At 58.8% G+C, this 111458-nt stretch carries 116 protein-coding genes and 1 pseudogene (1 of these 117 only partly in view); 51 read left to right on the forward strand and 66 right to left on the reverse strand.

The features are described 5' to 3' along the window. The 3 genes from betA to betI all read right to left on the reverse strand — a co-directional run. Positions 1–128: the 5' portion of a choline dehydrogenase gene (gene betA, locus V2S86_RS12035; protein ID WP_330762594.1), read on the reverse strand. It extends 1540 nt beyond the left edge of the window; only the first 128 of its 1668 coding nucleotides appear in the window; the start codon lies at positions 126–128; the stop codon falls past the left edge of the window. 225 nt (positions 129–353) lie between these two features. Then, a complete protein-coding gene (gene betB / locus V2S86_RS12040; RefSeq protein WP_330762595.1) occupies positions 354–1826 on the reverse strand; it encodes a betaine-aldehyde dehydrogenase in 1473 nt (490 codons plus the stop codon). Positions 1827–1846: 20 nt separating this feature from the next. Continuing rightward, positions 1847–2443: a transcriptional regulator BetI gene (betI, locus tag V2S86_RS12045; RefSeq protein ID WP_311993365.1), complete on the reverse strand. Its 597-nt coding sequence runs from the start codon at positions 2441–2443 to the stop codon at positions 1847–1849. A gap of 388 nt (positions 2444–2831) precedes the next feature. On the opposite strand from betI, the gene V2S86_RS12050 reads away from it, so the two are divergent. Then, complete coding sequence (locus V2S86_RS12050; RefSeq protein WP_197912853.1) at positions 2832–4871, forward strand: choline transporter; 2040 nt, start codon at positions 2832–2834, stop codon at positions 4869–4871. A gap of 47 nt (positions 4872–4918) precedes the next feature. Here V2S86_RS12050 and V2S86_RS12055 read toward each other — a convergent pair whose 3' ends face one another. The 4 genes from V2S86_RS12055 to V2S86_RS12070 form a co-directional block, all read right to left on the reverse strand. Then, on the reverse strand, positions 4919–5389 hold the full coding sequence (locus V2S86_RS12055) for a YkgB family protein (protein ID WP_330762596.1): 471 nt from the start codon (positions 5387–5389) through the stop codon (positions 4919–4921). A 70-nt stretch (positions 5390–5459) separates the two neighbouring features. Continuing rightward, positions 5460–5780: a pentapeptide MXKDX repeat protein gene (locus V2S86_RS12060; RefSeq protein ID WP_330762597.1), complete on the reverse strand. Its 321-nt coding sequence runs from the start codon at positions 5778–5780 to the stop codon at positions 5460–5462. A gap of 58 nt (positions 5781–5838) precedes the next feature. Next, the gene (locus V2S86_RS12065) at positions 5839–6615 is read right to left on the reverse strand and encodes a molybdopterin-dependent oxidoreductase (RefSeq protein WP_330762598.1); all 777 of its coding nucleotides are present in this window, start codon (positions 6613–6615) and stop codon (positions 5839–5841) included. A gap of 10 nt (positions 6616–6625) precedes the next feature. Next, the gene (locus V2S86_RS12070) at positions 6626–7237 is read right to left on the reverse strand and encodes a cytochrome b/b6 domain-containing protein (RefSeq protein ID WP_330762599.1); all 612 of its coding nucleotides are present in this window, start codon (positions 7235–7237) and stop codon (positions 6626–6628) included. Between the two features lie 153 nt (positions 7238–7390). Between V2S86_RS12070 and V2S86_RS12075 the strand changes: the two genes are divergently transcribed. Together V2S86_RS12075 and V2S86_RS12080 are read left to right on the forward strand one after the other, a co-directional pair. Beyond that, positions 7391–8104, forward strand: a complete 714-nt coding sequence (locus tag V2S86_RS12075; protein WP_006324350.1) for a response regulator transcription factor — start codon at positions 7391–7393, stop codon at positions 8102–8104. Positions 8105–8107: 3 nt separating this feature from the next. After that, positions 8108–9574: a HAMP domain-containing sensor histidine kinase gene (locus V2S86_RS12080; RefSeq protein ID WP_330762600.1), complete on the forward strand. Its 1467-nt coding sequence runs from the start codon at positions 8108–8110 to the stop codon at positions 9572–9574. A gap of 41 nt (positions 9575–9615) precedes the next feature. Here V2S86_RS12080 and V2S86_RS12085 read toward each other — a convergent pair whose 3' ends face one another. Then, positions 9616–11040 carry a heavy metal sensor histidine kinase gene (locus V2S86_RS12085; protein ID WP_330762601.1) on the reverse strand — a complete coding sequence of 475 codons (1425 nt, stop codon included), beginning with the start codon at positions 11038–11040 and terminating at the stop codon, positions 9616–9618. Then, a complete protein-coding gene (locus tag V2S86_RS12090; protein WP_330762602.1) occupies positions 11037–11708 on the reverse strand; it encodes a heavy metal response regulator transcription factor in 672 nt (223 codons plus the stop codon). The genes V2S86_RS12085 and V2S86_RS12090 overlap by 4 nt, the downstream gene beginning before the upstream one ends. A gap of 140 nt (positions 11709–11848) precedes the next feature. On the opposite strand from V2S86_RS12090, the gene V2S86_RS12095 reads away from it, so the two are divergent. The 5 genes from V2S86_RS12095 to V2S86_RS12115 all read left to right on the forward strand — a co-directional run bounded on the left by V2S86_RS12095 (position 11849) and on the right by V2S86_RS12115 (position 15401). Beyond that, positions 11849–12475, forward strand: coding sequence for a hypothetical protein (locus V2S86_RS12095; RefSeq protein WP_330762603.1), 627 nt, complete (start codon positions 11849–11851; stop codon positions 12473–12475). Positions 12476–12489: 14 nt separating this feature from the next. Then, positions 12490–13095 (forward strand): cytochrome b/b6 domain-containing protein, encoded by a 606-nt coding sequence (locus tag V2S86_RS12100; RefSeq protein WP_330762604.1) that lies wholly within the window; start codon positions 12490–12492, stop codon positions 13093–13095. Next, positions 13088–13855, forward strand: a complete 768-nt coding sequence (locus tag V2S86_RS12105; RefSeq protein ID WP_330762605.1) for a molybdopterin-dependent oxidoreductase — start codon at positions 13088–13090, stop codon at positions 13853–13855. Before V2S86_RS12100 ends, V2S86_RS12105 begins: the two co-directional genes overlap by 8 nt. 172 nt (positions 13856–14027) lie before the next feature. After that, positions 14028–14804 (forward strand): 2-oxo-tetronate isomerase, encoded by a 777-nt coding sequence (otnI, locus tag V2S86_RS12110; protein WP_330762606.1) that lies wholly within the window; start codon positions 14028–14030, stop codon positions 14802–14804. A 66-nt stretch (positions 14805–14870) separates the two neighbouring features. After that, the gene (locus V2S86_RS12115; RefSeq protein ID WP_330762607.1) at positions 14871–15401 is read left to right on the forward strand and encodes a GNAT family N-acetyltransferase; all 531 of its coding nucleotides are present in this window, start codon (positions 14871–14873) and stop codon (positions 15399–15401) included. 9 nt (positions 15402–15410) lie between these two features. Here the strand turns inward: V2S86_RS12115 and V2S86_RS12120 are convergent, their stop codons facing one another. Then, the gene (locus V2S86_RS12120; RefSeq protein ID WP_330762608.1) at positions 15411–16286 is read right to left on the reverse strand and encodes a LysR family transcriptional regulator; all 876 of its coding nucleotides are present in this window, start codon (positions 16284–16286) and stop codon (positions 15411–15413) included. A 93-nt stretch (positions 16287–16379) separates the two neighbouring features. On the opposite strand from V2S86_RS12120, the gene V2S86_RS12125 reads away from it, so the two are divergent. Beyond that, the gene (locus tag V2S86_RS12125; protein WP_330762609.1) at positions 16380–17363 is read left to right on the forward strand and encodes a nitrilase family protein; all 984 of its coding nucleotides are present in this window, start codon (positions 16380–16382) and stop codon (positions 17361–17363) included. 103 nt (positions 17364–17466) lie between these two features. Here V2S86_RS12125 and ompX read toward each other — a convergent pair whose 3' ends face one another. Continuing rightward, the gene (gene ompX / locus V2S86_RS12130; RefSeq protein WP_330762610.1) at positions 17467–17985 is read right to left on the reverse strand and encodes an outer membrane protein OmpX; all 519 of its coding nucleotides are present in this window, start codon (positions 17983–17985) and stop codon (positions 17467–17469) included. A 399-nt stretch (positions 17986–18384) separates the two neighbouring features. Here ompX and rhtA point away from each other — a divergent pair, with 399 nt between their 5' ends. Both rhtA and nanQ read left to right on the forward strand, forming a co-directional pair. Then, positions 18385–19272, forward strand: a complete 888-nt coding sequence (rhtA, locus tag V2S86_RS12135) for a threonine/homoserine exporter RhtA (RefSeq protein ID WP_330762611.1) — start codon at positions 18385–18387, stop codon at positions 19270–19272. A 144-nt stretch (positions 19273–19416) separates the two neighbouring features. Next, entirely contained in the window at positions 19417–19884 is a 468-nt protein-coding gene (gene nanQ, locus V2S86_RS12140; RefSeq protein WP_330762612.1) for an N-acetylneuraminate anomerase, read from the forward strand. Positions 19885–19888: 4 nt separating this feature from the next. Here the strand turns inward: nanQ and V2S86_RS12145 are convergent, their stop codons facing one another. Next, a complete protein-coding gene (locus V2S86_RS12145) occupies positions 19889–20428 on the reverse strand; it encodes an adenylate kinase (protein WP_330762613.1) in 540 nt (179 codons plus the stop codon). A 395-nt stretch (positions 20429–20823) separates the two neighbouring features. Between V2S86_RS12145 and dps the strand changes: the two genes are divergently transcribed. The 5 genes from dps to glnQ all read left to right on the forward strand — a co-directional run bounded on the left by dps (position 20824) and on the right by glnQ (position 24378). After that, positions 20824–21327: a DNA starvation/stationary phase protection protein Dps gene (gene dps, locus V2S86_RS12150; RefSeq protein WP_330762614.1), complete on the forward strand. Its 504-nt coding sequence runs from the start codon at positions 20824–20826 to the stop codon at positions 21325–21327. Between the two features lie 185 nt (positions 21328–21512). Continuing rightward, positions 21513–21779, forward strand: a complete 267-nt coding sequence (locus V2S86_RS12155; protein ID WP_330762615.1) for a DksA/TraR family C4-type zinc finger protein — start codon at positions 21513–21515, stop codon at positions 21777–21779. A gap of 371 nt (positions 21780–22150) precedes the next feature. Then, positions 22151–22894 (forward strand): glutamine ABC transporter substrate-binding protein GlnH, encoded by a 744-nt coding sequence (gene glnH, locus V2S86_RS12160; RefSeq protein WP_330762616.1) that lies wholly within the window; start codon positions 22151–22153, stop codon positions 22892–22894. A 105-nt stretch (positions 22895–22999) separates the two neighbouring features. Further along, a complete protein-coding gene (gene glnP, locus V2S86_RS12165; protein WP_330762617.1) occupies positions 23000–23659 on the forward strand; it encodes a glutamine ABC transporter permease GlnP in 660 nt (219 codons plus the stop codon). Then, positions 23656–24378 carry a glutamine ABC transporter ATP-binding protein GlnQ gene (glnQ, locus tag V2S86_RS12170; protein WP_006322077.1) on the forward strand — a complete coding sequence of 241 codons (723 nt, stop codon included), beginning with the start codon at positions 23656–23658 and terminating at the stop codon, positions 24376–24378. The genes glnP and glnQ overlap by 4 nt, the downstream gene beginning before the upstream one ends. A 114-nt stretch (positions 24379–24492) precedes the next feature. Here glnQ and V2S86_RS12175 read toward each other — a convergent pair whose 3' ends face one another. Further along, positions 24493–27501 (reverse strand): DUF4214 domain-containing protein, encoded by a 3009-nt coding sequence (locus V2S86_RS12175; RefSeq protein ID WP_330762618.1) that lies wholly within the window; start codon positions 27499–27501, stop codon positions 24493–24495. 228 nt (positions 27502–27729) lie between these two features. Further along, positions 27730–28695, reverse strand: a complete 966-nt coding sequence (gene rlmF / locus V2S86_RS12180; RefSeq protein ID WP_330762619.1) for a 23S rRNA (adenine(1618)-N(6))-methyltransferase RlmF — start codon at positions 28693–28695, stop codon at positions 27730–27732. Between the two features lie 120 nt (positions 28696–28815). Here rlmF and V2S86_RS12185 point away from each other — a divergent pair, with 120 nt between their 5' ends. Then, positions 28816–29454, forward strand: coding sequence for a flavin reductase family protein (locus V2S86_RS12185; RefSeq protein ID WP_004942223.1), 639 nt, complete (start codon positions 28816–28818; stop codon positions 29452–29454). A gap of 163 nt (positions 29455–29617) precedes the next feature. Further along, entirely contained in the window at positions 29618–29878 is a 261-nt protein-coding gene (gene bhsA, locus V2S86_RS12190; protein ID WP_330762620.1) for a multiple stress resistance protein BhsA, read from the forward strand. Positions 29879–29944: 66 nt separating this feature from the next. On the opposite strand, the gene V2S86_RS12195 is transcribed toward bhsA, so the two are convergent. From V2S86_RS12195 to V2S86_RS12210, 4 genes are read right to left on the reverse strand one after another with little or no spacing between them, the layout of a single operon-like run. Continuing rightward, positions 29945–31801: a M3 family metallopeptidase gene (locus tag V2S86_RS12195; protein WP_330762621.1), complete on the reverse strand. Its 1857-nt coding sequence runs from the start codon at positions 31799–31801 to the stop codon at positions 29945–29947. A gap of 49 nt (positions 31802–31850) precedes the next feature. Beyond that, the gene (gene ybiB, locus V2S86_RS12200; protein ID WP_330762622.1) at positions 31851–32810 is read right to left on the reverse strand and encodes a DNA-binding protein YbiB; all 960 of its coding nucleotides are present in this window, start codon (positions 32808–32810) and stop codon (positions 31851–31853) included. Positions 32811–32848: 38 nt separating this feature from the next. Next, entirely contained in the window at positions 32849–33481 is a 633-nt protein-coding gene (locus tag V2S86_RS12205; RefSeq protein WP_330762623.1) for an FMN-binding negative transcriptional regulator, read from the reverse strand. A 60-nt stretch (positions 33482–33541) separates the two neighbouring features. Then, on the reverse strand, positions 33542–34963 hold the full coding sequence (locus tag V2S86_RS12210) for an MFS transporter (protein ID WP_330762624.1): 1422 nt from the start codon (positions 34961–34963) through the stop codon (positions 33542–33544). A 98-nt stretch (positions 34964–35061) separates the two neighbouring features. Between V2S86_RS12210 and V2S86_RS12215 the strand changes: the two genes are divergently transcribed. Then, complete coding sequence (locus V2S86_RS12215) at positions 35062–35898, forward strand: helix-turn-helix transcriptional regulator (protein ID WP_330762625.1); 837 nt, start codon at positions 35062–35064, stop codon at positions 35896–35898. 2 nt (positions 35899–35900) lie between these two features. Here the strand turns inward: V2S86_RS12215 and V2S86_RS12220 are convergent, their stop codons facing one another. Next, positions 35901–36530 carry a LysE family translocator gene (locus tag V2S86_RS12220; RefSeq protein WP_330762626.1) on the reverse strand — a complete coding sequence of 210 codons (630 nt, stop codon included), beginning with the start codon at positions 36528–36530 and terminating at the stop codon, positions 35901–35903. 105 nt (positions 36531–36635) lie between these two features. Further along, on the reverse strand, positions 36636–37559 hold the full coding sequence (locus tag V2S86_RS12225; RefSeq protein ID WP_330762627.1) for a DMT family transporter: 924 nt from the start codon (positions 37557–37559) through the stop codon (positions 36636–36638). A 137-nt stretch (positions 37560–37696) separates the two neighbouring features. Between V2S86_RS12225 and V2S86_RS12230 the strand changes: the two genes are divergently transcribed. Further along, positions 37697–38131, forward strand: a complete 435-nt coding sequence (locus V2S86_RS12230; protein WP_330762628.1) for an Lrp/AsnC family transcriptional regulator — start codon at positions 37697–37699, stop codon at positions 38129–38131. On the opposite strand, the gene dinG is transcribed toward V2S86_RS12230, so the two are convergent. The 4 genes from dinG to V2S86_RS12250 all read right to left on the reverse strand — a co-directional run bounded on the left by dinG (position 38132) and on the right by V2S86_RS12250 (position 41879). Beyond that, positions 38132–40330 (reverse strand): ATP-dependent DNA helicase DinG, encoded by a 2199-nt coding sequence (dinG, locus tag V2S86_RS12235; protein WP_330762629.1) that lies wholly within the window; start codon positions 40328–40330, stop codon positions 38132–38134. A gap of 67 nt (positions 40331–40397) precedes the next feature. After that, a complete protein-coding gene (locus V2S86_RS12240) occupies positions 40398–40790 on the reverse strand; it encodes a tautomerase family protein (protein WP_330762630.1) in 393 nt (130 codons plus the stop codon). 4 nt (positions 40791–40794) lie between these two features. Beyond that, complete coding sequence (locus V2S86_RS12245) at positions 40795–41112, reverse strand: carboxymuconolactone decarboxylase family protein (RefSeq protein WP_330763194.1); 318 nt, start codon at positions 41110–41112, stop codon at positions 40795–40797. Between the two features lie 113 nt (positions 41113–41225). Beyond that, on the reverse strand, positions 41226–41879 hold the full coding sequence (locus tag V2S86_RS12250) for a glutathione S-transferase family protein (protein ID WP_330762631.1): 654 nt from the start codon (positions 41877–41879) through the stop codon (positions 41226–41228). Positions 41880–42121: 242 nt separating this feature from the next. On the opposite strand from V2S86_RS12250, the gene ompC reads away from it, so the two are divergent. From ompC to V2S86_RS12265, 3 genes are all read left to right on the forward strand, one after another. Further along, entirely contained in the window at positions 42122–43219 is a 1098-nt protein-coding gene (gene ompC, locus V2S86_RS12255) for a porin OmpC (RefSeq protein WP_330762632.1), read from the forward strand. 223 nt (positions 43220–43442) lie between these two features. Further along, on the forward strand, positions 43443–44291 hold the full coding sequence (locus V2S86_RS12260; protein ID WP_330762633.1) for a GNAT family N-acetyltransferase: 849 nt from the start codon (positions 43443–43445) through the stop codon (positions 44289–44291). 36 nt (positions 44292–44327) lie between these two features. Then, the gene (locus tag V2S86_RS12265; protein WP_330762634.1) at positions 44328–45143 is read left to right on the forward strand and encodes a 5'-nucleotidase, lipoprotein e(P4) family; all 816 of its coding nucleotides are present in this window, start codon (positions 44328–44330) and stop codon (positions 45141–45143) included. Positions 45144–45188: 45 nt separating this feature from the next. Here the strand turns inward: V2S86_RS12265 and V2S86_RS12270 are convergent, their stop codons facing one another. The 7 genes from V2S86_RS12270 to V2S86_RS12300 all read right to left on the reverse strand — a co-directional run bounded on the left by V2S86_RS12270 (position 45189) and on the right by V2S86_RS12300 (position 50217). Beyond that, complete coding sequence (locus V2S86_RS12270; protein ID WP_442996174.1) at positions 45189–45587, reverse strand: GNAT family N-acetyltransferase; 399 nt, start codon at positions 45585–45587, stop codon at positions 45189–45191. 50 nt (positions 45588–45637) lie between these two features. Beyond that, a complete protein-coding gene (locus V2S86_RS12275) occupies positions 45638–46156 on the reverse strand; it encodes a GNAT family N-acetyltransferase (protein ID WP_330762636.1) in 519 nt (172 codons plus the stop codon). Positions 46157–46158: 2 nt separating this feature from the next. Then, complete coding sequence (locus tag V2S86_RS12280) at positions 46159–46728, reverse strand: helix-turn-helix domain-containing protein (protein ID WP_330762637.1); 570 nt, start codon at positions 46726–46728, stop codon at positions 46159–46161. 69 nt (positions 46729–46797) lie between these two features. Continuing rightward, complete coding sequence (locus tag V2S86_RS12285) at positions 46798–47109, reverse strand: AzlD domain-containing protein (protein WP_330762638.1); 312 nt, start codon at positions 47107–47109, stop codon at positions 46798–46800. Beyond that, positions 47106–47816, reverse strand: coding sequence for an AzlC family ABC transporter permease (locus V2S86_RS12290; protein ID WP_330762639.1), 711 nt, complete (start codon positions 47814–47816; stop codon positions 47106–47108). Before V2S86_RS12290 ends, V2S86_RS12285 begins: the two co-directional genes overlap by 4 nt. 70 nt (positions 47817–47886) lie before the next feature. Then, positions 47887–48732: an AraC family transcriptional regulator gene (locus V2S86_RS12295; RefSeq protein ID WP_330762640.1), complete on the reverse strand. Its 846-nt coding sequence runs from the start codon at positions 48730–48732 to the stop codon at positions 47887–47889. 33 nt (positions 48733–48765) lie between these two features. Further along, entirely contained in the window at positions 48766–50217 is a 1452-nt protein-coding gene (locus tag V2S86_RS12300) for an MFS transporter (RefSeq protein ID WP_330762641.1), read from the reverse strand. Positions 50218–50321: 104 nt separating this feature from the next. Between V2S86_RS12300 and V2S86_RS12305 the strand changes: the two genes are divergently transcribed. The 4 genes from V2S86_RS12305 (at position 50322) to V2S86_RS12320 (ending at position 52997) form a co-directional block, all read left to right on the forward strand. Beyond that, positions 50322–50975 carry a helix-turn-helix transcriptional regulator gene (locus V2S86_RS12305; protein ID WP_330762642.1) on the forward strand — a complete coding sequence of 218 codons (654 nt, stop codon included), beginning with the start codon at positions 50322–50324 and terminating at the stop codon, positions 50973–50975. Between the two features lie 34 nt (positions 50976–51009). Further along, the gene (locus tag V2S86_RS12310; RefSeq protein ID WP_330762643.1) at positions 51010–51501 is read left to right on the forward strand and encodes a DUF2878 domain-containing protein; all 492 of its coding nucleotides are present in this window, start codon (positions 51010–51012) and stop codon (positions 51499–51501) included. 137 nt (positions 51502–51638) lie between these two features. Next, complete coding sequence (gene yedA / locus V2S86_RS12315; protein ID WP_330762644.1) at positions 51639–52550, forward strand: drug/metabolite exporter YedA; 912 nt, start codon at positions 51639–51641, stop codon at positions 52548–52550. Between the two features lie 270 nt (positions 52551–52820). Then, positions 52821–52997: a hypothetical protein gene (locus V2S86_RS12320; RefSeq protein ID WP_006324305.1), complete on the forward strand. Its 177-nt coding sequence runs from the start codon at positions 52821–52823 to the stop codon at positions 52995–52997. Here the strand turns inward: V2S86_RS12320 and V2S86_RS12325 are convergent. Next, a complete protein-coding gene (locus V2S86_RS12325) occupies positions 52985–53896 on the reverse strand; it encodes a LysR family transcriptional regulator (RefSeq protein WP_330762645.1) in 912 nt (303 codons plus the stop codon). The genes V2S86_RS12320 and V2S86_RS12325 overlap by 13 nt on opposite strands. A 128-nt stretch (positions 53897–54024) precedes the next feature. Here V2S86_RS12325 and V2S86_RS12330 point away from each other — a divergent pair, with 128 nt between their 5' ends. The 4 genes and pseudogenes from V2S86_RS12330 to V2S86_RS12345 form a co-directional block, all read left to right on the forward strand. Then, a complete protein-coding gene (locus tag V2S86_RS12330; protein ID WP_330762646.1) occupies positions 54025–54756 on the forward strand; it encodes an SDR family oxidoreductase in 732 nt (243 codons plus the stop codon). A gap of 294 nt (positions 54757–55050) precedes the next feature. After that, entirely contained in the window at positions 55051–55902 is an 852-nt protein-coding gene (locus tag V2S86_RS12335; RefSeq protein WP_330762647.1) for a YPO3983 family protein, read from the forward strand. Next, complete coding sequence (locus V2S86_RS12340; protein ID WP_330762648.1) at positions 55886–56350, forward strand: DUF943 family protein; 465 nt, start codon at positions 55886–55888, stop codon at positions 56348–56350. The genes V2S86_RS12335 and V2S86_RS12340 overlap by 17 nt, the downstream gene beginning before the upstream one ends. Then, positions 56351–56464 (forward strand): annotated as a pseudogene (locus tag V2S86_RS12345) (DUF3289 family protein); the annotation flags it as partial. A gap of 207 nt (positions 56465–56671) precedes the next feature. Here the strand turns inward: V2S86_RS12345 and V2S86_RS12350 are convergent. The 7 genes from V2S86_RS12350 to V2S86_RS12380 all read right to left on the reverse strand — a co-directional run bounded on the left by V2S86_RS12350 (position 56672) and on the right by V2S86_RS12380 (position 62993). Then, positions 56672–57454, reverse strand: a complete 783-nt coding sequence (locus V2S86_RS12350; protein ID WP_330762649.1) for a phosphate/phosphite/phosphonate ABC transporter substrate-binding protein — start codon at positions 57452–57454, stop codon at positions 56672–56674. 5 nt (positions 57455–57459) lie between these two features. Next, a complete protein-coding gene (locus V2S86_RS12355; protein WP_330762650.1) occupies positions 57460–58236 on the reverse strand; it encodes an ABC transporter permease in 777 nt (258 codons plus the stop codon). Then, the gene (locus V2S86_RS12360) at positions 58233–59168 is read right to left on the reverse strand and encodes an ABC transporter ATP-binding protein (RefSeq protein ID WP_330762651.1); all 936 of its coding nucleotides are present in this window, start codon (positions 59166–59168) and stop codon (positions 58233–58235) included. The genes V2S86_RS12355 and V2S86_RS12360 overlap by 4 nt, the downstream gene beginning before the upstream one ends. Further along, the gene (locus tag V2S86_RS12365; RefSeq protein WP_330762652.1) at positions 59165–60325 is read right to left on the reverse strand and encodes an ABC transporter permease; all 1161 of its coding nucleotides are present in this window, start codon (positions 60323–60325) and stop codon (positions 59165–59167) included. The genes V2S86_RS12360 and V2S86_RS12365 overlap by 4 nt, the downstream gene beginning before the upstream one ends. Positions 60326–60398: 73 nt before the next feature. Next, the gene (osmF, locus tag V2S86_RS12370; protein ID WP_330762653.1) at positions 60399–61331 is read right to left on the reverse strand and encodes a glycine betaine ABC transporter substrate-binding protein OsmF; all 933 of its coding nucleotides are present in this window, start codon (positions 61329–61331) and stop codon (positions 60399–60401) included. A gap of 29 nt (positions 61332–61360) precedes the next feature. Beyond that, a complete protein-coding gene (locus tag V2S86_RS12375) occupies positions 61361–62428 on the reverse strand; it encodes a fatty acid desaturase (RefSeq protein WP_330762654.1) in 1068 nt (355 codons plus the stop codon). Between the two features lie 88 nt (positions 62429–62516). Continuing rightward, a complete protein-coding gene (locus V2S86_RS12380; protein WP_330762655.1) occupies positions 62517–62993 on the reverse strand; it encodes an OsmC family protein in 477 nt (158 codons plus the stop codon). 229 nt (positions 62994–63222) lie between these two features. Here V2S86_RS12380 and V2S86_RS12385 point away from each other — a divergent pair, with 229 nt between their 5' ends. After that, positions 63223–64011 (forward strand): PhzF family phenazine biosynthesis protein, encoded by a 789-nt coding sequence (locus V2S86_RS12385; RefSeq protein ID WP_330762656.1) that lies wholly within the window; start codon positions 63223–63225, stop codon positions 64009–64011. A 63-nt stretch (positions 64012–64074) separates the two neighbouring features. Here the strand turns inward: V2S86_RS12385 and V2S86_RS12390 are convergent, their stop codons facing one another. Continuing rightward, positions 64075–64983, reverse strand: coding sequence for a LysR substrate-binding domain-containing protein (locus V2S86_RS12390; protein ID WP_330762657.1), 909 nt, complete (start codon positions 64981–64983; stop codon positions 64075–64077). Positions 64984–65122: 139 nt separating this feature from the next. On the opposite strand from V2S86_RS12390, the gene V2S86_RS12395 reads away from it, so the two are divergent. Together V2S86_RS12395 and V2S86_RS12400 are read left to right on the forward strand one after the other, a co-directional pair. After that, the gene (locus tag V2S86_RS12395; protein ID WP_330762658.1) at positions 65123–65743 is read left to right on the forward strand and encodes a hydrolase; all 621 of its coding nucleotides are present in this window, start codon (positions 65123–65125) and stop codon (positions 65741–65743) included. A gap of 45 nt (positions 65744–65788) precedes the next feature. After that, positions 65789–66334: an antibiotic biosynthesis monooxygenase gene (locus V2S86_RS12400; RefSeq protein ID WP_073438909.1), complete on the forward strand. Its 546-nt coding sequence runs from the start codon at positions 65789–65791 to the stop codon at positions 66332–66334. Positions 66335–66561: 227 nt separating this feature from the next. On the opposite strand, the gene V2S86_RS12405 is transcribed toward V2S86_RS12400, so the two are convergent. Then, positions 66562–67692, reverse strand: a complete 1131-nt coding sequence (locus V2S86_RS12405) for a Gfo/Idh/MocA family protein (RefSeq protein WP_004942141.1) — start codon at positions 67690–67692, stop codon at positions 66562–66564. A gap of 93 nt (positions 67693–67785) precedes the next feature. On the opposite strand from V2S86_RS12405, the gene V2S86_RS12410 reads away from it, so the two are divergent. Continuing rightward, entirely contained in the window at positions 67786–67914 is a 129-nt protein-coding gene (locus V2S86_RS12410) for a hypothetical protein (protein WP_330762659.1), read from the forward strand. A gap of 15 nt (positions 67915–67929) precedes the next feature. On the opposite strand, the gene V2S86_RS12415 is transcribed toward V2S86_RS12410, so the two are convergent. After that, positions 67930–68553, reverse strand: a complete 624-nt coding sequence (locus V2S86_RS12415) for a glutathione S-transferase family protein (protein ID WP_330762660.1) — start codon at positions 68551–68553, stop codon at positions 67930–67932. Positions 68554–68565: 12 nt separating this feature from the next. After that, positions 68566–68754 (reverse strand): DUF1127 domain-containing protein, encoded by a 189-nt coding sequence (locus V2S86_RS12420; protein ID WP_330762661.1) that lies wholly within the window; start codon positions 68752–68754, stop codon positions 68566–68568. 176 nt (positions 68755–68930) lie between these two features. On the opposite strand from V2S86_RS12420, the gene V2S86_RS12425 reads away from it, so the two are divergent. The 3 genes from V2S86_RS12425 to V2S86_RS12435 all read left to right on the forward strand — a co-directional run bounded on the left by V2S86_RS12425 (position 68931) and on the right by V2S86_RS12435 (position 72164). Then, a complete protein-coding gene (locus V2S86_RS12425) occupies positions 68931–70385 on the forward strand; it encodes an aminotransferase-like domain-containing protein (RefSeq protein WP_330762662.1) in 1455 nt (484 codons plus the stop codon). A gap of 82 nt (positions 70386–70467) precedes the next feature. Next, entirely contained in the window at positions 70468–71490 is a 1023-nt protein-coding gene (locus V2S86_RS12430) for an AraC family transcriptional regulator (RefSeq protein WP_330762663.1), read from the forward strand. Then, on the forward strand, positions 71490–72164 hold the full coding sequence (locus V2S86_RS12435) for an epimerase (protein ID WP_330763195.1): 675 nt from the start codon (positions 71490–71492) through the stop codon (positions 72162–72164). The genes V2S86_RS12430 and V2S86_RS12435 overlap by 1 nt, the downstream gene beginning before the upstream one ends. A gap of 140 nt (positions 72165–72304) precedes the next feature. Here the strand turns inward: V2S86_RS12435 and V2S86_RS12440 are convergent, their stop codons facing one another. Further along, the gene (locus tag V2S86_RS12440; RefSeq protein WP_330762664.1) at positions 72305–72721 is read right to left on the reverse strand and encodes an NUDIX hydrolase; all 417 of its coding nucleotides are present in this window, start codon (positions 72719–72721) and stop codon (positions 72305–72307) included. A 102-nt stretch (positions 72722–72823) separates the two neighbouring features. Between V2S86_RS12440 and sseA the strand changes: the two genes are divergently transcribed. Continuing rightward, on the forward strand, positions 72824–73669 hold the full coding sequence (gene sseA, locus V2S86_RS12445) for a 3-mercaptopyruvate sulfurtransferase (protein WP_330762665.1): 846 nt from the start codon (positions 72824–72826) through the stop codon (positions 73667–73669). Here the strand turns inward: sseA and V2S86_RS12450 are convergent. Beyond that, the gene (locus V2S86_RS12450; RefSeq protein WP_330762666.1) at positions 73666–74535 is read right to left on the reverse strand and encodes a LysR substrate-binding domain-containing protein; all 870 of its coding nucleotides are present in this window, start codon (positions 74533–74535) and stop codon (positions 73666–73668) included. The genes sseA and V2S86_RS12450 overlap by 4 nt on opposite strands. Positions 74536–74640: 105 nt before the next feature. On the opposite strand from V2S86_RS12450, the gene V2S86_RS12455 reads away from it, so the two are divergent. The 3 genes from V2S86_RS12455 to V2S86_RS12465 all read left to right on the forward strand — a co-directional run bounded on the left by V2S86_RS12455 (position 74641) and on the right by V2S86_RS12465 (position 77055). Next, entirely contained in the window at positions 74641–75210 is a 570-nt protein-coding gene (locus V2S86_RS12455) for a DUF4865 family protein (protein ID WP_330762667.1), read from the forward strand. A 72-nt stretch (positions 75211–75282) separates the two neighbouring features. After that, complete coding sequence (locus tag V2S86_RS12460; RefSeq protein ID WP_330762668.1) at positions 75283–76500, forward strand: FAD-dependent oxidoreductase; 1218 nt, start codon at positions 75283–75285, stop codon at positions 76498–76500. A 42-nt stretch (positions 76501–76542) separates the two neighbouring features. Next, complete coding sequence (locus V2S86_RS12465) at positions 76543–77055, forward strand: GNAT family N-acetyltransferase (RefSeq protein WP_330762669.1); 513 nt, start codon at positions 76543–76545, stop codon at positions 77053–77055. A gap of 25 nt (positions 77056–77080) precedes the next feature. On the opposite strand, the gene acpA is transcribed toward V2S86_RS12465, so the two are convergent. The 16 genes from acpA to V2S86_RS12545 form a co-directional block, all read right to left on the reverse strand. Continuing rightward, positions 77081–78793 carry an acid phosphatase gene (gene acpA, locus V2S86_RS12470; RefSeq protein ID WP_330762670.1) on the reverse strand — a complete coding sequence of 571 codons (1713 nt, stop codon included), beginning with the start codon at positions 78791–78793 and terminating at the stop codon, positions 77081–77083. Between the two features lie 170 nt (positions 78794–78963). Further along, positions 78964–79476, reverse strand: a complete 513-nt coding sequence (locus tag V2S86_RS12475) for a DUF2165 family protein (RefSeq protein ID WP_330762671.1) — start codon at positions 79474–79476, stop codon at positions 78964–78966. A 114-nt stretch (positions 79477–79590) separates the two neighbouring features. Continuing rightward, positions 79591–80289, reverse strand: a complete 699-nt coding sequence (gene urtE / locus V2S86_RS12480) for an urea ABC transporter ATP-binding subunit UrtE (RefSeq protein WP_330762672.1) — start codon at positions 80287–80289, stop codon at positions 79591–79593. Between the two features lie 9 nt (positions 80290–80298). Then, complete coding sequence (gene urtD / locus V2S86_RS12485) at positions 80299–81105, reverse strand: urea ABC transporter ATP-binding protein UrtD (RefSeq protein WP_004942114.1); 807 nt, start codon at positions 81103–81105, stop codon at positions 80299–80301. Continuing rightward, the gene (gene urtC, locus V2S86_RS12490) at positions 81102–82178 is read right to left on the reverse strand and encodes an urea ABC transporter permease subunit UrtC (RefSeq protein ID WP_330762673.1); all 1077 of its coding nucleotides are present in this window, start codon (positions 82176–82178) and stop codon (positions 81102–81104) included. The genes urtD and urtC overlap by 4 nt, the downstream gene beginning before the upstream one ends. After that, a complete protein-coding gene (gene urtB / locus V2S86_RS12495; RefSeq protein WP_330762674.1) occupies positions 82178–83758 on the reverse strand; it encodes an urea ABC transporter permease subunit UrtB in 1581 nt (526 codons plus the stop codon). Before urtB ends, urtC begins: the two co-directional genes overlap by 1 nt. A gap of 88 nt (positions 83759–83846) precedes the next feature. After that, entirely contained in the window at positions 83847–85115 is a 1269-nt protein-coding gene (gene urtA, locus V2S86_RS12500; protein ID WP_330762675.1) for an urea ABC transporter substrate-binding protein, read from the reverse strand. A 112-nt stretch (positions 85116–85227) separates the two neighbouring features. Next, positions 85228–85917: a GntR family transcriptional regulator gene (locus V2S86_RS12505; RefSeq protein WP_330762676.1), complete on the reverse strand. Its 690-nt coding sequence runs from the start codon at positions 85915–85917 to the stop codon at positions 85228–85230. 72 nt (positions 85918–85989) lie between these two features. After that, positions 85990–89613, reverse strand: coding sequence for an urea carboxylase (uca, locus tag V2S86_RS12510; RefSeq protein ID WP_330762677.1), 3624 nt, complete (start codon positions 89611–89613; stop codon positions 85990–85992). 219 nt (positions 89614–89832) lie between these two features. Further along, positions 89833–91701, reverse strand: a complete 1869-nt coding sequence (atzF, locus tag V2S86_RS12515; protein ID WP_330762678.1) for an allophanate hydrolase — start codon at positions 91699–91701, stop codon at positions 89833–89835. 204 nt (positions 91702–91905) lie between these two features. After that, complete coding sequence (locus V2S86_RS12520; protein ID WP_330762679.1) at positions 91906–92370, reverse strand: DUF1456 family protein; 465 nt, start codon at positions 92368–92370, stop codon at positions 91906–91908. Positions 92371–92588: 218 nt separating this feature from the next. After that, entirely contained in the window at positions 92589–93488 is a 900-nt protein-coding gene (gene phnE, locus V2S86_RS12525; RefSeq protein ID WP_330762680.1) for a phosphonate ABC transporter, permease protein PhnE, read from the reverse strand. Continuing rightward, entirely contained in the window at positions 93485–94348 is an 864-nt protein-coding gene (gene phnE, locus V2S86_RS12530; protein ID WP_330762681.1) for a phosphonate ABC transporter, permease protein PhnE, read from the reverse strand. The genes phnE (V2S86_RS12525) and phnE (V2S86_RS12530) overlap by 4 nt, the downstream gene beginning before the upstream one ends. 261 nt (positions 94349–94609) lie before the next feature. Continuing rightward, positions 94610–95542 (reverse strand): phosphonate ABC transporter substrate-binding protein, encoded by a 933-nt coding sequence (phnD, locus tag V2S86_RS12535; RefSeq protein WP_330762682.1) that lies wholly within the window; start codon positions 95540–95542, stop codon positions 94610–94612. Between the two features lie 35 nt (positions 95543–95577). Then, positions 95578–96411, reverse strand: a complete 834-nt coding sequence (gene phnC / locus V2S86_RS12540) for a phosphonate ABC transporter ATP-binding protein (RefSeq protein ID WP_330762683.1) — start codon at positions 96409–96411, stop codon at positions 95578–95580. Between the two features lie 140 nt (positions 96412–96551). Next, positions 96552–97577 (reverse strand): zinc-binding alcohol dehydrogenase family protein, encoded by a 1026-nt coding sequence (locus V2S86_RS12545; RefSeq protein WP_330762684.1) that lies wholly within the window; start codon positions 97575–97577, stop codon positions 96552–96554. 265 nt (positions 97578–97842) lie between these two features. Here V2S86_RS12545 and V2S86_RS12550 point away from each other — a divergent pair, with 265 nt between their 5' ends. Both V2S86_RS12550 and V2S86_RS12555 read left to right on the forward strand, forming a co-directional pair. Continuing rightward, positions 97843–98748 carry a GntR family transcriptional regulator gene (locus tag V2S86_RS12550; protein ID WP_330762685.1) on the forward strand — a complete coding sequence of 302 codons (906 nt, stop codon included), beginning with the start codon at positions 97843–97845 and terminating at the stop codon, positions 98746–98748. Between the two features lie 206 nt (positions 98749–98954). Beyond that, positions 98955–100313, forward strand: a complete 1359-nt coding sequence (locus V2S86_RS12555) for an MFS transporter (RefSeq protein ID WP_330762686.1) — start codon at positions 98955–98957, stop codon at positions 100311–100313. 76 nt (positions 100314–100389) lie between these two features. Here the strand turns inward: V2S86_RS12555 and V2S86_RS12560 are convergent, their stop codons facing one another. Next, a complete protein-coding gene (locus V2S86_RS12560) occupies positions 100390–101322 on the reverse strand; it encodes a LysR family transcriptional regulator (protein WP_330762687.1) in 933 nt (310 codons plus the stop codon). Between the two features lie 127 nt (positions 101323–101449). Here V2S86_RS12560 and V2S86_RS12565 point away from each other — a divergent pair, with 127 nt between their 5' ends. After that, positions 101450–102196: an SDR family NAD(P)-dependent oxidoreductase gene (locus V2S86_RS12565; protein WP_330762688.1), complete on the forward strand. Its 747-nt coding sequence runs from the start codon at positions 101450–101452 to the stop codon at positions 102194–102196. A 62-nt stretch (positions 102197–102258) separates the two neighbouring features. After that, positions 102259–103152 carry an NAD(P)-dependent oxidoreductase gene (locus V2S86_RS12570; protein ID WP_330763196.1) on the forward strand — a complete coding sequence of 298 codons (894 nt, stop codon included), beginning with the start codon at positions 102259–102261 and terminating at the stop codon, positions 103150–103152. 42 nt (positions 103153–103194) lie between these two features. Here V2S86_RS12570 and V2S86_RS12575 read toward each other — a convergent pair whose 3' ends face one another. The 4 genes from V2S86_RS12575 to V2S86_RS12590 form a co-directional block, all read right to left on the reverse strand. Continuing rightward, positions 103195–103722, reverse strand: coding sequence for a cysteine hydrolase family protein (locus tag V2S86_RS12575; RefSeq protein ID WP_330762689.1), 528 nt, complete (start codon positions 103720–103722; stop codon positions 103195–103197). A gap of 28 nt (positions 103723–103750) precedes the next feature. Then, positions 103751–104854 carry a suppressor of fused domain protein gene (locus V2S86_RS12580; RefSeq protein WP_330762690.1) on the reverse strand — a complete coding sequence of 368 codons (1104 nt, stop codon included), beginning with the start codon at positions 104852–104854 and terminating at the stop codon, positions 103751–103753. Between the two features lie 309 nt (positions 104855–105163). Then, positions 105164–106036, reverse strand: a complete 873-nt coding sequence (locus V2S86_RS12585; RefSeq protein ID WP_330762691.1) for an oxygenase MpaB family protein — start codon at positions 106034–106036, stop codon at positions 105164–105166. A gap of 49 nt (positions 106037–106085) precedes the next feature. Next, a complete protein-coding gene (locus V2S86_RS12590; protein ID WP_330762692.1) occupies positions 106086–107057 on the reverse strand; it encodes a quinone oxidoreductase family protein in 972 nt (323 codons plus the stop codon). Between the two features lie 121 nt (positions 107058–107178). Here V2S86_RS12590 and V2S86_RS12595 point away from each other — a divergent pair, with 121 nt between their 5' ends. The 5 genes from V2S86_RS12595 to V2S86_RS12615 all read left to right on the forward strand — a co-directional run bounded on the left by V2S86_RS12595 (position 107179) and on the right by V2S86_RS12615 (position 111457). Beyond that, positions 107179–108069, forward strand: coding sequence for a LysR family transcriptional regulator (locus tag V2S86_RS12595; protein WP_330762693.1), 891 nt, complete (start codon positions 107179–107181; stop codon positions 108067–108069). A gap of 166 nt (positions 108070–108235) precedes the next feature. Beyond that, complete coding sequence (locus V2S86_RS12600; RefSeq protein WP_330762694.1) at positions 108236–108679, forward strand: acetyltransferase; 444 nt, start codon at positions 108236–108238, stop codon at positions 108677–108679. Positions 108680–108931: 252 nt separating this feature from the next. Beyond that, positions 108932–109957, forward strand: coding sequence for a methionine ABC transporter ATP-binding protein (locus tag V2S86_RS12605; RefSeq protein WP_330762695.1), 1026 nt, complete (start codon positions 108932–108934; stop codon positions 109955–109957). Further along, positions 109950–110618: a methionine ABC transporter permease gene (locus V2S86_RS12610; RefSeq protein WP_330762696.1), complete on the forward strand. Its 669-nt coding sequence runs from the start codon at positions 109950–109952 to the stop codon at positions 110616–110618. The genes V2S86_RS12605 and V2S86_RS12610 overlap by 8 nt, the downstream gene beginning before the upstream one ends. A gap of 17 nt (positions 110619–110635) precedes the next feature. Continuing rightward, positions 110636–111457 (forward strand): MetQ/NlpA family ABC transporter substrate-binding protein, encoded by an 822-nt coding sequence (locus V2S86_RS12615; protein ID WP_442996146.1) that lies wholly within the window; start codon positions 110636–110638, stop codon positions 111455–111457. Position 111458 lies beyond the last annotated feature (1 nt).

Raw genomic sequence — 111458 nt, forward strand, 5'->3', positions numbered from 1 at the left:
AAATCCATCCGATAATCCGGGCCGCCGGCTTCCAGCAGCAACACGCTGACATCAGCGTCTTCGGTCAAACGGGTCGCCAATACGTTGCCGGCGGAGCCGGCACCGATAATGATGTAATCGTATTCCATCGATTATCTCCTAAATATTCGTATGCCTGAATGATGCGAATGGCTTGAATTCCGCATGCTGAATACATCAAGGCAGCTTTGGATGCAAAAAAGGATATATCCCCTATGGATTTCGAGTTACAGCTAGGCGGCAAGGGCGCAGAGCCCCAGGAGCTTACTCAAGTAAGTGACTGGGGTCTGCGCTCGCAGCCAACAACGCTGTAGCTTGAAAGACGACGGGGATAGTTAAAATACCGAGGCGTAATCGCCCAACTCGACCTGCACCGACTTGATCTGCGTGTAGTGCTCCAGCGTGCTCAGGCCATTCTCGCGGCCGACGCCGGATTGCTTGTAACCGCCAACCGGCATTTCCGCCGCCGACTCGCCCCAGGTGTTGATCCAGCAAATGCCGGCTTCAAGCTGGTGGATCACGCGGTGAGCGCGGGTCAAATCATTGGTCACCAGCCCTGCGGCCAAGCCGAAAGTGGTGTCGTTGGCACGGCGCACCACTTCTTCTTCGCTGTGATAGCTGAGGATGCTCATCACCGGCCCGAAGATTTCTTCGCGCACAATTTCCATGTCGTCGCGGCAATCGGTAAACACCGTCGGTGCCACATAGGCGCCCTTGGCGTATTCACCTTCGGTCACGCGCTCACCGCCGCACAGCAAACGTGCGCCGCTGTTTTTGCCGCTCTCGATAAAGCGCAACACGGATTCCATATGCGCGAAGCTGACCAGCGGCCCAAAGTTGGTTTGCGGATCGGTCGGATCCCCCAGACGAATGCGCTTCACGCGCTCGATAATTTTTGCTTCAAACTGCGCCTGCAGCGCCGCCGGGACAAACACGCGCGTACCGTTGGTGCACACCTGGCCGGAGCTGTAGAAATTGGCCATCATGGCGATATCGGCGGCGCGATCCAGATCGGCGTCGTCAAAGATAATCAGCGGCGACTTGCCGCCCAGTTCCATGGTGACTTCTTTCAGCGTTGAACCGGAGGCGTTGGCCATCACTTTCTTGCCGGTTTTTACCCCGCCGGTGAAGGACACCTTGGCGATGCCCGGGTGATCGGTCAGATACTGGCCGACTTCCGCGCCGCTGCCGGTGAGTACGTTGAACACGCCGTCCGGTACGCCGGCTTCGGTATAGATCTCGGCCAGTTTCAGCGCCGTCAGGGAGGTCACTTCGCTCGGTTTGAAGATCATCGCATTGCCCGCCGCCAGGGCCGGCGCGGACTTCCACAAGGCAATCTGAATCGGGTAGTTCCAGGCGCCGATACCGGCCACCACGCCCAGTGGCTCGCGGCGGGTATAAACGAAAGAGGTGTCGCGCAGCGGGATCTGCTGGCCTTCGATAGCCGGGATCAGCCCTGCGTAGTATTCCAGTACGTCGGCGCCGGTGACGATATCGACCGCGGTGGTTTCCGACATCGCCTTGCCGGTATCCAATGTTTCCAGCGCCGCCAGTTCGTCATTGCGCTCGCGCAGAATATCCACCGCGCGGCGCAGAATGCGCGAACGCGCCATCGCCGTCATCGCCGCCCACACCTTCTGCCCGCTGGCTGCGCTGGCAACCGCACGGTTGACGTCTTCAGCGCTGGCGGACTGGATCTCGGCAAGCACTTCGCCATTCGCCGGGTTCACTGCGTTGAAGGTTTTCCCCTCGGTACTGTCTACATAGGCACCATGAATATAGAGCTTCTGCAAGCCAAAACGGGACATAGGTTCTCCTTGGATTGTCCTCAGGGTGGCGTCTGCCCCCGGAGTTGAAACGTAATGTAATCGGTAGTGAGCGCGATCGCCTGCGCCTGGTTAAACGCCGCACCGCGCAGTGCGCTGCGCAACCACAAACCGTCGATCAACGCCGCCAGCCCTTTGGCCGCCAAACGCGCCTGCGCCTGCGGCAAGGTGCGGCTGAACTCGGCGCACAGGTTGGAATACAAACGGCGGCCATTCACCTGCTGCAACCGATTAAGCTGCGGCTGATGCAGGCTGCTGGCCCAAAAGGCCAGCCAGGTTTTCATCGCTGCGCTGTTGATCTGGCTGTCGTCGAAGTTGCCGGCAACGATCGCCTGCAGCCTTGAAGCAGGGCTCTGGTCGTTCAGCGCCTGTAGCCGCAGCTTCACCGCTTCGCCCAAATGGCTGATCAAATAGCGCATCGTGGCTTCCAGCAACCCGTTCTTATCCTTGAAATAGTGGCTGATGATACCGTTGGAAACGCCCGCCCTGCGCGCTATCTGCGCAATGGTGGCATCATGCATTCCGACTTCGTTTACCGCGGCCAGCGTGGCATCAATCAACTGCTGCCTTCTTATTGGCTGCATTCCTACCTTTGGCATAATTCGACTCTCACAAAACCGACTTCGGCCTCATCTCAGCGGCGAATTTCATCGACTTTCCGCCTGCTGAACTTGGTCTTCATGCGGACTATTAAACTTTTTTTTGATTGAACGTTCAATAAAAATTGCATATATTTTATTGCCGCCTGGTTACAAAAATGTACTTTTCGGTTGTGGAACTGGCTGATTTTTGTGAGGTATTTAACGAATCTGACCAAAATCAGTGTCTGTAAGCGGTTCCCACCACGAAACGATTTCCGTTTCGTTAACAGGCTAAAACGGCAAGCAGTGCCGCTTTTTATCCGCACTTTCCGGACGACGCCTGCGCGTCGTTCAGAGCACAAATGTGGGCACGATTTACTCAGTTGTTAAAAAACAGAGGACGACGATGACAACCAGCGAAACCTCCTCAAAACCGCAAAAGGATCGCCTTAATCCTGTGGTTTTCTTTACCTCGGCAGGGCTGATTCTGGCCTTCTCGCTGATGACCATCTTTTTCACCGATTTCTCCGGGCGATGGATCACCCGCACCCTGAATTGGGTTTCAACCACCTTCGGCTGGTATTACCTGTTGGCCGCCACCCTGTACATCGTATTCGTGGTGTTTATCGCCGCCTCGCGCTTCGGCTCGATCAAGCTCGGGCCGGAACAGTCGAAACCCGAGTTCAGCCTGATGAGCTGGGCGGCGATGCTGTTCGCCGCCGGCATCGGCATCGACCTGATGTTCTTCTCGGTCGCCGAACCCGTGACGCAATATATGATGCCGCCGGAAGGCGATGCCCAAACGCTGGAAGCGGCACGTCAGGCCATGGTGTGGACGCTGTTCCACTATGGGCTGACCGGTTGGTCGATGTATGCGTTGATGGGCATTGCCCTCGGTTATTTCAGCTACCGCTATAATCTGCCGCTGACCATACGTTCGGCGCTGTACCCCATCTTCGGTAAACGCATCAATGGCCCGATCGGCCACAGCGTCGATATCGCGGCGGTGCTGGGCACCATTTTCGGCATCGCCACCACGCTCGGCATTGGCGTAGTGCAGCTCAACTACGGATTGAAGGTGCTGTTCCAGGTGCCGGAAAACCTGACGGTGCAAAGCGCACTGATCCTGCTTTCGGTGATTATGGCCACCATTTCGGTGACCTCCGGCGTCAACAAGGGCATTCGTATTTTGTCGGAGCTCAACGTGTTGCTGGCGCTGGGGCTGATCCTGTTCGTGCTGTTCTGCGGCGATACCGAGTTCCTGCTCAATGCGCTGGTGCTCAACGTCGGCGATTACGTCAATCGCTTTATGGGCATGACGCTCAACAGCTTCGCCTTCGATCGTCCGGTGGAATGGATGAACAACTGGACCCTGTTCTTCTGGGCCTGGTGGGTGGCGTGGTCGCCGTTTGTCGGCCTGTTCCTGGCGCGTATTTCGCGTGGGCGTACCATCCGTCAGTTTGTGGTCGGCACGCTGATCATTCCTTTCGTGTTCACCCTGCTGTGGCTGTCGATCTTCGGTAACAGCGCGCTGTACCAGATTATCCACGGCAATGCCGCCTTTGCGCAGGAAGTGATGCAATACCCGGAACGCGGCTTCTACAGCCTGCTGGCGCAATACCCGGGCTTCACCTTCAGCGCCTCGGTGGCCACCATTACCGGTTTGCTGTTCTACGTGACTTCGGCGGATTCGGGCTCGCTGGTGCTGGGCAACTTTACCTCGCGCCTGGCCGACATCAATAACGATGCGCCCAACTGGCTGCGGATTTTCTGGTCGGTGGCCATCGGCCTGCTGACCATCGGCATGCTGATGACCGACGGGGTGCCCGCACTGCAGAAAACGACGGTGATCATGGGCCTGCCGTTCAGCTTCGTGATCTTCTTCGTGATGGCCGGGCTGTATAAATCGCTGCGGGTCGAGGACTATCGCAAGGCCAGCGCGCTGAACACCAACGCCCCCATGCCGATTTCGAGCAATGATGTGCTGAACTGGAAGCAACGCCTGTCGCGGGTGATGAACTACCCCGGCACCCAGTACACGCAAAAAATGCTGGATACCCGTTGCCGACCGGCAATGCAGGAAGTAGCGCGTGAGCTGGAACTGCGCGGGGCCAAAGTGGAATTTACCGAAGTGCCGCCGGCAGAAGACGAGCGTTTGAACCACCTGGAACTGCTGGTGCATTTGGGTGAAGAGCAGAACTTTATCTATCAGATTTGGCCGCAGCGTTATTCGGTGCCGGGCTTCACCTACCGCGCCCGCTCAGGCAAATCGCACTATTACCGGCTGGAAACCTTCCTGATGGAAGGCACCCAGGGCAATGATCTGATGGACTACAGCAAGGAGCAGGTGATCGGCGACATCCTCGATCAGTACGAAAAGCACCTGAACTTCCTGCATATTCACCGCGAAGCGCCGGGCAATACCCTGACCTTCCCGGATATGTGATCCGTTCATCACGGCCAAAAGGCGCAGTTTAAAAACTGCGCCTTTTTTTACGGCATGTCGTCAGGCAAGTCGGCTTTTAGCAGCAGTATCGAACCCGCCAATAACACCAGATCTTTTAGCAGAAAGCTGGTGGCCCCCCCCATCGCCGGAAAGCCACCGGCCGAAGCTTCCCAGGCACCCGGTGTGGAGAAGATCAGCGTCAGGGTCGTCAGATAAGTCAGCGTCGATCCCACCGCCCCCAACAGCCCCAAACGTCGCGACCAAAAACCGGCCAGCAGCAAAAGACCAAAGCTCCACTCGGCAACCCCTAACGCATAACTGGCACCGCGAATACCAAACACATCATGCATCCAGGCCAGCAGCGGGCTATTACCAATCAGAGGCACCAGCCCCTGCGCTTCATAATCAAACCACTTGGCATAGCCGAAAGCGGCGAAGATCACCACCAGCGCCAGCCGCATAAAGGCCACATCCCAGTTCGAGCGCTTAAAGCGCTGCAGCCACATTGTCTGAACCATCGTCCCTCCCGTTGTACTTGCCCGCAGCCGGGATTAAACCAGCGTCCATCCGGCTGCGGGGCGCGGCGGCTTACTGCCCCATAGCGTCTTTTTGCATAGCGTCTTTACTCATACTGTCTTTCTTCATGCCGTCATGCTTCATGGCATCTTTGCCCATGCCGTCTTTCTTCATGCCGTCATGTTTCATGGCATCTTTGCCCATGCCGTCTTTCTTCATGCAATCCTTGCCCATACACTCTTTTTTCATGCCGTCTTTGGCCATACCGTCGTGCGACATCTGGCTCATGCCGTCTTTTTTCATCGCGTCTTTACCCATGCTGTCGGCGGCATTGGCACCGAGGGAACCTAACATCAACGCGCTACACATCATCATTGCGAATAACTTTTTCATGGTATTTCCTTTTCTCATTTAAAAAGCACCTGTGTGCCGGGGATAGTTGGGGCCGTCGTTAGCTGCCGCCAAACCAGTTGTAACCTTGGTCTTCCCAGTAGCCGCCGGGGAAGCAATTGGTGATCTCAATCACCTGAATGTGTTTCGGGTTCTTGTAGCCGAGCTTGGTCGGCATGCGCAGCTTCATCGGATAACCGTATTTGCGCGGCAGGATCCGGCCGTCGTAGGTCAGCGCCATAATGGTCTGCGGATGCAGCGCGGTGGCCATATCGATGCTGGTGTAGTAGTCGTCGGCGCATTTGAAGCTGACGTAGCGGGCGCTCAGATCCGCGCCTATCGCCTTGAGAAACGCCGCGAACGGCACCCCGCCCCACTTACCGATGGCGCTCCAACCTTCGACGCAAATATGGCGCGTCACCTGGTCTATCTGCGCCATGCGATGCAGCTGCGGCAACGTCCAATCGCGTTTATCCAGCGCCAGCCCGCTCACTTCCAATCGGTAGTCGTCGCCGTTGATGTCCGGTGCATCTTCTTCGCCGTAAAAGGCGTTGAACGGAAATGGCCGGGTGATCATGGATTCCGGGTACACCGGCGCCAGGTGGTCAGCGTTGAACAGCCAACCCTGCACCCGATCGTTGAAGCCTGACATGCGGCTTAGCGCCTGCTCGACGTTGGCGTTGCTGCCGAGATCACAGCCGGTGAGCATCGCGATGCCGCCCAGCGTCAGCCCATTGCGCAGAAAGCGGCGGCGCGACGACGATGCCAACAGTCGCTGCGCCTCTTTGACTATTGCCTGGCCTTCACTCACAGTGATAGAGGACTTATCCGTTTTCATTGTCATCTCCTTAACGCCCGCGCAGCATGGCCAGCAAGCTGCGGGGCACCAGCGCTACCATCACCAAATGAATCACTGCAAAGCCCACCAGCGCCGACATGGCGAAAAAGTGGATATAACGCGCCGCCTCGTAACCGCCGAGCAGCTCGCGCAGCAGCGGAAACTGCACCGACTTCCACAGCACCAACCCGGAAAGCGCGATCAGCATGCTGTCGGCCATCACGAACACATAGGCCACGCGCTGCACCATGTTGTAATGGCGCGGATCGGCGTGCCGCAGCCGGCCGCGCAGCGCCGCCGTCAGATCGGCGCAAAACCGTCTGAGGCTGAGTGGCCAGAAGCGGTGTTTGAAGCGGCCGCTGCACAGGTTGATCAACAGGTAACACAGCCCGTTAACGCCAAACAGCCACATGCCGGCAAAGTGCCACTGCAGCGCGCCTCCCAGCCAACCGCCAAGCGTCAGCTCGTTGATAAAGCTGAAATTGAACAGTGGCGATGCGTTATAGATGCGCCAGCCGCTGGTGACCATAATCAGCATCGCCAGCACATTCAGCCAGTGGGTCAACCGCAACCACAGCGGATGCACAAGCGGTGGTTTTTCCGGTATGAGAGTCATGCTCATGCTTATCTCCTGGCGGCCAAAGTGGCGATGAGCGAAGTATTCCCCGAATTTGTTCCCCGAGACCTCACGCAAAGTTAAATAAAATGTGATAACTCCACGCGCGGCGGTTGTGTAGACTTTCAGCCAGGATCGGGCAATCAGCGGCGGGCACAGATGGAAAAACCAAAGAGAATTTTAATCGTTGAGGATGACGGCGACATCGCCGAGCTGTTGCAGCTGCACCTGCGCGATGAAGGCTACGACATTAGCCACGCCGCCGACGGCAATCTGGGCATGGCGATGCTGGAACAGGGCGGCTGGGACGCGCTGATCCTCGATCTGATGCTGCCGGGCGTCGACGGGCTGGAGATCTGCCGCCGGGCGCGCAACATGACGCGCTACACGCCGATCATCATCATCAGCGCGCGCTCCAGCGAGGTGCACCGCGTGCTGGGGCTGGAGTTGGGTGCCGACGATTACCTGGCCAAACCCTTCTCGATGCTGGAACTGGTGGCGCGGGTCAAAGCGCTGTTCCGCCGCCAGGAGGCGATGAGCCGCAACCTGCGTATGGACGCCGGTACGCTGAGCTTTGACGGCTTGACCATAGACCCCATCGCCCGCGAGGTGCAGCTGAATCGGCAACCGATCGATCTGACGCCGCGCGAGTTCGACCTGCTGTATTTCTTCGCTCGCCATCCGGGCAAGGTGTTCTCCCGCCTTAGCCTGTTGAACCAGGTGTGGGGTTATCAGCACGAGGGGTATGAACACACGGTGAATACCCATATCAACCGGCTGCGCATCAAGATAGAAAGCAACCCGGCGGAACCCCTGCGCATCCTCACTGTGTGGGGTATGGGCTATAAATTCGCGGCGCCGCCGCAAGAGTAAAACATGAAAAATCTCACCTTAACGCAACGCCTGACGCTGATCTTCGCCCTGCTGTTGCTGCTCTGCTGCGCCTTCTCCGGCTGGCTGCAGGTGCGTAGCAACACCCAGTACAGCCAGGCGACCATTCAACGGCTGTCCGGCAATCTGGCGCAACACATCGCCGCCAGCAACCCGCTGCTGGGCCAGGACGGTTTGAACCCGCAATCAGTACATACCCTGTTCGATCAGCTGATGGCGGTGAACCCCAGCGTCGAGGTTTATCTGCTCGACAAACAGGGCAATATTATCGGCAATGCCGCGCCGGCCGGCCGCCTGAAACGACAAAAGGTCGATCTGTCGCCGCTGCGAGCGCTGCTCGACGGCGCGCGGATGCCGGTGTACGGCGACGATCCGCGCAGCCCCGGCGGGAAGAAGGTATTCAGCGTCGCGCCGCTGAAGGTCAACGGCCAGATTGAAGGCTATCTGTATGTGGTGTTGCTCGGTGAAGATTATACCGCGCTGGCCGGCAACGCTCAGTTCAGCTCGGCGGTTAAAATGGCGCTGTGGTCGATGGGACTGGTGGTGGTGTTCGGCCTGCTGGCCGGCGGCTTCGCCTTCCGCTGGGTGACGCGACCTATCCGCCAGTTGACCCGGCAAGTGAGCGTGCTGGATAACGGCGGCATCGCCGCGGTGCAGGCCTATGCGGCGCAGCCGGTTCCCAGCCTCGGGCGCGATGAGGTCAGCCAGCTGCAGCTGGCGTTTCGCAGCATGGCGCAGCGCGTTGCCGAACAGTGGCAATCGCTGTCGCAGCAGGATCAGCAGCGGCGCGAGTTTATCGCCAATATTTCGCACGATCTGCGCACCCCGCTCACCTCGCTGCACGGCTACCTGGAAACGCTGTCGGTAAAATCGGCCAGCCTGAGCGAAAACGATCGCCGGCGCTACCTGGAGACCGCGCTGGCGCAAAGCCGCAAGGTGGGCAAACTGGCGCAAGAACTGTTCGAACTGGCGCGGCTGGAGTACGGCGTGGTGAAGCCGCAGAAAGAGCCGTTCTCGCTCAGCGAGCTGGTGCAGGACGTATTCCAGAAGTTCGAGCTGGCGGCCGAGGCGCGGCATCAGCGATTACGCGCCGATATCGCCCCGGGCATACCGCTGGTGTTTGCCGATCTGAGCATGATCGAGCGGGTACTGACCAACCTGCTGGACAACGCCATTCGCCATACGCCGCAGGGCGGTGAAATCGACGTGCGGCTGTGGCAGCAGGAAGACAAAATACTGGTGCAGGTCAACGACAGCGGCCCCGGCATTCCGCAGGCGCTGCGCGCCGACCTGTTTGTGCGGCCGTCTATCCTGAACGGCACGCGGCGCCATGCCGGCGGGCTGGGCCTGATGATCGTACAGCGCATTTTGCTGCTGCACGGCAGCGACATTCAGCTGATCGAGCAAGCGCAAAAAGGTGCCTGCTTCCGCTTCGCCATTCCGCCGCGCTAATCGATGCAGCCGGGATCCAATGCGCCGCATTCAGCGCAGTCTTAATCGGCCTGAGGAAATATCAGGCGAAAGGTGATGCGCGCCGAGGGATCACCGGCGATGCACTCGGCGCGAACCTCGCCGCCGTGCAGCGTCATGATGGCGCGCACGATCGACAACCCCAGGCCGCTGGCGTGAGTGCCGGTGCTGCGGGCGGCGTCGGCGCGGTAAAACCGGTCGAACAGCTTGTCCAGGTGCGCCGGTGATATGGGCCGCCCCTGATTGACCACCTGTATCACTCTCTCCCCCGTCGGCTGACTGAGCGCCTGCAACTGTATCCGGCTGTTTTCGTCGGCATAACGCACCGCGTTGGCGACCAGATTGCTCAACGCACGTTGGAACAGCATCGCATCCGCCAGCAGTAGCCCTTCGCCCCGGCAAACCAAAGTGATACCCCGCTCTTCCGCCAGGCCTTCGAAATAGTCTGCCACCCGCCGAAGCTCCTGTGCCACATCCAGGCGGCTATAGTTCAGCACCGCCTGCGCTTCCCCGGCGCGTGCCAGAAAGAGAATATTTTCCACCATGCGCGAAATGCGCTCCAGCTCGTCCATATTGTTCGACAACAGGGTTTCATACTCTTCCACGCTGCGCGGCTGATACAGCGCCACCTGGCAATGCCCCATCAGCGCCCCCACCGGCGTGCGGATCTCGTGCGCCAGATCGGCGGAAAACTGCGTCAGGCGCTGATAGCCTTCATTCAGCCGATCGAGCATGGCATTAAACGAACGGGTCAGCTGTTGCAGTTCTTTCGGCGCCCCCTGCTCGCTCAGGCGGGTCGACAGCGTGTTCGGCGTGATCACCGCCGCCTGCGCCGCCATGCGCCACAGCGGCTGTAACCCACGGCGCATCACCCAATAGCCCAGCAATGCGATCAGAACAAACGCCACCGCCACGGCGGCCACAATTCGCCAAAGATAACGCGCCAGCATCTTCTGTTCATTGACCATCACGTGAGCCGCAGAGATCTGCAGCAGCTTGCCGTCATCCAGCCTCACCAGCGCCGACGCGACACGCAATGGCACGCCCTGCGCCGTTTCCCCACTGCTGATCGCACTCAGCAGCTGCGGCGCATCGGCCGGCGTCGGCGTAACGGGTGGCAGGCTCAATCTGGCCGGATTGACGTTGATTAAGGGTTTTTGCCCCGGTTGCTGAAAAATCAATACGTCCTGTTCATTGCCCAGCATGTTTTCAAACAGGCCGGTGTTGGCCACCAACCGGTCGAGCGGAAAGCGCTGGCTCAGCAAATGACGGAAATACTCCACCCGGCCGGTGACCTGAAAATCACTGCGGGTGGTCATCTCCTGACGCATCGCGCCATACAGATACCAGCCTGCGCCACTGACCACCAGCGCCGCCACCAATGCAAACAGCATGGCGCTGCGCAACGTCAGCGACAGGGCTTGCCAGCGTTGAACCAATGCGTTCATGAGCGCGGCTCGCAGACATAGCCGATGCCACGCACGGTATGGATCAGCTTGATATCGAACGGTCGGTCAATTTTGGCGCGCAGGCGTTTGATCGCCACATCCACCACGTTGGTGTCGCTGTCAAAATTCATGTCCCAGACCTGCGAGGCGATCAGAGTGCGCGACAGCACCTCGCCTTCGCGCCGCACCAACAGGTGCAACAGCATAAATTCCTTATTGGTCAGCGGGATCACCACATCCTGCCGCACCGCCTTGCGGCGCAACACGTCGAGCTGCAGATCGGCAAGGGTATAGTGATCGGCTTCACGCACCGTGCCGCGTCGCAGCAGCGTACGGATACGCAACACCAATTCCGTGAAGGAAAAGGGTTTAATCAGATAATCCTCGGCCCCCAGCTCCAGGCCATGAATGCGATCCTGCACCCCGTCACGCGCAGTCAGAAACAGGATCGGCACGTCGCTTTTCTTGCGCAGCACTTCCACTATCTGCCAGCCGTCCAGCCCCGGCAGCATCACGTCAAGCACGATGGCGTCGTAACCGTGCTCCAGCGCCCGGAACAGCCCGTCAGTGCCGTTACGCGCCAGATCGACGCTGTACCCCGCCTCTCCCAGCCCTTTCTTCAGGTAATCACCCGTGCTGACGTCGTCTTCAACCACCAATATCCGCATTGTCGTCACCTCATTGCACTTGCGGAAATACTAGCAGTTTCGGCGGACATTCTTGATGACATTAATGTCATCAAACGGACATGGTGCTGTCCCTATTGTTCGACCATGCTTAACCGGCAACCCATACAAAGGAGAACTTTATGATTATCCGTCATCGTTTTGCCGGTTTATTGCTGTCCACCCTGATGCTGTGCAACGGCATTGCCGCCGCTGCCCCGGCGCCGGGAAAAGTCATTGCCCCACTGCGCGGCACTATCGATCAGGTCACCGACAACAGCCTGCAATTGACCGACCGTAAAGGGGAAAAGGTCAGCGTAAAAATCAACGATCAAACCAAGGTGTTCAGCGTTTCGAAAGGCACGCTGGAGGATATCAAGCCGGACAGCTTTATCGGCACCGCCGCCGTTCCGCAAGCGGACGGCACCTTGAAAGCGCTGGAAGTGCACGTGTTCGCCGCCAGCCTGCGCGGCACCGGCGAGGGCCATTCGGCCTGGGAATCCGCCGACGGTAAGGTAGACACCATGACCAACGGCACCGTCGGCAAGCTGGTGAAATCCAACGGCCGCACCCTGACCGTGACCTACGGCAACCAGCAGAAAACCGTCGCCGTACCTGAAGATGTGCCGATCGTCACCCTCGATCCCGGCGATCGCAGCCTGTTGAAACCGGGCGCGCATATCGTGCTGTTCTCCGCCACTGACGATAAAGGCGAACGTGTTGCCACCCGCATCTCCGCCGGCAAAGACGGCACCGTGCCGCCAATGTGATTCGGGAGAAAAAGATGAAAACCAACGCGCCGCGGCCGGTGCATCGCTGGCCGGTCCGGATCACCCATTGGGTTAACCTGTTCGCCATGATTTGCATGTTCATGAGCGGCTGGGAAATCTACAACGCCTCACCGCTGTTCGGCTTCCGTTTTCCGCCGCAGATGACGCTCGGCGGCTGGTTGGGCGGCGCGATTGGCTGGCATCTGGCGGTGATGTGGCTGCTGGCTTTTAACGCGCTGTGTTACCTGGTGTGGAGCCTGTTCAGCGGCCATTTTCGGCGCGATCTGCTGCCGCTCGGCCTCGGCGCGTTGCGACGCGATATCGGGCAGGCGCTAACGCTGCGTTTGAAGCATCAACACGGCCGCTATAACGCCATTCAGAAGTTGATGTACCTCGGCGTGCTGGTAGTGGGGCTGTTGTTGGTGCTCTCCGGACTGGCCATCTGGAAACCTGTGCAGCTACAAGGCCTGGTGGGCCTGTTCGGCGGGTTTGACACCGCGCGCTACGTGCACTTTTTCGCCATGTGCGCCATTGGGTTATTTGTAGTGATTCACCTGCTGATGGTGATTATCGTGCCACGCACGCTATGGGCAATGATTACGGGTGGCAAACATGAATGATAAACAACGGCGCCCTTCGACGCCGGCCCTGGAACCGGAACAGAAGAAACAACTGGTCAATCTGCAACGTCGCCTGATGCTGCGCTCCGGCCTGACGCTGGGCGGCATCGCCATGCTGACCGGCTGCAACCTGCAGGACGGCGATCAGGTGGATAAAGTGCTGTGGGCCATGTCGCGCTGGAACGATCGGGTGCAGGCCTGGCTGTTCAGCGGCCAGCGGCTGGCGCAAACCTATCGGCCGGATCAGATTACTCACCCCTTCCCGTTCAACGCGTTTTACCCCGAGTACAACGTCCCGGAGGTGGATCTCGCCAGCTATCGGCTGGAGGTTTCCGGCAAGGTGGAAAAAACCGCGCCCTGGACGCTGGAACAATTGCAGCGCCTGCCGCAGCAAAGCCAGATAACCCGGCTGATCTGCATTGAGGGCTGGAGCGCCATCGGCCAATGGGGCGGCGTGCCGCTGCGCAGCTTCCTGCAGCATGTCGGGGCGGATCTGAACGCCCGCTACGTCGGTTTCAAGTGCGCGGATCGTTATTACTCCAGCATCGACATGGCCACCGCATTGCACCCTCAAACCCTGCTGGCACTGGATTTCGGCGGCAAGGCGCTGCCGGCAGACTATGGCTATCCGTTGCGGTTACGGATACCCACCAAGCTGGGCTTCAAGAACGCCAAGCATATCGCCGCCATTTTTGTCAGCGATACCAATCCCGGCGGCTACTGGGAAGATCAAGGCTATAACTGGTTTAGCGGAATCTAGTTTTCTGCGCAGTACTGCGCAGAACCCACGCTGCCGGCCGGAAAAGAGCGTTAACCCTCGCCAGGGGGTTTTCTATTTAAACCTCATTTTCTGATATCCACCTGTAAAATCATTTCTGCCCCCCGATGCTGCCCTGTACCATGAGGAAATTGCCGGATTGCGGAGCGGGGACATGCCTAAATTTGCTGCCAATTTATCGATGATGTTTAACGAGCTGCCATTTCTGAAGCGGTTCGAGGCCGCCGCAGGCGCAGGGTTCAAGGCGGTGGAATTCCTGTTCCCCTATGAATATCCAGCCGAATTGCTGGCGGAACGGCTGCGGCGTCATGATCTGCAACAGGTGCTGTTCAATGCCCCACCGGGCAATGTTGAAGCCGGTGAATGGGGCCTGGCGGCGGTCCCTGGCCGCGAACAGGATGCGCGCGCCGATATCGAACGCGCGCTGGCCTACGCCATCACTCTGAATTGCCCCTGTGTGCACGTGATGGCCGGGTTGGTCCCGCCGGGAGCGCAGTGGCAGCGCTATCGCGAGACTTTTATCGGCAATATCCGCTATGCCGCCGATACCTTCGCCAGGCACGGCATTAAGGTTTTGATCGAAGCCCTCAGCCCGCAGGTAAAGCCCCGGTATCTGTTCTCCAGCCAACATCAGGCCGCGCAGTTGGTCGAGGCTATCGATCGCCCGAACGTTTTCATTCAGTTTGATTTTTTCCATGCTCAGCTGGTGGATGGCAATATCAGCGGCCTGATGACCTCGCTGGCCGGGCGCTACGCTCATATTCAGATCGCATCAGTGCCAGATCGCCATGAACCTGACGATGGCGAGCTTAATTATCCGTGGCTGTTCGCACAGTTGGACAACATCGGCTATCAGGGCTGGATCGGCTGCGAATACAAACCCCGTGGCGAAACCGGCGTCGGTCTTGGCTGGATAAAGCCTTACCTCTAATGGCTGGCGACGTCACTTCTCTGGCATACTCGCTACACCGCTTTTGGCTCTGTACAGGAAAAAACAATGCCGCTTATCACCACCGCCCCGACGCTGCTGACCGAACGTTTACGCCTGGATGCGCATAGGCTTGACGACGTTGAATCGCTGGCCGCCATGTGGGCCGATCCCGAAGTGGTGCGCTATATCGGCGGCACGCCGAGGGATCGTGAAGACTCCTGGGGCCGCCTGATGCGTTACGTCGGCCACTGGGCGCTTTTAGGTTATGGTTACTGGGCGGTACGCGATAAAATCAGCGGCGCTTATCTTGGCGGCATCGGTTTCTCCGACTTCCAGCGCACTATTATCCCGGCGCTCGACGCTCCGGAGATGGGCTGGACGCTGGTAACGGCGGCACAAGGCAAAGGTTACGCCACCGAAGCGTTGCGGGCGGCATTGGCCTGGGGGAAAGAGCACTTACCCGGCGATCAGGCGGTATGCATTATCTCGCCGGAGAACCAGCCTTCGCTGGCGTTGGCGAGAAAAGTCGGTTTTAGCGAAAGCCACCGCAGTGAATACCATCAGAACCCGATTGTGGTGATGCGCTGCCCCTTATGAACGCGGGTTTTAAGGCGCCTTCGCCGTCGTCAGCGCAACCTGAATAAAATTATCCCGTAACGCGTCGGGTTGCTGCGGATTCCAGGCAATGCCCACCTGCCATTCGGTCAAAGCACCGCTTAGCGCTAAAATGTCGATGCCCGTCGGCACAATATGGGTGACGCTTTGCGGCAACAGCGCCACGCCAATACCGGCGGCGACCAGCGCCAGCAACGTCTGGATGTCGCCGGCCTGCTGCACTACATTCGGCGTCAGTTGATGCGCGGCAATAAAACGCAGCGACTGATCGCTCAGGCCGCGCCCGCGCTTGGGCGTCAGTTGCAACAGCGGCAACGCGTTAAATCGCTCCATCAGGGTTTCCGTCCGCAGCGCCAGCGCCGATGGTGCCGCCAATACCAGCCGATCGCTCAGCAATGCCGTGGCCCGCAGGGGCGCACTGACCGGTAACCGCACGAACCCCACCTGCAATTCTCCCTGCAATAACAGCTGATATTGCCGCTCCGAGGGCAGATCCTCCAGCCCCACGGCAACCGCCGGAAAACGTTGACGGAAGGCGGCGACCAACTGCGGCGCCAAATGAAAGCTGGACAGGCCGAACCCGAGCGCCAGCCGCCCCGCCTCCCCTTGTACCACCCGCAGAGCATGCTGTTGAAACTGCAGATGCCGGTCAACCAACGTCTGGGCTTCGGGATACAACCGCTGCCCGCCGGCGGTAAGCTGAGCGCCCTGACGACCACGGTTAAACAGCCGGGCCCCGAGCAGCATTTCCAGCGTCTGGATCTGTTTGCTCAACGCCGGCTGAGTGATGCACAGCCGCTCCGCCGCCAGACGATAATTACCCTGTTCGGCCAGCACCACGAAGGCGCGCAGTTGTTTTATATCCATTCCACCAGGTTATCGATTTAGGAATTTAATTGATTATACAGTAATCAATATGCCTGCTGTAATCAACGCCAGATAACAGCCAAAGGTAACCTTATGACAACCTCTCTGCGCGCCGCGACGGTGCAATTTCAGCATCGCGCCAATGATAAAAACTACAACCTGTCGGTGATGGAAGGCTTTATCGCCCGCGCCGCCGCCGAACAGATCCAGGTATTAACCTTTCCGGAAATGTGCATTACCGGCTACTGGCACGTGCGGCACCTCAGCGCCGGCGAGATTGGCGCACTGGCGGAACCGATCGCCGACAGCCCTTCTCTGGCGCGCATTCGTCCATTGGCGGAGCGCTATAATATGGCAATAGGCGTCGGGTTGATTGAACTGGGCGAGGACGGCAACTATTACAACGCCTACGCCGTATGCCTGCCCGACGGCGCCCTTCACGTTCACCGTAAACTGCACGCCTTTGAACATGAGGCGATAGCCAGCGGCGACAGCTTTACCCTGTTCGATACCCCCTGGGGAGTGCGGATGGGCGTTCTGATTTGCTGGGACAATAACCTGGTGGAAAACGTACGCGCCACCGCCCTGTTGGGAGCAGACGTGCTGTTGGCACCGCACCAGACCGGTGGCACCCACTCGCGCAGCCCGCACGGTATGAAGCCGATCCCGCTGGCGCTCTGGCAACAGCGCAAAGACCATCCGGCAGCGATAGAAGAAGCCTTTCGGGGCGAACATGGCCGTGGCTGGCTAATGCGCTGGTTACCGGCGCGTGCACATGACAACGGCCTGTTTATTCTGTTCAGTAACGGCGTGGGTCGCGATGACGACGAAGTGCGCACCGGCAACGCGATGATCCTCGATCCCTATGGCCGTATTCTGGCGGAGACCTGGGCGGCAGAAGATAAAATGGTGATCGCCGATCTCGATCTGTCGCTGATCCCGCTCAGCACCGGTCGCCGCTGGATCCACGGTCGTCGACCGGCATTATATGGCATCCTTACGGAGCCTCAGGGTTACGAGCGTGATGCCCGCAGCGCCCGTTTCTCGTCGCAACCGGCGCAAAAATTGGGTAAGTAGAGTAGCGCCGAATGTCAGGCAAAAAAAAATCCGCCCGAAGGCGGATTTTTATCCGGTACGGCCAACTGCGCCGTACGCTCACGCCCGCAGGCATGGAGAAATCTTAGAAACGGTAGCCTACGCCAACCATCCAGGTGCCAACATCAACACTGCGGATGCGGCTCTGCTCGTAACCTACGTCCAGAGCAACTTCCTGGATTGGGTTGAACTGCAGACCAGCGCCGTAAGTGAAGCCGTAGTCGCTGTTGCCGTTATGATCGGTGCCGTCTTGTGCATTATCGATGTTTTTGCCGTAGCCAACACCAACTACACCGTAGATGCTTGCCCAGTCGTTGAAACGGTAAGCTGGACCGGCAGTGATAGAGTTGTACTGCGCTTTACCGTAGTAACCGTCTTGAGAACCGTTCTTTTCCAGATGGGTAAAGGAACCGATCACGCCCAGTGGGCTGTTGTCGAACTCGTAACGATACTTCAGGTTGAAACCGTCGGCTTTGTTAGCAACGCCTTGGAGATCACCCTGCGCATAGCCAGCGGATACGGTGCTCTGACCAGCGAATGCGGTACCTGCGGTGACTGCTAATACACAGGCTGCTACTGCGGAAAGACATGCAATTTTTTTCATAACCACCTCAAACGCGTTATATTTTTAAGTAAATCCATTTGTTCATGCATTGAAAATATAGCAAAAATTAGCGTGAAACTCTGCCTTAAAATGAGTGTCTAATGCTTTATATCGTGTAACATAAGATTTCAAGAACAGTGTATCTGCTTCTTTTCGCTCTATTTTCGAGCCGCATTCTACTCTTTTGTGTGACAACAATCACCTATTTAATATCCAGACAATTCCGAAATAAATGCGCACTTTTTGACCAAATCCGCTTGTTTAGCGCAGAGAAGTGGCAGCTTTTATCGTTTCGCACGCTTTTCGCAGACACATTTGCCTCATTTCATTTACACTGCCCTTATCCAGATTTCGACTGTCTTCCCAAGGCTGTGGAAGGCGAACAAAAGGCTCATAAGGATGTCTGCGTCTACACCCGCTAAAGCGCCTTCCGCGCTGCTCCCCCTCTGTTTGTTAATCATCGCCATGGTATCGATCCAGGGCGGCGCCTCGCTGGCCAAAAGCCTGTTTCCGCTGGTCGGCGCGGAAGGGATCACCACGCTGCGCCTAAGCATCGGCACGTTGATTCTGTTTATTATCTTCCGCCCATGGCGCATGCGTTTCGCCGCCGGCAGCCGCCTGCCGCTGCTGGTCTATGGCCTGGCGTTGGGCGCCATGAATTACCTGTTTTACCTTTCGCTGCGCACCCTGCCGCTCGGTATCGCCGTGGCGCTGGAGTTCACCGGGCCGCTGGCGGTCGCCATGTTTTCCTCACGCCGCGCGATCGACTTTTTATGGGTAGCCTTGGCGCTGGTCGGGTTGTGGTTCCTGTTGCCACTTGGCCATGATATGGGCAGCATCGACCCGTTCGGCGCGGCCTGTGCGCTTGGCGCAGGCGCCTGCTGGGCGGTCTATATTATTTTTGGCCAGAAGGCCGGCGGCGATCACGGGCCGGGCACGGTGGCGGTCGGTTCACTGATAGCCGCTTTGGTATTCTGCCCGATAGGGGCCTGGCAAGCCGGTAGCGTATTGCTGAATGTCGATATTCTGCCCACGGCACTGGCGGTGGCGATCCTCTCCACCGCACTGCCTTATTCGCTGGAGATCATCGCACTGCCCAAAATCCCGGCGCGTACCTTCGGCACTCTGATGAGCCTCGAACCGGCCATGGCGGCGCTTTCCGGCATGCTGTTCCTTAATGAGCACCTGACCCTGGTGCAATGGCTGGCTCTGGCGGCGATTATCGCGGCATCGATGGGCTCGACTCTGACCATCAAATCCAAACCGCAAATCGAAAAACTGTCCTGAAAATCGGCTACGCCCGCATTTACCGAAAGCGGAATGCTGGCGGGTTAACTGTTTTCGCACTGATAAGCAGGCATACTATTCCCGCAGCAACCGACGCTTTTTATGGAACCCAACCCGGCTGGGTTGATCACATGGAGAACTAAAGTGATTTATAACACCCTGTTTAACCCACGCTACGGCCGTGGCATGTCACCGATATTGGTTAAAGCCCTTACAGCCCTCCGTCAATACGATCTGCCTGAGCTGGCGCTGGGGCGGCATGAGATCGAGGGCAAGAAGCTCTTTATGGAGGTAATGTCGCTGACAACCGGGCCGGCACAAGCCCATCGGGCCGAACTGCATCAGGAATATGCCGCTATCCATCTGTTAATCAGCGGCGAAGAGCGCATTGATTACGGGCTGCCGGGGGGTTGGCAAAGCGAGCAGCCCTACGACGAGAAGCAGGATCTGCAGCTGTTGGATATCAGCCGCCATCGCCAAACGCTGCATATGTTTCCCGGTATGTACGCCATCTTCTTGCCCCATGAGCCGCATCAACCCAACTGCCAGTTGACTGCCCCAACGGTTATCAAGAAAGCGGTGGTGAACGTGCATTACAGCCTGCTGCTGTAGTCGATTAACCCTGGGGTAAAGAACGAATAAATTCCCGGGCCTGCCCAGGCGAACGCAGCCGAATGAAACGGATATGCCCGTACCGGGCATTATTCATATCATCAAGGTAACTGGCCCGATTTTTACGGTAGGTTTTGAGGGTCCACAGAATTATCGAATCGCGGCTGAAAAAAGATCGGCGAAAACTCTCACGATTACCGGTGCCGGGCCACAATTCAGTGCGAGTCCAGGCGCGCATGGCCGCGCGGCGCACCGCCTGAAACAACGTGCGGCAGACCCCGTAATCCACCCACACGACCCAATCGACCTCACGCCACTTGAGGGATTTGGTTCGGGTATAATTGCCGTCCAGCACCCAGCCGCTGTCTGCCTCGCCCAACACCTGGGCGAGGCGGGCCAAAAATTCGTCATCCGGCGTGCCTTGCCAGTCTCGCCGCCAAAACAGCCTATCCAGCTCGATATAAGGGACTGCGAATTTTTCTGCCAACTGGCGCGCTACCGTGCTTTTGCCACTGCCGCTGGTTCCCACTACGTTAATTTTCATAGGATTATAGCGATAAAAATGAGGGGAATTATTTTAACCAGATGTTATCAAGCTATCAACCTGAATTAACAGTCAATTAATACGCTGACACAATAATGAGCCGTTAAACATATTTTTTCATGGAAAATAAAAATCACAATGGTAATTTCCCTCACATTTTAATTATTATCAAATCTCCTTTCAGATTTCACCTTAAAACATAAAAATAGATAAAATTCAGTACATTAACCAAATAAAGAAGATGAAAGCACTGGGATTTTCTTTTTAAGACTAATTTTCCATTCGTTATGTCCTATTTATCCAATAGCCATTTTCGTGCTGCAAGAATGAATATGGCTGCTATAATTATTTCCGTGACAAAAATAGGACAACGACCCACAAAGAGGATATCTGATATGAGTACCGCTAAACTGGTGAAAACGAAATCTTCTGATCTGCTTTACACCCGTAATGACATGGAAGAAAAAACCAAACTGGCTGCTATCAAGGCGCTGAACCATCAGGTGGTGCAGTTTATTGACCTGTCGTTGATCACCAAACAGGCACACTGGAATATGCGCGGTGCCAACTTTATTGCCGTCCATGAAATGCTGGACGGGTTCCGCACCGCGATCACCGAGCATCAGGATACCTTCGCCGAGCGCGTAGTGCAGTTGGGCGGCGTGGCGCTGGGTACCGTGCAGGTGGTGAACGATAAAACGCCCCTGAAAAGCTACCCAACCAACATCCACAGCGTGCAAGAACATCTGAAAGCCTTGGCGGATCGTTATGGCGCGGTGGCGAATGACATTCGCAAGGCCATCTCCGAAGTAGAAGATGAAGATACTGCCGATATGTTCACTGCCGCATCACGCGATCTGGACAAGTACCTGTGGTTTATCGAATCCAATATTGAATAAGCCCAGGTAAGCGTCATCCCCAACCCCTTTACGGGATTAAACAGGCTGCGGGCTTTTCCCCGGCCTGTTTTTCTTTTTACGCCGCTTGAATTGCTCAAAAAAACGCCCATAGTAGACTTAATCAGGCAGCGACTGGTCGCGTTATATACAGAGGAATACGGCGAAGACACCGAAGCGAGGTCACCATGGCAAACGGATGGGCGGCGGATGGCGCCGTACAGGACCAAATCGATTCCACCGTTGATGACGCAGTGCAACGTGCACGTCATGCGCTGGGTCAAGGTGAAAGCGAACGTTATTGTCAGGAGTGCGGCGAAGAAATCCCCCTGGCGCGCCGCCAGGCGTTAAAAGGCGTCCGCTATTGTCTGCTCTGCCAAACCGAACGGGACAAAAAACAGGCCGACAGCGGCTTATATAACCGGCGCGGAAGCAAAGACAGCCAGTTGCGCTAAGCTAGCGGCAAATCAAGATCGCCGGGTTGTGAAACCCTTTTCTGTACTTATCGAACACTCCTGCACCATATGCAACAACCATGAATCATAAAAGTTAGAGTTAGTTATCAATATTGAAGCGAAACTGTTAACTATCGGTTGTTTCACCCCCATTATTTGGTTAATGATAGGCCAATGCACCAGCACGAAACCCCAGGCACCATTTTGGGGCCTCAATTTGGTGCATAAAAATAATAATACGCCGTTACGGCACAACATCGCATCACAACTCTTTGTTTTTATAGTAGTTGCAAACATGGCACGATTTTTTCATGGCACCAACTGCAATATAAAAAATGGGTAATCCGCAACCTGTACAGGAAATTCCTCACATGAAGTCAATTTTCAAAGTCTCCCTGGCCGCACTTTCGCTGGCTTTTGCCGTAAGCTCCCACGCAGCAGATAAACTGGTCGTCGCAACCGATACCGCATTCGTTCCTTTTGAATTCAAACAAGGCGACAAATACGTTGGCTTCGATATCGACCTGTGGGCCGCGATCGCTAAAGAGCTGAAACTGGATTACACCCTGAAACCTATGGATTTCAGCGGCATTATCCCGGCGCTGCAAACCAAAAACATCGATTTGGCGCTGGCGGGCATCACCATCACCGAAGAACGTAAAAAAGCCATCGAGTTTTCCGACGGTTACTACAAAAGCGGCCTGTTGGTTATGGTTAATGCCAACGACGACAGCGTAAAAAGCGTGAAGGATCTGGACGGTAAAGTGGTCGCGGTGAAGAGCGGCACAGGCTCGGTGGATTACGCCAAGCAGAACATTAAAGCCAAAGATCTGCGTCAGTTCCCGAACATCGATAACGCCTATATGGAACTGGGTACCAAGCGCGCTGACGCGGTACTGCACGATACGCCAAACATCCTGTACTTCATCAAAACCGCAGGCGCAGGCAAGTTCAAAACCGTCGGTGAATCACTGGAAGCCCAGCAATACGGCATCGCCTTCCCGAAAGGCAGTGACGAGTTGCGCGTGAAGGTGAACGGCGCGTTGAAAACGCTGCGCGACAACGGCACCTACAACGAAATCTACAAAAAATGGTTCGGTACCGAACCTAAATAACGGGTGAAGTGAGCCACTGTTTAACCTGAGCACGGGGGTTGTGCCTTAGCCCCTGCGCTTTGTTGTATCTGATTCCCAGCGTTGGGATCATCGGGAGAAAACACCATGCAGTTCGACTGGAGCGCCATCTGGCCCGCCATCCCCATTCTGTTAGAAGGTGCCAAAATGACCCTGTGGATTTCGGTCCTCGGTCTGATTGGCGGCCTGATCATCGGCCTTGTCGCCGGCTTTGCCCGTACCTACGGCGGTTGGATTGCCAACCATCTCGCCCTGGTGTTCATCGAAGTGATCCGCGGTACGCCAATCGTGGTGCAGGTGATGTTTATTTACTTCGCCCTGCCAATGGCGTTCAGCGATTTACGCATAGATCCGTTTAGCGCGGCGGTGGTCACCATCATGATCAACTCCGGCGCCTACATTGCGGAAATTACCCGCGGTGCGGTGCTGTCGATCCATAACGGATTCCGTGAAGCGGGCCTGGCCTTGGGTTTGTCGCGCCGTGAAACCATCCGTTACGTCATTATGCCGCTGGCGCTGCGCCGCATGCTGCCGCCGCTGGGTAACCAGTGGATCATCAGCATTAAAGACACGTCGCTGTTCATCGTGATCGGCGTGGCGGAACTGACCCGTCAGGGCCAGGAAATTATTGCCGGTAACTTCCGTGCGCTGGAAATCTGGAGCGCCGTAGCGGTTATCTATCTGATTATCACCCTGGTGCTGAGCTTCGTTCTGCGTCGTCTGGAAAGAAGGATGAAAATCCTGTGATTGAATTTAAAAACGTCTCCAAGCATTTTGGCCAAACCCAAGTGCTGCACAATATCGACCTGAAAATTAACCAGGGTGAAGTCGTAGTGATTATCGGGCCTTCCGGCTCCGGCAAATCCACGCTGCTGCGCTGCATCAACAAACTGGAAGAGATCACCAGCGGCGATCTGTTCGTCGATGGTCTGAAAGCCAACGATCCCAAGGTCGACGATCGCCTGATCCGTCAGGAAGCCGGCATGGTGTTCCAACAGTTTTACCTGTTCCCGCACCTGACGGCGCTGGAAAACGTCGCCTTTGGTCCGATCCGCGTACGCGGTCTGAAAAAGTCTGAAGCGGAAAAACTGGCGCGTGAGCTGTTGGCCAAAGTGGGCCTGGCGGAACGCGCGCATCACTATCCTTCCGAACTGTCCGGCGGCCAACAGCAGCGCGTGGCTATCGCCCGTGCGCTGGCGGTAAAACCGAAAATGATGCTGTTCGACGAACCCACCTCGGCGCTTGACCCGGAACTTCGTCACGAAGTGCTGAAAGTCATGCAAGATCTGGCTGAAGAAGGCATGACCATGGTGATCGTGACCCACGAAGTCGGCTTTGCCGAGAAAGTGGCGTCGCGTCTGATCTTTATCGACAAGGGCCGTATAGCCGAAGACGGCAACCCGCACGATCTGATCAACTCGCCGCCAAGCCCGCGCCTGCAAGAGTTCCTGCAGCACGTATCCTGATTTACCCTGCTCAGTGGCGGGCGCGCGTTCTGCGCCCGCCGTTTCTCAACAGGCGATGCCGCTTTCTTGTGCCGCATAACCTGCACCGTCGTGATAACTACCACAACCTAAAACTCAGGCCACCAACAGCTCTTCCGTTGCCGCTGCACCGGTTAGCTCCACCTGTTGCGGAACATAGCGCAGTTCGCTCAGCAGCGTTTGGTGATCCTGCCCCAATAACAGAATCACGCTGTCGGCGGCATCCAGCCGATGATCGTCATTGTTGTCGATAATTATGTAGCTGCTGTTTTTATCGGCCAGTACGCTGCCCACCCCTACCTTGGCGCTGAGTGCATCGATACTGCCCAAATCCAACAACGCCGCCAGCAGTTGGCTTGCGCTCCCTGTCTGCTCGGCCGTCAACTCGCCTACCCGGGTTTCGATATCTTCACCATTGCTGGTGCCGTAATCCGCCAATGCGCTCCCGCCGGCATCATTGGATAAACGTAACCCGGACATAACATCAGTAAAGCTGTCTCGTTCCAGCGAAAAATCCCTGAGCGTCACGCCAGAAGCCGCCGTGCTTGATTGCAGGGTGAGGTTATTTTGCCCCGCTCCGACAACGAGGGTGGTATCACCCATGATGCTGAAATGGTCATTACCCCCTCCCCCCTTCACCAGCAGTTGCTCGCCCAGCAGACCAAGCTCTCCCAATAGCGGTTCCAATTTCGCCTGAGCCCCTCCGCTCAGCGGCAACAAATCCAGCATTTGAATCAAGGTACCGTTACCGCTGCCGCCATGAGCGGCATTCAGGGTGAATGCATTGCCGACAAACGACGAAGCGTCAATCAGACCTACATTGGCGTATCCCTCCCCGAGCGTCAGGTCAAAACTCGCCTTGCCGGACAGCACGATGTCATGCAGCTGTTCATTGCTGCCGGTCAACGTCAGGGCGTTACGGCCCCAAGCCGCCGCGGTGATGGCGAGCAGCTCCAGCGGGTTTTCACTGCCGTGAGATCCCAACGCCAACGACCCGGCATCTCCACGGCCGGAAAACAGCAGATCGAACCTATGGGTGGCATTTGCCACAAAGTCGATCTCAAGCCGGCTATCCGCCTGATCGCCCACGCTGCTGATTTCAAGCCGGGCCGCATCCGCATTGGCGTTAATCACTTTGACATTATCCGCCCGAGCGGAAAGCAACAGTCCGCCGCTCCCCAGATCCTCCGCAGCCCGATCCTGAATGACGTACCCCCCTCGGGTGCCCTCTACTGTCGCATGGCCGCTTAGCACGCCGTAGTCAAAAACATGGGCAGCGGTCGCCAATTTCTCTGTCTTGATCCCACTCCAGCTGACCTTGTTCAGCGTAGCTTCAGCCTGGCCGATATAACCGGCCAGATCGAGCTGTTCAAAATGGCTAAAATTGGCGGCATTGCTGGTGACCGTGCTGACACGCATCCCCCAAAGATCCAGTGTGGAAGTGAGTTTGACGATCAGATTAGCGGACAGGATATCCAGACCGGCTCCGCCGTCCGCCCCCAGCAGTGCCCCGACATGGTTGGCGCCACCGGTAGAGTTTCCGGCCCACAGCAGGCTGTCGTTGCCCTCGCTCAGATTAAAATGCCCGGTTCCAGCGGCGACGTCGGCCAATGCCGTTAACTGTACCTGATCGCCACCGTAAGTGCCGTCGAGAGTAACGTTCGCGTTATTGACCGTCACTTCCACGCCATATCTGACATTCGGGTTGTTGTGCAATTGAATGGCCGCTGCGCTGTCCCCGTTGATAATCAAATAGGAAAGTTGGGCGGCATAGCTCAGATCTACAGTGACATCCGCATCCGCATTGAGGAAAACCCGGAACAGCACGGCGGTTTCCGCGTTGCTCAGCGAATGCCCGGTGTGGGTGTTTACCGTCCCGTACGCGTTTCCGCCCTCTTCGCTGGTACTGAGCGAAGCCGTGGTTTTATAGGCCAGACTCTGCCCTATATCGCGTGCAAACGCCCATTGTTCGCTCTGCGTTATGCCACCGTTCGCAGCGGCAGTCACCAAATCTTCAATCACCGCCTGCGTTATCAGTCCCTTGTCGTCGCCCAATGCCCGATAGTGCGCCAGTTGTTGCTCATCCGCCGCCCTGCCGTGAACGGCCTGGTACACGTGCTGAATAAAGGCATCGCCCTGCAGAGAGCCAACCTGCTCCTGAAACTCGGGGGTTGCCAACAGTGCGGTGACCAACTCAGGGTAATTGAGAGTGCCGGAGGCCAGAATCTTGCTCCAGGTATCCAGCGAGGTGGCGTCAATACTCCGCTCAGGAATGGCACGAAACAGCGCGGCTATCTGTTCCAAATATACCGTCGCGGGCAGCTCTCCCGGCTGATACTCATAACCGGCATCCTTAAAATGCTGCTGCGCAGTTCGGTCCTCCGGCGCCACGACGCCGCGCAGTTGGTCAATCATGACAACCAGCAGATCGCCACGCGTCGCCCCTTCCGCCAGGCGGTGCTGATAATCTGCCAGTTCCGCCGCCGTTGGCGAGCGTTCAAAACCCTGCTCGAACAGCCGCAGAATAAAATCGCTGTCAGACAGGTTATTGATCGGCAGAGTCTCTATTTTTTCCTGCGCCAATCCGGCCAGATCTGCGCCCTCGTTGAGCTGGCGCCCGTACTGATTGAGTTCATCGGCCAGCCATGGCGCCTTTAGCAGATAGAACATGGCCAGGGCATCCCCCGCGCCGCCTGCGGCATCTGCGGCAACGGAGGGATATAGCCCCTCGGCAATCCGCTGCTCCAGGGCATCGCGTTGCGCCAAAATGACCGGATCGTTGCCCAGATAATTAGCCAGATCGATCACCACACTGGCGACCGCACTGTTGAAATGGCCCAGCGTAAGCAGCCCGTTGATGTAATCCGGATCGGGGGAGGCGTTATAAACCGAGAAGTAGATCGAGGTGAGGATAGCGTATTCGCTCTGGCCGTTCATCCAGTCGGCATCAGGCTGACTCATTAAAATGCTGGCCATATAGGCCGGCGGCTGGCTGCCTATATCAAATTGACTGTCGTAATAGTCGATTTCTGAAACCGTCGGTAGACGCCCAAAAATGCCAATAATCAGAGCGCCGATCTCTTGCTGCGTAGATAAAGGAATCATAATAACTCCTGCTAATGTGTCGAGTAATGGATACGGCACATCGGTGCCGCAAACCTCTCCCCTGTTTCCAGGAAAGAGACGATGCACACTGCTGGAATGGTTATTATTGGTGTCCCTACAGTTAAGGAACCTTAATGGAGTATGTCAAGAAAGGAGACCAGGCTTCCGGCCAGTATGGGGGCTGCCTCCCATACTGGTAAATATTCGTGCAGACTCGGCGATTGGCGATTAACGCCAGCGTTCCGCCGCCCAGGCGGCTTGCTGCTCGGCGTCATGGAAGGTCCAGGCAACGAAACGGCTGATCTTTTGCCCCTGCGCCATCTCGATGGTGCGCACTTCCACCGCGCCCGCCAGCTTCAGTGCGTGGTAAATGCTTGGCAGAGTAGTATTTTTGGAGATAAGCGAGGTAAACCACAGGCAGTTCTGTGCCTTGCCGACGCTCTCCTCAACCATCTTGCGCACGAAGGCTTCTTCGCCGCCTTCACACCACAGTTCGTTATTCTTGCCGCCGAAATTCTGTATCGGCTTATCCGCCACTTCGCCTTTGCCCAGTTTGTGCAATTTAAGACGAGTGCTGGCGCGCGCTTCCTGTTCTGAACCGTGGAACGGCGGGTTGCACAGCGTAGCGTCAAACTTCTCCGCTACGCCGATAATGCCGTTAAGAATACACTCCGGCTGTTTCTGCAGGCGCAAACGCACGCTGTTTCGCAACGTCGGGTTCATCTCTACGATCATTTTGGCCGAATTGAGCGATACCGGGTCGATCTCCGAACCGGTGAAGCGCCAACCGTACTCGCGCAGGCCGACGATCGGATAAATGCAGTTGGCGCCAATGCCCACGTCGAGGATCGCCACGCCTTTACCGCGCGGGATCTCGCCACCGTTGCTGGTGGCCAGCAGATCCGCCAGATGGTGCAGGTAATCGGCTCGCCCAGGGATCGGCGGGCAGAGGTAATCGGCGGGAATATCCCAGTGTTGGATACCATAAAAATGTTGCAGCAACGCACGGTTGAGCATTTTAACCGCCGCCGGATCGGCAAAATCGACCGAGATATCGCCCCAGGCGTTCGGCTTGACGAACGGCCCCAGAGCCGGGCAACTGGCGATCAGCGCCGGAAAATCATAGCGTGAGCGATGACGGTTACGCGGGTGCAGGCCGCTTTTCTGCTGCGGGAAGGTTTTCTTTTTTTCCACCGTGACGGGCTCTCTTCAAAGGCATTTCTGGCGCGTAAGATACCATAAAGCGACGTCAAACTTGCAGCCGACGAGAAACCCGTCAAAATAAAAGCTCGGTTTATCCACACCAGGTCGTTTATGAGCAGTGAGTCCCGTTATTACTATGAGCCCGCCGCAGGCCACGGTCTGCCGCACGATCCGCTGAACGCCATCGTCGGTCCGCGCCCCATCGGTTGGATCTCCTCGGTCGGCGCCAATGGCCAGCGCAATTTGGCGCCTTACAGCTTCTTTAACTGTTTCAACTACCGCCCGCCCATCATCGGCTTCGCCAGCACCGGCTGGAAAGACAGCGTGGCGAACATCGTGGAAACCGGAGAGTTTGTCTGGAACCTGGCGACACGCCCGCTCGCCGAGGCCATGAACAACAGTTCCGCCAGCCTGGCGCGCGGCGAAGATGAATTTGCCTTTGCCGGCGTAACGCCGCTGCCCGGTCGGCGCGTGAAGGCCGAGCGCGTAGCGGAAAGCCCGGTCAACTTTGAATGCCGCCTGACGCAGTGCATTCAGTTGCAAAGCGCCGCCGGCGAGAAGGTGGAAACCTGGCTGGTGCTGGGCGAAGTGGTCGCGGTGCATATCGACCCTGCATTGCTGGACGAGCATGGCGTTTATCAAACCGCCGCTGCCGAACCGATCCTGCGCGCCGGCGGGCCGAGTGCCTACTATGGCATTTCGGAACAGCACCGTTTCGATCTGCTGCGTCCGGATGCCCTGAAGCGCTGAACAAGCCCCCTTTCTTCCGCAGGAGGAAGGGGGAATTAACAATCAAAAAATCTGAAAAAGATTATCAATACTCTCCGATTTCATCCTGCCTGTCACTGCGCAATAATCACTCCATCGAAAGGCAACCCCTTTCCCCCTTACAAACTTGACAGGAATGACTCTCATGAAAAACATCAAAACTTTTGCTGCTGCTATCGCTCTGACTACCCTTTCTTTCACTTCTTTTGCCGCTGAACACGTCAGCGCACAAGACGCCGCCCAGTTCGAAAAAGCCGGCGTGATCACCGCCAGCGGCGCTACCGACCTGAGCAGCCTGAAAGCTCAGTTGGCAGCCAAAGCCGATGCGGCCGGCGCCAAAGCCTTTACCATTACCTCCACCAGCGGTAATAACCTGATGCATGCCACTGCGGTCATCTACAACTAACCATTTGTTGCAGATAAAAAAAAGCCCGCCGATACGCGCTATCGGCGGGCTTTTTTCAATGGGTTGTCAGCCCAGGCGAGCGTTAATCGCCGCAGCGAAATCACGGCACATCTGCTCGTCGCCCCCGGCGTTATCCGCCAGCACTTTATCGCCATCCACCACCCGGATATGCGCCGCCAGATCGAAATCCGCCGCCGGCTGCGGCCGGGCGGCAGCATCGGCAATGGTCTGCCGCGCCTCCTGCCAGGCCTGCGCTACCGTCTGGTTACAGGCCTGCGCCAGGTAGTCCGGGTTAAAGCCTTCGCCGGTCAGGCTGCGCAGCGTATCGTCGTGGCTGACGCCGTTGCCCGGCAACCAGTAGTGGCGCGCCAGATCCGGGCCAATTGCCGGATTATCGGTCAGATAACCGTCGCGCTGCAGGAAGAATTGGCGCGTCTGCTCGACCGCCATCAACGCCAGCAGATAGCCCTGATAGGAACAGGCCGACTCCAGCGACAACAGATGCGGGATCGCCAGCGTCGGGCGCGGGCTGCCGCTGATACCCAGTATTTTGCTTTCTACCTCGCGCGCCAGCGCGGTAATCGCCTCCGGCGTGCGTTGTTCATCCTCCCACTGGTACAGCGCCCATTCAAAGTAAGGCACCAGCAAGATATGGCGTTCGTTGAAGGCTCGCATCGGTTGGCGTGCTGCGATACTGGCCTCAATCAGCGCATCCGGCACCGGTTCGCCGGCGGCGTTCTTCGCATAGCGTTTCAGCCAATCGGCATCGTCCAGCAGGCTGTCGCAGAACATCGACTGGGTTTCGGCATAGGCCATTGACGTCGGCGGAAACTCCTGCGAGAAACAGGGCGCATTCTGACAAATATTGGCAAAGTGCGCGGCGTGCCCGCCCTCATGGAACAGGGTGTTCAAGCCATGAGCGCCGCTGCCTACCTGATCCGGCTGCGCCAGACTGGTAAAGTTAATCCGCGCCGGCAGCCATTTGCCCTGCTGGATAAACGGCGGCACCGGTCCGTGCATAAAGCCGTTCTCATACTTGCCGGGGCGCACCAGCAGATCGAGATCCATCTGCGCACCGCGAAAACCGATGTGCAGCCGTTTGAAGCTGTTGATCCAACGCTCCAGCGACTGAGCAAACGGGAAATAGGGATCCAGTTGACGGGTCACGTCACCGGCGCTGGCATAACGCAGGTTCCAGGGTTCCAGCGCCTGCGCGCCCTTCTCCGCCGCCAGCTGTTGCAAGCTGCGTGAGTTGGCTTCCCGGGTCTGAAGCTCGAAACGATCGAGGATGGCGAACAGCTGTTCCGGCGTCATGCGCTCGGTTTTGTTCACCTTGTAGTCGAAATAGTTGCGAAAACCCATCTGGCGTGCAAAGCGGTTGCGCAGGCTAATCAGCTCCGGCAGGCCGTTGTGCAGCAGCCACTGCTCCAACTCGCGCAGCGCCTCTTGCGAGCTGCGGCGGTAATCTTCGTTTTCATTGGTGGCCTGATTGGTCAACAGCTCGCCAAGCGAAGCATTTACCCGCTGCCCTGCGGCATTCAGATGGCTGACCGGGGTGGCCTTGCGCCGGGAATAAAGATCCGCCTCGGCGCTGATGATCTGATCCAGCAACGTTTGCGCTTGCGCATCCTCAATCGCGTTGCAGTCGAAGAAACGCAGCCAGCCGTTCAACCCGTGTTGCAGCGCGTCACGCTGCGCATCCTGCGGCAGGATCTCCAGCCCGGCCAGCAGCCGGCGAATTTCAGCCAACCGACGCGGTTCGCCGATAAAACGTTTGTAGGCGCTCTCGGCCGCCGAGAAGCGCGCCGAAATTTCATCGCCGCCGGTGCCCATATAGTTCTGCCAGAACAGATCTTCTTTGGTGCGGTGAACGTCGAGGTAGTCCTGATTCAATTGATTGAAGTAATCGAGAGCCTGTTGCATAACCATCCTTTCGGCCAATATGCGTGATGTTCCAGTATAGCCAAGGGATTTACGCGCTGCGTAAACGCGCCAACCCTTGCTCCAGGCTGTCGACTTCCCCGGCGGCCAGCAGACAGCAGGCAATCTGGCGCTGGATCGCCAGCGGAATAGCCACCTCCCCCGCCAGGCAACGTTCGGTCCAGCGCGCGGTGGTTTCGGCATCCTTGGTCGCCGGCAGCTCCGGCGCCTCGTCCTGTGCCGGCCGCTCCAGTAGCACCTGCTGCTCGCCGTTGACGATGTAATGGATCTGCGGGCAGCGTTGCGGGTTGGCGTAGGCTTCCCCTTCGGTACCGTGCATCAGCAGCCCGCGGGCGCCAATCTGGCGAAAGAAGGATGCCACGCGGCCGACATATTCCGGATGCGATACGCTGGCGATGCGCAGCACATCCTGCTCGGCGAAGGGCGTCGCCAGTTTGGCCAGCGTATGGGCGCTGTTGCGCACCCCCATGCGCCAGCGCAGGCCAAGCTGCCTGTCCAGCGGGGCGGACAAGGCGCCGACCGGGATAAATACCGTTTCGCCGTTGTCCAGACGTTGCTGGGCATGGGCGGCGTCTTGCGACCAGGGCAGGCCCAGCGCACGGAAGGTTTCCGCGCTGGTGATGCGGGTGCTGTCATCCAGCACGCCGTGCACCACCACCGGCAGGCCGACGCGCGTCAGCAACAGCGCCAACAGCGGCGTCAAATTCGCCTGTTTGCGCGCGCCATTATAACTGGGCAGCACCACCGGCATAGGTCGCCCCTGCGGCGCCCGCAGGCGCATCACCTGCTGTTGCATCGCCTGGTAAAAACCCAGCATTTCCTCTTCGGCTTCCCCTTTGATGCGCATGGCGATCAGAATGCCGCCCAATTCCAGTTCACCCACCTCGTCGGCCAACATCTTTTGATAAAGCTGGAAGGCGGTTTCCCGGTCCAGATCGCGCGCGTGGTTCTTCCCACGGCCTATTTCTTTGATAATTTTGGTGTAATCCATCGCCTGCGTCCCCTGATTCAGTCTGGGATTAGCATACCCTATCCACGCCGCCGCTCAACCTCATCCGCCAACCGCTGCTGGTCGGCGTTACCGGCGCGCAGCCCGGCGATCACACCGTCAATATCTTCACTGCTGCGGTTCTGGCTCATCTTCCATTTGCCCTCGCGCCGGGTCACCGCGATTTCGATGCCGACAATGCCTTTGATCTGCGCGGCGATATAGTTCGCCGGGGCATCGTCAATCCGCCAGGGTTCAGGCTGCCGGCCTTCCTGCAATGCCGTTAATCCTTCCAGTTGCCGGCGCAACCAGCCCGCATCTTCGGTTACCCTGGGTACGCCATATAGCTGCACCAGGCTGTAATTCCAGGTCGGCACCGCCTTGCCGGTCTGGCGTTTGGTTTCGTACCAGCCCGGCGAGATATAGCCCTCCGTCCCCTGAAACACCACCAGGCACTCCTGCACCCTCTGCAACTCTTGCCAGTGGCGATTGGCGCGTGACAGGTGCGCCCGCAGGCAGAGGTTTCCCTGTGCGTCGATATCAACCAAAAACGGCAGCGGATCCGCCACCAGCCCTTGCTCACCCTGGCTGATCAACATGCCCAGCGGGTTGGCGCGCACCAGTGCCATTTGTGTTTCCAGGTCATCTTCACGGAATGAGGCGGGTTGATACATGCGTTTGGCTCCTTTGACGTCGAGTAGAAGCCACTAGCAATAACACCCGCCGGCGGTGTGCTAAAGAGCCAGTTTACGCTGTTGTTGGATGATCCACCTCAGCAGCACAAAAGCCACCCCCATCGCCGACAGGTTGTAGATCATCGCGCCGGCAAATGCCTGCCCATAGCGATCCGCTCCGCCGCCCGCAGCCAACAACGGGACAAAAAACGCGCCGCTGGCGGCAATGCCCAGCGCGCCGCCCACCTGCTGCACGGTGGAAATCACCCCGGCGGCCATGCCGGCCTGCTGCTCCTTTGCCAGCCCGAGCACCAGGTTAAGCAACGGCGTCATGCTCAATGCCTGGCCAAATCCCAGAATCACCAACCCCGGCAACAGCCGGAGCGGATTCGCCAGCGCCGCACCCCACAGCACCTGCACCACCAACAACGCCATCCCGGCGGCGTAAACTGCCACACCACCGGCCAAGACGCCGTTACCCCAGCGCTGCGCCAACGTTGGCGCAAGAAACGAGGCCAACATAAAGGCCGCGCTGGCGGGCGCGAACAAACTGCCCGCCTGAAACGGCGTCAGGCCAATCCCCGCCTGCAACAGCAGCGCAAAACACAGGAAGAACGAGGAAGCGGTAGAGTAAATTGCCAACACCACCGCGACCCCGGGGCCAAAGCTTCCCTGCCGAAACAGCGCAGGATCGAGCACCGCATCCCCGGTATGCCGCGCCAGCCGGCGTTCCCAACGCACAAAAACCCAGAGTACCGACACCGCCATTGCCAGCGCAGGCCACACCCACCAGGGCCACCCGCGCGACGGTCCTTCCAGTAACGGCACCAACAGCAACAACAAGCCCACAGCGGCCAGCAACAGCCCAACGCCATCCAGCCGCTGCGCCTGCTCGAGGCGCGATTCGGGAATGCGCCGCGCCGCCAGCAGAGCCAGCGCGCCAATCGGCAGGTTGATCAGGAAAATCATGCGCCAGCCACTGCCGAAAATATCGGCCTCAATAATGAAACCACCGAGGATCTGGCCGAAAATCGCCGCCAGCCCCAGCGTCATGCCCAACCAGGCAAAGGCGCGCCGCCGCTGTTGCGGGCCGTACAATACGCGCAGCAAAGCATAGATCTGCGGGAACAGCAGCGCCGCTGCCGCCCCTTGCAGAAAACGCGCCGCAATCAGCATGCCGAGCGACGTAGCCATGCCGCACAGCGCCGAAGTCAGGGTGAACCCCAACATGCCGAGGCTGAACAGGCGGCGACGGCCAAAGCGATCGCCCAGGCGCCCGCCGGCTATCAACAACACGCCGAAAGCCAGCTCATAGCCGGCGATAATCAGCCCCACGCCGGCAAAATCGGCGGCGAACTGCTGCTGGATAACCGGCGCCGCCACATTCACCACAAACAGGTCAAACACCGTCATAAATCCCCCCAACAGCAACACCGGCAGTCCAGGCAAGCCCCGATCGCCGCAAGATAATGTCTGTTCCATAACACCTCCCGAGATTACGATGGCGGCAGTATGGAACATGTCTTAAACTGTTACTATATAGCCAGTTATACTATTACTGAGAACAACAGGATTGCCGTATGCCGCCACGTACCCTCAACCGAACCCGTCAGGATCTGGCGGACTTTCTGCGTCAGAAGCGCGAGAAACTGTCGCCGCAGGCTGTCGGCTTGCCGAGCGGTAACCGACGCCGTACGCCGGGGCTGCGGCGCGAAGAGGTTGCGGCGCTGGCGGGCGTGGGCCTCACCTGGTACACCTGGCTGGAACAAGGACGGGAAATCAATGTCTCGGTGGATTTTCTGGAGAATTTGGCGCGGGTGTTAAAGCTGGATGCGACCGGGCGTTACCATCTGTTTTTGCTGGCGCATCAACGCCCGCCGGTACCGGTCGGCCATCAGTGGTGCCAGGTTTCACCGTTGGTACGCCGTCTGCTGGACGACCTGCGGTTGCGCCCGGCTTACGTGATGAACCTGAGTTGGGACATCATCGCCTGGAATCCGGCGGCGGAAAGGCTGTTCGCCATCGGCGATCGCCCGGCGGAACAGCGTAACATGCTGTGGATGCTGTTCGCCGACCCGCAACTCAATCAGCGGCTGGTGGAATGGCAGGCGCAGGCACCGCAAATCCTCGCCAGCTTTCGCCGCGACTATGCCCGCGCGCCAGATGACGCCACCATGCAGCAACGGATACAGGCGCTGGAACAGGTATCACCGCAGTTCCGCCAACTGTGGCAACAGCATGACATTCACGGCCGTTGCCAGGGGCAACGTACCTTCAACGTGCCGGGTGCCGGCCAGGTGACCTTTGAGCATGCGTCGTTTATCGTCGATGAGGAAAATCATTTGCGGTTGGTGATGTACAGCGCGCTGGCGCAATGCCCGGCCAGCGCGGCGTTTGAGTCGTTATTGCAGGCCTGAGGCTATTTGCGGCTGTCAAAAAGCAGCTTGCAGGCCAACCCGGCGAACACGCCGCTCAACAGGTAGTTCGGCCAACGTGCGCTGAAGCGGCGGCCGACAAAACGGCTTTTCATGCCGCTGACCGCCAGGATCACCCCGCCGTTAATCAGCAGACCCACCAGATTCAGTACCGTCGCCAGCAGCAGCATCTGCACCACCACCGAGCCGGCATGCGGATCGAGAAACTGCGGGAACAGCGCCAGAACGAACAGCGCCATTTTCGGGTTGAGCAGGTTGGTGAACAGCCCCTGGCGGAAAATTCGCGCTGTCGGCACAGCCGCTAACCCGGAAGATGCCTGCAGACTGCTGCCGGATCGCAGCGTTTTCCACGCCAGATACAGCAAGTATGCCGCACCCAACATTCTCACCGCATCATAGGCCAGCGGCATCGCGACAAACAGCTGCGACAGGCCTAACGCCGCCGCCAAAGCGTGGCAGTAGGTGCCAAGCTGGATGCCCGCCAGTGAAGCGAAGCCGGCGCGACGCCCCTGGCTGACGCTGCGCGAAGCGATTAGCAGCATATCCGGGCCTGGGGTTAGCGTTAACGCCAGGCAGGCGCCGGAAAACAATAAAAGCGTGGAAGCATCGACCATAAATCACCTGAGCAGAACGTGGCGGGAGCGAAGCTTTATCATAGCCACGCCATCGGCTTTTGCCAGCGCCAAATCAGTGCCGCGGCGATGTCATCCTCTCTCTTGCTATAACTGGTGCGGTTCGGGTGTCGGCTTGGCGCCCCGCTCTGCCCTTGGTCCCCTCCGGCGTTCTCCCAGCAGGTTCATGCCCGCAGCCGCCAACAGGATAATGGCAGCACCGGCAAACTGCAGCGCGACCAGCCGATGACCGAACGCCAGTCGGTCCACCAGCATGGCGTCGATCGGATAGATAAACGACAGCGATCCGATCAGGTTGGTCGGCAGTTTTTGGATCGCGCCGTACAACAGCACGTACATCAACCCGGTATGCAACACGCCAAGCGTGGCCAGCATGCCCCACTGCCCGGCCGTCGCCGGCGCGTGGAAATCCACCAACGGCAACAGCATCACCACGCCGACCGTCACCTGAATCAGTGCAATCAGATGCGGCGGCGTACCTTTCAGCCGTTTGGCCGCTAACGCCATCAGCGCATAAAAAAATGCCGCGCCGAGCGACAGCAAAATACCCAGCAGGTAGTTGCTCTGCTCGCCCGCCTGTTTGGGCTGAGCCAGCACCACCAGCATCATGCCGACAAACGCCAACGCCAGCCACAGCAGCTTGCGGGCGGTCAGTTTTTCGCCGAGGAACAACGCCCCCAGCGTCACCAGCATAAAGGGTTGGGTGTTGTACACCGCGGTAGCGATGGAAATAGACGCATAAGAGTAGGCGGCGAACAGCAGCAGCCAGTTGATCACCAGCGCCACGCCGCCGGCAATCGCCAGCAACAAAGTGGCGCGCGTCAGGCAATCGCGCCGCAACTGGCCCAGCGCCCCACAGATAGCCAACAGCACCAACGCGCCCACCGCACAGCGCCAGAACACCACGTTGATCACCGGCTGGCCGGACATCAGCACAAACCAGCCAATGGTGCCGGAAATCAGCATCGCGGCGATCATCTCCAACGAACCGCGCTTTATCTCTGCATTCATGGTTATTTCCTCAAGGTTAAGCCTATGCCCTTAGCTTGAGGTTTTTCCACGCAGGTTTCCATCGCATAAAAAAGGCCAATATGCTTAACTGCCTTTTTATCGCAGGCATAATAAACAAAATACCTAATGGAGAGCGTATGGATGATATCGATCGCCAGATCCTGACCATTCTGGCGGAAGACGCGCGAGCGTCGCTGAAAACTCTGAGCGCCAGGGCCGGGCTGTCGTCGCCCAGCACCTCAGAGCGGCTGCGGCGGCTGGAGGAAAGCGGCGTGATCCAGGGCTACACCCTGAACGTCAATCTGCAGGCGTTGGGTTACGCTTTTCAATCGCTGGTGCGCATCAAGCCGCTGCCGGGCATGCTGAAGAAAGTCGAGCAGATGATTCAGGAGATCCCCGAAGTGATCGAGTGCGACAAGGTGACCGGCGAGGACTGCTTTATCGTGCGCCTGGTGGCGCATTCGATGGATCAGCTCGACCACATCCTCGACAAGCTGGCCGAACGGGCGCAGAGCAACACCTCGATCGTCAAAACCACGCCGGTGAAACGCCGCTTGCCGCCGCTGCTGTGATTAACGCGTGCGCCGGCGCGTAAAGGGGCTCTTGCGCTTTTTGTCTTTTTTCTCCGCTTCGGCGGCAGACTTGAGCGCGGCCTTGTGGGCCTTGTCCGCTTCCGGCACCTCGCGCTGCTCAATCGGAAACACCGGCAACGCCGCCAGCAGCCGCGAACCGTAGCTTTTGGTCAGCAGGCGGCGATCGTAAATCACGATCTCGCCGTGGCACTCATTGCTGCGAATCAACCGCCCAACCTGTTGGATCAGGTTGAACGACGCGCTGGGCAGGCTCTGCACTTCAAACGGATAACGTTTGAGCGATTTTAGCCACTCGCCTTCGGTGAGGATCACCGGGCTGTCGATCGGCGGGAACGCGATTTTGTGAATATGTACCTGGGTCAGCAGCTCACCTTTCAGATCCAGCCCTTCGGCAAACGACTGCAGGCCAATCAACACGCTGGCCGTGCCCTTCTCGACCCGTTTGCGGTGTTCCTCCACCAGCCGGTAGCGCGGCTGATCCCCCTGCACCAGCAACATCAAACGCAGATCGGTGACGTAGCTGAGGAAGGTTTGCATCGCCCGGTGGCTGCTGAAGAGAATCAGCATGCCCTTGTGTTTGCCGCTGGCCTGCTCGGCGCGGAAGCAGCGCGCCATTTCTTCCAGGTGTTCCGCTTCGTTGGCCATCGCCGGCTCAAAGCGCATGTTCGGAATGACAATTTTGCCCTGTTCAACGTGATTGAACGGCGAAGACAGGGTTTCGAAGCGGTCACCGGCCTTTTCGCTCAACCCGCTCATTTCCTGCAGGCGCGCAAAGCTGTTCAGCGAACGCAGCGTCGCCGAAGTGATCACCACGTGCGGTACCTTGCGCCACAGCAACTTTTCCAGTTGATCGCTGACGCGAATGCCAACGCAGTGCAGATACAGGTGCGTCACGTTATCGCGCAGGTCGCGCGTGACCCATTTGGAGATCGGCGCATTGGAGGATTTATCCAGCGCCGCCAGCCGCCACAGTTTGCTCATCGCCTCCAGGTAGCCCAGCGTGCGGCTCATCTGAATGATCGAGCGGTGCAGGCGCACGATGTCGTGCTTGCCGGTCTGTTCGGTGAGATCGTTCAATATGAACTCCGCCACCCCACGCAAGGCATCGGTCAGCTTAAATAGCCTTGCACTGGTCTCCACCATCTCCGCCGGCAACTCGCCCATTTCGAACCGGTGTTCGGCGGGAGCGCTGTCGGTGGGCAGAAAGGCGCTGACCTGACGTTCGAAGATCTGGATCAGCTCGCGCAGCTCTTCGCAGTGGTTTCTCAGCCGTTCTTCATTTGCCAGCCCCGGCGGGTTTTTCGGCCGGTATTGCGTCATGCACTGTTCGACGTGGCGCACGATCATATCCAACTGCAGGTTGGTCGACAGCGCGGTGATTTCACCGTCAATTTCCAAGGCGTCACGCGCCACCTCCGGCAAATGATGGCCTTCGTCCAGCACCAGCAGCAGCTCTTTCGGATTCGGCAGCACCGATTCGGTTTCCAGCGCCGCCATCACCAGGGCATGGTTGGCCACCACCACATCGGCGGTTTCAATCTCTTTGCGGGCGATATAAAACGGGCATTCACGGATGTAATGGCAGTTGCGGCCCAGGCAGTTGGCTTTGTCGGTGCTCAGTTTGCTCCACAGCGGATCGTCGATCGTTAGCTGATAATGGTCGCGCAGGCCGTCCCACTCATGACGGCTGAGCGCCTTGGTCAACTTTTGGCACAGCGCCTGCTCTTCGCCGCTGGACGGCGCCAGTTCGTCATCGAGGAACAGCGTAAGGTCACCCTGTTCGCTGACGTCGGTGCTCAGCGCCGCCAGATTGCGCGGACAAACATAGCGCCCACGGCCAAAGGCACCGGTGAATTTCAGATCGGGGATGATCTTTTTCAGCAGCGGCAAGTCTTTGCTGTAGATCTGATCCTGCAGCGCCACGTTGGCGGTGCTGACCACCAGCGGCTTGCTCTCCGCACGGCCGACGGCGATCCCCGGGATCAAATACGACAGCGTTTTGCCGACGCCGGTCGGCGCCTCAATCGCCAGGTGGCGCGGGTAATCGCCGGCCAGCGTCTTGGCGACTTCGGCGATCATCTGCCGTTGCGGCGCACGGGAAATAAAATCCGGTATTTGTTGCTGCAGGGCTTTGTACCACTGGCCAATCTGATCTTTTACTGCGGGGGAGAGCGCCATTCAACTCTATGTCTAAACGAAATGATGGCGCTATTGTCCCACAGACCGTCGGCCGAGTCAGCCCGAGTTATGGCTGGCTTTCAATCATTGAGGCACGGCCCGCACTGAACGACCACTCATCCAGTTGAGTGGTGGTGATGACGATCATCACATCTTCCGGACGCAGTTGCAGGTTCTCCCCCAGCAGCGCCGCCAAGCGTTGATAAAAACGCTGTTTGGTCGCGGTATCGCGCGGGCGGCCGATGGTGATGTAAAACAGCACATAATCCGCCGAACGTGGCCCGCCAAGGTAATCGCGATCGTAAATCAACTCGCCGGGGCGGTATTGATCGATGGCCTGAAACTTGTCCGCCGGCGGCACGTTGAAGGTGTCGACCAGCGCCTGATGCAGGCTGTCGGACAGGGTGTGCAGATATTGCGCTGATTTTCCCTGATGCAGGGCAATGCGGCTGAAAGGCATAAGGTTACTCCTGTTCCAATTCACGCAGGCGCGCCACGGCGCTGGCCGCCGCCGGCCAGCCGGCATAGAACGCCAGATGGGTGATCAATTCGGCAAGCTGCTCGCGGCTCACGCCGTTGCGTTGCGCCAGTTGCAAGTGAAACGGCAATTGCTCTACGCGGTTCAGCGCCACCAGCGCTGAAACGGTAATCAGGCTGCGTTCGCGCGGGCCCAGCTCCGGCCGCTGCCACACGTCGTCGAACAATACGCTGTCGCTGAGCTGCGCCAGCTTGGGGGCAATATCGCCGAACGCCTGTTGGCCGGCCTGTTGGGAAGGTTGCATCATTTTCTCCTGCGGTTTAACGGATAGCCTTAAGCTACTCGCCGTCATGGCAGGTGAAAATCGGGATTTTTTGTAATGAAGATCCGTAAAAACAGGATTGTCAGAGCGAAACGCTATTCCAGTGGCGCTACGTGATCAAAATGCGCATGAAACAGTGCATTCAACTGCGCCAGTTGCTCAACCCGGCCGGCTATCGCAATCAACTGCGGGCAATGCTGCTGAAACCAGCGCCTTCCCGGCCGCCAATTGCACATCACCGCCACATACAAATCCAGCGCGCTGAATGTCTTACCCAAAAACCACGGCCCGACATCGCTGGCCGCTGCGGAAAATTGCAACCAAAGCTGTTGCCGATACGGCCCAATGCTCTCTTCCAGCCGTTCCGGATTACGGGTTTTCGGCAGCCATTTTTCCGGGTTATCGCCGTAGGTAAAGGTAGGGTAAATTTCGGCGTTGATAAACAGTAACCAGCGCAGGAAACGCGGTAATGCTGCGGAACCCGAGTGCGGCACCAGTTCGGCATGCGGCGCACGATCATGCAGCAGCAGAATAATGGCGGCGCTCTCGGTCATCACTTCGCCGTTGGGCAAAATCAAGGTGGGCACCTGCCCCAGCGGGTTCAGCTCCAGTAGTCGATCGCGCTCTGGGCTGTCCACTTCGTAGTCCACTTCTTCATAGCCCCAGGGGAAGCCCGTCAGCTCCAGCGCTGCGGCAACTATGGTGGAACCGCAACCGCGGCAGCCAAGTAACGTATAAGTATCGCGCATGACTCCTCCAGAAGCCGGAAACAAGTAATGATAACTGTAGACCAGCTCCCGACACTTGTCCGACGAAGAAATTCACACTTTTCGCAACTTTTTTAATCGTTCGATATGGAAATGAATATTTTGTCATAAATAGATCACATAACTGAGGTAAAAAATCCTCGCCGCAAACAAAGAGGCGGCACAGTGAAACAGCAGTACAACTGATGATAAGCGTCTTTCAATCGAATAAAGCAGGGTAAATCATGAAACCTAATCTTCTGGCCGTTATTATTCCGGCTCTTTTAATTGCGCAGACAGCACAGGCAGCAGAAATCTACAATAAAGACGGCAACAAGCTCGATTTTTACGGCCGCGTAAAAGCACTGCACTATTTCTCTGACGATACCGGTAATGATGGCGATAAAACCTACGTGCGTATCGGTTTTAAAGGCGCGACTCAAATTAACGATATGCTGACCGGCTACGGCCAGTGGGAATATCAGATTTCAGCTAACCATTCCGAATCAGACAGCGCGAAAGACACCAAAACCCGTCTGGGCTTCGCCGGTCTGAAATACAAAGATCTCGGCTCATTCGACTACGGCCGCAACTACGGCGTTATTTATGACGTGGGTGCCTGGACCGATATGCTGCCTGAGTTCGGCGATGACGCTTACGTCAAAACCGACAACTTCATGAATGGCCGTGCCAACGGCCTGGCAACCTACCGTAACAACGATTTCTTCGGCCTGGTCGACGGCCTGAAGTTCGCGGTACAGTATCAGGGCAAAAACGAAAACGATGGCCGCGCCAACAGCAAAGCGAACGGCGACGGTTGGGGCCTGTCTTCCAGCTACGAAATCATCGACGGTCTGAGTCTGGGCGGTGCCTATGCCTCTTCCAACCGTACTGCAGGCCAAAAAGCGGGTACCTTCGGTAAAGGCGATAAAGCCGATATCTGGGCCGGCGGTCTGAAATACGACAACAACAATGTTTATCTGGCCGCGACCTATTCGCAGAGCCGTAATATCGTGCCTATTTCCGGCACCGCAACCATCAATAACAACACCACCTCCGTTAGCGGTTTTGCCAACAAGGCAGAAGGCGTGGAATTGGTTGCGCAATATCTGTTCGACTTCGGCCTGCGCCCATCGCTGGGTTATGTTCAGTCGAAAGGTAAAAATATCGAAGGCGTCGGCGATGCCGACCTGGTGAAATATTTTGACGTTGGCGCTTACTACTATTTCAACAAGAACATGTCGACTTATATCGATTATAAAATCAACCAACTCGACGACAATAATAAGCTGGGCCTGAAAACCGACGACGTTGTCGCCGTCGCCCTGACTTATCAGTTCTGATGTGATGAATAACCACCACTGCAATCTTTAGCTTCGGCTACTTGAAAAGATTTATTTCGCCGGGCGGCTGCGCCCGGCTTTTTTCATTTGCGCTTTCTGCCCCAGGCCAGGCTCCCGTCCGACTCCCGCTCTGCCCCCCTAACCGCACGCAGAAACTTGCCTTGCAAAACAATCGGGTCTAGATGTAATACCCTGTAGATTCCCTTTCCGAACGGAGCAAAGCATGCACAGCGATGGACAGTTTGAGTATCAAAGCGCCCTGCGCTACAGCAGCGATCAATTGGCGCAGATCCTTTGCCACTGTTTTGAAAACTACATTGTGCGTTTTGTCATTGACGGCACGACCTTCGCCAGCCGCTTTGGCGCCGAAGATCTCAGCCTGAACGACAGCATTATCGTCACCCACCGGCAACAGCCGGTAGCGCTGGCGCTGATCAGCCGCCGTGGCCTGCACAGCCGGGTGGCGGCGCTGTCCATCCGCCCGGAAATGCGCGGCAAAGGGCTGGGAAAAGCGCTGATGCAGCGTATCGTCGCCGACGCGCATAAGCGTGGCGATCGTCAGCTGTCTCTGGAAGTGATCGAAGGCAATGATGCCGCACTGGCGCTCTACCATCAGGCTGGTCTGCGCATCGTCCGCACCCTGACCGGCCACCAGGCCGATGCACCGACCACCACCGACGTTGCAGTGCTGCAGGAGATTGACCCCCTGACCGTCTCGCACCGTCTGACGGCCGAAGGTGCCACCGACCAACCTTGGCTGATCGCACCGGAATCCCTTTACAAGCTGCCCGGCAAACCGCACGCTTTTACCCTTGACCGCCAGGCCTATGCGGTGGTGCAGGCCGGGGCCGAGAAGTGCTTCCTGCGCATGATTTACGTGCCGCCGCAGCACCGTGGCAAAGGGCATGCCCGGGCGCTGCTGGCCGCGTTACAGGTACAGTTTTCGCCGCTGCCGCTGGCGGCCAACGTTTACGTTCCCGAGGTAGCCGCGCCCTTCTTTGATCGCCTCGGCTGGCGGCAAGACGCGTTACGCCAGTTTGAGATGGCGATGACCTTGAATACCCGACAATAACAACCCGTGAGTTATCCTTTTATGGCAGGAGAAAACATGCAGAAAATGACCCTTGGCGCGGCGATCGGCATTGCGCTATTGACGCTTACCGGCTGCGCGCAACCGCCGAAAACCGATCTGCAGGCCCGGCAGCGGCTGGCGGACCAGTCGGTGCTGGCGCTGAACTGGTTCCAACAGTCCGGTGAGTATCAGGCGTTGGCGCACCAGGCATTCAACAGCGGCAAACGCGCCTTCGATCAGGCCAAGGCCGCGCCGGGCAAGAAGAAGGCCGTGGTGGTCGATCTGGACGAAACCCTGCTGGACAATAGCCCGTATTCCGGCTGGCAGGCGCAGCAAGGCCAGCCGTTCGCCGCCGCCACCTGGGCGAAATGGTCGCAGGCCGAACAGGCGGGGGCCGTGCCGGGCGCGGTGCAGTTTGCCCGTTACGTCAACAGCCACCAGGGCACGATGTTCTACGTCTCCAACCGCAAAGTGTCCGAATACGCCGCCACGGTCGCCAATATGCAGAAACTGGGCTTTACCGGCATGTCGGAAAAAACCGTGCTGCTCAGCAGCGACACGTCCAACAAGCAGGCGCGCTTTGACGCCATCAAACAGGCAGGCTATGACATCGTGGTGTACGCCGGCGACAACCTGAACGACTTCGGCGCGGCGACCTATCACCAGGATAATGCGCAACGTCGGGCCTTCGTCAGCGATAATCAAAGCAGGTTCGGCACCGAGTTTATCGTGCTGCCTAACCCGCTGTACGGCGACTGGGAAAGCGGCATGGCCCGCGATTACAACAAGCTGACGTCGGAGCAGAAGCTGCAAATCCGCCAACAGGCCATCAAGGCCTGGAACGGGCAGTAATCGCGGTTGTGGCATTGCCGCAGGGACGTTGCGCCTGCGGCATAGTCACAATGTTTTTTCGAAACACACGGCCAGTGGATTACCGCGATAACGGCCATAATTTTCACGCAGCTGATAACCCTGTGCCAGATAAAACCTCACGGCACGCTGGTTAACCCGACGAGTCTCCAGCCACAGTTGTCGATAACCCCGTTGCCGCGCCTGCCGTTCAAGCTCTCGAAGCAAACGGCCGCCGGTGCCGGCACCGGTCTCACGTATGTACATGCGCTTCACCTCGGCAATCCCCGGCGCCAACCAACGGAAGGCGCCGCAGCCCACAGCCACACCGGCCGCATTACGTGCCAGTAAAAAACAGGCGTTTGCCGCCCGCATTTCGCTCACGTCGAACGACGCCGAACCGCTGTCACCGGTAATTTCCGCCAGCCTCGCCGACAACTCGGCCATCAGCGCCAGCGCCTCCGGGCTGTCGGCCTCGGCGGGTACAATGCTAAGCGTCACAATAATTTGTACATATAACTGGTGGCATCCAACGCGCTGCCGTTGCTGGCGCGAGCGTACTGCGGAATGCTTCCCGCCAGCTGAAACCCCAGTTGACGATACATGCCCTCGGCCGTGTCGCCGGTCAGGGTATCCAGCACCAATAAATGCCGCTGATGCTGAATCGCCCTTTGCTGAATTTGCAGCATCAGCTCACGGGCGATGCCCTGACGGCGAGCCTGCGGATGCACCATCAATTTCACTACCTCGGCACGGTGGCGGCCGTTGTCAGGCATGTCCAGCAGCAGTTGCACCGTGCCGACCACTCGCCCCGCTTGCCGGGCGACCAACAGGATCCTTTCTTCGCGCTCAATCGCCGGTAGCAAACGGCACCAGAACGCCTGCGCCTGTTCCAGGGTGAAAGGCATCACAAAACCAATACTCGCGCCTTGCGATACGCTGGCTTGCAGCATCTCGGCCAGCTCGGGAAGAGCGTTTTGTACCTCATCGGCGTTCAGTTGCTGTATCTCAATCATGATTAGGGCCTGCAGATAACAAGGGTGTAATGGGCCGGTTCGGTGCCGGGCACAGCAAACCGGGAAGCGCCGAACAGCCGGTAACGCAGACAGTCGCCCGGCTCAAGCTGGAAGGTGCGGTCCTCAAGCGTCAGCTCAAGCCGGCCTTCCAACAGCCAAAGATGGTGCTCGAGCGCATGTACCGAAGGTGCGTCATAGGCAATTTCCGCCCCGGCTTCAAGCCGGCCTTCGATAAACTCCGCCTTGAACAGCGCGGCGGGCGGCGATACCGAACGGCGGTGAAAGCCGCTGGCGCGGTCGACCCACACCGGTTGCTGCTCACGGCGCAACAGTTCCGGCGGTTCATCCTCGACCTCACTCAGCAGGCGTGACATGGTCAGCCCATACGCCGAGCACAGCTTGTTCAACAGCGAAGCGGTCGGGCTGGTTTCCGCGCGCTCCACCCGCGACAACGTCGCCCGGCTGATGCCGGTTTGCTGCGCCAGTTCCTCCAGCGACCAGCTCTGTCGCTGACGCAAGTCAGACAGCCGCTGCGCCAAACGGAGATCGGCGCTTTCCATTCCGTTATCCATTCTCGTGCTCCTGATGATAAATCCCATATAAGAGAAATAATCTCAAATAAGGGATTCGTCAACCGGATTTTAAAACAGGCCGCACAGGGCGATAAAAATCAGCATGCTCAGCAGCACCACCGCCAACATATTGCGCAAGAAAAACGCCAGTATCACCGCAAACAGCGCGCCCCACAGATAAGGATTATCCGGTACCGCACGCAAGGTATCGCCGCTGAAAGCCAGGATCGGCCCGCAGATCGCCGTCAGCACCGCCGGCACGGAAAAACTCAGCAGGCGCCTGAAAGGTGGCGACAGCCTCACCGGCAGACCCGGTGCCAGAAAACAGTAACGGTTAAAAAACACCACCAGCCCCATCAGCACTATCGTCAACCAAATCATGCGCCCCCCTTGCTGCACAGCATGCCGGTGCCCATCGCCGCGAGGGTGGTGATAATCAACGCGCCCGGTACCTGAAAATAATGCAGCGCCACCGACAGCATCAACGCGGTCAGTACGCACGCCAGCACCGGCAGGCTACGGATCATCGGTACCACGATGGCGATAAAAGTGGCGGCAATGGAGAAATCCAGGCCATAACGATCCAGATCCTCGGCACTGCCGGCGGCCAGCACGCCCAACAGCGTGAAAAAAATCCAGCTCAGGTAAAAGGTCAGCCCGGCACCCAGCGCGTACCAGCGGTTAAAGCGCGCCGGCCCCTGATTGCCGGCGAGGGCAAACAGCTCATCGGTCAACAGGAACCCCAACAGCAAACGCCAACGCAAAGGGAGCGGCGCTACGCTTTCCCGCAGCCGCAGGCCATACAGAAAATGTTGGGCGGTGACAAAAAAGGTCGAGACCAAAATGGCCAGCAACCCCGCCCCGCCTTTGATCATGCCCATCGCCGCCAGTTGCGAGGCACCGGCAAAGACAATGGCCGACATGCCCAGCCCCTGTGCCGGCGTCAGGCCACTCTGGATGGCCATCGACCCTGCCAGGATACCCCAGGGCAACACCGCCAGACACAGCGGCAGGATCGCCGCCGCCCCTTGCAGCGCCGGGCGCAGCCGGGACATCGGCGGCTCGGTGAGGATTGATAAGTGCGTCATGCTGTTCTCCTTCGTTTGAAGGCACAGCCTAGGGCAGGATGCTTCCGGGGTATTGCACAGGATTGCGCGGCTATTTCAGCGATTTAACATAGTCGCCGGGCGTGATGCCCATCGATTTGCGGAAATGGCGGTGGAAATGGCTTTGATCGTGAAAACCGCTGCTCAGCGCACTGTCCAGCACGCCGTGGCCGGCCTTCAGCATGTGGCGCGCCTTGCGCAGCCGGGCCTGGATTTGGTAAGCATGCGGCGGCAAACCGGTGGCCAATTGAAACTGCCGCAGCAGATAGTAAGGGCTGAGCGCCACCCGTTCCGCCAGCTCCAGCAACGAAATGTCCGCCTCGGGGAAATCATCCAGAAAAGCCTTTACCTGCGTGACCTGGCGCTGCGCCTTACTCTGCGGCGCGGGTTCGATGCGGCTTTTACCGTGCCGCAACATCAGCCAGGTGAGCGCAGAAAACACCATGGTTTCTTTCAGCAGACGGTTTTCATCGCTGCGCAGCAGGCTGAACGCCAGCCGCAGTTGGCCGGCAAGGCCGACATCGTGAATCACCGGATGGGGGAAATAAGGCGTTGCCCCGGCACCGGTTTTCAAATCTCGCGCAAGAAACGCCAGCAATTCCGGGGTGGGATACATCGCCTGATAGGACCAGCCGTCTTCGCTGGCGGCGCTGCCGGTATGAATATCGTCGGCGTTGACCAGAATGATGCTGCCCAGCGGCGCCACGTGCTCGCCGCCGGTCCGGTAAAAACGCTGGGCGCCGTCGTCGATCACCCCTACGCAGAAGCCTTCGTGGCTGTGGCGCGAGAAAGTCTGGCGGCGATAGGTAGCCTGCAGCACCTCCAACCCGCCGAGTTCGTCGACGTGCATGAAGCTGGCCTGCTCCCGACGAAGGTTACGCCCTGCGCTTTCCACCATAATATCCGCCCCCGCTGAATGAAGTTTATTCTATCATTCAGTGGAAGGATGGTTTTGTACAAAATTGCCCGTTTCGTCGGCCGGCGGCGCGATTGCCGCACAGCGCCAGGCGCTAAACACCGCCAGCAACGGCGCCAGGGCAAACAGCAGGAACAGCCAGCGCGCGGCATTGGCCGCCCCCGCCGCCCCGCCCGGCTCGTTCAGCCCGGCCAGATTCGCGATCATCCCGGCCAGCGCCGCGCCAAAAGCGGTGGCAAACAGCTGCACCGTGGTGATGGATGCGCCGGCGATATCCTTATCCGCCTCAGGGGCGACCTGCAGGATGCGAGTCAACAAATGCGGCCAGCCGAAACCGATGCCGAATCCCACCAGCGTCAGCGCGATCACAATCGGCGTCAGCGCCAACCAGTGGCCGCCAGAAGGCGTCGGCATCAAAATACCCAGCGCCAACAACCCCACCAACACGAACAGCGGCCCGCTGACGATCGCCCGGCGGATGCCCGCACTGCGCCAGCCGGAACTGAGGATTTCCGATAGCGTCCACCCCGCCGCCATGGTGGCCGCAATGTAGCCGGAGATCAGCGGCGATTGACCATGCAGGGTTTGCAGGAAGTAAGGCACGAAAATTTCGCTGGTCATGCCTACCACCAGCAGGGAAACGGTGATATACAGCGAGGCCAGTTGGGAGCCGCGACGCAAAGCGCCATGTGGCAACAGCCGTGCACGAGAGTGCGCCTCACGCTGTATCAGCCAGGCCATCAACAGTAGCGCCAGAGCGATGCCACCCAGATTGATCCACGCGCTGTCCGCCAGGCTACCGGCGGACACCACCAGCACCGCCGTCGCCAACAGCAGCAACTGAGCCGCCGGCAGCGGCGCCGCCTGTTGCTGGGGTTTACCCTTGGGCAGGATCAGGAAAGTGAAACCGGCGTACAGCACCATGATCGGCAGCAGAATGCCGAATGCCCAGCGCCAGGCGTTCAGTTCGGCAAAGATCCCGCCCACCGCCGGCCCCACCAGCGTCGCAATGCCCCACATCGCCGACACCAATGCCATCGCGCGCGGCCACAGTTTTTGCTCAAACACCAGATTGATCATGGCGTAGGACAACGCAAAGATCAGACCACCGCCAAACCCCTGCACCGTCCGGCCGATCAGCATCACCGGCATCGACGGTGCCAGCGCACACAGCATCGCTCCGGCAATAAAGAACAGCGACGCCACCAGATAGGCACTGCGAGCGCCATAACCGCTGAGCAACCGCGCGGATAACGCAGAGCCGAGAATGGACGCCACCACAAACAGCGTGGTGTTCCAGGCATAGAGATTCAGGCCGCCAATATCCTGCACCACCGAGGGCAAAATGGTAGTGGCGACCAGAATATTGATGGCATGCAGCGCTACACCGAGTGAGAGCGCGATCGCACTGGCACCATTTTTGCCGGAGAAAAGATCGCCCCAGCGGCTATCATCGTTAGTTATCACAGTTGTCGTCCTGTTTTCAGAGTAATGGCATTGAGTTGCGGGTGATATTGCGTTAAATTTAACAAGTGTTAACTTGGAATAATGGTAGGGCGAGGCGGAGAAATATGTCAAGAATAAACTTGGAAAATAGCGATGGCACCACACAGTCGGTCAGTGACCGTTTGCTGACGCTATTGAAAACCCGCGGCCCACAACAAGCGTCTGATGCAGGGAAAGTCCTTGGCACCACCGGTGAAGCTGCGCGCCAGCAGTTCGTCAAGCTGGCGAAAGAGGGTTTGGTTGAAGCGGTGGCGGAAACGCGCGGCGTCGGCCGCCCGGTGCAGCTGTGGCACCTGACCGTCGCCGGCAATGCGCGTTTTCCGGATACCCATTCCGAATTGACGGTGCAACTGCTGCGCACCGTACGCGACAAACTGGGCGAACAGGCGATTGACTTGCTGATCGATACCCGTGAACAGGAAACGCGCATTAACTACAAACAGGCAATGATCGGCGCGACCGACTTGCAAGAGCGCGTCGCGCGCCTGACGGCCATCCGCACCCGCGAAGGCTATATGGCCGAATGGCGCGCCCAGGAAGACGGCTCGTTTCTGTTGGTGGAAAATCACTGTCCGATCTGCGCCGCCGCCACCGTCTGCCAGGGATTCTGCCGCGCTGAACTGAGTATTTTCACCGAGGTGTTGCAGGCGCAGGTCGAGCGCTCCGAGCATATCCTGGCCGGCGCGCGCCGTTGCGCTTATCGCATCTCGTTGCTGTAAGCAGGCATTCCCCCATGCACCGGGCGCAACCGCAATGAAAACGCATGCCGGATTCTGGCTGGCGACGCTGGGGATCAACGCCGCCTGGCTGCTGGCGATCCTGGGCCAGGATCGGGTCAATGCCATACTGCTGGCCGGCGCGGTACTGGCGCTCATCTTTACCCCGGCGCATCGGCGGCGATGGGCACTGTTGACCGCCCTGACCGGTATCCTGATGGACAGCCTGTGGAGTTATGCCGGCGTGCTGCATTTCAGCGGCCACAGCCTGTTGCCGTTATGGATGGTTGCCCTGTGGCTGGCCTTTGGCTGTTGGTGGTTTTGGCTGCTGGACCTGATAAAGGCCGCCCTCTGGCCGCTGGCGGTCCTGGGTTCCATCGCCGGGCCGCTGGCGGGCATCATCGGCTGGAAGTTGGGTGCAATACAGCCGGGCATCGCGCCGGAAATCATGCTGTTGCTGCTTTCTGTCGGTTGGGCCGCCTTTCTGCCCGCGGTGAGCTGGCCGCGTCTGAACAAGCCGGCCCCGTAACGGCGCAGGCTTGCCGGCCATTCCTTTTTCATCGGCCTTTTTTCCATCAAAAAAGTGCTGAAAAGCGTTGCTTATCCGCCACCCGATCGGGTTTACTGAGTCCTCTAATAATAACCTTCCCTACAGAATAAAAACCCATGCTTAGCCAAAATAGCCGTAACGTCCTGCCGTTAATCGGGGCACTGTTCACGTTATATATTGTTTGGGGGTCGACCTACTTCGTTATTCGTCTGGGTGTAGAGAGCTGGCCGCCGTTGATGATGGCCGGTATCCGCTTTCTGGTCGCCGGGATCGTGCTGTTCAGTTTCCTGGCGCTGCGCGGCCATGCTTTGCCAACGCCAAAACAGTGGCTGGCCGCCGGCACCATCGGCATTTTGCTGTTGGCGGTGGGTAACGGCCTGGTGACCGTGGCAGAGCACCAGAACGTGCCTTCCGGCATTGCCGCGGTGATGGTGGCGACGGTACCGCTGTTTACCCTGTGCTTTAGCCTGCTGTGGGGCATGCGCAATACCAAACTGGAATGGGCGGGCATTGCGCTGGGCCTGGTGGGGATTGTGCTGCTGAATACCGGCAATAACCTGGTCGGCAACCCGACCGGCGCGCTGCTGATCCTGCTGGCTTCCGCCAGTTGGGCGTTTGGATCGGTGCTGGGGTCGCGCATCTCGCTCCCCGCCGGGCCGATGGCCGGTGCGGCGGAAATGCTGGTCGCCGGCGTGGTGTTGCTGGTGGTCAGCCAACTGAGCGGCGAGCGCCTGACCGAGATGCCCACCGCCAAAGGCTTCTTCGCGCTGGGTTACCTGATCGTTTTCGGCTCCATGCTGGCGATCAGCGCCTACATGTTTTTGCTGAAAAACGTGCGCCCGGCGGTGGCGACCAGCTATGCCTACGTTAACCCGGTGGTGGCGGTGCTGCTCGGCATCGGTTTCGCCGGCGAGACGCTGGCACCGCGTGAATGGGCCGCGCTGGTGATTATCGTCGCTGCGGTGGTGCTGGTGACGCTGGGGAAATACCTGTTCACCCGCCCGGCAAGCCGTATAAACAGCAAGTAGTATACCCAAAATAATTGGAGTTGCATCAAGGCGGCAAGGCCGTAAATCCCCGGGAGCTTAGTAAACTAAGTGACTGGGGTGCGCGGACGCGGCCAACACAGATGCAGCTTCAAGTATGACGGGGATATGACTCGGGCGAAGATATTCGCCCCTATGCCGCTGCCAACAAAGCGGCGGCTGGAAAGCCCACGGGTATAAAAATGCGTCTTGTTTCACCCGACAAAGGGTCTATAATTCCCGCTGTTCCAAACAACCTGCGAAATTATTCCTATGCTGAAAAAAGCCTTTATCATCGTTATCGCCCTGGCCGCCTTTGGTTCGCTGGGTGGCGTATTCCTGGCCGGGCTGAATATGTACACCCGTTCCACCACGCCGCTCGAAGAGAGCACCACCACCAGCGATGCCGCCGTCAGCACGGCTCCGGCAGACAGCATTCAGGCCAAGTGATGGTCCATCCAGCCCTGGCAACGTTGCTGTAAAAAGCGTTGCAACAGCCTGACGCGCTCCGACACCTGCGAACGGTGCGGACACACCAGGCTGATGGGCACCGCGTCGCTTTGCCATTCCGGCAATAGCTGCACCAAACGCCCCGCGTGAATATCCGCCACCACATCGATAGCCGATTTACGGACAATACCGTGCCCGGCCAGCGCCCAACGCCGTGCCACCTCGCCGTCGTCGGTAAAATAATGGCCGTTCAACGGCACTTCAATGCACTCATCCCCACGCCACAAGCGCCATTCGGCCTGCCTGCGCCCACTGGGCTGATAAATCAGAATGCCGTGTTGCGCCAGTTCTGCCGGCGTCTGCGGCGCGCCATACCGTTGCAGGTAAGCCGGGCTGGCGCAGATTAAGCGCCGGTGCTGCGGCAGAATGGGCAGCGCCACCAGCGAAGAATCCGCCAGTTGGCCAAAGCGCAGCGCAATGTCTACCGGCTCGCGGAACAGGTCGGCCTGGCGGTCGTTAACCAGCAATTGCAGTTGAATATGCGGGTGCTGCAGCTTGAATTCGTCCAGCCAACCCAACAGCAGGTTGCGGCCAAAATCGGACGGCGCAGAAATTTGCAGCACGCCGGAGAGCCCCTGGTGTTTCTCGCGTATCGCCTGCTCCCCTTCCGCCAACGCGCCTAACGCCAGCCGGGCGCTATCAAGATAACGCCGCCCTTCCTCCGTCAAGCGCAGGCTGCGGGTGGAGCGCACCAACAGCCGTACCCCCAGCCGCTGCTCCAGCCTTTTTACCGCAATGCTGGCCGCCGCGGGGGTGATATCCAGCGCGCGTGCCGCCTCTGAAAAACTGCCGCCGTCCACCGTACGAACGAACACGTCGAGATCGATAAAGGATGTCATGGGGATCCTGGCGCCACGCCTATTATTAAAATTAATTTATAAGTGTTTGCCATTTAGGCTGATTGTTCGCGAATTTTCAATGGGTGATGATAGATAACATCGACATTCATGGCAATCGAGGCACTATCATGACCCTCTCTTCTTCTCCCCTGAACCGGCAAAAACTGGTGATCATCGGCGGTAACAGCGGTATCGGCGCAGCGGTGGCTTACGCCGCCGTGGCAAGCGGTGCCAGCGTGGTGCTGGCCTCACGCCGCACTGGGTGCATGCAACACTATCAACCCACCGCCGGCGGCAGCCTGCGGGTGATGCAGGCGGACGTCACCGACGAAGCTTCGCTGCGTGCGCTGTTCGCCGAGGTCGGCGAATTCGATCATCTGGTGTTCACCGCCGGGCCGGTCGTACAGGCCAAACTGCTGGCGGATACGGATTTTGACGAAGCGCAGGCCAGTTTTGACGTCAAACTGTGGGGCGCACTGCGCGCCATACAGGCGGCACTGCCTACCTTGTCGCCGCAGGGCTCCATCACTCTGACCTCTGGCCAGCTGTCGCGCAAATACCTCAGCGGGCAGCTGATTAAAACCGGCATCAATGCAGCGCTGGAGGCGATGGGCAAACAGTTGGCGAAAGAGCTGGCGCCGCGACGGGTCAACGTGGTCAGCCCCGGCATTACCGTCACCGAAGCTTACGATGCCCTTGGCGCCGAACAGCGGCAGGCGATGTTCGCCAAAATCGGCGCCGGGCTGCCGGTCGGGCGCGTCGGCCAGGCGGCGGACGTGGCGGCAGGGTATCTGCTGGCAATGGAAAACGGCTTTATCACCGGCAGCGTGATTGACATCGACGGGGGCGGCCTGCTGTAAATTTGGCAAGCGCCGCCTGGGGGAACGCCTACAGCGCCGTCACCCCCAGCGCGGTGATTTTTTGGTACGCCGGTAGCATTGCACAAGATATTGCCGGAAACCTGAAAGGTGATGCGTAGCATTTTGATGATGGCTCAGGAGCATAACGGTAATACCTTTTTTCCCTTTGAGCGGAAACGGGCAAAAATCCGAATCCAGGCCAGAAGAATTGCGCAACATTTACACCGCCACATTTCACAACGTATTATCCCCTTGTGAAAACCCAATGGACTGCAATACAAGGAATGTATCACCATGTCTGCATTAGAGTTTCCCTGCACTATATTCAAGACCAAAAGGCAAATGGACGATTATGGCGCAGAGGATATGCGTTATGGGGACTTATCCGAAACGCAGCTAAAAACGCATTTCCGACTGGTGGATGTTTCTGCCCAAGTGAATCCTTACACGCTGACAAGCATCACCCCATTTAACCAGCCACAGTTGATGCTTCATGGATCCCGTGAAAAGGGCGAGAAAATCACCCGGCAGGAGTGTGCCAAAATATTGTTCAATGAGTTTCGCCATCTCTCTCAGTCTTTTGCCATATATGGTCCCTACAAACACCTGATCGAGAAAATGATCACCCATATGCAAAGCAGCAACGGCTCTGTATTCACTAGTATGCACCTGGACGCTGCTTTGAAAGAGCAGATACTTAACGATAGATCGCCAGATAATAGCTCACGGCTGTTGTTGAAAACAGTGCTAGATAAGAATATAGACTGGGAGGAAAAATGTTATCCCGCAGAAAAAAATCAAAAACTAAAAGACGCCATTCTTTTTAGTAAGCTGCCTAAATTTGACAGATCTGAGGATAATTTTAACGGGATGGGTATCACTGTTCATGATATTTGGGCTACACATATCACAATAAAATCACTGCATATTGATAATGATCACTACCGTGCGATGGTACATTACAAAGTACAGGATCATTTCGGCCTGGATAGTGACGATATTTCAAAATTTAAATTTAACCAGTTCCGTTTTTTCCGTATCTGGTTTGTTCTTCAGAGATACAATCAGTTTGGCTTTAAACCCTTTATGACCAATATGGAAGCTACTGTAGAAATAACCGGGAGACGTAATGAAAGCAAAAAATAAAAAAATTCTCTTTGTCCTGATGCTGGCTATCTGTGCTCCGTCAGGATACTTCCTCTGGTTATCGCAGCGTACGGTAGAAATCATAGCCGTTCATCAACGACATGAAATCAGTTCTATATTGGTTAATAATTTCCCATTTACTGATAGAGGGAGAATAGCCTGGTGGCTTAAAAATAAAGACATGCTAAAAAATCGATACGGAGCCCCAAGACCAGATCGCGATGGAAGCTTTACTATTATTTTTTGGGATTTTGGCGATGGATATAAAGAAGAAGGCAAGTCTGACAGATTGTGCTTTGACAATATGAAAGCAGTTAAAAACTGTATAGAAAAAGAAAGATACATGACAATTTACAAATTTAACAATGAAGAACCTTTTTTTTCTTTCGATGGTAAAAGATATATAGCCAACTCAAAAGGAGAAATAGTAAAAATAAAAGATGAGTAAATTACCGTTCATGATACTTGAGCGACAGATATCGCAATAAGTTAACTGCATATTAATAATGTTCGCTATCGTGCGGTTGTGCATTACAAAGTGCAGGATAATTTCGGTATAGAGATTGCTGGAAGAATGAGACAAAAGCGGTAACCCCTTCCCGCCAACGTCAATGTATTTCAGTACGGCGATTTCCGCTAAAAGCGGGTTTACACCTCTCGACTGGCGGCAATCGCCGCCCGGCACACTCACAGCGTCGACCACTATCACATGTGGTTTTTTGTATGTAAAAATAGTTTTAACCCGCCAGCTCGCCCAAGTGGGGAACGCCTACAGCGCCGTCACCCCCAGCGCGGCGGCCTGTTGTTCCAGCGCAGTGATTTTTTGATACGCCGAACGGGGTACCAGCGTGAAATCGCCGATCAACAGGTTGTCGCTCACCGCCTCTCCCACCATCGCCTTCGCCCCGGCACGCAATATTTCCAGCTGTTCCGGCGGCGTATGCGCAGAGGTAATCAGCGGCAACCCGGGAACGACGGCCGTCCGGCCAATAATTTTCAACCCCGTCAGTGCCTGCGGTTGCGCCCGTTTGAGCAATTCCAGGCTGATGCAGTCGATGGCCGCAATGTCCGCTTCGCGGTTTTGGATCAGTTTGATCGATTGATAATGCGCGCCGGAAGCGATGGCGGCGCGAAAGAATTTTCCGTCTTGCGCCAAAGGCGCGATCAGTGCGCGCAGGCTGTTATGGCCAGACTGCGAATCTGTGCTGTTATAGGCCGCTACCCGGCCGCGAAAATCCGCCAGGCTTTCGCCCCGCTCATCATCGCGGACCACCAACCAGCTGCTGTACTCCGGCCCCTCGCAACCTTCGACGCGATAGTGATAAGTGCCGACCAACTGTACCTGCGGCAGGCTGCTGACCAGCGGATAACCGCAGGTCTGGCTGAGCAGGACATCGTCCTGCTGCCAATGCCGCGCCAAATCTTGCGGCCAGCTCAGTTGCGGCGGCAAATCCGCCAGCCCCAAATCTTGAAGTTTTTCGCGCAGCACCTGCCAAAAGGCCTCGGCCGGTTGATGCGTAACGCCGTACATCGGCAAAGATACCTGCTTCATGTTCCTTACCCCGCTGAAGAATCTACCGGCGTCTGCTGACGCCAGGCGGTGAGATAGCGCACCCAGCGCTCAAACAGCATGTCGGTGATGATCGCCAGCAAGGCCACCACCGCCGCCCCCTGAATGACATAAGCGGTATTGAAACCGCTCAGGCCGATGATGATCGGCGAACCCAGCGTTTTGGTGCCCACGGTGGAGGCGATCGCCGCCGTGCCGATGTTAATGATGACCGACGTGCGGATGCCGGCGACAATCACCGGCGCCGCCAGCGGCAGCTCGACGCGCCACAAGATCTGCCTGGCGTTCATCCCCACCCCCTGCGCAATCTCGCGCGTGGCGCTGGGCACCGATTCAATCCCCGCCAGCGTCCCCTGCAAGATGGGCAGCAGGCCATACAGCACCAAGGCAATAATCGCCGGTTGCTCGCTAAAACCCATCACCGGCACGGCAATCGCCAGCACCGCCACCGGCGGGAAGGTCTGACCGACCGCCACCAGGGTTTCCACCAGCGAGCGGAACTCCTTGCCGGCCCGACGGGTCACGCCAATCCCGGCCGCTACGCCAATCACCACAGCGATCAGGCTGGAAACCGCCACCAGCAACAGGTGTGCCCACACCAGCGAGATAAAGCTGTCTTGCTGGTAGATCGGCCGGTCCAGATCGGGGAACCAGGCGGCGAACAGCCCGTGCAAATGATTCATGCCAAACACCAGCGCCAGCAGCAAAGCAAAGGTCCAGGGCAGCGGATCGCGCAGCCAGCGCGTGGAGCGCTGCGCACTCATGACAGCGCCTTTTGGCTAATCAGATCGTTGAAATGCAGCACGCCGAGCGCTTCGCCCTGTTCGCCCACCACCGGTAAACGTTCACTGCCGCGCGCCACAAACACCGACAGGGCTTCGCGCAGGCTCATGGCGGCAGCGATCGGCTCGCCGTCAGCACGGCCGGGGCGCACACGCTCCGCCACCGTTCCCAGCGACAGCAGCTTGATGCCGCGATCGCTGCGGCCAAAGAAATCGCGGACAAAATCGTTGGCCGGCGCGGTCAGCAGTTCCAGCGGCGTGCCCTGCTGCACAATGCGCCCTTGATCGAGCAATACGATGCGGTCCGCCAGCGCCAGCGCTTCGTCGATGTCGTGCGTCACCAGCACTATGGTGCGTCCGGAAAGATGATGAATGCGCGCGATCTCCGTTTGCAGCGCCGCACGCGTTACCGGATCCAGCGCACCGAAAGGCTCATCCATCAGCAGCACCTCAGGATCGGCGGCCAGCGCGCGCGCCACCCCAACCCGCTGCTGCTGCCCGCCGGAAAGCTGGTGCGGGTAGCGGCGGCGGAACAGATCCGGCTCCAGGTGCAGCAGCTCCAGCAGCTCGGTCACCCGGTCGCGGATGCGCGCTCGCGGCCATTTCAGCAGTTGCGGCACGGTGGCGATGTTCTCCTCCACCGTCCAGTGCGGAAACAGCCCGATCGACTGGATGGCATACCCCATCCGGCGGCGCAGGTCCTGAGGTTTGAATTTCTGGATCTCTTCGCCGGCAAAATAAATCTTGCCCTGATCGTGTTCGATCAGCCGGTTGATCATTTTTAACGTCGTGGATTTACCGGAACCCGAGGTGCCGATCAGTACGGCAAATTCGCCCTCGGCAATCTGCAGCGTAAGGTCGTCCACCGCCGGCTTGCCCTGAAAAATTTTGCTGACCTGAGTAAAGTGAATCATCGGCGTGAAACTTCCAATAATGAAACCATAAATTTAAACAGCGAATCGACGATTACCGCCATCACGATCACCGGGATCACCCCCAGCAGTACCAAATCCAGCGCGCTGCTGAGCAGGCCCTGGAAGACAATGGCGCCAAACCCCCCGGCACCGATCAACGCCGCCACCACCGCCATGCCGACGGTTTGCACCGCCAGAATGCGCACGCCGGTCAAAAACAGCGGTAATGCCAACGGCAACTGCACGCGGAAGAAAATCTGCCCGCGCGTCAGACCCATGCCGCGGGCAGACTCGATCACGCTGGCCGGCACGCTTTGCAGCCCGGCCACCACGCTGCGCACCAGCGGCAACAGGGCATACAGCACCAGCGCAACGATCGCCGGCGCCATGCCGATGCCGCTGACGCCGTGCTCCGCCAGCCACGGCACCGCCGTCGCCAACCCGGCCAAAGGCGCTATCAGCAGGCCAAACAGCGCAATCGAGGGCACGGTCTGGATAATGTTCAGGGTCGAGAAAATCGGCGTTTGCCAGCGGCGTGAACGGAAACACAGCACCCCGAGCGGCACGCCAATCAACAGCGCCGGCACCAGCGTCGCCAGCAGAATGGCCAGGTGCTGCAACAGCGCGGCGTCAAATACCTCCTGCCGGTTGTAGTACTCCTTCAGCAGTGAAAGCTGATCCAACCGATGCCCAAACAGCAGCGCCACCGCAGGCAGCAGCACCAGCAGATTGCCGAGGATACGCCACAGGTGCGAGGCGGCGAGTCGCGTCATGGCGTCTGCGGCCATCAGCAGGCTCAGCGCCAATATCAACCAGCAACCGCTGCCCCAGGAAGTGCGCGCCAGTTTGGAGCCTTCCTGCGCCAGTTGTTGCGCGGCATGGCCGCTCAGCCAGAAGGCCAGCGTCAGCAATGCCGAAGCGGCCAGCGCGGTGAGCAAGGCATTGCGCCTGCTCGGCGCCAACAGGCTAAGCGCCGCCAGCACCAGCATCGGCGCCAACAGCCACAACGCCGGGCCATGCAGCAGGGAGATCAGGGAAATGGGCTTGCCCGACAGCAGGCGATTGGGGGCATAGCTGAGAAACGGCAGGCCAAATGCGGCCAGCAGCAACAGGATAAGCAATGTCAGTAAAACGCGGTTTTTTACGGCAATAATCAAAGAAACTCTCCGGCTCCATATCTGGTGGGCCGTATCCCGCCCCTCTCCCAAAGGGAGAGGGGAAAGATCGGCATTATCCCTTAACAAATCCTTTCTCTTTCAGATAAGCGGCCGCAACCTGTTTGGCATCCTGGCCTTCCACCGCGATCTGCGCATTGAGTTTCTGCAGCGTCGGGCCATCCAGCGAGGCAAATACCGGCTTCAGCAATTCGGCGATATTGGCGTGCTGTTGCAACGCCGCCTCGCGGATAATCGGCGCCGGCGCATAAATCGGCTGCACGCCTTTTGGATCTTCCAGCGTTTGCAGCCCCAGCGCCGCCACCGGGCCGTCGGTGCCGTAGGCCATTGCCGCATTCACGCCGGAGGTTTGCTCCGCCGCCGCCTTGATGGTCACGGCGGTATCGCCGCCGGCCAGCGACAACAGTTGATCCTGATTCAGTTTAAAGCCGTAAGCATTTTGGAACGCCGGCAGCGCATCCGGGCGTTCGATAAACTCCGCCGAAGCCGCCAGCTTGAATTTGCCGCCGCCGTTGATCCACTTGCCCAGGTCGGCCAGGGTTTTCAGGTGGTTGGCATCCGCCACGTCCTGACGGATGGCGATAGTCCAGGTGTTGTTGGCCGGCGAGGCAGCCAGCCAGACGATTTTGTTCTTGTCATAATCGAGTTTCTTCACCTTCTCGAAACCGGCCTGGGCATTTTTCCATGCCGGGTCTTTTTCGTCGGAGAAGAAAAATGCGCCGTTGCCGGTGTATTCCGGGTAGACGTCAATTTCGCCGGAGGTGATCGCCCCGCGCAGCACCTTGGTGGTGCCGAGCTGCAATTTGTTGGTGGTTTTGATGCCGTTGGATTCCAGCACCTGCACAATGATGTTGCCGAGCAGCGAGCCTTCGGTGTCGATTTTGGAGCCGACGCGCACCGTATCGGCCGCCTGCGCCACGCCGACGCTCGCGGCGAGCAAGGTCAACGCCAGAGCAAAGAAACGTCCACGTGATGGGGTGATAGCCATACTTTTTCCTCTTGTTGTGTGTTTTCCGGCTATTTGGCCAGATCGATTGGAAAATCCTGAGAAGCGCGCTTCCATCGCGCAATCAATGTCTCTGCCGGCCAGGCGTCATATTCGCCCTGGTGCGCCGCCGGCACCTCACCGCCGCTGAAAGGGTGAACCTCAACGGCAACCGGAGTAAACGCGTAGTCGCTCACCCATTGGCCATAGCCCTGCACCACAAACCCCTGGCTACGCTGCCGATACGCGCCGCGCTCCGCCAGATACACTTCCCGTAAACCGTACCACGGCAAGCCGGGCAGGTCATGATGAACTAAATGATAGTTCAGATTGAGAAACAGCAGCCGCCACGGCCACGCCGCCTCATTAATAATAGAACGTGCCTGCGGAGCTTCAACGGCGCGGTGCTCAAAAAACGATCTCACCTTGGTCAGCGCCAGCGCCGGGTAACTGACGGCCAACAGATAAAACGCCGCGCCAATGCCCCGTTGTTGCAGCCACCCCAGCACCGCCGCCAGCAGCAGCAGATGTACCAGCCACATCGCCAGCGTACGCAGTTCGCCGGCGGCAATAGCCTTCAGTGCATTGACCAGCGTGGCGGCGATATCCAGCGCCGGGCCAAGCGTAATGCGCCCGGCCAGCGTATTGCGCACTTTCGCCAACAGCGGAAACAGCCGAGGGAAACGCTGCCATTGGGCCTGGCTGAAATAATAGCTTTCGGGATCTTCATGCGGATCGGTCAGGTGTTCGTTGCGGTGGTGCTGAATATGCGAATCGCGATACAGACCATAGGGATACCAGATCGCCAGCGGCAACAGCCCAAACAGCTGATTGAGTCGCGGCCAGCGCGTTGGGTGGCCGTGGATAAGTTCATGTTGCAGCGACATATACCAGGTGGTCTGCAGGATCAGCAGCGGTGTGCCGAGCCACGGCCCCAGCGTCTGCCAGTGCTGCGCCACGCCAAACCAGCCGCCGTAGACTGCCGCCATAATGCCCCAGGTCGGCAGCTCCAGGCGCCAGTACCAACGCCGTTTAAGCTGCCGGATCCAGCTGCGCTGGGCAGAATGCAAATAGTGGCTGTGGCGTTGGGTTGAAGACATGCTGCGGCTCGCTGTGGGAGATTTTCCCCAGTATCTGCGAGCCGCATGGGCGCTCAAAATAACGAAAGCGGTAAAGCAAAGTTAAAAATCAGCTATTTGCGTAAACGGCCTGCGGCTGACATTCGATAGGGAAATTGACCGAGTTGGCGATAAAGCACAGGTGGTGTGCTTTTTCATGCAGTTGCTGCGCCAGTTGCAGATCGTCGCCGTCCCGCACCGTTACCCGCGGGCGTAGCGTAACCGCAGTAAAGAACCCGCCGCGCTGGGCGTCTTCGCGCATGATGCCGACGGCGTTGTCCTGATAGGCCAGCACCGAAATCCCCGACGTGGCGCACAGGTGCAGATACCAAAGTTTGTGGCAGGCGCTGACTGACGCCACCAGCAGATCCTCCGGGTTCCAGCGGGCGGCGTCGCCGCGAAAAGCCGGGTCGGCGGAACCGGCAATATCCGCCTTGCCTGCGGCGCTGATGCGATGATCGCGGCCGTAAGATTTGTAATCCGGCGTACCTGCGCCCAGATTGCCTTCCCAGTTCACTGCCACGTCGTACCGATGTTCACCTTTCATTACCCGATTTTCCTTTTGCCATGCATCAAAAAACGCTAATCAAAGAAAGACCCGCGACAACTATTGGCGGAAAAATGCCAAGGGGCAAGGGACGTTTTTATCCGGCAGTGCGATAGTGACGCTTTCTCACGATCGCCGCATTTTTTATGCGGCCCCATCAAATATCATCTCTAATACTGAACGTAAAATTACAATATAATGACCAAAAAACGAAACGAGAGGATGACCGATGCGCCACAAAATGTACCAGGTTGACGCCTTTTCTGAACGGGTGTTCGGCGGCAATCCTGCTGCGGTGCTGGTTCTTGATGATTGGCTGCCGGATAGCCTCATGCAGGCCATCGCCGCAGAAAACAATCTTGCGGAAACGGCTTTTGTTAAACCCGGCAAGGCGGGTTGGGATCTCCGGTGGTTTACGCCGACCCTGGAAGTCGATTTCTGCGGCCACGCTACGCTGGCCGCTGCGCATATACTGGTAACCGAATACGGTATCGCGGGAACCTTGTCGTTTTCCGCCCGGGTGGGCCAGTTGAAGGTGGACGCAATGGAAAACGGCTATCTGTTGGATTTACCCTGCATTCCCCCGGAACCTCTCTCCCAGCTTCCGGCCGCTATCGCCCCGCTGTTCAGTGAGTTGGCCGTCAGCCACTTCCGCAGTTTCGAGAATATTTTCGTGGTATTGGCAGACGAAGAGGCGGTCATAGGTTACCAACCCGACCTCAATAAGCTGGCGGAACTCGGGCCGGTCGGCGTGGTGATCACGGCAGAAGGCAAAGATTATGACTTCGTGTCGCGCTACTTTGTCCCTGGTGCCGGTATTCCTGAAGATCCGGTGACGGGCTCGATACATGCCACACTGGTTCCCTTCTGGGCCGCCCGCCTCGGCAAGACCCAACTTTCTGCCTACCAGGCCTCCGTGCGGGGAGGCCATTTGGTGTGCGAATTAAAGGAAAGCAGAGTCACGATCGAGGGCCAGGCCGTCACCTTTATGAAAGCGGAAATCCACCTGCCTGACTAACGCCGGCGTAAGCCCCACTATCGGCAGAGCCGAGTACCTGTACACAATAACGCGTACTCGGTTTCACTCTGCGGGGTACGCGTCCCCGGCATCGGCATACTGCTGCAACCGTTCGCGCCACCATTTTGCCGCCAGGCCGGTGGCGCTTTCACGCCAGCCAAAATAGGCGATATCGCTGCAACGTTCCGCTTCGACGCTTTTCGCCACCAGTTCGCCGCTTTTAAGGTAAGGTTCGGCCAGGTAGCGCGGCAGATAACCGCAGCCAAGACCACGAAGCTGCGCCCGCAGTTTGGCGTCAAAGCCAAAGACCGTCAGTTGATCTTGCTCCTCGAGGATATTCAGGTTCTGCGGTGCATTCACTCGCGAGGTATCGCGCACCACCACGGCCCGGTGCTGCCGGATATCGGCCTTCAGCAAGGGCTCGGCCAGCGCCGCCAGCGGATGCTGCGGGGCCACGGCAAACACGTAATCCAGCCGGCCCAATTGACTGAAAGCATAGCCGACGCGCGACGGCGGTTCACAAATAGCGCCGATAATAATGTCCGCGCAGCCATAAACCAGCGACTCCCAGGAGCCGGCCAACACTTCATGACTAAAGGTGAGGCGGGTATGATGATGGTGCCGATAAAACTCGTCAATCAGCGGCAGCAGCCGTTCGAACGGGAAGGAGGCGTCAATGCCCAGCGTGATCTCGCTCTCCCAGCCGTTTTCCACATAGCGCGCCTGCTGTTCCAGATCCTGCGCCGCCCGCAGCAGCACCCGGCCCTTTTCCAACATCAGTTTGCCGGTATCGGTGAATTTCGCCCGGTGGCCGGAACGGTCAAGCAGGGTAATCTCAAGGTCACTCTCCAGTTTTTGCACCATATAGCTCAACGCCGATGGCGTTTTGAACAGTGCCGAAGCCGCAGCGGCGAACGAGCCGTGCCGATCCAGCGCATCCAAAATCAGTAACGCTTCCAGGTTTAGTCTCACCGCATTCCCCCGTGTATAAAAAAACTCAACAAGATGGCAAAAATTCTGCGCTATCTTTGAAATCGGCCCCTGTCTACCCTGCATTTTATCGGCTTTGCATTACAGCGATTAATTCGCAGTAGGATTGGGAAAGTAAATCATGTCTGAATTTCAATTACTTGATAAAGATAACTCTGCACTGATTTTTATCGACCACCAGCCGCAGATGGCCTTTGGCGTGACTAATATTGATCGCCGGCTACTGAAAAACAACGCTGTCGGTCTGGCCAAAGCCAGCAAGATTTTTAACGTTCCCACTGTATTCAGCGCGGTCGAAACCGAGCGTTTCAGCGGCGATATCTGGCCGGAACTGCTGGCAGTTCGCCCTGACATCGCCCCCCTTAAACGCGCCTCAATGAACGCCTGGGAAGACGCCGCTTTCATCAAAGCCATTGCGGCCACCGGCCGCAAGAAACTGGTGATATCCGCACTGTGGAGCGAAACGGGTTTGACCTTCCCGGCATTGATGGCGCTGGAAGCCGGTTACGAAGTTTACCTGGTTACCGATACCTCCGGCGGCACCTCGGACGATGTGCATGAGCGCGCGATCGCACCGTTGATCCAGGCGGGGGCCGCTCCGGTAACCTGGCAGCAGGTCTTGTTGGAATATCAACGTAACTGGGCGCACAAAGAAACCTACGACGCCGTGATGGCGCTGATGCGCGACCACCGCGGCACTGACGCGCCGGTGCCTCCTGCTCCGGCACGCGCGGCAAAATAATCTTCTGCCCCGGCTGCACGCCAGGGTTTTTTGGGAGTTGACTTAATGGTTCATCAGCAGCACGTCACGTTAGTGATCACTCATCGTCTGGCCCCGGGTCAGGAACAGGCCTACGAGGCCTGGCTGAAACGTATTATGCCGGAAGCCGCCGGCTTCGCCGGCCACCTGGGCGTTAACGTGATCCGCCCGACCGGCAGCGAGCAGGTCTATACGATATTGGTGCGTTTCGACAGCATCGACAATTTGAACCAGTGGAACAACTCGCCGCTGCGCAAGAAATACATCGAAGAAGTGGCGCCGCTGTTGCTGGAAGACGACCACGTAGATATTCGCCCCGGCGCGGAATTCTGGTTCACGCCGCCGAGCGCCACGACCCGGCCCCCCGCCAAGTGGAAACAGTTTTTGATCACCCTGCTGGTGATCTTCCCCTCCACCAATCTGGTGCCCTGGTTCTGGGGCAAGCTGCTGCCGCAATTGGGCGGCACGCTGCCCGGCCATTTTCTCAATGACGCTACCGTGGTCGCCCTGGTGGTTTTCCTCTGGATGCCGATCGTGACCCGCGTCTTTCATCAATGGCTCATCCGCCACTAGGCCGTCTGCCAGGAGAGCAGCGAATGGGCATTAGCCCGGATTGGCATTGAGGGGGGGGGGGTTACGCCGTCGGCGGCTTGGGGCGCGTTCGATTGTTCATGCCTGGCGCTTCAATTATATCAAGCTACCAACTTAACAGCTTATTAAGTTGGTAGCTTATGAAGTTGGTAGCTGATTAACATCCTAAGCCATGGCGCCTTCAGCCTGAGTGCGCCATAACCCGCCGCCTAGTCGCGATTGATATCGAGCCAGCGGCGCTGCTCGGCGGAGGCGGCTATCGCATCCAGCACGCAGGAGACTTTCCAGCCTTCCTCGAAATCCGGCCACATGCGATCGCCGGCGGCAATGCCGTTGACCAGATCGCGGATCTCCACGGTTTTCTGATCGTTAAAACCGATGCCGTGCCCGGCGCTGATGCAAAACGCCGCGTAGTCCGGGTGCTTCGGCCCCACCAGCAGCGTTTTGAAGCCCTGCCGCTCTGCCGGTTCGTCATGACGATACAGCTTCAGTTCCGCCATCCGCTCCTGGGTGTAGCTGAGCGTACCTTTGGTGCCGGTCACTACGTAGGTCAGCCCCATCTTGCGCCCGCAGGCAATGCGCGAGGTTTCGATAGTGCCCATGGCGCCACCGGCAAAACGCACCAGCGCACTGGCCTGATCTTCGTTTTCCACGTCGTGCATCACCGTCGGGTCTTTGGCATCCGGCCGCCGTTTGATGATGGTCTGCATGTCGCCGGAGACCGCCACGATATCGCCCACCAGGTAATGCGCCATGTTGACGATATGCGCCGCCAGATCCCCCAGCGCGCCCAATCCGGCGCTGGCCTTGCGGCAGTGCCAGTCTATCGGGGTACGCGGATCGGCGAGATAATCCTCATTGTGGGTGCCGTAGAAATGCACCACCTCGCCAATCTCGCCGTTGGCGATAATTTCGCGCGCCAGCTGGCTGGTCGGGTTCTTCATGTAGTTGAAACCCACCAGCGTTTTAACCCCTTTGGCGCGGGCGGCCTGCACCATTTCGGCGGCATCGTTGGCGTCCAGCGCCAGCGGTTTTTCGGAATAAACATGCTTGCCGTGGCGGATCGCCTCCAGCGCCATCTCCTTGTGCAGGAAGTTTGGCGCGCAGATATCCACCACATCTATAGCCGGATCCGCAACCAACTGCCGCCAGTCGCCGGTAGAGCGTGAGAAACCAAATTCGGCGGCGCGCTGTTGCGCCAGCTCCGGCGTCACTTCCGCCAGCATTTCCAGCACCAGTTCGCCTTTCAGTGGAAATACCGTGGCCGCCTGCGCATAAGCAATAGCGTGGCAACGCCCAATGTAGCCGGTGCCGATTAACCCAACGCGTACCTGTTTCATCACCTTCTCCCCTGCCGATATCCGTCATGTGGCCGGCGCGCCGCTTAATGAAACGCGCCATCTGAGACAAGGTTATATGGAATATAAATTTCAATGACAAGCCAAAGGAAAAATAAAACTCATATCCGTGATGCCGTTCATGAAACCCTGCAGACCATGATGCAACGGCACGGCGATCGCGTTACGCTGCATCCGGCGGTGAAGAACGAGCGGATAAAATGAATATTTTATTTCATATCACGGCAAACCGTTGGCGCCATACAGCAAGAACCCCGGCCGCTGTTTAAGCCGCTGCAGATACGCATTCAGACTCGGGTAATCCGGGCGCGAGAACGGCGTCATCAACCAGCGGTTCAACGACAGCCCGATCACCACGTCCGCCAGGCTAAAAGCCGCGCCGGCCATATAAGCCTGCCCCTGCGCCAGATGCTGTTCCAGTATGCCCATCAGCCGGTTCCACTCCCTTTCGGCGTCCGCCAACCGGGCCTGATCCTGATAAGCGGCATCCTGACGCACCCGCGACATGAACACATAGCGCCAGGCGTTGTTCAGATCGGTAGCCTGCCAGTCCATCCACATCTCAACCCCGGCCCGCGCGCCCGGCTCCAGCGGCAGCAGATCCTGTCGCCCTTCACGGCCCACCAGGTAGCGGCAAATCGTATTGGATTCCCACAGCACCCGCTCGCCGTCGATCAGTACCGGCACCAACCCGTTGGGATTCAGCGCCAAAAACGCCGGTTCCTGGGTGGAGCGAAAACCGCTGCCCCAATCCTCCCGCTGCAATGCCACTTCCAGTTCATGACAGGTCCACAACACCTTGCGCACGTTAATCGATGACGCCTTACCCAATAACTTCAGCATACCGTTTCCTTATTATTCCAGCCAAAAAGGTTTACGCCCTTCCCGCCGCGCATCGGCGCGCGTCAGACCGATATCCGCCAACTGCGCGTCATCCAGCAGCAACAGCGATTTACGCGTGCGGTGGCGTTGCAGGTACAAACGCCAACGGAAAAAGAATAACCGGCTCCGCACCGGTGCGCCATCTGCAAACAGGGTCATCATTACGTTCTCCTTCGGTTTAGCCTCGACGTTCATGATGCGGCGCGGGTGAAAAAGGGTACAGATTCAAGCTGGGGGTATTTTTTCCATACAAAAGCTGTCTCTGCGTATCTGAATGGTCTAATTTAATCCCATCTGTGCCGGTTATTTTCCCATTCACTCTCATTTTGGGTATCTGTATGACACGCTACGCCACGCTGGCCGCCATCCTTAGCCAACGCATCGAACAGGGGCTTTATCCGGCCGGCGATCGCCTGCCGTCGGTACGTACGCTGAGCCAGGAACACGGCGTCAGCATCAGCACGGTGCAACAGGCTTATCGCCTGCTGGAAGAGAGCCAACTGGTGGAAGCGCGGCCGAAATCGGGCTATTTCGTGCGGGGGCTGCGCACTTTGGCCGAGCTGCCCGCCGTCACCCGCCCGGTACAACGACCGGTGGATATTTCGCAGTGGGAGCAGGTGCTGGATCTGATCCGCAACAAGCCACGTGAAGATCTGATACAGCTGGGGCGTGGCATGCCGGATATCAGCGAACCGACGCTGAAACCGCTGATGAAGGCGCTGGGGCATATGGGCCGCCACGGCGATCTGCGCAGCCTGTATTACGACAATATTCAGGGCGTGATGGGCTTGCGTGAGCAAATCGCCCGTCTGCTGCTGGATTCCGGCTGCCAGATAAGCGCCGACCAGTTGGTGATCACTACCGGTTGCCATGAGGCGCTGTCCGCCGGGCTGCGCGCCGTGTGCCAGCCGGGGGACATTGTGGCGGTGGACTCCCCCTGTTTTCACGGCACCATGCAAACGCTGAAAGGGCTGGGCATGAAAGCGCTGGAAGTCCCTACCGATCCGCTGACCGGCATCAGCCTGGAAGCGCTGGAAATGGCGCTGGACCAGTGGCCAATCAAGGCAATTCTGCTGACGCCCAACTGCAACAACCCGCTGGGCTACATCATGCCCGAGGCACGCAAGCAGCGCTTGCTGACGCTGGCGCAGCGCCATGATGTGGCGATCATCGAAGATGACGTCTATGGCGATATCGCTTACCAGTATCCGCGGCCGCGCACCATCAAGTCCTTCGACGACGATGGCCGCGTGTTGCTGTGCAGTTCCTTTTCCAAAACGCTGGCCCCCGGCCTGCGCATCGGCTGGATTGCCCCCGGCCGCTATCTGGAGCGCGTGTTGCACATGAAATATATCGGCACCGGCTCCACCGCCACCCAACCGCAATTGGCGATTGCCGACTTTATTCGCCACGGCCATTACCTGCAGCATCTGCGGCGCATGCGTACCCGCTACCAACAAAACCGCGATCGGATGACCGGTTGGATCATGAAATATTTCCCGCCCGGCACCCGCGTCAGCCAGCCGCGCGGCGGTTTCATGCTGTGGATTGAGCTGGACGACGAATTTGATACCCTGCGGCTGAACCGCTATCTGGAGCAACAAGGCGTGCAGATCGCCGTCGGCAGCATTTTTTCCGCCTCCGGCAAATACCGTAACTGTCTGCGCATCAACTACGCCCCGAAACTGACGCCAGAAATCGAGCAGGCGGTTCGCCGGGTCGGCGAGACCATCCAAAGCCTCCTGTTGCCGCCGGTAGCCGGCATTGAAAGCGCCCTCGCGCAGCGGGGTTAAAGCTTGTCGCAATCGGATTATCCGCGTTTGCCCTAACCTTTTACACTGGAGCCTTTCTTCACAGGCAGCCAAAGGAATCATCATGAGCAGCGATCAAATTCCGATTTCCAACGCGCTGGCGGTTCGCTTCGCGGCGTTGGGGGTGGATATTGAACAGGTTAGCCAACTGGCCGGCCTTCCCTGCGGGTTGCTCAGCGACGGGCGCGAAAAGGTCAGGCTTTCCACCCACCAGTATTTTGAAATCTGGCGCGCACTCGCCAGGCTGACCAATGACGCCGCATTCGGTCTGCGCCTCGGCGGCGACGTGGCGCCGGAGCACTACGATATCGCCTCGGTCGCGGCGCTGCATTCCGCCACCTTGGGGGAAGCCTTGCAAAAGGTAGCCCGCTATAAGCGGCTGGTATGCCCGGAGGAGCTGATGCTGACGGAAGACGGCAACGGCGTGCGGCTGCATACCCGCTGGCTGATGGCCGAAGGCCACGCCCCCGAGCTGCTGATTGATACCATGTTCGCCTACATCACTGCCCTGTGCCGCCGTGGCACCGGCATGGCGATCCAACCCCGGGCGATCGAGCTGACGCGCCGCCAGGATCCCGCCTCCCCGCTGCTGCGCTATTTTTCCTGCCCAATCCATTTCAACGCGCCGCTGGACGTGCTGGTGTTCGACCGCGCACTGATGAAGCAGCCGTTTATTACCTATAACCAGGACAGACTGGCCGTGTTGCTGCCCGGGCTGGAAGCCGAGCTGGCCAGGGCGCGGCAGGATGACAGCCTGCCCGCCCAGGTGATGGAAATCCTCGCCCGCAGCATGCGTGGGCAACGGCCCAGCGTGAACAGCGTGGCCGCCGAGTTGTACGTCAGCCCGCGTACCCTGCAACGACGGCTGCAACAACAGGGTTACAGCTATCAGCAATTGCTGGATAAAACCCGCCACCGCACCGCCTGTCATCTGCTGTCAGACACCGATCTGGAGCCGGGCGAGATTGCCTTCGTGCTGGGATTTGAAGAGTTAAATTCGTTCAGCCGCGCCTTTATGCAGTGGGAATCGCAGACGCCGAACCGTTGGCGTAGCCGGCGAGTGGCCGCCCGTCAGGAGAACAGATGATGAGAGTGATAATCTTCGGAGCCAGCGGTATGGTCGGCCAGGGTGCGTTGCGCGAATGCCTGCTCGACCCGCAGGTCACAGAAGTGCTCAGCGTCGGCCGCAGCCCGCTGGCGCAAAGCCACGCCAAACTCAGGCAGTTGACGATGCCCGCCCTCAACGACCTGTCGGCGGTGGAGCCGCAGTTCGCCGGCTATGACGCCTGTTTGTTTTGCCTCGGCGTTTCGTCCTTCGGGATGAGCGAAGCCGATTATCGCGCGGTGACCTACGATCTGACGCTGGCCGCCGCCCGTCCACTGGCGCGGCTGAACCCGGCCATGACTTTTATCTACGTTTCCGGCGCCGGTACCGACAGCAGCGAACAGGGCCGCAGCATGTGGGCCAGGGTCAAGGGGGCGACCGAAAACGCCCTGCTGGCGTTGCCGTTCCATGCGGTGATGTTCCGCCCCGGCGCTATCATTCCGTTACACGGCATCCGGTCCAAAACCCGTGCTTATCATTTGCTGTATACGCTGTTTAAACCGCTGTGGCTGGGCGCCTTGCGGCTGTTCCCCCATCAGGTCACCACGACCGAAAGGCTCGGGCTGGCGATGCTGGCGGTTGCGCGACGTACGACGCCGCTGCTGATCGTCGAACCGGCTGAAATTAACCGGTTGGCGCTGCCATCGGCGACATGACTCTGCTATGTTAAAGCCGCGCGCGGGCTGTTTGCCCGCGCTTTCGCCCCTGTGACCGAAGACAGCTATCAGGCCTATTCAGCGGCCAGACCAAACCCGGCAGCGGCGCTGATCGCCCGGGTTGAGGCGGTGGAGCAGAGCTAGCGGCGCAGATACGCCGCCAGCCGCTGCTGCAGGTGCGAAATGCCCTGCGGATGGGCGATAAAGCGGTCGATGGCCATCATCTGCCAGCATTGCCCCTCATCGCCAAAGCGAATGGCGGCAATTTGCGCCGGCGTGATTTCGCCCACCATAAACCAGGTGGCTGGGTAGCCGGCCAGAATACCCTCATAGCGCTGTTGCCGGCTCACCTGCCGAGCGGCAATGCGCAGGCCAAATTCCTCGAAGGTTTCCCGTTGCACGCATTGCAGCGGCGTTTCATCGCCTTCGCGCCCGCCGCCGGGCAAATCCCAGCAGCCGGGCCAGGGGATACCGGTTTTGTCGTCACGCCGATAGGTCAGCAGACTATCGCCGCACAGCAGCGCGATTTTGGCGCCGCCGAAACTGTTGTTGTCCATTACGCCTCATGATTCTCCGCCCGTTTGCCAATCATCTTACCTCATCCTCCCGCCCGCTGGTGTATAGTGAAAATCCGTTTTCACGACAGGCGAACAATAGCGATGAACTCTCCGTTTCTGGTTACTCCACAATGGCTTGCACAGCATATCAACGATGAAGATCTGGTGGTGGTCGATGTCAGGATGTCCCCGGTCGGCCTGGTGCCGAAAAAGGATATGCTCGCCGAGTTTGAACGCGGCCATATACCGGGTGCGGTCTACTTCGATATCGACGACGTAGCCGACAAGAACACCGCCCTGCCGCACATGTTGCCGACGGCGGAAGCATTCAGCGCGGCAGCGGGCAAGCTGGGCATCAACGATAAACACACCATCGTGTTTTATGACGAGGGCAATCAGTTTTCCGCACCGCGCGGCTGGTGGACCTTCCGCAACTTTGGCGCGCAGCGGGTTTACGTGCTGGACGAAGGCTTGAACGGTTGGGCTGCATTGGGCCAGGCGCTGGAGACCGGCCCGGCACAGCCTGAACCCCAAACCTTTGACGCCCGTTTCAACGCCGATGCGGTAGTGAATATGCAACAGGTGGAGCAGGCGCTGAACACGGAAGTACAGATTTTGGACGCCCGCGCCGCGCCGCGTTTTTACGCCGAAGCGCCAGAACCGCGTCCAGGACTGCATCGCGGCCATATCCCCGGCAGCATCAATATTCCGTACGGCGAACTATTGGAAAACGGCCGTTTCAAATCGCTGGAAGCGCTGAAGAAAACCTTCAGCGATAAAGGGGTGGATATCAACGGGCCGATCGTCACCAGCTGCGGCTCCGGCGTCACCGCCGCGGTGCTGGCGTTTGGCCTGCTGTCACTCGACGCACCGCAGGTGAAGCTGTATGACGGCGCCTGGACCGAATGGGGTGCGCTGAGCGGCAACCAACCGATCGAACAAGACTAACCGTCGATCCGTTCGGCCACGATCTGCGCCAGCCGTCCAATAGCCGCAGAGGGGGTTTCTTCGGCGCGGTGCAGCACCACGCCGATGTGGCTGAGCGCCGGCAAGGCACCGGGGGCCAGGCGGAGTAATCCCGATGGCAACCCGGCATCGGTGCGTACCGTGACGCCCAACCCGGCGCTGACCGCCGCCCACACGCCGTTCAAACTGCGGCTGGTGAAGGCGATGCGCCACGCGATACCGGCACGATCCAGCGCGTTGGTCGCCGCACTGCGCATCAGGCAGGGGGCGTCGAACATCACCAGCGGCAAGGGTTCGTCACCGCCCTGCCACTGGCTCAGATCGAAGTTCGGCGAGGCGATCCAATGCATCATGCGGCGGCCCAAATCCTGCTGAAACGGCGTGCTGATGCCGCCGTCCCACGCCAGCGACAAATCCAGCTGCCCTTTCAGCACCCAGTCGATCAGCTCCGCATTGCGGGCGATACGCGCCTCTATGCGCACCTTCGGATGGGCGCGGGTAAAACTGCCCAGCACCTGGGGCAAAAAGGTCTCACCGAAATCTTCCTGCAGCCCAAGCCGCACGGTTCCTTGCAAATCCAGCCCGCGCACCGCCGCGGCAGCCTCGTCGTTCAGTTCCAGCAGCCGGCGGGCATAGCCCAGCAGCGTTTCACCGGCCTCGGTCATCACCATACCGCGCCCGGATTTACGCAAGATCGGCGCACCGATCTGCTGCTCCAGTTTTTTCAGGTGCGCGCTGACCGCCGAGGTCGATCGCCCCAACCGTTCCGCCGCCCTGGCGAAGCTGCCCAACTCAATGCCGGTAACGTAACTGCGCAGATCGTCGAGATCGAAGGTGACTCGCCCCATACTGACCATCCTGTTTTCAAGAACCATTAGTCAAAATAATGCCGATTTTACTGATAAAGATGGCGTGTCATGCTCGCCGGGTCAATATGTTTCAGGAGAATCATCATGCTTGCCATGCAATACAACTTTGCCCTGCCCGCCGATTACGATATGGCGATTATCCACGACCGCATCCGCCGTTTTGGCCACCTGCTGGATAACTGTCCGCAGTTATTGATTAAAGCCTATCTCTATGCGCAGAAAGGTGAGCACAGCGGCGAAAATCTCTATGCGCCGTTTTATCTGTGGAACAGCAGCGCCGGCATGAGCGATTTTCTGACCGGCGACGGGTTCAGGGGGGTAAGCCAGGCCTTCGGCTGGCCACAGGTGACCCATTGGCTGCCCTGGCTGACGGATTTTGACCGCCAAAGGCTCGCCGAAGCCACCTGCGCCACACGGCAAACGCTGCCGATTGCACCTTACAGCGATCTGGCTGCGTTGCGCCGGCAGCAGCAGGCCGATCCCGCCGCCCTGGCCAGTATAGTGGCGTTCGATCCCGCCGCCTGGCAGTTGGTGCGGCTGCATCTGTGGCGGGAATTGCCGCCGGCGCCGGAACCCGGCACCCAATGCTACCGGGTTGGCCACCTTTCCCTCCCCTTTGACCACACAGTACCACGGGTTGACAGCCAGACTTGATATTGATAATCATTATCAAATAAATTCATTCAATCAGGATCCGCAGGACGCGGATCGTCAGGGCCAACCGCTATGTCACAGTCGCCTGTCACACCTTACGCCACCTCTTGCTGCATCGTCGGTGGCGGTCCCGCCGGGCTGATGCTCGGCTACCTGCTGGCGCGGGCGGGGATTAACGTAACGGTGCTGGAAAAGCACGCCGATTTCCTGCGCGATTTTCGCGGCGATACCCTCCACCCTTCCACGCTGGAAATCATGCATCAGCTTGGCCTGCTCGATGAGTTGCTGGCGTTGCCGCACCAACGCGCAGAAAGGCTGCAGGCCGAGATCGCCGGACGCGATATCACGCTGGCAGACTTCACCCGGCTGCCGACGCGCTGCAAATTTATCGCGTTCATGCCGCAGTGGGAGTTTCTCAACTTTCTGGCAGAAAAGGCGGCGGCCTTTCCTGAATTCACGCTGATCAAATCGGCGCAGGCGCACCAGTTGCTGTACGATCGCGGTCAGGTATGCGGCGTGCTGGCGGATACGCCCGAAGGCCCGATCCGCGTGCGCTGCCAGTTGGTGGTCGGTACCGACGGGCGCAACTCGGTGGTGCGCGAACAGGCGGCCTTCAGCAGCCGTGCGTTTGGCTCGCCGCGCGATGTACTGTGGCTGAAGCTCGATAAAAAACCCGGTGACCCGGCCTGGTCGATGGGCCACACCGGCCCGAAGCAGAACTTCATCATGATCGACCGGGGCGAATATTGGCAGTGCGGATATTCTATCGATAAGGGCAGCTTTGCGGAAATTCAGCAAGAGGGCCTGGAAAAGTTTTTACTGCACATCGCCGAAGTGGCGCCGTTTCAGGACGATCGCCTGCAGGACATCCAGGACTGGCAACAGGTAAAGCTATTGAGCATTCGTATCGACAGACTCGATAGCTGGGCCAAACCCGGCGTGCTGTGTATCGGTGATGCCGCACACGCCATGTCGCCGATTGGCGGCGTCGGGGTAAATCTGGCGATTCAGGATGCGGTCGCCACCGCCAACAGCATTATCCCGCCGCTGCGCAGCCACAGCCTGCAACTGAAACATCTGCAGCAGGTACAGCGCCGGCGTAATTTCCCCACCAAAGCCACCCAATTCCTGCAGATCAAGATGAGCCAACGCAGGCCGAAAAAACGCCGCACCGGCGGCGGCTCCAGCCTGATGACCCGCGTCGGCAACAGCCGCTGGCTGCCGCGCCTGTTTGGCCGCATCATCGGCCTGGGGTTTCGCCGGGAAACGCCTAAACATCTTGAAAACTAACGCGCTATACTTATCGCTCTTCACTTCGCATGAGGCTAACGCATGTTCACTGTCCGTCAGGCCACCCTCGCCGACGCCGCCCTGGTGCATGACATCGGCACCCGTACCTATCAGGCACATTTTGGCAAGCTTTGGCAGTATCAAGAGGAACTGGACGCCTTTTTGGCGAAAGACTTTGCGGTTGAGGCGTTAGAAAACACGCTGCAGGATGCGGAAATTTGCTGGCTGTTGGGTTATGAAGGCGAGGATCTGGTGGGCTATGCGCGGCTGAATTTCAACAGCCTGCTGGCGCCGACGCAAACCGCCGGCGCAGAACTGCAGAAAATCTATTTCCTGCCGGAATACGCCGGCCGGGGTTACGGCCAACTTTTCTTTGAGCAGGTACAGCAACGGGCTATTGAAAGGCAACAACCCATGCTGTGGCTGGAGGTGCTGCAGCGCAACACCAGCGCGCAACGCTTTTACCAGCGTCAGGGGCTGAAGATCTGCGGCGAAACCTGCTACACCAGTGCGCAAGGCACGATCGACCTGTGGTATATGAACAAGGCGCTGTAATCGCAGCGCTTACGCCATACAATCTTCAGGCCGGAAACTCCAGCGCGTCGGTCAAATCTCCCAGCGGTTTTTGACCGCGTTCCGCCATCGCTTTATCGCGCTCTGCCAATCCTTCCAGCGTCGGCAGATCGAATACCCGGCTGATCAAGCGCAGGATCGAGCCGGTATCGTATACCTTGTGATCGACATAGCCTTTGCGGGCGAACGGCGAGACGACCAACGCCGGAATGCGCGATCCCGGCCCCCAACGATCGCCCTGCGGCGGCGCAACGTGATCCCACCAGCCGCCGTTCTCGTCGAAGGTGATCACCACCACGCTGCCGCTCCACTGCGGGCCATTGCGCAGGCTGTTGATGATATGGGCAATATGGCGATCGCCGGCTTCCACATCGGAATAGCCGGCATGCATATTGAGGTTGCCTTGCGGTTTGTAGAAGGCCACCGGCGGCAGCGTGCCTGCCTCTACCGCCGCCAAAAAGGCGTTGGTGGCCGGCGAGTCGCCAATGCCGCCGTCGCGCAAATGGGCTTCGCGGGCCTGTGGGTTGCCCGGCCCCAGGTTTTCAAAGTAGTTGAATGGCTGATGGTGATACTGGAAGTCCGGCGCGCCGGGGAAATCGCCCTGATCCTTGCGGTTGTCCAACGCATACTGCCAGCCACCGGCGTACCACGCCCAGTCGACGCCCTTCTGATTGAGCAGGTCGCCGATGTGCAGGTGCTTTTGCGGCGGCAACACATTGGGCTGGGCGGCATCCGCCAGCGTAGGGTCTTTTTCATCCCGGGTCCACGATGGCCAGTACGGCGGCGCCATGGTGTTGACCGCATAACCGTCCGGCGTCAGCAGGCTCTTGCCAAACAGCGGGATGCCGAACGACGCGCTGACCGGCGAATCGCCCAGCGGCTTCAGGCGCGGGTCGGCCACGTCATCGCTTTCAAGCTGGGCAATGCCCTCTTTGGCGATGGAGTTTTGTACGTCGGGGTAAAACGGCGGGCGGGCGCAGATCAGATACTGATGATTGAGAAAGGAGCCGCCAAAGGCGCCCTGGAAAAAGTTGTCGCACAGGGTAAATTCCTGCGCCAGCGTCCACAGCCGCAGGTTATAGGCACCGTCACCGTAGTAGCCCATGGTCAGCGCGCCGGAATCCGCCCAAGCGACAAACTTGTCGTTTTTACCGCCGTTGATCTGCATCTGGTTTTGATAGAACACATGCCACAGATCACGCGTCACCACGCCGTGCGGCAGGTTCTCCCCTTGCGGCCCGGTCAAGACAAACGGCTGATTCGGCAACTGATTGGTGAAGACCGCATCCTCGCCAATGCGGTAATTAACGTGCCCGACTTCCTGCGCCTTCGGCACCAACCCTTTCCAGATTGGCGGCAGCGTATCCAGCAACCGATCGTCGCGATCGCGCTGCTGGTACTCTTCGGGCTTGAGCGCCGACAGCGGTTTTTCCACGCCGGGGAAATTGGCGAACAGGTTATTGAAGCTGCGGTTCTCGGCGTAGATCACCACCACGTTTTTCACATGGCGGCGCAGCAGCGGATTTTGCGCACCTTCCGGCAGGCCGCTCAACAGCAGTTTCTTATTGCCGTCACCGGCAGCATTGGCCAGCGGCGCAAGGGTGGCGCCGACGCTCAACGCCGTCGCCCCCGCCAGAAAACGGCGGCGCGCCGGGTTAGCGGGTTGTTGTTCGTTGTCGCCCGCAGCCGGCGGCAGATCGTTATGCGGTTTATCGCTCATGTGCCTTCCCTCTAAAATTTTAACCTGTTGATTTGTTATAAATTTATTTAAGAGACATTATGCTAGGGCACAGTTATGAACGAAATGTGACAGTGGGCGGCAGGTTAGCATTTGGCAACAATTTCGCGAGGATTGCCGCAGTTTAATCACTCTCCCGCCTGGCTGCCGGCTCAGCGCGCGTCCCGTTGCACCATCAACAGCATCAACGCCAGCGCGTTGGGCAACATATACAGCAGCGCGCCCAACTGCACCGCCAGCGGGTTGTCCCTGGCCTGCCAGGCCATAAACCAGTCGCCGGCTATTACCATAAAACCGAGGCCCCACACTGCGATCGCGCAAAGCGCGCCCAGCATCGCCCAGGCCTTGCCTTTGGCAAACGCCGCATAAGGGTGGCCCAGATGTTTCACCATCAACACAATGCCAAAGGCTGCGGTTATACCGGCCAGGGATTCCAGCAGGGTAATCAGCGCCAACCCGACCACCCCGGCCCAGGGTGCGGTAATGGCGCGCCACATCAGCCCAGGCACCTGGTAGGTATCCTGCATACTGAGCAGCGGCGCTACGGCATGGCGGGCGGTTCCGGCAAAATCTGCCGTATTGTTCAACAGGCTGAAGATGCCCCACAGGGCCGGGAACAGCGACAGGACGATGCAAGACAGGCGCGACAGAGTGATTTCGTTCATAATTATCCTTAGATCTCCTTTTCAAAGGGTATATTAAGAACCCATCTTACCTTAGGCCACACTATCGGAATGGGGAGAACTCCCCTCCTTGCTAAAACCCTCACAGCCCATTATTTAGATCGCCACCAGCCCGCGCACCCCATCCTGCTCCATCGCGCTGCCGGCACCGCGCTGCACGATGCTGCCGCGCGACATCACCAAATAGCTGTCCGCCAGTTCGGCGGCGAAGTCATAGAATTGCTCCACCAGCAGGATCGCCATATCGCCGCGCGCCGCCAGCTGTTTGATCACTGCGCCAATCTCTTTGATCACCGAAGGCTGGATCCCCTCCGTCGGCTCGTCGAGGATCAACATCTGCGGCCGGCAGGCCAATGCGCGCCCAATCGCCAATTGCTGTTGCTGCCCGCCGGAGAGATCGCCGCCGCGCCGATCCTTCATCTGCCGCAGCACCGGGAACAGCTCATAGATATTATCCGGCACGCTGCGTGCGTCGGCACCGGAAAAACGCGCCAATCCCATCAGCAGATTCTCCTCCACCGTCAGGCGTGGAAAGATCTCCCGCCCCTGCGGCACATAGGCAATGCCCGCCTGCACCCGCTGATGCGGTTTTCTGCCGTTGATCACGCTGCCCTGCCAATGGATGGTGCCGTTCTTGGCCGGGATCAGCCCCATCAGGCATTTCAGCAGCGTGGTCTTGCCCACGCCGTTGCGCCCCAGCAGGCAGGTCACTTCGCCGATATTGGCCTCAAACGACAGGCCGCGCAGAATGTGGCTGCCGCCGTAGTATTGATTCAGTTCGTTTACTTGCAACATAGCGACTCCTCAGCGTCCCAGATACACGTCGATCACCTGCTCATTGGCCTGCACCTGCGCCAGTGAACCTTCCGCCAGCACCTGGCCCTGATGCAGCACGGTGACGTGGTCGGCGATGGTTTCGACAAACCCCATGTCGTGCTCCACCACCATCAACGAATGCTTGCCCGCCAACGAGCGAAACAGCTCGGCGGTGTACTCGGTTTCCGCATCGGTCATGCCCGCCGCCGGCTCGTCGAGCAGCAGTAAATGCGGCTCCTGCACCAGCAGCATGCCGATCTCGAGAAACTGCTTCTGCCCGTGGGACAGCAGCCCGGCAGGCCGGTGCCGTTCATGGCTCAGCCGCAGGGTTTGCAACATTTCATCGATACGATCGCGCTGTTCGCTGCTCAGCCTGGCGCGCAGGCAGGCCCATACCGACTTTTGGGTTTTCTGCGCGATCTCCAGGTTCTCGAACACCGTCAGCGCCTCAAACACCGTCGGTTTCTGGAACTTGCGGCCAATGCCGGCCTGGGCTATCTGCATCGGGTCCAGCGCGGTCAGATCGACGGTTTGATCGTAAAACACGCTGCCGCTGTCCGGCCGGGTTTTGCCGGTGATCACATCCATCAAGGTGGTTTTGCCCGCGCCATTGGGCCCGATCACGCAGCGCAGCTCACCGACGCCAATCTGCAGAGAAAGATCGCTCAGCGCGCGAAATCCGTCGAAGCTGACGTTAATGTTATCGAGCACCAGCACCGGGTCGGTTTGTTGGCGGTGCTTGTCGGCAGGCAGCGGCTGAGTGAACAGATCGTCGGTCATTTGCAGCGAATTCATTGCGATTTCCCCTTGCGCAGCAGGCCAATAACCCCTTTCGGCAGGAACAGCGTGACGATAATAAACATCAGGCCAAGGAAGAACTGCCAGTATTCCGGGATCGCCACGGTGAACCAGCTCTTGGCGCCGTTGACGATACCGGCGCCGAGCAGCGGGCCCACCAGCGTGCCGCGGCCGCCCAGCGCCACCCAGATAGCGGCCTCGATCGAGTTGGTCGGCGACATCTCGCCCGGGTTGATAATGCCCACCTGCGGCACATACAGCGCCCCGGCCAGCCCGCACAGCACCGCCGACAGCGTCCAGACAAACAGTTTGAAGCCTTTGGGATCGTAACCGCAGAACGTCAGGCGGTTTTCCGCATCGCGCACGGCGGTCAGCACCCGGCCGAACTTGCTGCGCGCCAGGGCAAAACCGATAGCCAGGCTGGCGGCCAGCAGCAGCACCGTCGCCAGAAACAGCGCCACCCGTGTGCCGGTGGCGGTAATCGGGAACCCCAGAAGCGTGGTAAAACCGGTAAAGCCGTTGTTGCCGCCAAAGCCGGTTTCGTTACGGAAGAACAGCAGCATGCCGGCGTAGGTCAGCGCCTGGGTCATGATCGAGAAATAGACGCCCTTGATTTTTGAACGGAAAGCGAAGTAGCCAAAGACAAAGGCCAGCACGCCGGGCACCAATATCATCAGGCACAGTGCCCAGGCGAAATACTGGGTGCCGCTCCAGAACCAGGGCAGCTCGCTCCACGACAGAAATGACATGAACGCCGGCAGGCCGTCTCCCGCCGCCTGGCGCATCAGATACATGCCCATCGCATAGCCGCCGAGAGCGAAAAACAGCCCGTGCCCCAGCGACAGCAACCCGGCATAGCCCCACACCAAATCGAGCGCCACCGCCACCACGGCGTAGCACAGGATTTTGCCCGCCAGCGTCAGGGTATAGGTGGAGATCGCCAACGGATGGTCCGCCGGCAACAGTGCGAGAAACGGCATGATTAACAGCGCCAGCAATGCCAGCCCGCCGATGCCCAGCGCCAGTCGGGGTGCCTTCTGCACGCCGGTGAGAGTTAATGGTTGGCTCATCAGTCGATCACCCTGCCCTTGAAGGCGAACAGCCCCTGAGGACGTTTTTGAATAAACAGAACAATCAGCGCCAGGATCAGGATTTTACCCAGCACGGCGCCAATCTGCGGTTCAAGAATTTTGTTGACGATGCCGAGGCCAAAGGCCGCCACCACGGTGCCGGCCAGTTGCCCCACGCCGCCGAGCACCACCACCAGGAACGAGTCGATGATATAGCCCTGGCCCAGCTCCGGCCCCACATTGCCCAGCTGCGACAGCGCCACCCCGCCCAGCCCGGCGATGCCGGATCCCAGGCCGAACGCCAGCATGTCGACACGCCCGGTGGGCACGCCGCAGCAGGCGGCCATCGCACGGTTCTGCGTCACGGCGCGCACGTTCATGCCAAGTCGGGTTTTGTTCAGCAGCAACCAGGTGAGCGCCAGCACCAGCACCACAAACACGATCACCGCGATGCGGTTCCACGGCAGCACCAGGTTAGGCAGCAGTTGAATGCCGCCCGACAGCCAGGCCGGGTTGGCAACCTCCAGGTTTTGCGCGCCGAACAGCACCCGCACCCCCTGGATCAACACCAGGCTGATGCCCCAGGTCGCCAGCAAGGTTTCCAGCGGCCGGCCGTACAGATGACGGATCACCGTACGCTCCAGCGCCATGCCGATGCAGGCGGTAATGGCGAACGCCACCGGCAGCGCCACCAGCGGATACAGCGCCAGCCACTGCGGCGCAAACTGTTGAAACAGCCCCTGAACCAGGTAGGCCGAGTAGGCGCCCAGCATCAGCATTTCGCCGTGCGCCATGTTAATCACCCCCAGCAGCCCATAGGTAATCGCCAACCCGAGCGCCGCCAGCAGCAGGATCGATCCGAGCGAGAGGCCGGTAAACGCCTGGCCGATCAGATCGCCAATCATCAGCCGGTGTTTCACGCTGGTCAGGCTTTTCACGGCTTCGGCACGCACTGCGGCGTCCGGCTCGTGGGCGGCGTCGGTCAATGCCTGTAACCTTGGCTGCGTCTCTGGCGAGCCCGAGCTGCCCAGCAGCCGCACGGCGTTGAGGCGCACCTGCGGATTGGCGTCGCTCAGTTGCAGATTCGCCAGCGCAATGCTCAACGCCTCATGCACCTGGGTGTTTTTTTCCTGCGCCAGCCGCTGGGCCAGCAGCGGCAGTTGATCGCTTTGCGCCTCGCGTTGCAGAGCCTGCGCCGCCTGTAAACGCACCGCAGGATCGTCGCTAACCAGCCGATGCGCCGACAGTGCGTTGGCGATCAGAATGCGCAGCCGGTTGTTCAACCACACTTTTTTCGGCGTGCCCACCGGCGGGGCAACGCCATCCAGCGGGCGATAAACTTCGCCCTGCTGGATAAAGGCATGTTTGGCCTCGTCGATCACCACGTTTTCCTGCTTCAGCCCCTGCAATAACGGCAGGCGCGCAGCGTCCGGCGCGGTCGCCCAAGCCTGCAACAACTTGGCCTGCTGGGTGCGGTTGGCCGCGGCAAAGTCATCGGCCGGCCCCGCCTGCGCGAACATCGGCAGGCAGCACAGCAACCAAAACCAGGAGCGGAAATGGAACAAGAATGGGGATTGCATCAGCGGCCTCCTCTGTAGGGGCCGGGTATGCCCGGCCCCTACCGTTACGACGGGCGCAGCCTGCGGCGCCCCTACGGGAATGCGACGGTTACTTGCCGCCTTTTACCGGGTGATCCGGCTTCTTGTCGTTGCCGACGATGAACGGGCTCCACGGCTGCGCGCGCACCGGGGCGTCGGTCTGCCACACCACGTTGAACTGGCCGTTGCCTTCAATCTCACCGATCATCACCGGTTTGTGCAGGTGGTGGTTGGTGGCGTCCATGGTCAGGGTGAAGCCCGACGGTGCGGCAAAGGTCTGCCCCGCCATCGCCGCACGCACCTTGTCGACGTCGGTGGTGCCGGCTTTCTCCACCGCCTGCGCCCACATGTGGATGCCGACATAGGTGGCTTCCATCGGATCGTTGGTCACGGCAGTGGCGTAGTTCGGCAGGTTGTGCGCCTTGGCGTAGGCTTTCCATTCGCTGACGAACTGCTTGTTGGTTGGGTTATCCACCGACTCGAAGTAGTTCCAGGCCGCCAGGTTGCCCACCAGCGGTTTGGTGTCGATGCCGCGCAGTTCTTCTTCACCCACCGAGAAGGCGATCACCGGCACGTCGGTCGCCTTGATGCCCTGATTGGCCAGCTCTTTGTAGAACGGCACGTTGGAGTCGCCGTTGATGGTGGAGATCACTGCGGTTTTGCCGTCGGCGGAGAATTTCTTGATGTTGGCGACGATGGTCTGATAATCGCTGTAGCCGAACGGCGTATAGACCTCTTCGATGTCCTTGTCCTGGATCCCTTTGGTGTGCAGGAAGGCGCGCAGGATCTTGTTGGTGGTACGCGGATACACATAGTCGGTGCCCAGCAGGAAGAAGCGCTTGGCCGAGCCGCCGTCTTCGCTCAGCAGGTATTCCACCGCCGGGATCGCCTGCTGATTAGGGGCGGCGCCGGTGTAGAACACGTTGGGCGACATCTCTTCCCCTTCGTATTGCACCGGGTAGAACAGCAACCCGTTCAGCTCTTCAAACACCGGCAGCACCGATTTGCGCGACACCGACGTCCAGCAACCGAACACCGCCGCCACTTTGTCCTGGGTCAGCAACTGGCGCGCCTTTTCGGCGAACAGCGGCCAGTTGGAAGCGGGATCCACCACCACCGGCTCGAGTTTTTTACCCAGCACGCCGCCCTTGGCGTTGATGTCATCGATGGTCATCAGCGCCACGTCTTTCAGCGGCGTTTCAGAGATGGCCATGGTGCCTGACAGCGAACTCAGAATGCCGATTTTAATGGTATCGGCCGCCTGCGCGCTCCAGGCCATGCCCATGCCGATCACGGTGGCGGACAACGCAAAAGCTTTTATAAAGTGACGACGTTGCATAATTCAAACTCCCGGTGAATGTTAGGAAACCAACCTTCGTTAAGAAAAACTAACCCTAGGGATATCGAGTTACAGCCAACAACGCTGCAGCTCGAAAGACGACGGGTTATTGCTAAAGCCTTGCCTGGTGCAACATATGCAAGGTTATTTTCCGTACTTCCGCCTTACTGACGGCAATGTGGTTACTTAGCAGCCTTTGCGCCTCCTCGGTCTGGTGTTGCAGGATCGCCCGCAGAATGGCGGCGTGTTCGTTGTAGGTGGCCTCGATCCGGGTTCCCTGGGTGAAGTCCAGTCGGCGAATGATGCGGATCTTCTCGGTCAGGTCGCGATGAATGCGCGCCATTTCCCCATTGCCCGCCGCCTCCACCAGCGTCATATGGAACTGCTCGTCGTGCAGCGAGACGGTTTTGCCGTCCTCCAGCCGCGGCTCGTCGATCCAGAAGCCGTTGAGTGCCGCCAGTGGCGGCGGCACCTCTCCCGCCGGGCGCGCGCACAGCCGTTTGACCGCTTCGCACTCCAGCACGATGCGCAGATCGTAGAGTTGCTCGAAGTAGTCGAAATCGAAGGGGCGCACCTGCCAGCCGCTGCGAAAATGCACTTCGACGTAGCCTTCGCGTTCCAGCCAGAACAGCGCCTGACGCACCGGCGTACGGCTGACGTCCATGCGCAGCGCCACCTCGTTTTCGCTGAAGCGATCGCCCGGCAGCAGATGAAAATCAAAGATGTCATCCTTGAGCTGGAGGTAGATACGCTCCGCCAGCCCTTCCGGCCGCGCCTTGCTGCGGTTATTGGTGATTTGCATAGTGTTCCTCTTGCCGGGCGCGGCATGCGGCGCCCTTGCGTTAAATCCCGAAACAGGCTGACCCCACGATGCTCAGCCGGCATGTTCCAGCCACAGCAAAGCATCGCCAGGCCCCACCGGCCGCCCTTGCCGGCAACCGATGCGTTTGATGATCCCGGCGCGCGGCGCGGTGACCGCCAGTTCCATTTTCATCGCCTCAACCACAATCAGCGGCTGGCCGGCTTCTACCCTCTGCCCCGGTTCCACCAGGATCTTCCACACGTTGCCGTTCAGATCGGCGCTGACCAGATAGCCGTCGACCTCTTCCTCATCGCTCTGCGGCGGCAGCAATTGCGCCTCGGCCTCGCTCTCTTGCGCCTGCCAGAGCGTCACTTCATGGCTGAATGCCTGCTGCTGGCGCTGCTGGAAGGCGGCGATGTCTGCGGCGTTGTCCGCCAGAAAACGGGTGTACTCGGCAAAATCGAATTCGCTGTTCTCGATGCGGACCTGCGCGCGCCCTTCACGGAACGCCTCGCGCTGCTCATCCAGCTCCTGCTCGCTGACCGGGTAGAAACGCACCTGATCGAAGAAGTGCAGCAACCAGGGCTCACCGGCGTTGAACTGCGGGTTTTTGAGGAATTTGTTCCAGATCGGCAGCGTGCGCCCGACCAGTTGATAGCCGCCCGGCGAGTCCATGCCATAAATGCACATGTACATGCCGCCGATACCGACCGTGCCTTCGGCGGTGTGGGTGCGCGCCGGGTTGTATTTGGAGCTGAGCAGCCGGTGGCGCGGATCAATCGGCACCGCGCAAGGTGCACCGAGATAGACATCGCCCAGCCCGAGGATCAAATAGCTGGCGTCGAAGATAATGTCGCGTACCTGTTCGCGGTGGCTGAGGCCATTGATGCGCTGGATAAAATCGACGTTGTTCGGCAGCCAGGGCGCAGAGCTGCGTACCGTCTGGCTGTAACGCTCCACCGCGCCCAAGGTGGCGGAGTCTTCAAACGCCATCGGCAGATAAACCGTGCGCGTCGGCACCTTCAGGCGGCTGACGTCGCCCAGCGCCTGTTCACGGGCCAGCAGGCGCTGGAGCAAATCGGCCTGGCCGATAGTGCGGCTGTCGTAACGGATCTGCAGCGAACGCACGCCAGGTGCCAGTTCCTCAACGCCGGGGATCGCGTCCTGTTTGAGCGACTGCATCAGCAGATGAATACGCAGCCGCAACGCCAGATCAAGTACGTTGTCGCCGTACTCCAGCAAAATGTAGCCGTCCCCGGCCTGGCGATAGACGACCGAGGGGCGGCCCTCCCCGGCCGGCAATGCGGCGACGATAGCCGCAGAAGCCGTGGCGCCCGGCGTCAGATCCGGCGTCGGCAGGGTTATCGCCTTCACCGCCGCCAGCGCTTCGATGCTGCCAAGCTGTGCCTGCTCCAGCGATTGCGCCTGTTTGAAACCGATAGGATGGAAGCGGATGCGGTCGCCCGGCTTCACCTGACCTACCTTCCACAGTTCGGCTTTGGCGATGGTCACCGGGCAGACAAAACCGCCGAGGCTCGGCCCGTCGCGGGTGAGGATCACCGGGAAATCGCCGGTGAAATTAATCGATCCGATGGCGTACTCGCAGTCATGTACGTTAGAAGGGTGCAGCCCGGCCTCCCCGCCGTCCTGCCGCGCCCAGCCGGGTTTCGGCCCCGACAGGCGTACACCCAACCGGTTGGAGTTGTAGTGCACCTGCCATTCGGCGGCGAAGAAGGTGTCGATCGACTCAGGGGTAAAGAAGTCCGGCGCGCCGTGCGGGCCATAGAGCACGCCGATGTTCCACAGGCTGCCGTACTGCGGGATCAGGCTGTCGTCCATCGCCTGCGGCGCCGCGATGGGGGCCGGGGTGGTGCTGGCCGCCAGCGCAGGCTGGGCTACCGCCAGCATATCGGCGACCCGCAGGGTGCGCCCGGCGTGGCCGCCAAACTGCCCAAGGGCGAAGGTCGAGCGGCTACCCAGATACACCGGCACGTCGAGCCCATTACGCACCGCCAGATAAGTGCGGCAACCGTGCGCGGCGCGGCCCAAGCTCAGGACCTGCCCGGCGCGAACCTCAACCGGCTGCCAGTAGGCTACCGCTTCCCCATCCAGGTTCGCCGGGCAGTCGGCGCCGGTCAGGGCGATGATCGCGTCGCAGTGGAAGCGCAAGGTCGGCCCCTGCAAAGTAAACTCCAGCCCGGCGGCGCTCGGGTGGTTGCCGACAATGCGGTTGGCCAGCCGGAAAGCGAAATCGTCCATCGGCCCGGAAGGCGGCACGCCGATATCCCAATAGCCAAGACGGCCCGGATAATCCTGCACGCTGCTGTAGGTGCCCGGTTGCAGCACTTCAATGCTGCTGGGCTGGAAACGGAAGCTGTCCAGCATGCGGGTCCAGACGTGGCCGCTCTGGAATGGCGTCGTGGCAATCACCTGGCGCAGATAATCGAGGTTGGTGGCGATGCCGTGCAAACGGGTAGCGCCGAGCACCGCGCGCATTTTCGCCAGCGCCTGTTGGCGATCTTCGCCGTGGACGATCAGTTTGGCGATCATCGGGTCGTAAAATGCCGACACTTCACTGCCGGTCGCCACCCAGCCGTCGACGCGCACGTTATCCGGGAAATGCACCTCGGTCAGCACGCCGGGGCTGGGCTGGAAATTTTTCAGCGGATCTTCGGCATAGATGCGCACCTCGATCGAGGCCCCCTGCGGTGCGCGTTGCAGCGCCGCCCAGTCCAGCGCATCGCCCGCCGCCACCTGCAACATGCATTCGATCAGGTCCAGCCCGGTCACCATCTCGGTCACCGGATGTTCCACCTGCAAGCGGGTGTTTACCTCAAGGAAATAGAACTCGTCGCGCGCGCCGTCGTAAATAAATTCCACGGTGCCGGCGCTGCGGTAATTCACCGATTCACCCAGCGCTACCGCCGCCTGATGCAGCGCCTGACGGGTTGCCGCCGGCAGGTTCGGCGCCGGGGTTTCTTCCACCACTTTCTGGTTACGGCGCTGCAACGAACAATCACGCTCGCCGAGCGCCGCCACCCGGCCCTGGCCGTCACCAAAGATTTGCACTTCCACATGGCGCGCCTGATCGACAAAGCGTTCGATAAAGGCCCCGGCGTCGCGGAAGAACTGCTCGCCCAGCCGCTTTACGCTGTCGTAAGCTTCGCGCAGCGCCGCTTCGTCGTCACAGCGCGTCAGGCCAATGCCGCCACCGCCGGCGGTGCTTTTCAACATGACCGGGTAGCCAATCCGCGCGGCGGCAGTGACCGCGTCCTCAATGCCGTCCAGCAGGCCGGTGCCCGGCGTCATCGGCACCTGCGCCACCGCCGCCAGTTCACGCGCCCGGTGCTTCAGGCCGAATTCACGGATCTGCGCCGCCGTCGGCCCGATAAAGGCGATGCCCGCCGCTTCGCAAGCATCGGCGAATTCGGCGCTCTCGGAGAGAAAACCGTAGCCGGGATAGATCGCCTGCGCGCCGGTTTCCGCTGCGGCGGTGAGGATTTTATCGATGCACAGGTAGCTGTCGGCGGCCTTTTCGCCGCCGAGCGCCACCGCCAGATCGGCCTCGGTGACATGTGGCGCATTGCGGTCGGCATCGGAATAGACCGCCACGCTGGTCACACCCAGGCGTTTCAGGGTACGGATCGCGCGGCAGGCAATTTCGCCGCGGTTAGCGATTAATACAGTGGTAAACATATGCAATCCTCATAGAACGATACCCAATAGCTTTCAGGCTGTGGCCAGGCGGCAAGCAGGCACATCACTCAGGTAAGTGACTGGGGTGAGTCTGTGCAGCCAACAACGCCAGGGTCGGAAAGATGACGGGTATAGGAACGATGCAATCCTCGTAGATCCCTACCCAATAGCTTTCAGGCTGTGGCTAGGCGGCAAGCAGGCACATCCCCAGGAGCTTACTCAGGTAAGTGACTGGGGTGAGTCTGTGCAGCCAACAACGCCACGGTCGGAAAGATGACGGGTATAGTTGCGCCAGCCGCCAAACTCAGTGATGTCCAATGCGCCTTCCAGCGCCCAGGGTTCGCAGATAAAGCCTTTTACCCGGCGGCCATCCGCCAGCAGCAGCGTGCCGATGCCCAGCGGCGCCGGGATCTCCGCGACAAATTCGCCGAAACGCGCCAGCGGGATGTCCCACAGCTCGACGCTGATGGCGGCGCCCTGCCCGGTTTTGACCAGCCCCGGTTTGGGTGGCTGAGTATTGGCCAGGGCGTATAACCGGTAGCACGGCGCGGTGACGGTTTGCTCCACCCATACCGCATCGCGCTGGGTAAGCTGGGCATTCAGCGGCATACCGCTGAGATGAGCGCCCACCACCGCCACCCGCACGTGTTCCGCCGATGGCGTCAGCGACGGCGGCGGCGGCAACGTGCGGCCGGTGGCGCCGAGCGGCAGGTTCTGAGTCTGTTGCCAGCGCAGGCCGAAGGCCGCCAACGCACGATCGTGCCAGGCCGGCGCGATCAGCGTGATGCCGGCAGGCAGGCCGTCGTCGCGCATCGGCGCAGGCAAGGCCAGCGCACTCAGATCGGCCAGGTTGGTAAAGTTGGTGTAGGTACCGAATTGCGAATTGAACAACACCGGCTCCTGCTCCATTTCCGCCAAGGTGCGCAGCGTCGGTGAAGTCGGCACCACCAGCGCGTCATACTGCGCCAGTTGTTGGCCAATTTCCCGCGCCAGTTCGGCACGCAGGTATTCCGCCTTGTAGGCGTCGCAAGCGCTGTACTTAAGGCCGTTATTGAGGATGCCGCGTACCACCGGGTTGATGGCCTGAGGATTGCTGTTCAGCATCGCCTCGACCGCCACGGTACGCTCCGCGACCCAGGGGCCGTAATAGAGCTGCTCGGCCAGTTGGTGAAAGGGGGTGAAATCTATGGGTTCAAGCGCGACACCGCAGCCTTGCAACTGCACCAGCGCCCGTTGAAACGCCTGCTCGGCCTGCGTGTCACCGAAAAACTCGGGCTGCGCGGGGACCGCAAAACGCGGCGCTGCGGGCAAATCCGCCGGGGCGGTGCGGGGGTTGATGCGCGAATAGGCATCGGCCGCGTCATAACCGCCGGCCATCTCGGCCACCAGAGCGGCATCCGCCACCGTCAGGGCAAATACCGAGACGCTGTCGTTCAGGCGGCACGCGGGCACCACGCCACGGTTCGACAGCCAGCCTTTGGTCGGTTTCAGACCGACGATATTGTTGAACCCCGCCGGAACGCGCCCTGAACCTGCGGTATCGGTCCCCAGCGAGAACGGCGTCAGGCCGCGCGCCACCACCGAGGCCGAACCGGAACTGGAGCCGCCGCTGACGTAGCGGCTGTCAAAGCTGTTGACCACCGCACCGTGCGGTGAGCGGGTGCCGACCAGGCCGGTGGCGAACTGATCGAGGTTGGTTTTACCGATAACGATGGCGCCGGCGATGCACAGATTGGCGACGACCCTGGCATCCTCTGCGGCCTGGTAGGTGAATTCCGGGCAGGCGGCGCTGGTCGGCCAACCGCCGACGTCGATATTGTCTTTCACCGCAAAGGGCACGCCGAACAGCGGCAGGCGGCTGATATCCCCGGCGACCGCATCCAGTTGCTGTGCCAGCTGTCGGTACTGCGCTTCCCGCTGCGCGGTGGTGGCAAGGTAAAGCCAGGCGTTGTCGTCCAGGCTCAGGCCCGACGTCAGCGCCTCCAGCGTGGCGCGCACGCAGGCCATGCGCTCACCGGCCGGCCTGGTGTGATAATGGTGCTGCCATTCGCTGAGGGTGAAACCGCGTTGTTTAACTGGCTGGGTCATCGTCTGAATTCCATCTAGTACACAAGATGGGATTCAATAGAGCAACCGGCGTGCCAATTTTTAATCCACTGATTTCAATAAATTATAATTAAAACTTATGACGGGAGAGTAAAAAACCTGCACCAGCGGCGCGCAATCGTCGGACAAAAAAGGTGCAAAAAAAAGCGCCGTCTTGCGACGGCGCCTGATGATTTTTCCTGCGGTTTATTCGCCGCGAATGCGTTGCGCCAACCCTTTGAGGAAATAACGCAGCATCTGATCGCCGCACGGGCGGAAGTTTTTGGTGCCTTCTTTGCGGAACAGCGCACTCAGCTCCGGCTTGGAGATGCGGAACTCCACGGCGGTGAAGATCTGATGCATGTCGGTGTCTTTCAGTTCGAACGCCACGCGCAGCTTTTTCAACACCAGATTGTTGGTGATCGGCAACTCCACTTCCGGCGCCGGGAACTTGTCGTCCTTGCCGCGCTTGAGGAACACCAGGCCGTTCAGGAAGTGCGCCATCACTTCGTCCGGGCAGTTTTCGAAACCCGGCTCGCCTTCTTTGATGACGTAAGCGCGCATCGCAGAAACCTCAACGTCGAAATTATCCAGTTTGATAATCTCGGCCATTTTGGCGTCGTTAATACTCAGCATGTAGCGCACGCTGCGCAGCACATCGTTGTTGATCATGGAATTGCCTTTAGCTTGTAAACCGGGGAGGTGCGCATTTGTTATATACCCCATGGCTTTCAAGTTGCAGCCAGGCACCCGGCTCGCTCATCCCAGGCGCTTACTCAGGTAAGTCACCGGGGTGCGCGAGTGCGGGTAAACGCTGCGGCTTGAAAGACGACGGGTATGGCCGCACACCTTGAATATGTGCGGCAGTATAGGGATCGGTGAAGGGTTTCTCAATCGATTTGGCTTTTTTGCCGATACAGCGGGATGTCTTCGCCAATAATGTATTTGTTGCGCAGGAGGGACGACACCTTATCCATCGCCATCACTACCACCACCAGAAGCAGGGTGATGAACATCACCACGTCCCAGTTCCACAGCCGCATGTTCTCCGCATACACCAGGCCGATACCGCCGGCGCCGACGAAGCCCAGCACCGCCGCAGAACGGGTGTTGGATTCAATCTGGTACAGGCTGAGTGCCAGGAAGGTGGGAAACGACTGGGTGAAAATACCGTAACGGTGCTTCTGCAAGCCGTTGGCCCCCACCGCCGTCAAACCACGGCTGGGGGATTTATCCACCGCTTCGTGCCCTTCGGCATACAGCTTGCCGAGCAGCCCGACGTCCTGCATCACAATCGCCAACACCCCGGCCAACGGCCCCATGCCGACGGCGCGCACGAAGATCAGCCCCCAGATCGCCATATCGATGCCGCGTAAAATATCCAGCAACCGCCGCACCGCCACCGAGATCGGCCGCAGCAGCGGCGTCGACATCACGTTGCGCGCGGCGAAGAACGACAGCGGCAAGGCGATGAGCGAAGCGGTGATGGTGCCGGCAAACACTATGCCGATGGTGATGAAGATCTGCTGGAAGTAATACCTAAACGGCCAGTTGACGAAATCGTGCCAGACGAACATGCGCACAAAGTAGCGGCCCAGTTGCTGGCAGCCGTTAACGAACTGCGGCCAGGAGATGCCGAAGAACTGGAAGAAGAACAGATAATACAGCGCGATCGCCACGGCGATAATACCGAGGGTGCGCAGATAGCGGCGCTGCTGCGAGAATATTTCCGGGTGCTGCTGTTTGAGCGTTTGCAGCCTTTGTGCCGAGAGCGTTGGTGCGGTGATCATTTTTTCCCCTCCACGACCCGTTTGCGCAGTTCGCCGGAGGTGTAATCCAGCAGCGAGACCACCAGGATAATCAGCAACAGCGTCATGCTGACCTGATCGTAGCGATCGAGCTTGATATTGGTCATCAGCTCCTGGCCGATGCCGCCCGCCCCCACCAGCCCCAGAATGGTCGACTGGCGAAAGTTGATTTCCAGCCGCATAAAGCTGTACGACAAAAACACCGGCTTCACCTGTGGCCAAAGGCCGAAACGCATGCGTTGCAACGGCGTCGCGCCGCAGGCCGCCAGCCCGCGCACCGGCTTGTTGGAGGCGGTTTCGATCGACTCATAAAACAGTTTTGTCAGGCTGCCGATGGTGTGCAGCGCCAGCGCCAAAAAGCCGGGAATAGCGCCAATGCCGAACGCCATCACAAACATCACCGCCCACGCCAGCTCAGGCATGGTACGCAAAAACGCCACCAGCGTGCGGATCGCCAGGCGCAGCGACGCCGGGCTGTGGGTATTGTTAGCCGCCAGAAACGCCAGCACCCCCGCCACCAGCACCGAAAGAAGGGTCGCCGCCAGCGCCAGTTGCAGCGTTTCCCAGATCAGCGGCAATTGGATGTTGAGCCGATAACCCCAGTAGGCCAATGACCCTTCGGTATGGTCATCGGCGAACAGCAGCGTCCAGTGCAGCGTCGGGACGGTTTCCGCCAGGTAATCGAAGAAGTGGGGAATGGACACCCACACCGTATGCAGGTTGAACTCGGCGATGTTGCCGGCGCCCAGGTAGAGCGCCACCAGACCGAGCGACCAGAACAGCGTCTCGCGCTTTTGCTTGCTGCGGATCTGTTGGTAGTAGTGCGCAAAATCTGTATTCAAAATATACCCTTCATCTTTCAAACCGCAGGGGTGTTGACTGCCTTATTCGGCCCATCCCCGGGGCCTCCCCCCTGGCGGGGCCGCTGCAAGCAGCGTTCAAATCTGCTCCCGGCAGATTTGTCACTCACCCCTGTCACTTGGTGAAGCCAAGCTCCTGAGGGCTCACTCAGTTGCCGCCTACCTGCGATGTGAAATCTATTGGGTATAGGCTTCCGACGTGAGGAAATCAGCGGGGCTCAGCCTGGCCAAGCCCCGGCAGTATTAACGGTCGCCTTTGGTCAGCTCACGCTTCATATCGATGATGTTCTGGTATTCCGCCAAAGTGGTGTCGCCGATGTGCTGTTTACCGCCCATCGCCTTGATAAAGCACGGGTGATCGTCCTTATCCAGCTTTTTGATGGCGGTCACGACTTTGGCTTTGAAATCGGCCGGCAGCGAGTTGCTCACCAGGATTGGGCCGTTCGGGATCAGCGGCGACTGCCAGATAATGCGGATCTGTTTCATCAGGTCCGGATGATCCATGCGGATCATCCGGGTGAAGGCACCGCTGGTGTAGCCGGTGTTATAGTCGCCGATCATCGAAGCCCAGGTTACCGCGCCTTCGAACTGGCCGTTCAGCACGCCGAGAATGTCCTGCTCATGGCCGCCGGAGAAGGTGACGCTGGAGAAGGCGTTGTTGTATTTGTTGTCCACCGTGCCGCCGAACAATTTTTTGAACGCCTGGTTCGGGATCAGGAAGCCGGAGGTGGAATCAGGATCGGCGAAACCGATAGCTTTGCCCTTAAGATCTTCCAGCTTTTTATACGGGCTACCGGCTTTGACCACCACCACAGAGTGGTAACCGCGAGATTGGTCAACGTCATCAACCGCAATACCGACGATGTCCACCGCTTTCGGATCCTTGATGTACACCGAGGCGAACGATGATGGCGACATGCTCAGCACCAGATCGATCTTGCCGCCCAGCAGGCCCTGGATCACCCCGGAATAGTCGGAAGAGTTGCGCATCTTGGTGTCCACGTTCAGCTCTTTGTCCAGGAACTGCTTCACGCACTGGTTATCGCCGATCTGCTGGGTGGCGTTTTGGCCGCCGAGAATACCCAGGTTCAGTTCTTTAGGTGCGTCCGCTGCGGCAGCATTAAATACCATCATCGCGCCGGCCATCACTGTGGTCAGACTCAATACTTTTTTCATTACGTGTGCCCTGTGTGTGTAAAGGTAAAAGTGGATCAATGGATCTGATTGGCTTCCTCGCCATACAGTTGGTGCAGTATCCGTTCGTTCAGTTGCGAAGGATGCCCGTCAAACACGATTTTGCCCTGGGCGATGCCGATGACCCGGGTGCAATATTCTTTCACCAGTTCAACCGAGTGCAGGTTCACCATCACCGCGATGTCGTTCTCGCTGACTTTATGCAGCGCATCCATAATGCGGCGGGTATTTTTCGGATCGAGGGAGGCGACCGGCTCGTCGGCCAGCAGGATTTTAGGGTTTTGCATCAGCGCACGGCAGATCGCCACCCGCTGCATTTGGCCACCCGACAGATTTTCGGCACGTTGCAGGGCGTGCGGCAGCATATTGAGCCATTGCAGCAGCTCGATGGCGCGCCCGCGGTCGGCGTCGTCAAACAGTTTGAAGAAGGATTTCAGGGTAGAAGTGTGGCTCAGGCGGCCCAACAGTACGTTGGTCATGACGTCCAGCCGCGGCACCAGACAGAAGTCCTGGAAGATCATGCCGCAGCGGGAACGCCACTGGCGCATCTGACGGGCGGAAAGTTGGGCGATATCCTGCGCCACGCCGTCATCTTCAAAATGCAGCATCTCGCCACAGCTCGAAGGAATGGTGCCGTTCAGGGTATGCAGCAAGGTGGATTTGCCTGCGCCCGAGCGCCCAATCACCGCCACGAACTCGCCGGCGTGCAGATCGAAGTTGATGTCGTCCAGTACCCGTTGCTGGGATTTATAGGCTTTGCCCAAACCCTTCACCGACAACACCTTGCGTGAGGAGATCGATTGCTGCCCTGGAAAATCGGTTGGTGCAAGTTTTAACTGTGCCTGAGCCATATGATTTCTCTGGTTTCAGTGGCTAATCATTATGGGCACCTATTAACGAATAAATTTATGACAGCGGGATGATGGTTTTATGGCTGGGAAGTGACGTATGCCGCTCGTTCAACATAACGCATTGAGGAGCGGCGTCGGGGTTAATTGAAATGGATAACGCCTTTGATCAACTGCTTATTATTAATCACCTGTTGTTCGTAATGCTCCGCCAGGGTGTCGAAATCAAAATGGTGGGAGAGCATCATCTGCGCGGTAATTTGCCCTGCCGCCATCAAACGGCCCACCTTGGCGAAATCCTCATGGGTCGCATTGCGGCTGCCCATCAGAGTGGTTTCTTTTTTATGGAACTCCGGATCGGAGAACTGAATATCGCCCTTGAACAGCCCGACGAAGACGATGCTGCCGCCGTGGCGGATCAGGTTCAGGCTATTATTCATCGCGTGCGGGTTGCCGGTGGCGTCAATCACCTTGGCCGCCAGCATGCCGCCGAATCGATTGCGCAGCGCCGCGTCAAATTGCTCATCCGCCGGGTTGAGCGTCGGCAGCCCCAGGGCTTTTTCAACCTGCGCCCGCCGCTCGGCGCTGGTATCGGCGACCACCACCTGCGCGCCGTCGGCGCAGGCTATCGCCGCCACGCCCAGCCCGATCGGCCCGGCCCCCACCACCAGCAGGTGATCGTCCGGGGCTATTGCCGCCCGGCGCACCGCGTGGGCGCTGATGGCGAAGGGTTCAATCAGCGCCGCCGTTTCCGGCGGCAGGCCGTCCACCGCCAGCAGGTTGCCGGCCGGCACGCTCAGGAACTCGCAGAAACCGCCATCCTGATGAACGCCAATCACCGAAATATTCTCGCAGCAGTTGGTTTTGCCGCTTTGGCAGGCACCGCAACGCCGGCAAGAAATATACGGCATCACCGTCACGCGCTGGCCTACCCGCCAGCCGCCGACATTATTGCCGATGCTGACAATCTCGCCGCATATTTCATGGCCCAGGACGCGGGGATAACTAAAGAAAGGCTGATGACCGGACCAGGCGTGAATATCCGTTCCGCAAATGCCGACGGTGATTATTTTGATCACCGCCTCCTGGTCTGCGGGCAAAGGCACCGGCCGCTGTTGATAAACCAATTTCGTCGGCTGCTCGCACACTAATGTTTTCATTGTCGTCATCGTCTTTCCTCCAGTCAGGTGGGAAGGTTATACCCAAAATAATTGGAGTTGCATCACGGCGGCAAGGGAGCGCATCCCGATGAGCTTACTGCAGTAAGTGATTCGGGTAAGTGAGTGCGGCCAACACAGATGCAGCTTCAAGTCTGATGGGTATATTCAATAAAAACGCGGTGACCGGTTATGCCATCGAGCAGAACTGTGAGGCAGCACTAAATAAACCGATTTAAATTGGTTTTAAATGCATAAAAAACACCAGAGACAGCACATGAGCAGAACCCGGAACCTGCGGCACAACGTGGTTAACCAGATGATTGAGGGGATTCGCGGCGGCCATCTCCGTTCGCCGCTGCCTTCACAGGCGGCGCTGGCCGAAATGTATAACATCAGCCGCACCACGGTACGCCACACGCTGGCCCATCTCGACCGGCGCGGGGTGTTGGAAAAGGTCGGGGACGACTATGTGATTGTACGGCCGCCGCAGGCGGAGGACGGCTTCGAGTGCGTGAGCCATTCGCTGGAAGAGCAGGACAAACAGTTCAAGAAAGCCTTCTATCAGATGATTAACCAGAAGCAGCTGCGCGCCGGCGACAGCTTCAGCGAGCTGCAATTGTCGCGCCTCGCCAACGTCAGCCCGCTGGTGGTGCGGGAATTCCTGTTGCACTTCAGCCGTTATAACCTGATCGAAACCGTCAAGCGCGGCCAGTGGCGCATGAAAAAGTTTGATCAAAACTATGCCGAACAGCTGTTTGAGCTGCGTCAGATGCTGGAAACTCACGCCCTGTCGCGCTTTATCAACTTGCCCGCCGACGACGAACGCTGGTTGCAGGCCAGGGAGCTGCTGAGCCGCCACCGCCAGCTGCGGGAAAGCATCAGCGACAGCTATCGCCTGTTCTCCCAGTTGGATCGCGACTTTCACGGCCTGATCCTCTCCGCGGCCAATAACCCGTTTTTCAATCAGTCGCTGGAGATCATTTCGGTGATTTTCCACTTCCACTACCAGTGGGATGAAACCGACCTGAAACAGCGCAATATCATTGCCATCGAAGAACATATGATCATCCTCAGCGCGTTGATCTGCCGCAATGATCAGGAGGCGATCAACGCGCTGCATCGCCATCTGGACACCGCCAAGCAATCGATGATCCGCTCCATCAATCAGGACGCCGCCTGATCGTTTTTTATCGATAAAAAACACCGAATGCGGCATTTAAAACCGATAAAGAGCAGCAAAATAGTAACTGCCGCACGGAACCGCGACAAAAACGCATCGCTAAAATATCCCTCCATCTAGGCTTACTGCCGATCACCTGCTCATGCACCACCCAGGGGAATACCCGGAATAATAAATATTATTAATGCGAAATTCTGGAGGCAAAGATGGAAAGAACCACCACCGTTGACAGCGGAAAAGAACAGATTGACCCTTATTCAGATCACATCATTCCGATGCCGCCAAACGGCCTGCTGGTACGTTCGGCGAGAATTAAAAAAATCCAGACCACCGCCATGCTGTTGTTGTTTTTCGCCGCCATTATCAACTTCCTTGACCGCAGTTCGCTGTCGGTCGCGAATTCCACCATCCGGGAGGAAATGGGCCTGAGCGGCACCGAAATCGGCCTGCTGCTTTCGGCGTTTTCATTGGCGTACGGTATCGCCCAACTGCCCTGCGGACTGCTGCTGGATCGCAAGGGTCCGCGCATTATGCTGGGGGTGGGAATGTTCGTCTGGTCGGTGTTCCAGACGCTGTCCGGCATGATCCACAATTTCACCCAGTTTATCTGGGTACGCATCGGGCTGGGGATCGGCGAAGCGCCGATGAACCCGTGCGGCGTGAAGGTGATCAACGATTGGTTCAACATCAAACAGCGTGGCATGCCGATGGGGATCTTCAATGCGGCGTCCACCATTGGCCTGGCGATCAGCCCGCCGATCCTCACCGCCATGATGTTGGCCTTCGGCTGGCGCGGGATGTTCATCACTATCGGCGTGCTGGGGATCGCGCTGTCGATCGGGTGGTATATGCTGTATCGCAACCGCCAGGACATCGATCTGAGCGCCCAGGAACAGGCCTATCTGAATGCCGGCAGCGTCAGCGCACGGCGCGAACCGGTGAACTTCCGCGAGTGGCGCTCGTTATTCAGGAACCGCACCATGTGGGGCATGATGATCGGTTTTAGCGGCATCAACTACACCGCGTGGCTGTATCTGGCCTGGCTGCCGGGCTACCTGCAAACCACCTACCATCTGGATCTGAAAAGTACCGGGCTGATGAGCGCCATTCCGTTCCTGTTCGGCGCCGCCGGCATGTTGTCGAACGGTTTTGTCACCGACTTCCTGGTTCGCCGTGGCATGGCGCCGCTGAAAAGCCGCAAAATCTGCATCGTGGCCGGCATGTTGCTGTCCGCGTCCTTCACCGCCATTGTGCCGCAGGCTACCACCACCTACAGCGCCGTCGTGTTGATCGGCATGGCGCTGTTTTGCATTCACTTTGCCGGCACCTCCTGCTGGGGCTTGATCCACGTGGCGGTGACCTCGCGCATGACCGCCTCGGTCGGCAGCATCCAGAACTTCGCCAGCTTTATTTTCGCCTCGTTCGCCCCGGTGATCACCGGCTTTATCCTGGACACCACCCACTCGTTTAAACTGGCGCTTATCCTTTGCGCCTGCTTCACCGTCATCGGCGCGCTATCCTATCTCTTCGTGGTCAAACACCCGATTGTCGACAGCGCGGCCTGACCTGCGTCCTGAAAATGCCGCCGGTACCGGCGGCATTGCAAAATAGGGGAACGTGAAGAGAAAGGCATTGGCGTATTCAGCCGTTCCTGACCGCCGTCGAATCAAGCGCCTCACGCCGATAGGCCGCCGCCTGTTCCGCAGCGATACGGCAAAACGCGTCGGTCAGTGGCGAGGGCGTTTGCCATGCCAGCGCCAGCGTATAAGGTACCGGGCTGCCCACGCCGCTCAGTTCGCGGAACACCACGCCGGGGGATTTGAGCACGGCAAACAGCGCAGGCATCAGCGCAATCCCTACGCCACCGGCCACCAACCCACCGATAGTCTGCATCTGCCGCGCCTCTTGCACGATGCGCGGGCTGAACCCCGCCACCGCACAGGCTTGCAGGATCGCCGCGTGCATGCCTGGCCCGTAATGCGCCGGAAACAGCAACCACGGTTGATCGGCCAGATCGCGCAGCGTCACTTGCTGTTGTGCCGCCAGCGGGTGGTGATCCGGCAGCGCCAGCACCATGCGATCAAACAGGAAAGGCTGGATCTGCAAGCCCTCCTGCGGGGCCACCGGCAGCACCACCATACCGATATCGGCGCGATCGTCGCGCAGGGCGATCAGTTGCTCGGCGGTCGTCGCTTCCTGCAGATGAAACTCCGCCAGCGGATACTCGAGGCGAAACTGCCTCAGGATCCCCGGCAACAGGGCGTTCACCGTGCTGTCGACAAAGGTCAGCCGCAGCGATTCGGTCAGGCCGCGCGCCGCCCGTCGGGTATTGCCCAAAGTGCGCTCGAACTGCGCCAGGGTGCGCCGCGCCTCGATCAAAAACACCTGCCCCGCGTCGGTAATGCGCGTGATGCGGTTGCCACGCTCCAGCAACGATACCCCCAGCTCCTGCTCAATTTTTCTGATGGCGGCGGTCAGTGGCGGCTGCGCCATATGCAGGCGCTCGGCGGCGCGGTGAAAGCTCATCTCTTCGGCCACGGCAATAAACTGCCTAAGTTGGCGTAGTTCAATCACGTGATACCTTTTTCGTATTTTGAAATTATAAATAGAGTATTGGATGTATCGATTCCAAAAGCCAATACTTTTCCTGACCGCCGGGCCACGTCATTCCGGGGTGGGCGGCGGCAAATGAGGATCGGTTATGACGCAACGTACAGCAATTATCACCGGCGGCTCCAGCGGCATTGGGCTGGCCATCGCCCAGCAATTGGCGCAACAGGATTACCGCATAGCCATCGTGGCGCGTGACTCCCAGCGTCTGCAGCAGGCCGCCCGGCAAATTGGCCCTGGCACCCGGCACTATGCGGCGGACCTGAGCCGCCGCGGTGAGGTGGAAGAGGTGGTCGCACGGCTGGCGGAAGATCTCGGTACGGTGGATGTGCTGGTCAACAACGCCGGTTTTACCCGAGTGATTGCGGCCGACACGCCGCTGGCGCAGGCCGAGCGCGAATGGGATGCGGTGATCGAGGGTAACCTGAAAAGTACCTTTTTGTTCACCCTGGCGATGCTGCCGCACCTGCGCAAACCGGGCGGACGCATCATTAACCTGAGTTCGATTGCTGCCCAATGCGGCAGCGGCAGCCCCGGTGCGCTGGGCTATTCCGCCGCCAAAGCCGGCGTGCAGGGCTTTACCCTCAATCTGGCGCGCGAACTGGGCCCGCAGGGGATCACCGTCAACGCCATTGCACCGGGCTTTATCGCCGGTACGCGCTTCTTCGGTGCCGGGCTGCCGCAGGATCGCATTGATGCCATTGCGGCAGAAACGCCGCTGGCGCGCACCGGCCGGGTAGACGATATTGCCGCCGCCGCCTTGTGGCTCGCCTCGGAACAGGCTTCATTTATCACCGGCACCGTCACTTCGATTAACGGCGGCGCGCGGGTCGGGTAAGAAAGCGTTACATTCCGCCATTTGCGTTCTCAGCCTGCCGCGCTAGGGTGAAGGGATTCAACCTGAAGAAGGAACGCAATATGAAGATCGGATTTGCCGGACTGGGCGGAATGGGCAGCGCCATGGCCACCAACCTGTTGCAAGCAGGGTATGCGCTGAAAGTATGGAACCGCTCCCCTCAACCGGCACAACCGCTAGTCGCCGCCGGGGCTATGCAGGCGCAGCAAGCGGACGAGCTGGCCGATGTGGATGTACTGATCACCATGCTGGCCAACGATGCGGCGACCGAGCAGGTAGTGGTGGAAAGTGGCCTGCTGCAACGGCTGCAACCGGGGGCAATCCATATCAATATGGCGACGGTATCGGTAGCGCTGGCCAAACGACTGGCAGCGCTGCACGCCGAGCGCAACGTCGGCTATATCGCCGCACCGGTACTGGGGCGGGTGGATGTCGCCGCGGCCGGCAAACTGAACATTCTGGCGGCGGGTGATGCGCAGTTGCTCGCCAAAGTCCAGCCACTGTTTGAAGTGCTCGGCCAGCAAACATGGCACTTTGGCGAACTGCCCGAACAGGCCAATATCGTCAAAATTGCCGCCAACTTCACGCTGGCCAGCGCAATTGAGGCGATGGCGGAAGGCAGTGCGCTGGTACGCAACTACGGCGTTTCCGGCACGGATTATCTGCACATGCTCAGCAACACCCTGTTCGCCTCCCCGGCCTACAAGGGTTATGGCGCACTGATTGCCGAAGAAAGGTTCGAACCGGCCGGCTTCAAATTAAGCTTGGGTATGAAAGACGTGAGCCTGGCGCTGGAGGCCGGAGCCAATAGCCACACGCCAATGCCGTTCGCCAGCGTGCTGAAGGATAACTTCCTTGACGCGGTGGCGCAGGGCGATGCGGATCTGGACTGGTCGGCGTTGGCAAAGGTGGCTGCGCGCAGGGCGGGATTGAAATAACAACTCACGGGCCCGACTCGCGGCGGGCCTTTTATCTGACGATCAGAAGAGGATCTCTGCCGCCGGCAGCGCGGCAATCGGTACGCCGAAGCTCTCGATATTCGATAATGTGGCATTGTGATGGGCACGTATTTGCAGGCCGGTCGCGTGCGGTTTGTCGTGGCTGGTGTGGGCATCCGCCGCCAGCGTGACCGGGTAGCCAAGCGCGGCGGCACGGCGGGTGGTGGTATCCACGCAGAACTCGGTGGAATAGCCGCAAATCACCAGGTGCGTTACGCCGTTGGCGATCAACAGCGGCCCTAACCCGGTGCGCAGGAACGAATCCGGCGTGGTTTTTTCCACCCGGTGATCGCCGGTTTTCACCTGCAATGCGGGGTCAATCTGCCAGGCGTCGCTACCGTGCGCCAACTCTTCGTCAGCCGTGCGATGCTGGATAAAAATCACCGGCACGCCGGCCAGGCGGGCGCGGTCGCTCAGTTGGTTAATCCGGCCAAGCGTCGCTTCGGCATCCGCCGGCGGTGGCGTAAACAACCCTTTCTGCACATCGATAATCAACAACGCTGACGTCATGATGGATCCCCCTGAGAAAAATTCCGTCTCAGCATACCGGTTGGCGTGGGCGGAAGATATGGTCAACGCCCTGCTCGCGCAGCTTGTTCACCAGATCGTGGCCACCGTTCGGCGTGGCGTGCGCCAGCAGACGTTCGGCTTCAAATACCGGGCTGGCCCAGAAGATGTTCACCGGATCGCCGTATTGCTTCGGCAGCGTCAGATGTTCGTTGTAAGGGTAAAACGCCGAGGACAGCACGTAGCCTTCATAGCCCAGCGGCGCCACTTCCGACGCCAGCGTATGCCCTTCGCCAAACCAGGTGATTTTCGCCCAGGGGACGTGCGCGAACCCGGCCAGCGCGCTGGCCATCTGCACCGCGTTCTCTTCGGTCATGTATTGGCCGTCGATGGCGATGCCCATTTCCATGCGGCGATAACGGCCGGCATCGTCGTTAAACAGAATGTCGACCCACGGCATCGGCCGGATGCTGACGCCCATGGTGAGAAAATAATAAATGCCGTCGCGTTCGTGTTGGGTAATCGCCATCGGCGGCCATTTGCCCTGATCGATGGCGTAGTATTTTACCGAAGGGCCAAAGTGCTGCTCATAACGCGCCTGATAATCGCTCTGCATTTTGGGCCACGGGTTGCCTTCCTCGCGCTGCCAACTGCGCCAGAACTGACGGGTGTTTTCCGCCAGCGCGTACTGGGTGTTGGTGGAGGCCGAACCGAGCGGATAAACCAGCGGGCTCTCTTTGATGCAACTGGCGGAATAGCACACCGAATGGTCGATATACAGGCTCCAGCCGGGGATCACCGCCAGCAGCTGGCCGTAATACCACAGCGCCGCGCCGTCGTCGCTTTCGGTCCAGACCACCGTCAACCCATCCGGATTCAGCGGCGCTTCCCCTTCCAGATTGCGGCAAAACTCGGCCGCCAGCATGGGCGGTTGGCCCCGTTCAAGCGCGGCGCGATCTTCCTGCAAGGGTGCAGCCGCCAGATTACGCAGCCAGCAGGCGCGCACCTGAAAACGCTCGCCGTTTTCTTCCGCAGGGTAAATGTAAAAATAGGCTGCCCGGTGATCTTGCTGAACCACCGCCACCAGCGTCTGATTCTCATTACTGACTTCAGCAAGTACGTATGACTCGTTCATATCACCTCAACAATGGGGTCACGGCGCAGAATAATGCTGCGCACCAATAAAGTGGAATTCGGCTTTTCCCAAGTGTAAAGCGCATCCGTGGCCGGATCACCCGTAAAAGTCTCAAAAATGACCATAAACGGGGATAAAACATTGGGTTATTGGTAATAACTATATACCCGTCATACTTGAAGCTGCATCTGTGTTGGCTGCACCCGTGCACCCCAGTCACTTAGTTTACTAAGCTCCCGGGGATGAACGGCCTTGCCGCCGAGATGCAACTCCAATTATTTTGGGTAGAGCGCTTATGGCGGCAGGGGCTTACGCCGGTTTGTTAATTCGCCGTACGGCGCGCTGATAGGACCCGTTGCGCATCGAGGCGCGCAGCACCTTACCGACGCCGCCTGCGCCCACTCTCACCAGGCGCCGCCGCAGCCTGCCGGGATAAAAATCAAACTGCCGCTGCGCCCAGTCGGGCAGCAGATCGATGCCCGCCTGCATCACCAGCCAACCCAAGGGCCGTGCCAATGCGCTCGGCGCCGGGGCGGCCAGCAGAATGCGCGCCACTTCACGCGTGCGTTCATCGCACACCAGTTGCGGCCGCATCCGTTGCAGATAGTCGGCCACCGCCGCGCAGGAAGTGGGAATATCGCGCGCGCCCAGAGCGGCGGCAACGCGCGCCGTCTCCTGGTAATAGCGATCTTGCAGTTCGGGGGAAAGGTGCGGGTTGCGGTAGCGCAGGTGGCTCGCCAGGAAGCTGCTGCTTTCCACCACGTGTACCCAGGTAAGCAAATCGGGGTCGCTGGCGGCATAGGGCCTGCCGTCATTGCTGACCCCGGTCACTTGCAAATGAATGGCCCGCACCTTGGCGATCAGCCGTTCGGCTTCTGCGGTGGGGCCAAAGGTGGTGACGGAGACAAACTGGCTGGTGCGGCGCAGGCGGCCAAGCATATCTTCGCGAAAATTGGAGTGATCCCACACCCCGGCCAACGCCAGCGGGTGCAGCATTTGCAACAGCAAGGCGCTGACGCCGCCGCACAGCATTGAGGTAAAATCGCAGTGTACCCGCCAGATGACCGACTGCGGGCCAAACAGGCCGGGGTCACCCGCCGGGTTTTCGAAATCTATGCCGCCGAGCGCCAGCCCGGTCAGGCCGATCACCTGTTTTTCTATCGCTGCGCGTAATGCTTCCATCCTGCCAGGCCCCTTAATCATCCGGTGGCCAGTGTATCACGCGGCGGTTTTAGTCCCGATCGTTGAGCAAAACAATCTTGCCGGCAAAGCTGCGATCCTCCAGCCGACGGTGGGCAGCCGCGCCTTCGCTCAGCGGGAAAGTCTCGATATGCGGCAGCGTAAATTCGCCGTTCTGCCAACTGGCGAACAGCCGTTCTGCCCGCTCGCGACGCGCCTCGCCGCTATTGAGGTAGGTCCAGAGATCGCCGCCCACCACGCCTTTGGAATCCATCATCAGGTGATAAGCCGAGATCGCCGGTGCCTCGCCCCCCGCCATACCGAAAGTCACCACCCGGCCGCCGGGGCGCAGCGCGTCAATGCTTTGCTGTAGCGTGATGCCGACCGAATCAAAAGCGTACTCGACGCCGCCGTCGGTCAACGCGGCGATTTGCGCCACCCAGTCCTGCCGGTAGGTAAAGGCCGCCGCCGCGCCATTCTTCAGCGCAATCTGCTGTTTATGCGCCGAAGACACCAGCGCATAAACCTGCGCGCCACGCGCCACCAGCATGCGGGTCAATATTTGCCCGACGCCACCGGCGGCCGCATGCACCAGCGCACGATCGCCTGCCCGCACCTGCACGCTGTCGTTAATCAGGTACTGTGCCGTCAACCCCTGCAACAAAATCGAGGCGGCCTCGACGTCGCTCAATGCCTGCGGCAGCCGCAGCGCGTGATCGACCGGCACGTTGATGCGCGTGGCGTGGCAGAAAGGCACGTCGGCAACACCAATCCGCTCTCCCGCCTGCCAGCCGTCAACGCCCTCGCCCACGGCGATAATGGTGCCCACGCCTTCGTAACCGCCGATATGCGGCGGCTTGCCGTGCAGCACATAATTGCCCTTGCGGCGGTAGATATCGGCGAAGTTCAGCCCGGCAGCCCCCATCCGTACCTGCACCGCGCCTGCCGGTACCGGTGGCGTCGGCAGCTCAAGGTATTCGAGCACCTCTGGCCCGCCAAAACGTTCAAAGGTTAATGCCTGCATGGCGTTGCTCCGTAAATTTTTCGCCAATAACGCACTGGCGGTCGTTACCCTCCAGTATCCCAGAGCGTTATACTGCCGAAAAGTGGCCCGCAGGGCGTTCAGAAAACACCAGAGGTTTATAATGGACCGTTTAACCAGCATGGAGGTGTTTGTACGGGTGGTGGAAAAAGGCAGTTTTGTCGCCGCCGCCGACGAGATGGCGATTTCCCCCACGATGGTCGGCAAGCATATTCGCTATCTGGAACAGCGGCTGAACGCGCCGTTGCTGAACCGCACCACTCGCAGGCAAGGGTTGACCGAGGCCGGTCGGGTCTTCTATGAACGCTGCCGCCGCCTGCTGGCCGATGCCGACGCCGCCGAAGCCAGCGCAAGGGCGCTGTTAAGCTCGCCCAGCGGGCTGTTGCGCATCAGCGCGCCGGTCACCTTCGGTAACCGCGTTTTGACGCCGATCCTCACCGAATTCCTGCAACAGCACCCGGACGTAGAAGCGGAGGTGGTGCTGTCGGATCGCAAAGTGGATTTGATTGAGGAAAGGTACGAAGCCGCATTTCGCATCGGGCCGGTTGCGGATGACGGCCTGGTGGCGCGTGCCCTGCCCGATTACCGCATGACGCTGGCGGCCTCTCCTGGTTATCTGACGCAGCATGGCGCCCCAATGCGGCCGGAACAGCTCAGCGAACACAGCTGCTTTGGCTTTAGTCAATGGGATGGCAATCATTTTTGGCGGCTGCAAGGCACGCAGGGGGAAATCAGCGTGCCGGTCAGGCCACGGCTGCGGATGGACTCCGGCGAAGGGGTACGCCGTGCGGCGCTGGCCGGTTTCGGCATTGCGCTGCATGCCGCTATGCTGCTGGATGAGGATATCGCCGCCGGCCGGCTGGTGCGCGTGCTGCCGGACTATTCGCCGCTGCCGCGGCCGATGCATCTGGTCTATCTGCCCGAACGGCGGCAATCGCCCAAGCTGGAAGCCTTTATCGCCCTGACCGTAGCCAGACTGTGGGGGCGCGCATAAATGCGCAATGCGGCGGTTGAAACGGACACCGCACTGAATTACATTTTCTGTCCGACTCACTGCAGAGGCGTTTTTGCAGGGCGTTAACCCACGTTAATTCGGCATTAACCCCACAAAACCTCTATCTAATTTTTGTTTTTCTTCAACTTAGATAGCAGAGACTTCGATGATTATCATTAGAGCACGCGCGGCGGAAGACAACGCGCAACTGGCAGATATTTGGCAGCGTTCGGTGCGCGCCACCCACCACTTTCTTACCGAAGATAACATTGCCCAACTGTTCCCGCTGGTGTTGAACCATTACCTGCCGGCGGTCGACGTTTGGGTGGCGGAAGATCGCCCCGGTCACCCTTGCGGCTTTATCGGGCTAAGCGGCAACAAGGTGGAAATGCTGTTTATCGACGCGGAACAGCGCGGCAAAGGGGTCGGCAGAGCGCTGCTGGCGCACGCCGAAACGCTGCACGATGAGCTGTTGCTGGACGTCAATGAGCAAAACCCGCAGGCCAGCGGATTTTACCGCCATTACGGTTTTGAGATCACCGGCCGTTCGGCGCTCGACGGCCAGGGCAATCCCTTCCCGCTGCTTCATATGAAGCTCGACAAGCGTTAAATAAAACAAATCGGCCAAGGTTTACCTTGGTCGATTTTTTGTCATCACTTCCTCTCATGATTTGATATACCAAATCAGAATAACTAATAGATTTTACATTCTTCCTGTCACTATAAACCCCCGGTAGGATTGGCCCCGTATTCACCAGAAACAGAGGTTCCGCCTGCCTTTTACCCCCAGAATCCGCCCCCTTTCCGGCGTGACTCGCTCCGGGCGGAATGCTGTGATGTTTTGATAAGGATTGGCTGTTCTATGATCGTTCTTTCGAACGTTTGCAAAACTTTTGACAGCGCGCAAGGCCGCGTTGTCGCGGTTGATGATGTCAACCTGGCCGTGGAGGCCGGGCAAATTTACGGCATCATCGGCTACAGCGGTGCCGGTAAAAGCACCCTGATTCGTTTGCTTAACGGGTTGGAAACCCCCACCAGCGGCAGTATTCAGGTCGATGGTTTCGATATCGCCCGCGCCAAAGGCAACCAACTGCGCCAGGCGCGGTTGAAAATCAGCATGGTGTTTCAACACTTCAACCTGTTGTGGTCACGCACCGTCAGCCAAAATATCGCCTTCTCCATGCAAATCGCCGGGGTGCCCAAAGCGCAAATCAAGCAGCGGGTGGCGGAACTGGTCGCGCTGGTTGGTCTGCAGGGCCGCGAAGATGCCTATCCTTCGCAGCTCAGCGGCGGGCAGAAACAGCGCGTCGGCATTGCCCGTGCGCTGGCCAATAACCCTGGCGTGTTGCTGTGCGATGAAGCCACCTCGGCGCTCGATCCCCAGACCACAGATTCGATTCTCGAGCTGCTGCTGGATATCAACCGCAAGCTGAACCTGACCATTGTGCTGATCACCCATGAAATGCACGTGGTGCGCAAAATCTGCCACCGGGTGGCGGTGATGGAGAACGGCCGCATCGTGGAGGAAGGCCCGGTGATTGACGTCTTTACCCAGCCGCAACAGCCGATTACCCGGCAGTTCGTCAAGCAGGTTTCCCGGTATCAGGAAACCGAGGAAAGCTTCAATCCGCTGCTGACTCAACATCTGCCGGGCGCCATTTTCAAACTGACCTTTGTCGGCATGCAAACCCATCAGGCGGTGATTTCCGATGTGATCCAGCGTTATCGGGTGACCATCAATATCCTGCACGGCAAGATCAGTCACACCCTGAACGGGTCGTTCGGCGAGCTGTATATCCACGCGGAAGGCAACGACCTGCAAATCGACAACATGCTGAAATTATTGAAAGAACGCGATATCGCCGTTGAGGTCATCAAACATGATTGAGTCACTGTTCCCTCACCTGCGTATTGATCAGTTGCTGAACGCCACCTGGGAAACCCTTTATATGACGGGCATCGCCGGGCTGGCAACGCTGATGCTCGGCATTTTGCTGGGGGTGATTCTGTTTCTGACCTCCCGGGGCCAACTGTTGCAGAACCGCGCGGTCTATTCGCTGATTTCAGTGCTGGTCAACGTGTTCCGCTCCATCCCCTTCATCATTCTGATCGTGTTGCTGATCCCGTTCACCAAGGCGCTGATCGGCACTATTTTGGGGGCCGACGCCGCCCTGCCGGCGCTGATTATCGGTGCCGCGCCTTTCTATGCCCGGCTGGTCGAGATTGGCCTGCGCGAGGTGGACAAAGGCGTGATCGAAGCGGCGCGCTCCATGGGCGCCAAAACCAGCACCATTATCTTCCGCGTGCTGCTGCCGGAGTCTTCTCCGGCGCTGGTTTCCGGCATTACCGTTACCCTGATCGCGCTGGTGAGCTGCACCGCGATGGCCGGGGTGATCGGCGCCGGCGGGCTGGGCAATCTGGCCTATCTGGAAGGGTTTCAACGCAACCACGGTGACGTAACGCTGGCGGCGACGCTGACGATCCTGGCGATCGTTTTCGTTATCCAGTTCATTGGCGACACCATCACAAGAACGCTCGATAAACGATAAATAACTCAGGAATAATGATGATGAAAAAACAAATGATGATGCTGGCCTTCGCCTCTCTGACCGCGTTGGCGTCCTTTGGTGCGGCGGCGGAAACCAAGCTGGTGGTCGGCGCGTCCAACGTACCCCATGCCGAGATCCTCGAGCAGGCAAAACCGATTCTGGCAAAGGAAGGCATCGATCTGGTGATCAAACCTTTCCAGGACTACATTCTGCCGAACACGGCGCTGGCCAGCCACGATATTGACGCCAACTATTTCCAGCACGTGCCCTACCTGAATTCGGTATTGAAGGACCATGCCGACGATAAGACCTATGACTTCGTCAGCGCCGGCGCCATCCATATCGAACCGATCGGTATTTATTCCAAGAAGTATAAAAGCCTGAAAGACCTGCCGGACAACGGCAAAATCATCATGCGTGACGCGGTGGCGGAAGAAGGCCGCATTCTGTCCATCTTTGAGAAAGAAGGCGTGATTAAGCTGAAGCCGGGCGTGAGCAAGGTGGATGCGCGCATCACCGACGTGGTGGAAAACCCGAAACACCTGAAATTCCTGGCGAACGTTGAAGGCGCGCTGCTGCCGCAGATGTACAACAATGATGAGGGCGACGCGGTAGTGATTAACGCCAACTACGCCATTGACGCCGGGCTGAACCCGACGAAGGATCCGATCGCTATCGAAAGCGGTGAAAATAACCCCTATGCCAACATCATCACCGTGCATAAGGCCGACGTGAACAAGCCGGAGATTGTGGCGCTGGTAAAAGTGCTGCACTCCAAGGAGATTCAGGACTTTATCCGCGAAAAATACAAAGGCGCGGTGATCCCGGTTAATCAATAAT

The organism is Serratia sp. C2(1), assembly GCF_036352655.1.
Classification (GTDB): domain Bacteria; phylum Pseudomonadota; class Gammaproteobacteria; order Enterobacterales; family Enterobacteriaceae; genus Serratia; species Serratia inhibens.

Coding starts and splice junctions, on each gene's coding strand:
- betB (WP_330762595.1), bottom strand. CDS start 1,826: ATGTCCCGTTTTGGCTTGCAGAAGCTCTATATTCATGGTGCCTATGTA.
- betI (WP_311993365.1), bottom strand. CDS start 2,443: ATGCCAAAGGTAGGAATGCAGCCAATAAGAAGGCAGCAGTTGATTGAT.
- V2S86_RS12050 (WP_197912853.1), top strand. CDS start 2,832: ATGACAACCAGCGAAACCTCCTCAAAACCGCAAAAGGATCGCCTTAAT.
- V2S86_RS12055 (WP_330762596.1), bottom strand. CDS start 5,389: ATGGTTCAGACAATGTGGCTGCAGCGCTTTAAGCGCTCGAACTGGGAT.
- V2S86_RS12060 (WP_330762597.1), bottom strand. CDS start 5,780: ATGAAAAAGTTATTCGCAATGATGATGTGTAGCGCGTTGATGTTAGGT.
- V2S86_RS12065 (WP_330762598.1), bottom strand. CDS start 6,615: ATGAAAACGGATAAGTCCTCTATCACTGTGAGTGAAGGCCAGGCAATA.
- V2S86_RS12070 (WP_330762599.1), bottom strand. CDS start 7,237: ATGAGCATGACTCTCATACCGGAAAAACCACCGCTTGTGCATCCGCTG.
- V2S86_RS12075 (WP_006324350.1), top strand. CDS start 7,391: ATGGAAAAACCAAAGAGAATTTTAATCGTTGAGGATGACGGCGACATC.
- V2S86_RS12080 (WP_330762600.1), top strand. CDS start 8,108: ATGAAAAATCTCACCTTAACGCAACGCCTGACGCTGATCTTCGCCCTG.
- V2S86_RS12085 (WP_330762601.1), bottom strand. CDS start 11,040: ATGAACGCATTGGTTCAACGCTGGCAAGCCCTGTCGCTGACGTTGCGC.
- V2S86_RS12090 (WP_330762602.1), bottom strand. CDS start 11,708: ATGCGGATATTGGTGGTTGAAGACGACGTCAGCACGGGTGATTACCTG.
- V2S86_RS12095 (WP_330762603.1), top strand. CDS start 11,849: ATGATTATCCGTCATCGTTTTGCCGGTTTATTGCTGTCCACCCTGATG.
- V2S86_RS12100 (WP_330762604.1), top strand. CDS start 12,490: ATGAAAACCAACGCGCCGCGGCCGGTGCATCGCTGGCCGGTCCGGATC.
- V2S86_RS12105 (WP_330762605.1), top strand. CDS start 13,088: ATGAATGATAAACAACGGCGCCCTTCGACGCCGGCCCTGGAACCGGAA.
- otnI (WP_330762606.1), top strand. CDS start 14,028: ATGCCTAAATTTGCTGCCAATTTATCGATGATGTTTAACGAGCTGCCA.
- V2S86_RS12115 (WP_330762607.1), top strand. CDS start 14,871: ATGCCGCTTATCACCACCGCCCCGACGCTGCTGACCGAACGTTTACGC.
- V2S86_RS12120 (WP_330762608.1), bottom strand. CDS start 16,286: ATGGATATAAAACAACTGCGCGCCTTCGTGGTGCTGGCCGAACAGGGT.
- V2S86_RS12125 (WP_330762609.1), top strand. CDS start 16,380: ATGACAACCTCTCTGCGCGCCGCGACGGTGCAATTTCAGCATCGCGCC.
- ompX (WP_330762610.1), bottom strand. CDS start 17,985: ATGAAAAAAATTGCATGTCTTTCCGCAGTAGCAGCCTGTGTATTAGCA.
- rhtA (WP_330762611.1), top strand. CDS start 18,385: ATGTCTGCGTCTACACCCGCTAAAGCGCCTTCCGCGCTGCTCCCCCTC.
- V2S86_RS12145 (WP_330762613.1), bottom strand. CDS start 20,428: ATGAAAATTAACGTAGTGGGAACCAGCGGCAGTGGCAAAAGCACGGTA.
- dps (WP_330762614.1), top strand. CDS start 20,824: ATGAGTACCGCTAAACTGGTGAAAACGAAATCTTCTGATCTGCTTTAC.
- V2S86_RS12155 (WP_330762615.1), top strand. CDS start 21,513: ATGGCAAACGGATGGGCGGCGGATGGCGCCGTACAGGACCAAATCGAT.
- glnH (WP_330762616.1), top strand. CDS start 22,151: ATGAAGTCAATTTTCAAAGTCTCCCTGGCCGCACTTTCGCTGGCTTTT.
- glnP (WP_330762617.1), top strand. CDS start 23,000: ATGCAGTTCGACTGGAGCGCCATCTGGCCCGCCATCCCCATTCTGTTA.
- V2S86_RS12175 (WP_330762618.1), bottom strand. CDS start 27,501: ATGATTCCTTTATCTACGCAGCAAGAGATCGGCGCTCTGATTATTGGC.
- V2S86_RS12185 (WP_004942223.1), top strand. CDS start 28,816: ATGAGCAGTGAGTCCCGTTATTACTATGAGCCCGCCGCAGGCCACGGT.
- bhsA (WP_330762620.1), top strand. CDS start 29,618: ATGAAAAACATCAAAACTTTTGCTGCTGCTATCGCTCTGACTACCCTT.
- V2S86_RS12195 (WP_330762621.1), bottom strand. CDS start 31,801: ATGCAACAGGCTCTCGATTACTTCAATCAATTGAATCAGGACTACCTC.
- ybiB (WP_330762622.1), bottom strand. CDS start 32,810: ATGGATTACACCAAAATTATCAAAGAAATAGGCCGTGGGAAGAACCAC.
- V2S86_RS12205 (WP_330762623.1), bottom strand. CDS start 33,481: ATGTATCAACCCGCCTCATTCCGTGAAGATGACCTGGAAACACAAATG.
- V2S86_RS12210 (WP_330762624.1), bottom strand. CDS start 34,963: ATGGAACAGACATTATCTTGCGGCGATCGGGGCTTGCCTGGACTGCCG.
- V2S86_RS12215 (WP_330762625.1), top strand. CDS start 35,062: ATGCCGCCACGTACCCTCAACCGAACCCGTCAGGATCTGGCGGACTTT.
- V2S86_RS12220 (WP_330762626.1), bottom strand. CDS start 36,530: ATGGTCGATGCTTCCACGCTTTTATTGTTTTCCGGCGCCTGCCTGGCG.
- V2S86_RS12225 (WP_330762627.1), bottom strand. CDS start 37,559: ATGAATGCAGAGATAAAGCGCGGTTCGTTGGAGATGATCGCCGCGATG.
- V2S86_RS12230 (WP_330762628.1), top strand. CDS start 37,697: ATGGATGATATCGATCGCCAGATCCTGACCATTCTGGCGGAAGACGCG.
- dinG (WP_330762629.1), bottom strand. CDS start 40,330: ATGGCGCTCTCCCCCGCAGTAAAAGATCAGATTGGCCAGTGGTACAAA.
- V2S86_RS12240 (WP_330762630.1), bottom strand. CDS start 40,790: ATGCCTTTCAGCCGCATTGCCCTGCATCAGGGAAAATCAGCGCAATAT.
- V2S86_RS12245 (WP_330763194.1), bottom strand. CDS start 41,112: ATGCAACCTTCCCAACAGGCCGGCCAACAGGCGTTCGGCGATATTGCC.
- V2S86_RS12250 (WP_330762631.1), bottom strand. CDS start 41,879: ATGCGCGATACTTATACGTTACTTGGCTGCCGCGGTTGCGGTTCCACC.
- ompC (WP_330762632.1), top strand. CDS start 42,122: ATGAAACCTAATCTTCTGGCCGTTATTATTCCGGCTCTTTTAATTGCG.
- V2S86_RS12260 (WP_330762633.1), top strand. CDS start 43,443: ATGCACAGCGATGGACAGTTTGAGTATCAAAGCGCCCTGCGCTACAGC.
- V2S86_RS12265 (WP_330762634.1), top strand. CDS start 44,328: ATGCAGAAAATGACCCTTGGCGCGGCGATCGGCATTGCGCTATTGACG.
- V2S86_RS12270 (WP_442996174.1), bottom strand. CDS start 45,587: ATGGCCGAGTTGTCGGCGAGGCTGGCGGAAATTACCGGTGACAGCGGT.
- V2S86_RS12275 (WP_330762636.1), bottom strand. CDS start 46,156: ATGATTGAGATACAGCAACTGAACGCCGATGAGGTACAAAACGCTCTT.
- V2S86_RS12280 (WP_330762637.1), bottom strand. CDS start 46,728: ATGGATAACGGAATGGAAAGCGCCGATCTCCGTTTGGCGCAGCGGCTG.
- V2S86_RS12285 (WP_330762638.1), bottom strand. CDS start 47,109: ATGATTTGGTTGACGATAGTGCTGATGGGGCTGGTGGTGTTTTTTAAC.
- V2S86_RS12290 (WP_330762639.1), bottom strand. CDS start 47,816: ATGACGCACTTATCAATCCTCACCGAGCCGCCGATGTCCCGGCTGCGC.
- V2S86_RS12295 (WP_330762640.1), bottom strand. CDS start 48,732: ATGGTGGAAAGCGCAGGGCGTAACCTTCGTCGGGAGCAGGCCAGCTTC.
- V2S86_RS12305 (WP_330762642.1), top strand. CDS start 50,322: ATGTCAAGAATAAACTTGGAAAATAGCGATGGCACCACACAGTCGGTC.
- V2S86_RS12310 (WP_330762643.1), top strand. CDS start 51,010: ATGAAAACGCATGCCGGATTCTGGCTGGCGACGCTGGGGATCAACGCC.
- yedA (WP_330762644.1), top strand. CDS start 51,639: ATGCTTAGCCAAAATAGCCGTAACGTCCTGCCGTTAATCGGGGCACTG.
- V2S86_RS12320 (WP_006324305.1), top strand. CDS start 52,821: ATGCTGAAAAAAGCCTTTATCATCGTTATCGCCCTGGCCGCCTTTGGT.
- V2S86_RS12325 (WP_330762645.1), bottom strand. CDS start 53,896: ATGACATCCTTTATCGATCTCGACGTGTTCGTTCGTACGGTGGACGGC.
- V2S86_RS12330 (WP_330762646.1), top strand. CDS start 54,025: ATGACCCTCTCTTCTTCTCCCCTGAACCGGCAAAAACTGGTGATCATC.
- V2S86_RS12335 (WP_330762647.1), top strand. CDS start 55,051: ATGTCTGCATTAGAGTTTCCCTGCACTATATTCAAGACCAAAAGGCAA.
- V2S86_RS12340 (WP_330762648.1), top strand. CDS start 55,886: ATGAAAGCAAAAAATAAAAAAATTCTCTTTGTCCTGATGCTGGCTATC.
- V2S86_RS12350 (WP_330762649.1), bottom strand. CDS start 57,454: ATGAAGCAGGTATCTTTGCCGATGTACGGCGTTACGCATCAACCGGCC.
- V2S86_RS12355 (WP_330762650.1), bottom strand. CDS start 58,236: ATGAGTGCGCAGCGCTCCACGCGCTGGCTGCGCGATCCGCTGCCCTGG.
- V2S86_RS12360 (WP_330762651.1), bottom strand. CDS start 59,168: ATGATTCACTTTACTCAGGTCAGCAAAATTTTTCAGGGCAAGCCGGCG.
- osmF (WP_330762653.1), bottom strand. CDS start 61,331: ATGGCTATCACCCCATCACGTGGACGTTTCTTTGCTCTGGCGTTGACC.
- V2S86_RS12375 (WP_330762654.1), bottom strand. CDS start 62,428: ATGTCTTCAACCCAACGCCACAGCCACTATTTGCATTCTGCCCAGCGC.
- V2S86_RS12380 (WP_330762655.1), bottom strand. CDS start 62,993: ATGAAAGGTGAACATCGGTACGACGTGGCAGTGAACTGGGAAGGCAAT.
- V2S86_RS12385 (WP_330762656.1), top strand. CDS start 63,223: ATGCGCCACAAAATGTACCAGGTTGACGCCTTTTCTGAACGGGTGTTC.
- V2S86_RS12395 (WP_330762658.1), top strand. CDS start 65,123: ATGTCTGAATTTCAATTACTTGATAAAGATAACTCTGCACTGATTTTT.
- V2S86_RS12400 (WP_073438909.1), top strand. CDS start 65,789: ATGGTTCATCAGCAGCACGTCACGTTAGTGATCACTCATCGTCTGGCC.
- V2S86_RS12405 (WP_004942141.1), bottom strand. CDS start 67,692: ATGAAACAGGTACGCGTTGGGTTAATCGGCACCGGCTACATTGGGCGT.
- V2S86_RS12410 (WP_330762659.1), top strand. CDS start 67,786: ATGACAAGCCAAAGGAAAAATAAAACTCATATCCGTGATGCCGTTCAT.
- V2S86_RS12415 (WP_330762660.1), bottom strand. CDS start 68,553: ATGCTGAAGTTATTGGGTAAGGCGTCATCGATTAACGTGCGCAAGGTG.
- V2S86_RS12420 (WP_330762661.1), bottom strand. CDS start 68,754: ATGATGACCCTGTTTGCAGATGGCGCACCGGTGCGGAGCCGGTTATTC.
- V2S86_RS12425 (WP_330762662.1), top strand. CDS start 68,931: ATGACACGCTACGCCACGCTGGCCGCCATCCTTAGCCAACGCATCGAA.
- V2S86_RS12430 (WP_330762663.1), top strand. CDS start 70,468: ATGAGCAGCGATCAAATTCCGATTTCCAACGCGCTGGCGGTTCGCTTC.
- V2S86_RS12435 (WP_330763195.1), top strand. CDS start 71,490: ATGAGAGTGATAATCTTCGGAGCCAGCGGTATGGTCGGCCAGGGTGCG.
- V2S86_RS12440 (WP_330762664.1), bottom strand. CDS start 72,721: ATGGACAACAACAGTTTCGGCGGCGCCAAAATCGCGCTGCTGTGCGGC.
- sseA (WP_330762665.1), top strand. CDS start 72,824: ATGAACTCTCCGTTTCTGGTTACTCCACAATGGCTTGCACAGCATATC.
- V2S86_RS12450 (WP_330762666.1), bottom strand. CDS start 74,535: ATGGGGCGAGTCACCTTCGATCTCGACGATCTGCGCAGTTACGTTACC.
- V2S86_RS12455 (WP_330762667.1), top strand. CDS start 74,641: ATGCTTGCCATGCAATACAACTTTGCCCTGCCCGCCGATTACGATATG.
- V2S86_RS12460 (WP_330762668.1), top strand. CDS start 75,283: ATGTCACAGTCGCCTGTCACACCTTACGCCACCTCTTGCTGCATCGTC.
- V2S86_RS12465 (WP_330762669.1), top strand. CDS start 76,543: ATGTTCACTGTCCGTCAGGCCACCCTCGCCGACGCCGCCCTGGTGCAT.
- acpA (WP_330762670.1), bottom strand. CDS start 78,793: ATGAGCGATAAACCGCATAACGATCTGCCGCCGGCTGCGGGCGACAAC.
- V2S86_RS12475 (WP_330762671.1), bottom strand. CDS start 79,476: ATGAACGAAATCACTCTGTCGCGCCTGTCTTGCATCGTCCTGTCGCTG.
- urtE (WP_330762672.1), bottom strand. CDS start 80,289: ATGTTGCAAGTAAACGAACTGAATCAATACTACGGCGGCAGCCACATT.
- urtD (WP_004942114.1), bottom strand. CDS start 81,105: ATGAATTCGCTGCAAATGACCGACGATCTGTTCACTCAGCCGCTGCCT.
- urtC (WP_330762673.1), bottom strand. CDS start 82,178: ATGAGCCAACCATTAACTCTCACCGGCGTGCAGAAGGCACCCCGACTG.
- urtB (WP_330762674.1), bottom strand. CDS start 83,758: ATGCAATCCCCATTCTTGTTCCATTTCCGCTCCTGGTTTTGGTTGCTG.
- urtA (WP_330762675.1), bottom strand. CDS start 85,115: ATGCAACGTCGTCACTTTATAAAAGCTTTTGCGTTGTCCGCCACCGTG.
- V2S86_RS12505 (WP_330762676.1), bottom strand. CDS start 85,917: ATGCAAATCACCAATAACCGCAGCAAGGCGCGGCCGGAAGGGCTGGCG.
- uca (WP_330762677.1), bottom strand. CDS start 89,613: ATGTTTACCACTGTATTAATCGCTAACCGCGGCGAAATTGCCTGCCGC.
- atzF (WP_330762678.1), bottom strand. CDS start 91,701: ATGACCCAGCCAGTTAAACAACGCGGTTTCACCCTCAGCGAATGGCAG.
- V2S86_RS12520 (WP_330762679.1), bottom strand. CDS start 92,370: ATGATCAACAACGATGTGCTGCGCAGCGTGCGCTACATGCTGAGTATT.
- phnE (WP_330762680.1), bottom strand. CDS start 93,488: ATGATCACCGCACCAACGCTCTCGGCACAAAGGCTGCAAACGCTCAAA.
- phnD (WP_330762682.1), bottom strand. CDS start 95,542: ATGAAAAAAGTATTGAGTCTGACCACAGTGATGGCCGGCGCGATGATG.
- phnC (WP_330762683.1), bottom strand. CDS start 96,411: ATGGCTCAGGCACAGTTAAAACTTGCACCAACCGATTTTCCAGGGCAG.
- V2S86_RS12545 (WP_330762684.1), bottom strand. CDS start 97,577: ATGACGACAATGAAAACATTAGTGTGCGAGCAGCCGACGAAATTGGTT.
- V2S86_RS12550 (WP_330762685.1), top strand. CDS start 97,843: ATGAGCAGAACCCGGAACCTGCGGCACAACGTGGTTAACCAGATGATT.
- V2S86_RS12555 (WP_330762686.1), top strand. CDS start 98,955: ATGGAAAGAACCACCACCGTTGACAGCGGAAAAGAACAGATTGACCCT.
- V2S86_RS12565 (WP_330762688.1), top strand. CDS start 101,450: ATGACGCAACGTACAGCAATTATCACCGGCGGCTCCAGCGGCATTGGG.
- V2S86_RS12575 (WP_330762689.1), bottom strand. CDS start 103,722: ATGACGTCAGCGTTGTTGATTATCGATGTGCAGAAAGGGTTGTTTACG.
- V2S86_RS12580 (WP_330762690.1), bottom strand. CDS start 104,854: ATGAACGAGTCATACGTACTTGCTGAAGTCAGTAATGAGAATCAGACG.
- V2S86_RS12585 (WP_330762691.1), bottom strand. CDS start 106,036: ATGGAAGCATTACGCGCAGCGATAGAAAAACAGGTGATCGGCCTGACC.
- V2S86_RS12590 (WP_330762692.1), bottom strand. CDS start 107,057: ATGCAGGCATTAACCTTTGAACGTTTTGGCGGGCCAGAGGTGCTCGAA.
- V2S86_RS12595 (WP_330762693.1), top strand. CDS start 107,179: ATGGACCGTTTAACCAGCATGGAGGTGTTTGTACGGGTGGTGGAAAAA.
- V2S86_RS12600 (WP_330762694.1), top strand. CDS start 108,236: ATGATTATCATTAGAGCACGCGCGGCGGAAGACAACGCGCAACTGGCA.
- V2S86_RS12605 (WP_330762695.1), top strand. CDS start 108,932: ATGATCGTTCTTTCGAACGTTTGCAAAACTTTTGACAGCGCGCAAGGC.
- V2S86_RS12610 (WP_330762696.1), top strand. CDS start 109,950: ATGATTGAGTCACTGTTCCCTCACCTGCGTATTGATCAGTTGCTGAAC.
- V2S86_RS12615 (WP_442996146.1), top strand. CDS start 110,636: ATGATGAAAAAACAAATGATGATGCTGGCCTTCGCCTCTCTGACCGCG.